Here is a 115,343-nt window from a genome sequence, read left to right on the forward strand (position 1 = left end):
CCGTCCGCGGCTTCTACCTCGACTTCGAGACGCGCGCCCCCGGCCCGCTGCTCGCCACCACCCACGAGGTCGTCGAGGCGCTGCGCGACCTGGACGCGATCACGTCACGGCACGCGGACGCGTACGCCGCGTTCCGCGAGGCCTACTGCGACCTGGACGACGGGCGGGCCGCGGCCCGCGTGGCGGAGAGGCTCATGCGGTGAGCGGGGCGCTGCTCACGCGCCGCGCCTTCCACGGCGCGACGGCGCTCGGCGACGGCGGCAGGCGCCGCCGGCCCACCCCGTACCTCGTGATCGGCGGGCTGTTCTGGCTGGTGATGTCGCTCGCGTACTGGCGGGTCCCGATGTGCTGCGACTTCGGCCAGCACGCGGCGGTCGTCGAGCGTCTGAAGGAGAACCTCCTCCACCCCGCGCACCCGATGGCGGACCTGCCGGGCGAGGGCAGCGCGTACTACTCGCCGTACGCCGTCGCGCAGGGCCTGTTCGCGAAGCTCACGGGCCTCGCGGGCTGGCAGGTCGTGAAGCTCGCGGGCCCGCTGAACCTCCTCGTCCTGCTCACCGGCATCGGCCGCTTCGTCCGTGTCCTGACGCCCCGCCCGTGGGCGCCCGTCCTCGCGCTGATCGCGATGGTGCTGCTGTGGGGCACCCGGATGGCGTGGTGGAGCGGCTATCTCGGGCTGATGTCGATGACGGGGAACCTCGGGTACCCGTCGACGTTCGCCATCGGCCTGACGTTCTGGGCGTGGGCGTGGGCGGGCACGCTGGTCCGCGACGCGCCGGCGCGGGCGCGGGCGCGGGCCGGCTGGTGGCCGTACGTGGGGCTCGGCGCCCTGTGCGGACTGATCCTCCTCGTCCACCCCATCTCGTCCGTGGGGGCGGTGATCGGGGTCGTCGCGTTCGCGGCTTCGGGGCCTGCGGCGGGGCGTCGCGTGTGGTGCTGGGCGGCGACCGCCGTGACCGCTGCCCTGCTCGGCGCGGTCTGGCCGTACTACAGCGTCTTCTCCCTCGTCGGTGACGCGTCCGTCGACTGGATCCACCGCCAGCTGTACACCGAGATGCCCCAGCGCTTCTGGCTGGCGCTGCTGGGCCTGCCCGCCCTGTGGCTGCGCTTCCGCAGGGACCGCAGGGACCCCCTGGTCCTGATGTTCGCCCTGGACTGCGCGGTCGTCGCGTACGGCTGGGTCAGCGGCCACTACACGTACGGCCGCATCCTCGGCCTGACCCTGGTCCCGCTGCAGTTCGCGCTGGCCGTCGAGCTCGCGGCGCCGCGCTCCTGGGGGTGGCGGCGCGGCGCGCTCGCCGGGGCGGCGGCGCTCGGGGCGTGCGTCGGGTTCTTCCAGATCCAGGCGGGCGCCGTCGTGCCGCGTGCCCTGGACCCCATCGGCTTCGACCAGCCGCCGCGCTGGCCGGGGTACGGGTGGGCGATCGGGCACATGCACCGGGGCGACGTCGTCCTGACCAACGGCTACTACCCCACCCGTTCCGTGCCCGGCTACGGCGCCAACCTCGTCGCCCCCGCCTGGCCGGACGCCTCACTCGACGAGGACGTGCGCAACAGGCGCCTCGCGGCCGTACGGGACTACCTCGACCCGTCGTCGACGCGCGCCGAACGCGCGGCGATCGTCCGCCGCTACGACGTGCGGTGGCTGCTGCTCTCGCGTGACCAGCGGGTCCCGTCCGAGGCCGTGGTGGTGGGCTGGAGTCCGCGTACGGGCGAGGTGCTCGCACGGGTGGGCGGTCCGAAAGGGGTGGGCCGGGACGGATCCACGCCCACGAATGCCCCTCTAATCGGATAATTGCCAGCAACCCCTAAAATTTCCCCTGTGGACCGCATCCTGCCTCACCCGAGTGCCCAGAACACCCCTGCCACGAACCCGTCCGACTCCCACGTCTCCGTCGTCTCGGTCGTCGTGATCGGTTACAACGACGCGGCCCACCTCGCGGACGCCGTGCGCTCCGCGCTCGCACAGGGACCCGCCGTCCACGAGGTGATCGCCGTCGACGACTGCTCGACGGACGGCAGCGCGGAGATCCTCGCCGGGCTCGCGGCCGACGACCCGCGCCTGCGCGTGATCCGCAGGGAGACCAACAGCGGCGGCTGCGGCACCCCCCGCAACGACGGGATCGACGCCGCCGAGGCGCCGTACCTGATGTTCCTCGACAGCGACGACGTGCTGCCGCCCGGCGCGGTCGACGCGCTGCTCGCCGCCGCGCGCAGGCACGGCGCGGAGGTCGCGTCGGGGCTCTGCGTGCGCCGCGAGCTGCCCTCGGGGCGCGAGGTGCCCTGGCAGCCGGAGATCTACCGCAAGGCACAGCTCGTCGCCCGCCCCGAGCTGCGCCCGCGCCTCGTCCACGACACGCTCTGCGTCAACAAGCTGTACCGCACGGCGTTCCTGCGCGAGCACGGCATCCGTTTCCCCGAAGGCCGCTTCGTCTACGAGGACTTCGTCTTCACCGCGCGCATGCTCGCCGCCGCCCCGCGCATCGCCCTGGTCCCCGACACGGTCTACGTCTGGCACGTGCGCCGCGCCGCCACCAAGCTGTCGATCTCCCTCGACCGCTCCGACATCGCCAACTGGCAGGCCCGCATAGAGGCGCACCGTCAGTCCGTCGACATCCTGCGGGACGCGCACGGCACCGGCGGCAAGCGGCTCGCGCGGGCGGCCCGCGCCAAGTTCCTCGACCACAGCCTGCGCATGTACACGCGCGAGCTCACCGCGCGCGGCACGGAGTACCGGCGCGAGTGGTGGGGTCTCACGCGCGCGTACCTGGCGACGTTCGACGCCGCCGACCTCGACGCGGCGCCCGCGCCCGGCCGGGTCATCGCCCGCGTCGTCCTCGCCTCCGAGGAGCCGCGTGACCTGCGCCGCCTCAACCAGGTCGCGGCCCGCCCGGCCCGGCTCGCACCGCCGTACCCGAGGACGCCGGACGGCACGCCCGTCTGGGCGAAGGACCTCCCCCGGGTCACCCTGGAGCACCTCCTCGTCCGGCCCCTGCGGCTGCTGCCCCTCGCGGTCGACGGCGAGCTGCGCCCGGCCGCCGGCGGGTCGCGGCTGACGCTGCGGCTGCACGAGCTGTACGGGCGGGTGGCGGACGCGGGACCCGCCACGGTCGACGTCGAGCTGGTGCACCGGCAGACGGGGGCGCCCGGGATGCGCAGGACGGCGGCGTTCTCGTCCGAGCGGCCGGGGGAGACATGGACCGCCGAGGTCCTCCTCGACCTCGCCTCCCTGGACAACGCCGTGTGGGACGTCCGCCTCCGGCTCCTCTTCGAGGACGGCACGGCGCGCGACGCGACCGCGCACGCCGTCGCGGGGCCCGGTCTGCTGCGCAGGACGGTGGTGCCGAGCAGGCGGCGCGGGGTACTGCTCGTCCAGCCGTACGCGACGCAGGCGGGGAACCTGTCGGTGCGGCTCGCGCCCGGCGTGCGGGGCGTGACGGAGGTCGCGAAGCGGCGCCTGACCAGGCTTCTGCGCTCCGCGCGGGGCGCCGCGGGCCACTGACGCGCCCCGAATGAGCCCTCTGCGACACTGCACTCCAGACACACACGCACACGTTCGCGACAAGACAGGACAAGCCGACCATGACCTGGCTGATCACCGGCGGCGCCGGATACATCGGGGCGCACGTCGTCCGCGCCATGACGGAGGCGGGCGAGCGGGCCGTGGTCTACGACGACCTGTCCACCGGCATCGCCGAGCGCGTCCCCGCCGGGGTGCCGCTGGTGACGGGCTCGGTGCTCGACGGCGCCCTGCTGACCCGCACCTTCGAGGAGCACGGGATCACCGGCATCGTGCACCTCGCCGGCAAGAAGCAGGTCGGCGAGTCGGTGGAACGCCCGCTGCACTACTACCACGAGAACGTGGAGGGCCTGCGGGTCCTCCTGGAGGCCGTGACCGCGTCGCCGGAGGTAGCCCACTTCGTCTTCTCGTCCTCCGCCTCCGTCTACGGCATGCCCGACGTAGACCTCGTCACCGAACAGACGCCGTGCCTGCCGATGAGCCCCTACGGCGAGACGAAGCTGGCCGGCGAGTGGCTGGTCCGCGCGGTGGGCCGCGCGCACGGCCTGACGACGGCGTCCCTGCGCTACTTCAACGTGGCGGGCGCGGCCTCCGCGGACCTCGCCGACACCGGCGTCTTCAACCTGATCCCCATGGTCTTCGAGAAGCTCACCGCCGGCGAGGCCCCGCGCATCTTCGGCGCGGACTACGCGACGCCGGACGGCACGTGCGTACGCGACTACATCCACGTGGTCGACATCGCAGAGGCCCACGTGGCCACAGCCCGCAGGCTGGTGTCCGCCGCCCCCGGCACGGACCTCACCCTCAACATCGGCCGCGGCGAGGGCGTCTCGGTCCGCGAGATGACCACGCTCATCAACGAGACCACGGGCCGCACCACCCCCGCCGAGGTCACGGCCCGCCGCCCCGGCGACCCGGCCCGCGTGGTGGCGTCCGCGGACCGCATCGCCACGGAACTCGGCTGGTCGGCGAAGCGCGACGTGCGCGACATGATCGCGTCGGCGTGGGCAGGCTGGCTCCGCCGGCACCCGGAGGCGGGGGGCGGGGTGTAGCTCGCTACACCATCGGCCGGGGTGGACACCCCATCGTGCCGACGCCCCGCGGCGGACAGAGTGGAGCGCAGCGCAGGCCGCCGCACGAGGCGCCGGCCGCCCCGCCCGGAAGGCAGCACCCCATGAAGGCCCTGCTCTGGCTCGTCCTCGCCGCCGCGATCGCCATCAACGTCTCGACCAGCTTCGCTCTGGACGGCGTGCAGCAGGTACTGGTCAGCGCGGCCACGGGCGTCACGGCACTCGCCGCGGCCACGTCCCTGCTCCTGACGCACCGCCGCCAGTCGTAGCTCTCCGAGAGGGGGCCGCGACTTCGGTGGGCCGGTGCCTTTGATGCGCACCGGCCCACCGAAGTCACAGCGCCCGCAACCCCGCCGCCGTAGCCCCCGCAAGCCTCCCCAGGTAGCCCTTGGGCAGGTCGGCCCGCACCACGACAGAGCGCCAGTAGAGCGGTCCCGAGACCAGGTCCAGGGCCAGGTCCTCGTCGACGCCGGATCGGATCTCGCCCCGCTCCACCGCCGCCCGCACGATCCCGCTGGCCACCCCGTGCTGCCCCTCCCGCAGCGCCTTCTGCAGGGCCTCCGCGATCTCCGGGTTGCGGGCCGCCTCCGCCTGGAGGTCGGGGATGATCTGCGAGGCGACGGGGTGGCGCAGGGCGCGTGACGTGACCTCGTACAGCAGGCGCAGGTCCCCCTCCAGGGAGCCCGTGTCCGGCGCCGGGAGCCCCTGGACCGCTATCGCCGACACCAGGTCGAGCACGAGGTGCAGCTTCGAGCGCCACCGGCGGTAGACCGCCGTCTTGCCGACGCCCGCGCGGCGCGCGATGCCCTCGATGGACATGCGGGCGTAGCCGACGGAGGCCAGTTCCCCGAAGACCGCGGCGCGAATCGCCTCGGTCACGTCCTCCCGCAGCACGGCCGCCCCCGCGGGGGCACGGCGGCGCGGTTGTTCACCTTGTGGCCTGCTCGTCGTCATACGGACAGCATAAAGCGTGACGACGATACGGTTGCGTTCCGACGTACCGACGTCCTACTCTCGGCGTTGCGACGATACGGGACCGTCCCGACGTACACCTCCAGCCTCCCCGAGCGAAAGCAACGGACGTGAGCCAGGCCCTCGACACACCGTCTCGCGCGGCGCACCCCGCCGACCCGACGCCCGACCCCGCCGACCTCGCCGCCCTCCACGGCCTGACCGTCAGCGGCGCCCGCCCCTCCCTGCCCGCCTACGTACGGCAGCTCTGGCAGCGCCGCCACTTCATCACCGCCTTCGCGACGGCCAAGCTGACGGCCCAGTACAGCCAGGCCAAGCTCGGCCAGGTGTGGCAGGTGATGACCCCGCTCCTGAACGCGGCGGTCTACTACTTCATCTTCGGCGTGCTGATGAACACCAAGCGGGATGTGGAGGACTACGTCCCGTTCCTGGTCACCGGCGTCTTCGTCTTCACGTTCACCCAGCAGTCCGTGATGGCGGGCACCCGCGCGATCTCCGGCAGCCTCGGCCTGGTCCGCGCCCTGCACTTCCCGCGCGCCTCGCTGCCGATCTCGTACTGTCTGCAGCAGCTCCAGCAGCTGCTGTTCTCCATGTGCGCGCTCTTCGTGATCCTGCTCTGCTTCGGCGTCCCGCCCACCGCGTCGTGGCTCCTGGTGCTTCCCGTCCTCGCGCTGCAGTTCACGTTCAACACCGGTCTCGCGCTCGTCATGGCGCGGCTCGGCAGCAAGACGCCGGACATCGCGCAGCTGATGCCGTTCGTGCTGCGGACCTGGATGTACGTGTCCGGGGTGATGTGGAGCATCGACGCCGTCCTCAAGGACCAGAACCTCCCGCACGCCGTGCAGGTCCTCCTGGAATCCAACCCCGCGGCCGTGTACATCGACCTCATGAGGTTCGCGCTGATCGACAGCTTCCGGCACGACCAGCTCCCGCACCACGTGTGGGCCTGGGCCCTCGGCTGGGCCCTGCTCGCCGGCATCGGCGGGTTCATCTACTTCTGGAAGGCAGAGGAGACGTACGGCCGTGGCTGACACCCAAGGGCTCGCCCCCACCGTCATCGTCGACGACGTCGACATCGTCTACCGCGTGCACGGCACCGGCGCGGGCCGCGGCACCGCCACCGCCGCGCTCAACCGGATCATCGGCGGCCGCAGGAAGACCGAGGCACGGGCGGGCGTCCGCAAGGTGCACGCCGTGAAGAAGGTGTCGTTCACCGCGTACAAGGGCGAGGCCATCGGCCTGATCGGCACGAACGGCTCCGGGAAGTCGACGCTGCTCAAGGCCGTCGCGGGACTCCTGCCCGTCGAGCACGGCCGCATCTTCACCCACGGCCAGCCGTCCCTGCTCGGCGTGAACGCGGCGATGATGAACGACCTCACGGGCGAGCGCAACGTACGCCTCGGCGGGCTCGCGATGGGCATGACCCGCGAGCAGGTCCAGGAGCGGTACGACGACATCGTCGACTTCTCCGGCATCAACGAGAAGGGCGACTTCATCACGCTCCCGATGCGCACGTACTCCTCCGGCATGGCCGCCCGCCTGCGGTTCTCCATCGCGGCCGCCAAGGACCACGACGTCCTGCTCATCGACGAGGCGCTCGCCACCGGCGACCGCTCCTTCCAGAAGCGCTCGGAGTCCCGCATCCGCGAGCTGCGCAAACGTGCCGGCACGGTCTTCCTCGTCAGCCACAACAACAAGTCGATCCGCGACACCTGCGACCGCGTGTTGTGGCTGGAGCGCGGGGAACTGCGCATGGACGGGCCCACGGCGGAGGTCCTGAAGGAGTACGAGAGCTTCACGGGCGGCGGGAAGGGGTAGGCGGGCAGGCCCGGCCCACCCCGTGGGCCGTATCCCTTTTGTCGCATCAATACGCAGATCCTTACACTATGGGAGCGTTTAGCAACAGAAGGAGTACGCGTGCAGCCACGGCTGAGTGTTGTCGTCCCCGTCTACAACGTCGAGCTCTACCTCGACGAGTGCCTGGAGTCCCTGGCCGCCCAGACGTTCCAGGACTTCGAAGTGATCATGGTCGACGACGGGTCGACGGACGGCAGCGCTGCCATCGCCGAGGCCTTCGCGGCGGCGGATCCGCGGTTCCGCCTGATATCCCAGGAGAACAAGGGCCTGGGCGCGGCACGCAACACGGGCGTACGGGAGATGTCCCCCGACAGCGAGTACCTCGCGTTCGTGGACAGCGACGACACGCTCCCCGCCACGGCGTACGCGCTGCTGATCGAGACGCTCGACGAGACGGGCTCGGACTTCGCGGCCGGCAACGTGACCCGGTTCCGCTCGGCGGGCCACGTCCAGTCGCCCGTCCACCGCGTGCCCTTCGCCGCGACCCGGCTCCGCACCCACGTGTCGAAGTTCCGGCCGCTGCTCACGGACCGCACCGCGTGGAACAAGGTGTACCGCCGCACGTTCTGGGAGCGGCACTCCTTCGCGTACCCGGAAGCCATGCTCTACGAGGACGCGCCCGTCAGCGTCCCCGCGCACTACCTCGCCGAGTCCGTGGACGTCCTGAGCGAGCCGATCTACAACTGGCGCGAGCGCGAGATCGGCGAACGGTCCATCACGCAGAACCGCACCAACCCGCAGGGCCTCATCGACCGCGTGAAGTCGATCCGCATGGTCCGCGACTTCATGCTCGCCCGCGTCGGGGACGACCCGATGTACGCGGACCACCTGAAGGTGTACGACAACAACGCGCTCGCCGAGGAGATCCCACTCTTCTGGAAGGTGCTGCCCGGCTCGGACGCCGCCTACCAGGAGGCGTTCCTTGAGCACGTCGGCCGGCTGGTCCGCGAGATCGGGCAGGACGCGGTGCGCGCGCTGCACGTGCCGCACAAGCTGAAGCTGTACCTGACCGTGCACCGGCGCATGGACGAGCTGATCGCCCAGCTGGAGTTCGAGAAGGAGCACCCCGGGTCCATCCCCGTCTCCGGGACGCTGCACCCCAAGGCCGACTACCCCTTCCTCGACCCGGCCGCCCCCGTCCCCGACGCCGTCCTCCGCCTGGACCAGGAGCTGCGGCTGCGCAGCCGCCTCGACGAGGCCGCCTGGCACGACGGCAAGCTGTGGCTGTCCGGCTGGGCGTTCGCGCGCCAGCTCGGCGCGGAGTCGCGGAGCAAGGCGCTGAAGTCGCTGATCCTCAAGGAGAAGGGCAGCCGCCGCACGGTCCTCGTGCCCGCGCGCAGCCACCTCGACCCCGAGGCGACGGTGGCCTCGAGCGCCGAGTTCCGGCACGCCGACTGGGCGGGCTTCGGCGCGCTCGTGAACCCCTCCCGGCTGCGGCACCGCGGCAGGTGGGTGGACGGCGTCTGGTACGTACGGGTCGCCGTGGCCGGCACGGGTTCGACGCCGCGGCGCGGCCCGCTGTACGGGGCCGGCACGGGCTCCGGGCAGACGCCGCCCGCGCACTGGGTGACCGAGGACGTGCGGGTGGCCCCGCAGATCCAGGACGGTGAGCTGGCGATCCGCGTGGAGACGGCGCACGCGCGCGCCCTGGAGGTCCGCGCGGAGGGCTCCCACCTCGTCGTCCGCGGCATCCTGCGCACGGCCCCCGAGGGCACGGCCCGCCTGCGCCTGCGCATGCGCGAGTCCGGCACGATCCTGACGGCACCCCTGACCCTCGGCGTCCCGCACGAGGGCCGCGTCCCCTTCACGGCCCACGTCGACACGGCGGCCCTGACGGACATCCGCACCAACCACGAACGCCTCCGCCCCACCCAGGCAGAACGCTCGATAGCCCGCTGGGACATGTCCGTGGAGGTCGTCGACGCCTCAGGTGACGAGCCCACGTCGACCCGTCTTGCCCTCATCCTGGACGACAGGGAGGGTTTTTCGGGCGCCCAGTTCGCGCAGGCGGACCCCAGCAGGACCGTTTACGCCCGGCGCAGTCCGGGAGGCTACCTCCAGCTCTGCGACCAGCCCGTCCAGCCCCTCGTGGACCACGTCTCCGCCACCCCCGACGGCACCGTCACCCTCACCGGCAGCTACCCGGCCCAGGGCACCCACACACTGGAGCTCGTACTCCGCCAGACCTGGTCGGGCCACGAGTACACCTTCCCTGCGAAGGCGGAGGACGGCCGGTTCGAGGCCCGCTTCGTGCCCGCCCCCACCCACCACCACGCAGGAAAGACCCCGCTCCGCGCAGGCTTCTGGTGGCCCTCGATCCAGAAGCCGGACGGCTCCCGCACCGCCGTCCAGCTCGCCCCGCCCGTCCACCCCGCCCTCCCCCTGGAGGTCAACGCGCACGGCAAGCGCGTAGAGCTCCAGGCCCGCCAGTACGACCAGCTCGCCCTGATGGCCCACTCCGAGCTGCGCCCCGAGGAGCGAAGCCGCCACCGCCAGACCCGCCTGCGCACGGAGGCGTACCCCGCCGCCCGCCACGAGCCGCTCCGCGAGGCCGTCCTGTACGACGTCTTCGGCGGCCGCATGTACGGCGACTCGCCGCGCGCCATCCATGAGGAGATGGTCCGCCGCGGCCTGCCCGTCGACCACCTGTGGGTCGTCAAGGACGGCCAGTGCGAGGTCCCGGCGACCGCGAAGGCCGTCCGCGTGCACAGCCCCGAGTACTACGAGGCGATGGCCCGCTCCCGTTACATCGTCGGCAACACGCACTTCCCGCGCTGGCTGGAGCGCCGCGAGGGCCAGCAGATCGTCCAGACCTGGCACGGCACCCCGCTGAAGCGCATCGGCTTCGACTTCGACAACGAGCACTTCGCGAGCACCCAGTACCTCCAGGACCTGGACCGCGAGCGCCACCAGTGGACGATGCTGCTCTCCCCGAACAGGTTCAGCACCCCGATCATGCGCAGCGCGTTCCGCTTCGGCGGCGACGTGGACGGCGAGCTCCTGGAGGCCGGCTACCCCCGCAACGACGTGCTGCTCGCCCCCGACCGCGCCGAGCGCGCCGACAAGGTGCGGCGCGCGCTCGGCCTGCCCGAGGGCAAGAAGGTCGTCCTGTACGCGCCGACGTGGCGCGAGGACAAGCAGCGTCACCGCGGCGGCTTCCTGCTCGACCTCCGCGTCGACCTGGCGAAGGCGCGTGCCGAGCTGGGCGACGACCACGTCCTCCTCGTCCGCCCGCACGCCCACATCGTGGAGCCGGTGCCGGGCGCGGGCGACGGTTTCGTGTGGGACGTGGCGAGCTACCCGGACATCATGGATCTGCTCCTGATCGCCGACGTCCTCGTCACCGACTACTCCTCGGTGATGTTCGACTTCGCGGTGACGGGCCGTCCGATGCTGTTCTTCACGTACGACCTGGAGCACTACCGGGACCGGCTGCGCGGCTTCTACTTCGACTTCGAGAAGCGCGCGCCGGGACCGCTGGTCCCCACCTCCGACGAGCTGATCGCCGCGCTGAGGGACATCGACGCGACGAGCGCGCCGTACGCGGAGGCGTACGACGCGTTCCGCGCCGAGTTCTGCGACCTGGACGACGGCAAGGCCGCGGTCCGCGTCGTCGACCGCATGCTCGCGCACCGGGGGGCGACCACCGCATGAGCACACGGAAGGGGGGCACCGCCGTGCCCGAGCAGGGTGAGAGCACCGGACCCGAGCTGAGCGTCGTCGTCCACGGCCGCAACGTGCAGGGCCACCTCGGCGGCTGCCTCGACGCCCTCGCCGCGCAGGTGTCGCCCGGCGTCGAGGTGATCGTCGCCGCGGTCGGCGCCTCCGCGCAGGCCGCCGCCGCGGACCGGACCGGCGTCACCGTCGTCCCGCTGCCCGAGGGCACGGGCGACGGCGCGGCCCGCACCGCGGGGGCCGAGCGGGCGGGCGGCCGCTGGCTGCACTTCGTGCACAGCAAGGACAGCGTCCCGACGGGCGCCCCGCGCGCCGTCGCCGACCGCACCGCGGACCTGGCGGCCGGCGTGGACGTCCTGTGCGTCGACCACGTCCGCTCCACCTGGCGCCACCAGGGCATGCCGAGCCCCGACGGCAAACACCTCGCCAAGCAGGGCCGCCGCGACCTGCCGCTCGCGGACTGCCCGAACCTCCTGAAGGTCACCCCGCTGCTCGGCAACCGCGTGCTGCGCGCCGACTTCTGGCGGGCGCACCGGGACGAACTGTCGGTGGACGACGAGACGTTCGCAGCGTACGCAGCGCTGCTCCTCGCCGACCGCGTCGCGTCCCTCGACCACGTGTCTTTGAACGTGCGGGAGTTGCGCGCGGAGAGCCTGCCGAAGGGAGCCCCCGAGGAACGCTTCGCCGTCATCGACCGCTACGAGTCGCTCCTCGCCCTCGCGACCGACCGCGGTCTCCCCACCGCTCCGCGCGCCGCGCTCTACGACGTGATGGTCGGCGACTGCCTGCGCGTCGTCGCCCGCGAGCAGCTGCCGGACCCGGTCCGCAGGGAGTTCTTCCACCGCGCTTCGAAGGCCGCCGTCGCCTGGCGCCCCGAGGGCCACCAGCACCCCGGCGGCCTGGAGGGCGTGCGGCGCCGCCTCCTCGAAGAGGACGCGTACACGAAGTACCGCACGTTCCAGACGGCGAACCAGCAGCGGCGCAAGCTGCGCTCGGCGGTCGTCTCGCGCAAGCACAAGGTGGGCAAGAAGGTCCGCGACCTGCGCTACCGCAGGGAACTGGAGCGGCCCGTCGACCCGAACCTCGCCGTGTTCACGGCGTACTGGGACCGCGGCGTCGCCTGCAACCCGGCGGCGGTCGCCGCGAAGCTCGCCGAACTCGCCCCGCACATCCACGCGGTGTGGGTCGTCTCGGCAGCGAACGTACCGCTCCTCCCGCCCGGCACCGACCACGTCGTGCCCGGCACGCGCCGCTACTGGGAGGTGATGGCGCGCGCCAAGTACCTGGTGAACAACGCCAACTTCCCGAACGCCATCGTGAAGCGCCCGGACTCGGTCCACCTCCAGACGCACCACGGCACGCCGCTGAAGCGCATGGGCCTGGACCAGCTCGACTACCCGGCGGCCGCGAAGGGCCTGAACTTCCACGACCTGCTGGCCCGCGTGGACCGCTGGGACTACAGCGTCTCCGCGAACGGCCACTCCACGGAGATGTGGGAGCGCGCCTACCCCTCGCACTACACCTCGCTGGACTACGGCTATCCGCGCAACGACGTGTACTACAGCGCGACCGCCGCCGACATCCGCGCGATCCGCGAGAAGCTCGGCATCGCGCCCGGCAAGCGGGCGATCCTGTACGCGCCCACCCACCGCGACTACGAGGCGGCCTGGACCCCGCGCCTCGACCTCGCGACCCTCGCCGACCGCCTCGGCGAGGACACCGTCCTGCTCGTCCGCGGCCACTACTTCTACGGCGGCGCGGCATCCCCGCTGGCCGGGCTGCGCAAGAGCGGCCGGGTCATCGACGTGTCGTCGTACGACCCCGTGGAGGAGCTCGCGCTCGCGGCGGACGCACTGATCACGGACTACTCGTCGATCATGTTCGACTACGCCAATCTCGACCGCCCGATCGTCATCTACGCCGACGACTGGGAGACGTACGCGACGACGCGCGGCGTGTACTTCGACCTGATGGCACAGGCGCCGGGCAAGGTGGCGCGCACGCAGGAGGAGCTGACGGCGCTGCTCACGTCGGACGCGTGGCGGGACGAGTCGGCGGCGAAGGCGCGGCGCGCGTTCCGGCACCGCTTCTGCGAGTACGACGACGGGCGCGCGGCCGAGCGGGTCGTACGCCGCGTCTTCCTCGGCGAGAGCGAGGAGTCCCTGCCGCCCGTCACGCCGGTCGACGAGCGCACCCCGGCACCGACGCCCGAGGAGGCGACCCAGCGATGATCACGACTCCTGATGTCTCCGTGACGCCTGACGTCACCACGACGCCTGACGTCACCGTGACGGTGATCGTCTACAACGACGCGGAACGCCTGCCGCGCGCGGTCGCGTCGCTGCGCCGCCAGACGCACGCGAACATCGAGATCATCATCAGCGACGACCACTCGACGGACAACACGCCCGAGGTGGCACGGCGGTTGGCGTCCGAGGACGACCGCGTGTCGTACCTCCGCCTCCCCGAGAACAGCGGCGGCTGCAGCGCGCCGCGCAACCGGGCCCTCGACGTCGCGCGCGCCCCGTTCCTGATGTTCCTGGACAGCGACGACGAACTCCCGGAGCGCGCGGTCGAATTGCTTCTGGCCGCCCACCGCGACCGGGAGGTGGACTTCGTGATGGGCGCGGTGGAGCGGGTACGGGTCGACACGGGCCGCACCTCCACGTGGATGTCGCACCTGGTCGCCGAGCGGCGCACGGTGGAGGGCATCGAGGCGGAACCGGCCTTGTTCTTCGAGCACTTGTCGACAAGCAAGATGTACCGTCGCACGTTCCTGGACAGGAACAACCTCCGCTTCCCGGAGGGCATCCACTACGAGGACCAGCTGTTCTCGGCGCAGGCGTACTGCCTGGCGTCGTCCTTCACGGTGATCCCCGACCCGGTCTACCGCTGGTACATCGCCCCCTACGAGGCGGCGGAGTCCGCGTCGATCTCGAACCAGCGCCACAAGCTGACGAACGTACGCGACCGCATCCACGTCCAGCGCCTCATAGACGCGTTCCTCGTGTCGAGCGGCCACGAGGACGTCCGCGAGGCGAAGGACTACAAGTTCCTGAAGCACGACTTCCGGATGTACGCGGGTGACCTGCCGTTCCGGGACGAGGAGTGGCTGACGGGCTTCGCGGAGATCGTGACCCCGTACCTGGTGGAGCTGTCCCCGGGCGCGTACGCACGCCTCCCTCGCGCCGAACGCGTCGTACTCCGCCTGGTCCAGGACGGCCGCCTCGAGGAAGCGCAACTGGCGGCGCGAGGCCTGGGCCACGGAGTGGCCCCGCGCGAAACGACATTGGACGCCACCGGCCACGTCTACTGGGGCGGACACGTCCCCGAAACCCCCGCCTCCCGCAGGGAACTCGACGTCACGGACCTGGGCCTGGACTCCCGCCCCTTCGCGAGCGCGCAGTTCCGCCACGAGATAACGCGCGTGGACCGTGGCCCGGCGGCCACGGTGGTCCTCTCCATCCGCACGTACGACCCGGGCCTGCGCCTCCCGGTGGGCCCGCAGGTGGCCACGCTCCTCCTCGCCCCCGGCCGCCGCCGCTTGAAGACCCCGTTCCGCCTGGACCCGGTCCGCCCCGGCGTCTTCGAGGGCACGGCCCGCCTGGACCTGGCAGCGACCCCGCTCCCCCTGAACGGCTTCGCAGGCACCCGCCACCCGGTCCTCCAACTGACCTCGGGCCAACTCCGCAACACGGCCCTGCTCCTGGCTCCCCTCACCTTCCCCACCCTCACGGCCCGCGTCGACTACCGAGGCGGCGCCCTCCCCCACGAGGTCACGGTCGAACCGGAAGGCCGCGCCTCGGGTCGCCTCCAACTCCGCTGGACCCCGGTGGGCGTGACGTCCCGCGTCATACGTCCACTGGCGCGGAGGGCGGGGGCGAAGGCGGGGTCGCGCCTTCGCAAGGCGGCCCGTCTGGCCGGGGCGCTCACTCGCTGAGTCCGAAGGATGCGGGGTGGCCGTCCAAACTGGACGTCACGTCACGGACGTCAAGTCACCGGAAGGCCACCCTTGTTGCCGCATTCGGACAACGGTGGGGATTCGGAGGGATTCGGCCCCTGAGGGGCGGGAGTGGCGGGAAGATGCCGGTGACGTGACGTCACAGGGCGTCACCGAAGGGGGGAAGTCCCATGTCCCACACACTCACCAGACCTTCCCGGGGGCGGCGCCTCACCGCTCTCATGACCGGCACCACGTTGGCGGTGGCGGGCCTGGTGGCACTCCCCGCCCCCGCGCAGGCCGCCGCCGGCCCCTCCGCCTACGTGGCCAACTTCCACGGCGACACGGTCTCGGTGGTCGACACGGCGACGAAGACCATCACCGACACGATCACGGTCGGCAACAGCCCCGTGGGCGTGGCGATCGCGCCCGCCGCCGAGCGGGCCTACGTGACGAACTTCGACGAGGCCACGGTCTCGGTGATCAACACGGGGACCGACGCGGTGACGGCGACGGTCCCGGTCGGCAGCAACCCCCTGAACGTGGCGGTGACTCCGTCGGGGTCGCGCGCGTACGTGGCGAACAGCGGCGGGACGACGGTGTCGGTGCTGGACACGGCGACGAACACGGTCAGCGCCACGATCCCGGTCGGGCAGGCCCCGAACGGCGTGGCGATCAGCCCCTCGGGAGCCACCGCCTACGTCACGAACAACAACTCCGACTCGGTGTCGGTGCTGGACACGGCCACGAACACGGTCAGCGCCACGGTCCCGGTCGGGTCCGCCCCGGCGGGCGTGGCCATCGACCCCACCGGCACCACCGCCTACGTCACGAACAACAACTCCGACTCGGTGTCGGTGCTGGACACGGCCACGAACACGGTGAGCGCGACGATCCCGGTCGGGGGCACCCCGAACAGCGTGACGTTCGCCCCGTCGGGGAGCCGGGCGTACGTCGCGGACCGGGCCAGTGGCGACGTGAAGGTGATCGACACGGCGACCCGTGCGGTGACGGCGACCGTCGCGGTCGGCGACGGCCCGGTCAGGGTCGAGGCGGACCCGTCCGGCGCAGCGGTCTACGCGGCGAACATCGAGGACGACACGGTCTCGGTCATCGCCCCCGGAACGAACACGGTCACGGACACGATCGCGGGCTTCACGGGCCCGTACGGCATGGCGTTCACCGCGGCGCCGCCCACCACGCAGGCGGACATAGCCGTCAACCTGACCGCCAAGCCCAACCTGGGCCTGCTGGTCCCGTACGTCACGTACACCCTCACGTCTCACAACAAGGGCCCGGCGACCGCCACATCGGCAACGGTGACGGCAACGCTCCCCTCGGGCGCGAGGGCCACGAACCTGTCCCCGGGCTGCTCAGCCTCGGGCACGGCGGTGACGTGCGACTACGCCCCCATCGCACCGAACACATCCGCGCAGAAGTCCTTCCGAGTCCCCCTGCACCTACTGACCCTGGGCCCGGTCAAGGTCACAGCCGCACGCACGGCCTCGACCCCCACTGACCCCACCCCCACCAACGACACGGCATCGGTAACCTGCACAGCAGTCTCGATCATCCTGGTCACCTGCCCGTAACGCCCCACCACCCCCTCCCGAAGAACAGCAGGAGAAAACCGTGAGCGGCAGCGACAGCATGTGGGTGAGCACGTCGATGCCGTACCTCAAGCCCCGGGCGAAAGGGCAACCCGACGCCTGGGGCGAAGAGGCAGCGGCCCGCGGCGGCACGGGCACCCAACGCATCGCCCACGCAGGCGAGGTCCCCGCCCCGGCCGACGTCGCGGACCTCCTCGGCATCGCCCCCGGAGACCCCGTCGTCGTACGCCGCCGCATCATCGAACTCGACGGTGAACCCTGCGAACTGACGGACACCTACTATCCCGTCACGATCGCCCGCGGCACGCCGCTCGCCGGAACAGCCAAGATCCGCGGCGGCGCCGTAACGCTCCTGGCGAGCCTCGGCCACGTAGGCGTACGCGTCTGGGAGGACGTAACGGCCCGCATGCCCACCACCGAGGAACGCACAACGCTCCGCCTGGACCCATCCGCACCGGTCCTGCGCCTGCACCGGGTGACACTCGACCACGAGGGCCACCCCATCCAGGCGGACCTGATGCTGATGCCCGCCCACCGCCAACAGCTTCGCTACGAGATCGACATCAGCTGACCGCGCCTGTCGCAGCGCAATACCGTCACACCCAAGTGAGCCGTTGTCCCGCCGGACCGACATGCAGCCGCATCCGGTCCGCCGCCGGAGACCCGTCCGATCGCCACCGCGTGACCCGCTCAGTGATCCGGTCCCACATGCGCTCCCCGCCGCCCTGCCGGACCATCCACCGCCCGCCGTCGCGGAAGAGGGCCGCCCACACCCCGGCGGCCACGTCGATCACGACATGCTCCGTCCGCCCGGCCCGTTCCAGCGTGAGCCGTTGCGCACCCGGCACCGCGGACTGTGCCACGAACCGCGCCGTCCAGTCGTCGAGTACGTCCGCCCCCAACTCCGCGGGCTCCGCATTGCCCTCGTCCAGGTTCGGCAGGACTCCGAGCGGGGGCGGCAGGTGAGGCCTGGCCAGCATGAACGAATCCTGCCCGCCGAGAACCGGGCCGCTCGCCGTGCCGTCGTCGGCGACCGTGAGCCGTACGAGTTCGGATGCCTGCATCCATCCGCCGACGGTGACCAGAACTTCGCCCCCGGGCCGGGTCTGCGCCAGCCACTCACCGGGCACGGTGTGGACGCCGCACGTGGCGATCACCCGGTCATAGGGGTGGCCCGGGTCGTGCCCCGCCAGCCCGTCCCCGGTCAAGCGCGCAGGCCAGTACCCGGCACCCGCGAGCGCGATACCGGCACGCGCCGACACCTCCGCGTCGACCTCGACCGTGGTGACGTTGTCCTCGCCGACGACGTGGGAGAGCAGGGCGGTCGAATAACCCGTGCCCGTGCCGATCTCAAGGACGCGCGTCCCCTCCGCCGCCCGCAGGTCCTCCAGCATCCGCACGACGAGACTCGGCAGGGTGGAGGACGACGACGGAGCCGCCGCGATCCGCCCCTCCACCTGATCGGGGAAGACACTGCCGGCCACCTGTGTCACGAGGGTGTCGTCCTCGTAGACCCGTGCCAACCCGGCGGCGCTTTCCCCGGCCACCGGGGCCACGGGCCGGTACCAGCCTCCGTCCTCGTACTCGAACCATCCTCGCGCGAGGAACGCCTCGCGGGGCACGGACAGCACGGCGGCTCTCCACTCCGGGCCGCGCAGGGCACCCGCTGCGGACAGCCTCCGCACGAGGTCGACTCGCAGCTGCTCCGACAGCGCGGTGTCAGCCATCATGGCTCGCTCCGTTCTCCAGAAGGTCGGCGACCGCGGTCGTGATCGGCAGACCGGCCGTGTCTTCGAGCCACGCCCATTGACCGTTGGGATTGCACTCCAGGAACCACCATGTGCCGTCCGCGGTCACCGCGAAGTCGAAGGCACCGAAGTTCAGCCCGAAGTGGGCGAGGAACCGGAACAGAGCACCGCGCACCACGTCCGGGCATGACACCGCCTCGTAACGGAGATTTCGGTACGCGGCCCGCCAGTCCACCACCCCCGGCGGAGCGACGATGCGGGCGCCGAGCACCTGCTTTCCGACGACGACCACCCGGGCATCGGCCACTTTGGGCACCCGCGCCTGGAACAGGTGCGCACTGTGGCCCACGTCTTCGTCGACCTCGTCCGCCGCGACCGGAGCGGCCCAGATTCCGGCAGGCTCGTCGTCGAGCCAGTAAGCCCCCGCGTGCAAGGGCTTGTAAATCGTGGCCTGTTGAGCACAGAAGTCCTTGGCCTTCACCAGTTCATTGGTGATCAGGGTGGCAGGAACGGTGAACCCGGCCTTGAGCGCCGCTGCCAGTTGCGCAGGCTTGTACTCCGCCCGCGCGATGGCCTGCGGATGACTCACATACGAGCACCCCGACAGCGCTCCCAGCACGCCGCCCAGGCCGCGCCGGTTCTCCTGCCCCGCGAACCGGCCCGCCTGCTCGCCGACGCCGGTCGGGTACGGGCTCGGCCGCCGGTGATAGAGAGCGCGCACCGCTGCCAGGTCAACCGTGCGCTGTCCGACTGTCAGCCGTCCGTTCCACCCGTCCGCGCCGAGCCGTGCGGCGAGCACCGCCGACGCCGGAAAGTCGCGTCCCGGGTCGAACCGGAGGACGGGCACTCGTCGTCGGTTCAACTCCGCGATGACCAGATCGGCGGTCGCGTCCTCGTACTCCGTGCAGACAAGCACCGCGCGTCCGCCCATGCCACCCCTCCTAATCCTGGGCGGCGTCATGGCCGGAGTCGGCGTCCATCCTGCCGTCCTTGCCGACCTGCGTGGGCGGGTAGGTGTTGACCGACGTCCCGTGTTTGCCGAGTTCGACCGGCCTCGCCTCCCCGTCGCCCCCGACCCATCGACCGGTCTGGGCGACGGGGTCGATGCCCGCGTACTGCCAGGGCGAGGGCGATCCGTTACGCAACGGGACCAGCCGTCGCAGCGCCCACGGGCTCCGCACCTTTGCCCCCGTGACTGTGGTCAGTGTTTGCATTGCTCCTCCTCGATCGTTTTCCTGTCGCGGCCGTGCGACTGGACGCGCACCATGTGATCGAGCTCCGCGAGGCACGGGCCGCACCCGTACACGTCGCCCGTCGCTCCGGGGGTCCGTACGGAGCCGACCCACAGCACTCGCACGTCTTCGCGTCGGCAATACAGCCAACAGGTGCCGACCACCCACGAGTTGCCGTCATCGACCTGCGCGACGAGCGGCCACGCGTCGCGCCACGGCCGTGCCACGGCCGGATGGAAGGTCACCCTCCGCCCTCGGACGCACCGCCGGACGTGCGACGCGTCACCGCCCCGTCCCCTCCGCGCTGCGCGCCGAGTCCCTGACGTGCAGGAAGCCTCCCGCCTTCTCGATCTCACGGGCGACCTCGTCGTACTCCTGCGCGACAGACGAGATCATCGACCGCCACGCCGTGAGCACCGCTCCCGCCTCGGCCGCCTTGATCCGGTCCAAGGCCTGCCCCAGCCCCGCGCGCCCGTGCGGCGGCAGCAACCCCACGTGCTCCTCGATCACTTCGGTGATCTCCCAGCCGAACGCGGCGGCGTACTGCGTGCACTCCCTGCGCGGGGCCGCGATATCCGCGCCTGCGGCGCCGGACAGGTAGATCACACAGCGGAACCGCTCTATGCGCGCGACCACGGCCGGTACGCCGGTCTCGCCCGGCGTGACGCCCGCCGACGCGTCGGCGAGGCCCTGCCGTCGCCTCAGCTGCCCCTCGGTACGACGAGCCGCACACGGCTCCTGCCCCTGATCACGTTCGCTGCTGACCATGCGGATATCGTGTCGGCACGATCACCCAGAGTGAAGAGACGGGGCGTCCGAGCGGCGGGGGTTGCCTCGCCCCGGCTCCTACGCTCCGTACGACTACGCGATGAGCGGCATCCCGATGAGTTCGCCGATGTTACGAACCCGCGCCGTCGACACCTTCGCGAGCCGCTTCCCGATGACGCCGGGCAGCGCCTGGTGCCTGACCCACTCGGGGGCGTCGAGCGCCACCTCGATGAGGGTGTCCGCCGCCTGGTCGTGCAGACCGACCGCGCACTGGGCCAGGGCGACGTCGAGCTTGTAGCGGTTGCGGGCCAGCTTGGGCATGGAGCGGGGGAGTTCGGCGCGCGCCGCCAGGGTCAGTGCTTTGCCGTGGTTCCCGAGCGCCACGGCGATCCCCACCGCCTCCGTACTCGCCGCGGTCGGGCCGAAGTGCGTGCCGTGCAGCGTCACGTCACGCCCGAGCCGCGCGGCGGCCGCGTGAGCCTGAGAGAGGTAGTCGTCCGCCACGGCGGAGTCTCCCTTGCGTGACGCCGCCACCGCCGCGGAGACCATCAACCGGCCATACCCAAGCAGTTGCGGGCTCGACGCCTTGCTGAACGACGGCTCGATCCGAAGGGCCGCACGCTCCGCCACCGTGATCGCCCTGGACACCTTCGCGCTGCGCAAATAGATCCACGACAACGTCGACTCGAGGAGCGCGACTTGAACCAGGTCACCGGACTCGTCCGCCAGACGTCGCGCAGAGATCAGCGCGCTCAGGGCCAGGTCACGCTGGCCGAGCAGGATCGCCGCCGAGGAGGCGAACTGGTACGTGCCGGCGAGGACCGCCCCCAGCCGTTCGCGTTCTTCGCCCGTGGCCTGCCCGTACCGGACGCTGCCTTCCAGCAGGACCTTCGCGATGAGTTCACTCAACTCCCCGTACGCGCCCTGCCAGTACGTGGCACACACTCGCTCGTGGGCCGCCGCCAGTTCGGCGAGCGAGCTCGGCTCCTCGATGCCGTCCCAGTCTCCGAGGGCGCTGTCGTGCACCGCGTCGGAAAGGCGGCGCAGGGCCGCCCGGGTGTCCTGGTTCGTCGCCCGTCTCGGGGCCTGCTGCCCCAGGATCACGGACACGTCCGACTTCAGCGCGTGCGCGAGCTTGAGAAGCGAACCGATGGACAACTCCCCCCGGTCCTGCTCCGCCTTCTGCACCAGCGCCAGTGACAGCCCCGACGCCTCGGCGAGCCCCTGCTGCGTCAGATCGGAGCCCCGCAAATGCTTGATGCGCTTACCGGTCGTCAGGTCGGCCCAGTTGCTCACGATCGCCCCAATGGGTTGCTCAAGCTGAAAGCTGCAAGCTGAAAACTGAAAGCTGCTGAACTCCGATGGTAGGCCTCAACACCCCCGCCCCCAGGGCGAACACCGCAGCCTCAGCCCACCACCTCGTACAGAACCTGCCCCCGCGGCCCCGTAGCCACCCGCCGCAGCGCCGAGTCATCGGCCCGCAGCCCCCCGTCCCCGGGATACTCCACGACCCACCGCACCCCGTACCGCCGCAGGATGTCCAGCCGTTCGCCCCGCGACGTGCCCGGCGCGAAATAGTCCCGCACCGCGGTGACCCGTCGCTCCTGGTCCGGCAGGAAGAAGTCCGGGTAGCCGGGCGCCACCGTGTAGGGCCCGTACGCCGGGATCTGGCGGGACGGGAACGTCTTCGCCATCACCACGTCGCCGTACTCGACCTCCCGGGTCAGCCAGTTGTAGCCCGGCCACGGCGGCCGGTACTTCGCCGCGGCCCACGCGGGCAACGCATCACGCGGCACCACATACCCGAGCGTCCCCGCCTGCGTCCACGCCCCGACGAGCAGCGCCGCGCCAAGGAGCCCCGCGAAGACGCGCCGCCCCCCGACACGCCCCAACTCGAAGACTTCGAGCGCCGCCGCCAGCTGGGCCGGGATCAGGACCGCCGGCAGCACCCTGCCCCACGAGTAGTGGCCGGACAGGCCGCCCGCCGCGAACACCGCGGCGCCGAGGAGGAAGAAGAGGACGAGCGGGTCCCGGTGAAACCGGCGCCAGCGCAGGAGCAACGCCCCCACCCCCACCAGCGCCAGGCCGAAGTGCGGAAGCAGGTCGCGGTAGAGCGAGCGGTGGATCTGTTCCAGGCCGCCGACCCCGAACAGGTCGAAGAAGGAGTAGTACGGCCAGAGCCCCAGCAGCACCACCCCCAGCGCCACGCCACCCGCCAGCCGCATCAGCACCGCCCGCGACGGCCAAGGCCGCGACCCGAGCACCATCGCGAGGCCGCCGACCGACGCCACGACCCCCGTGAACTGGTGGCACAGGAGGATCGCCGCCCAGAGCAGGCCGAGGCCCAAGAAGACCGGCCAGGCATCCACCGCCCCCCTCAACGCCTTCCGCAGCAGCGCCCAGAAGTGGAAGGAGAGGCCCAGCGCGAACGTACTGGGGTAGGAGACCGTCAGGGCCAGGGAGTTGAGGCCCGGGAATCCGCTCCAGTTGAACAGCGCCGGACCCCAGAGCAGGACCAGGCAGAGCAGAGCCAGAGGCGGCGCCGCCCGCCGCGTGCTGAACGTACGTACAAAACGAAACACCCCCGTCACCAGCAAGCTCAGCCCCGCCACCGCCGCCACCCGCAGCACCACGAACGTGCCGAGCCCGGTCACCTTCGCCAGGCAGCCGAGCAGCAGCATCCACGGGGAGTAGTACGGGCTCGGCGTGTCCGCGTCGACCAGCGGGTTGCCCGGGTCGGCCAGGTGGTGGCGCAGGCGTTCGATCGTCGCCGCGTGGATGCCGAGGTCGCCCGCCCAGGGCAGGCGGACGATCACGACGAGGAGCAGGACGAGGACGAGGACGGCCGCCGCCCAGGCGGCCCGTCCTATGGACCCTTTAGTGGCGACGCGCATCGTGCTGGAAGACCCACGTCCGGTAGACCAGGAAGCGGAACGCCGAGGCGAGGACGATCGACAGCGCCTTGGCGACGTTCGAGCCGAGCGGCCCGCTCATGTCCGCGCCGTGGTACGCCGCGTAGAACAGCAGGCTCTCCATCGCCACGCCGATCCCGCTGAAGGCGAAGAAGAGGGCGATCTGACGCTTCGTACGGGACGCGCGGTCGCGGTACGCGAAGAAGCGGAAGCCCAAGTAGTTCGTGCCCATGGCTACGCAGCTGGCCAGCACCGTCGCCGTCATCGGACCGGACGACACACCATGCAGCAGGAGGTTGAACACCACCAGGTTCACTGCCACGCCACTGCCGCCGACGACCCCGAACTTCACGAGCTCCAGGAACAGCCTGCGCAGGCGGGCGACGGTGAGCCGGGGGGCAGGAGCGGAAACGGAGGCAGCCCCGGAAGCGGATTCGGGGGACCTGGGCGCCGGCGGCGCGGTCTGCGGCGCCTCGTGCACTGTCGGCGGGCTCGGGCTGGGCGGACTCGGCAGGGTCGACGGACTCATCCCCGCACCCCCGCCCCGCGCCCACGCGCACTCGCGTCCAGCCGCAGCTTCCACGGCATGACCACCGACTCCAGCTGCACCATCAGGCTCATCTTCGACTCGCCGACCGTGCGGTCCTCGAAGTGGATCGGTACCTCCATGACGTCGAATCCGCGCCGCAGCGCCCGGTACTTCATCTCGACCTGGAAGCTGTACCCCGCGCTGTCCACGGACGCGAGGTCGATCGCGCGCAGCGCGTCGGCGCGCCATAGGTTGAAGCCGCCGGTGATGTCGCGGACGCGGGTGCCGAGGATCGTGCCCGCGTAGGCGTTGGCCCAGCGGGAGAGCAGTTTGCGGTGGGCGCCCCACGCGTCGGAGAGCGTGCCGCCCTGAACGTACCGGCTGCCGATGACGACACCCGCGTCCGTGGCGAGCGCGACACCGAGCAGTTCGGCGGCCTTCGCCACGGGGTGGCTGCCGTCCGCGTCCATCTGCAGGACGTAGTGCGCGCCCTCGGCGACGGCCCGCGCCATGCCGGCGGCGTAGGCGCGGCCGAGGCCGTCCTTCTCGGTGCGGTGCAGGACGCTCATGCGGGCGCTGCCGTACCGCTCGGCGAAGCGTTCGGCGATCTGCCCGGTGCCGTCGGGGCTGGAGTCGTCGACGACGAGGAGGCGCAGGCCGGGCAGGGGCAGCGCCATGAGGGCCTCGGCCATGCCGGGCAGGTTCCCCGCCTCGTTGTACGTGGGCATGACGACGGTCAACGGCGTCGCGGCCCACGCCTCGGGCAGCCGGTCGGCGAGGCTCTCGGAGAGGTCACTCTCGGGATTCTCGAGATTCTCGGGAAGGTTCACAGTCACTGCTCACAGCCCTTCAGCGGTACGGGAACCGGTCGGCACGGCGGCGGTACGGGACCCGGGCGGAACAGCACCGACAAGAGACCCCACCCCCACGTCGGGCGAGAACCGCACCGCCGCATCCGGCAGTACCGCCCCGCACCACACCCGCGCCCCGGTCCGCAGTTCGTTGTCGGCCCCCACCTGCGCCCCGTCCCCCACGACCGCACCGTGCAGAACGGTGCGGCGGCCGACGCGGGCGCCCGCGCCGACCAGGCTCAGCCGGACGTCGGCCCCGGCGCCGACCTCCGCGCCGTCGAGCACGACCGAGCCGTGCACGACCGCCCCCGCCCCGATCCGGGCACCCGCTCCCACGACGGTCCCCTCGGCGAGGACCGCGTCCGCGGCGACCTCCGCGCCGGGCAGGACCAGGGACTCGCCCTGCTCGCCCGGCAGCGCGGACGACTCGATGACCCCGCGTACGAGATCGGCCGACGCCTGGACGAGGGCTTCGGGGCGCCCGAGGTCCAGCCAGTACGCGTTCTCGACCTTTCCGTGCAGATACGCGCCCCGCGCGAGCAGCGCCGGGAACGTCTCCCGCTCCACCGAGACCGCACGCCCCCGCGGAATCTCGTCGATCACGGACCTGCGGAAGACGTACGCCCCCGCGTTGATCTGGTCCGTGACGATCTCCTCGGGCGTCGTCGGCTTCTCCGTGAACGCGAGTACACGACCGTCGTCGTCCGTCGGCACGAGCCCGAACGCGCGGGGGTCGTCGACGCGGGCGAGATGGAGCGTGACGTCGGCGTCACGGCGCACGTGCGTGTCGACGAGGTCGCGGATGTCGAGCCCGCTGAGGATGTCCCCGTTGAACACCAGGACAGGTTCAACGTCCCCGCACCGCAGCCGCGCCGCCGCGTTGCGGATGGCTCCCCCCGTACCCAGCGGCTCGTCCTCGACGACGTACTCCAGCTCCAGGCCGTACGCCGATCCGTCGCCGAAGTGCGGTTCGAAGACCTCGGCGAGATAGCAGGTGGCCATCACGACGTGGTCGACGCCGGCGGCGGCGAGACGGGCGAGCTGGTGCGCGAGGAAGGGGACACCGGCCGCGGGGACCATCGGCTTCGGCGTGTGGACGGTCACCGGCCGCAGCCGGGTGCCTCGCCCGCCGACCAGCAGAATGGCTTCGGTCATCGCCTCGTCGGACCTTCCCTGTACATCGGATCTCGTACCGCCATCAGACAATCTCACCCACCTTAGACCAAATGTCTGAATTGACGGGATATGGCGAGTCATGGGGAATGTCATCACCCGTTCCGCGCCACGGAAGCAACCATTCCGCCCGCCCGGCACTCCGGGGCACACACGGGGGCGCCCCGAGCCGACAAGGCCCGGGGCGCCCCCGTGTCACCTACCAGAGATCAGGAGTGCGTGCGCAGCAACGTCCGCATCGTCCGCATCGCCACCGACAGGTTCGCCAGGTCGAACGCGTCCGAGCTCTGGATCTCCTCCAGCGTCGACCGCGCCCGGCTCAGGATCGGCGCGTTCTTCTCCTCCCACGCCTTGAACCGCTGCTCCGGTGTGGACTGGCCGTTGCCCGCCGCGAGGACGTCCGCGGTCAGCGCCGCGTGCGCCGCGTACAGGTCCTCGCGGATGGAGGCGCGCGCCATGGACTGCCAGCGGTCGGCCCGCGGCAGCTCGATGATGCGGTCCATGAGCTGCGTGATGCGGAGCCGGTCCGCGAGGTCGTAGTAGACCTCGGCGACCGCCATCGGCTCCTTGCCGGTCCGGTCGGCGACCGCGACGATGTCGAGCGCCGGGAAGGCGGAGGAGAACCCGGCGACGCGGCGCGCCAGCTCCTCCGGCACGCCCGCCTCGGTCAGCTCGTCGCGGATGCCCTCGTACCACTCCAGGTCGGAGCCGCGCAGCAGCTGCGGCAGCTCCTCCCAGACCTCCGTGACGCCCTTGCTGAAGAAGCCGATGGTCTCGGCGAGTTGGAGCGGCTGCGGCCGGTTGTTGAGCAGCCAGCGTGAGCCGCGCTCGACGAGGCGGCGCGAGTGCAGCCGGATCCGGGTCTGGACGTCCGCGGCGACGACATTGTCGAGCGCCTCGACCGCGTCCCACACCTCGCCGAGGCCGAAGATCTCACGGGCGGCCAGCTGCGCCCGCACGATCTCCTCCAGCGAGGCGCCCGTCTCCTCCCGCAGGCGGTGCAGGAAGGTCGAACCGCCGCTGTTGACGGTGTCGTTGACGAGGACCGTGGTGACGATCTCGCGGCGCAGCGCGTGACCGTCGACCTGCTCGGGGAACCGCTCGTGCAGCGCCTTCGGGAAGTAGGCGTGCAGCAGGCGCTGCAGGTACGGGTCGTCGGGCAGCGTCGTCTGGATCAGCTCGTCGGCGGCCGTGATCTTCGTGTAGGCGAGGAGCACGGCAAGCTCGGGCTGGGAGAGGCCGCGGCCGGAGTTGAGCAGCTCGCGGATCTGCCGGTCGTTGGGCAGGAACTCCAGGCCCCGGTCGAGGTGGCCCTGCTTGCCGAGCCAGCGCATGAAGCGCTGGTGGGCGTGGAGCAGGGACGGCGACTGGAAGACTGCGTTGGCCAGGGCGGTGTTCTGCGCGTAGTTGTTGCGCAGGACCAGGTGCCCGACCTCGTCGGTCATCTCGGCGAGGAGCTTGTTGCGCTGCTTGACGGTCATGTCGCCGTTGGCGACGACCGCGTTGAGCAGGATCTTGATGTTCACCTCGTGGTCGGAGGTGTCCACGCCCGCGCTGTTGTCGATGGCGTCGGTGTTGATGCGGCCGCCGGAGCGCGCGAACTCGATGCGGCCCAGCTGGGTCAGACCGAGGTTGCCGCCCTCGCCGACGACCTTGACGCGCAGGTCCTGGCCGTCCACGCGGATCGCGTCGTTGGCCTTGTCGCCGACGTCCGCGTTCGACTCCGCGGACGACTTCACGTACGTACCGATGCCGCCGTTCCACAGCAGGTCGACCGGCGCCTGGAGGATGGCCCTCATCAGGTCGGCCGGGGTCATCTTGGCGACCTTGCCCTCGATGCCGAGGGCCTCGCGGATCTGGGCGTTGAGCTGGATCGCCTTGGCGCTGCGCGGGAAGATCCCGCCGCCCGCGGAGAGCAGCTCCTTGTCGTAGTCGGCCCAGGAGGAGCGGGGCAGCTCGAAGAGGCGGCGGCGCTCGGCGTACGAGGTCGCGGCGTCCGGCTTCGGGTCGATGAAGATGTGCCGGTGGTCGAAGGCCGCGACGAGGCGGATGTGCTCGGAGAGCAGCATTCCGTTGCCGAACACGTCGCCGGACATGTCGCCGACGCCGACGACGGTGAAGTCCTCGGACTGGGTGTCGCAGCCGAGCTCGCGGAAGTGCCGCTTCACGGACTCCCAGGCGCCGCGGGCGGTGATGCCCATGCCCTTGTGGTCGTACCCGGCGCTGCCGCCGGAGGCGAAGGCGTCGCCCAGCCAGAAGTTGTACGACTCGGCGACCTGGTTGGCGATGTCGGAGAACGTCGCCGTGCCCTTGTCGGCCGCGACGACGAGGTAGGTGTCGTCCTCGTCGTGCCGGACGACGTCCGCCGGGGGCACGACCTCGCCGGCCACCAGGTTGTCGGTGATGTCGAGCAGCGCGGAGATGAACGTCTTGTAGCAGGCGACGCCCTCCGCCAGCCACGCGTCGCGGTCCACGGACGGGTCGGGCAGCTGCTTGGCGACGAAGCCGCCCTTGGCGCCGACGGGCACGATGACGGTGTTCTTCACCATCTGCGCCTTCACGAGACCCAGGATCTCGGTCCGGAAGTCTTCCTTCCGGTCGGACCAGCGCAGACCGCCGCGCGCGACCTTGCCGAAGCGCAGGTGGACGCCCTCGACGCGGGGCGAGTACACCCAGATCTCGTACGCGGGACGGGGCGCGGGCAGGTCCGGGATGGCCTGCGGGTCGAACTTCATGGAGACGTAACTGTGCGGCTTGCCGCCCGCCGACTCCTGGAAGAAGTTGGTCCGCAGCGTCGCCTTGATGACGGTGAGGAAGGACCGCAGGATCCGGTCCTCGTCCAGGGACGCGACCTGGTCAAGGGCGCCGTCCAGCTCCTCCAGGAGCCCGTCGGTCAGCTCGGTCCCGGCGCGCTGGCGGTCCGGCGACATGCGCGCCTCGAAGAGCGAGACGAGCAGCCGGGTGGTGTGGACGTTGTTGCGGAGGGTGTCCTCCATGTAGTCCTGGCTGAACGTGGAACCGGCCTGGCGCAGGTACTTCGCGTAGGCGCGCAGCACCATCGCCTGACGCCAGCTGAGTCCGGCGCGCAGCACCAGCGAGTTGAACCCGTCGACCTCGGCCTCACCGGTCCAGGCGGCGGCGAAGGCCTCCTGGAAGCGCTCGCGGCCGTCGTCGCCGAGGTAGTCGCCGTTGCCGTTCTGCGACTTGGGCAGCCGGAGCCCGAAGTCGTAGATCCACGCGTTCGTACGGTCCGTGCAGCGCAGTTCGTACGGACGCTCGTCCGTGACCTCGACACCGAGTCGCTGCAGCACCGGCAGAACGGCGGAGAGGGAGACCTGGCCGCCCGCGCGGTAGATCTTGAAACGCCGCTCGCCGGGGGCGGCGCCCACCGGCTCGTACAGGGAGAGCGCGAAGTCCTTGTCGCCCTGGGAGAGCTGCTCCAGGTGCTGGAGGTCGGCGACGGCGGCGCGCGGCGTGTGGTCGGCCTTGTACCCCTCGGGGAAGGCACCCCCGTACTGGCGCAGGAGTTCGGCGGCGCGCTCCTCGCCGCACTCGGCGGTCAGCGCCTCCGCGAAGCCGTCGGCCCAGGAACGGGCGGCGTCGACGAGCCGCCCCTCGATGCGCTCGACATCGGCGTCGGAGAGATCAGGAACCTCCCCGCCCTTCGGCACCCGGACCACGAAGTGGATACGCGACAGGATCGACTCGGTGTTCCAGGCGGTGAAGTCGACGCTGGCGCCGTTCAGCTCCTCCTTGAGGATGTCGATGATCCGCAGGCGGACACCGGTGGTGTAGCGGTCGCGCGGCAGGTAGACCAGCGCCGAGTAGTAGCGCCCGTACTCGTCCTTGCGCAGGTACAGCCGCAGCCGCCGCCGCTCCTGCAGGTACAGGACGCTCGTCACGATGGAGCGCAGCTCGTCGGCGGGCGTCTGGAAGAGCTCGTCGCGCGGGTAGGTCTCCAGGATCTGGAGCAGGTCGCGCCCGTCGTGGCTGTTGGCCGAGAACCCGGCGCCCCTGAGCACCTCGGCGACCTTGCGGCGGATGACGGGGACGCGCCGCACGGACTCGGTGTACGCGGCGGACGAGAAGAGCCCGAGGAAGCGCCGCTCCCCCACGACGTTCCCGTCGGCGTCGAACTTCTTCACGCCGACGTAGTCGAGGTAGGACGGCCGGTGGACGGTGGCCCGGCTGTTGGCCTTGGTCAGCACGAGCAGCCGGTGCTCGCGGGCCTTCGCGCGCGCGTCGGCGGGCAGCCGGTTGAAGGACGGGCTCACCGGGTGGTGGTCGTCGCTGTCGTGCTGCGGGTCGGCGCGCAGGATGCCGAGGCCGGTGCCGGGGACGGCGGCGAGGGAGTCGTCCTCCGTGAGGTTGTACTCACGGAAGCCGAGGAACGTGAAGTGGTTGTCGGCGAGCCAGCGCAGCAGCTCGCGGGCCTCCTCGACCTCCTGGTCGGGCAGGTCGCCCGCGGTGGGCTCGGCGGGCAGGTCGTCGGCGATGCGCAGCGCGGCGTCGCGCATCTTCTCCCAGTCCTCGACGGTCTCCCGTACGTCACTGAGGATCCGCAGCAGATCGGCGGTGATCTGCTTCAGGTCGGCGCGGTCGGTCTCGCGGTCCATCTCGACGTGGATCCACGACTCGACGAGCGCGTCGTGCGGCAGCTCGGCACCGCCCTCGCGGTGCAGCACCTCGAGCAGCTTTCCGGTCACGTCACGCCGCACCACCACCTGCGGGTGAATGACGACATGGATCCCGCGGCCCTGCCGGGACAGCTCATTGGTGACGGAGTCGACGAGGAAGGGCATGTCGTCGGTGACCACCTCGACGACGGAGTGGCTGCAGGTCCAGCCGTTCTCCTCGACCGTCGGGGTGTGGACCCGCACGTTCGCCGTCCCCTGCGGGCGGTTCTCGGCGAGCCGGTAGTGGGAGAAGGCGGCTCCGAAGACGTCGACCGGGTCGCGGTCGGCCAGGTCCTCGGGGGCGGTGTGCAGGTAGTAGCGCTGGAGGAACGCGAGAGCCGTGTCCTGGTCCGGCGTGGCCCCGCTCGTCGTCCCGGTCGGTGCACCGCTCGGTAGGCGCCCCCCGACCGGGCTGTTCTCAGCTACCCGGGCGGCCCGCGCGAGCAGCTCGGCCTTGGCTTCGTCCAGCTTGGTCTGCATTGTCCTCTGACTCCTGTCGCGCGCCGTTGCGTGACGTAGAAGGAAGTGATGTGCCGTAACGCCGCGGCACGGGGTCTCCGGCCGGGTTCGACGTTATGCCGCGGTGAGGCAAGAGCGGACAGCTTTCCGCCATTTTCAGCGGTTCCACTGACAGATGGCCTGTCCGGCCTGCTCGGCCTGTCCGGCCGCACCGCGAAGAAGCGCCAGCGAGCGCCCGGGCACGGTTGTCCACCGTTCTCCCCGGGCGCAGGGCGGGGGCACCTATGCCCCCGCGGGATATCGCGCTGATCACGGGTCAAGGCTATCGCCCCGGACCGGGGAACCGTCATGAGCCGTATGTGTACAAAAGCGGGACCGGAACTTTGACACTCTGCACAGTGCGCCGGCCACCCTCCCGCCCTCTTGGCAAGGAGGGACCGTGCGGGCACGTTGGCCCTGAGGGCCCGCGCAGGCGGCCCCCGCCCTCCGAGGGGAGCGCACCGCAATGACCGCCAAGATCCTGATAGTGACCGGCGACGCCGCCGAGTCCCTGGAAGTCCTCTACCCCTACCAACGGCTCCGCGAAGAGGGCTACGACGTCCACATCGCGGCCCCGACCCGCAAGAGCCTCCGCTTCGTGGTCCACGACTTCGAGCCGGGCTTCGACACGTACACGGAGAAGCCGGGGTACACCTGGCCTGCGGACCTCGCCTTCGCCGAGGTCGATCCCGGCCAGTACGCCGCCTTGGTGATCCCCGGCGGCCGGGCCCCCGAATACCTCCGCAACGACCCGGAGCTCCGCAAGATCCTCAAATCCTTCTTCGACGCGGACAAGCCGGTGGCCCAGATCTGCCACGGCCCGCTCCTCACGGCCGCGATCGGCGCCCTGACCGGCCGCAGGGTCACGGCGTATCCGGCCCTGGAGATCGACATGCAGACCGCCGGTGCAACGTTCCAGGACGCTGAGGCGGTGGTGGACGGCACGCTGGTCTCGGCCCGCGCGTGGCCGGACCACTCGGGCTGGATGAGGGAGTTCCTCACGGTGCTGAGGGCGAAGGCGCCGGTGACATGACGTGACCGGAGGGGACCGCGGCCCCACCGCCGCCCACATCCAGACGACGGCACTCCACTAGGTATACGGAGCGGGGCGCCGACGGCCGCCGCGGCAGACATCGGTATGCGGATCCTCGCGCATACCGATGCGGGGCGACGCCCGTACCGGGCAGGCTCTTGTCCCGCGCCGCCACTCGGGCCACCCGGCCCGACACCCGGCCACGCGGGCCCCTGCCCTTGTCGGCGAGGGCAGGCCCCGCACCCCGGCCCCGGACCCCGGCCGGGCGAGGGCGCGGTCGCTACGCCCCCGCACCCCGGCCGGGCGAGGGCGCGGTCGCTACGCCCCCGCACCCCGGCCGGACACGGCCGCGGTCGCCACGTCCCCACGCCCACCCACCCGCCCCCGCCCCTACCCCCACAGGACGTCGCGGGGCAAACGGGTGGGCGGGCGGGAGAAAATCCGCCGCGAAGCGGCGGCAAGGCCCCCGCCCCACAACCCGAGGGCAAAACAACCCCCCACCCCCGCAAAAACCACACCACTCAAGGCGCCCCGCCAGCAACCGCCCCGCCAGCAACCGCCTGGGCAACCTCAGTCCGAGACCCCACCCCCAACTTCGCCAGGATGTGCTCGACGTGCGCGTCCGCGGTCCGCTTCGAGATGACGAGCCGCTCGGCGATCTCCCGGTTCGACAGCCCCTGCGCGACCAGCGCGGCGACTTCCCGCTCCCGCCGGGTCAGCACGGCGCGCCCCGCGCCCGCCCCCGGAGCAGCCGGCCCCGGCGCCCCCGCCCCAGGCACCTCCGCATCCTCCCGAACCGCCTCCAAGACCTCCCGCCCCGACAACCGCGCCCCCACCGCATGCCACCGCTCGAACTGCTCCGCGCCCAACGCCTCCCGCACGGACTCCCGGGCGGCCTCCTGCTGCTCGAGAAGAGACGGCAGCATCCCGATCGGATCCCCACCCAGCCGCCGCGCGTTCTCCGCGTACCCGAACAACCACGCCGCCCGCACCCCCCGCCCCTCGTACGCCGCCGCCCACGCGAGCCCGTGACAGCACATCGCGGCCACCAGGACCTCGTCGACCTCCCCGGCCGCCTCCATCCCGCGCCGCAGCGAGGCGACCCCCGCCTCCCGCTCCCCCGCGAGCCACCGCACGAGCCCCTGCGCCATCAGCGTGGACCCGTACACCTGCCGCTCGCCCGTACCTTCCAGTAATCGCAACCCCTCCCCACACAGCTCGAGAGCCCCACCCGTATCCCCGAGAACCGCCCGCAGCAACGCGGCCTCATAGCTCATCACCACCAGCCCGAGCCGGTTCCCGCACTCGTCCATCCGCCGCCGCACGTCGGCGAGCCGCTCCAGCCCGCCCCCGTCCCCGCACAGCGCCGCGAGCCCATGGACGTACCCCTCGGCCAGCTGCGCGACCATCTCGTCGCCCGCCCGCTCCGCCGACTCCCGCGCCAGCGCCATCCGCTCCACCGCCGTCGCGAGATCCGCGGTCCAGACCCCGAACGCACCGGTCGCCAGCAGCCCCCACGCCCGCGCCGAACAGTCCTCGGGAACCCGCTCCAGCCCCTTCTCGATCCAGTACCCGCCCTCCGAGAGCGTCCCGGAGGCCCGCCAGTACGGCCAGAGCCGCGCCGCGAGCCTCAGCCCCTCGCGCGCCCGCCCATCCGTCTCGTACGCGTACTCAAGAGCGGTCCGCAGCCCCGGCACCTCCGCACGGACAGCCCGATGCAGCTCGGGCTGCCCGGCCCCCAACAACCCGTCCTCGAAGCGCCGGCCCACATCCCGGTAGTACGCGAAGTGCCGCGCACGAAGCGCGGCACCCCCGTCGGCCTCCACGGCGTCGAGCCGTTCCGCCCCGTACTCGCGGAGCGTGTCGAGAAGCCGGTACCGGCTCCCGGACTCTCCGAGCCGCTGCACCACGGACTTGTCGACGAGCCCGATGAGCACCCCGAGAACCTCACTCACGGGCAAGGCTCCGCCCCCGCAGACCTGCTCGGCGGCCCCCAACTCGAAGGACCCCGCGAAAACGGACAGCCGCGCCCACAGCACCTGCTCCTCCGACGTGCACAGGTCGTGCGACCAGTCGATGGCGGTACGCAGGGTCTGGTGCCGCGACAGAGCGGTGCGCCGCCCCCCGCCCAGCACCTGGAACCGGTCGTCCAGCCGCGCCACCAGCTCCTCCACGGAGACGGCCCGCAACCGCACGGCCGCGAGCTCCAGGGCGAGCGGAATGCGGTCGAGCCGGTGCACCAGCGCGTCCAGCCGCTCCCGGTTCCCCTCGCTCACCCGGAACCCGGGGACCACGGAGGCGGCCCGCTGCGCGAACAGCTCCACCGCGTCGTCCGGCGCGAGCGGCGAGACGGGACAGCAGTGCTCACCGGGCACGTCGAGCGGCTGCCGGCTGGTGGCGAGCACACACACGTCGGCGGCTTCGCGCAGCAGGATGTCGGAGAGCATCGCGCACGCGTCGACGAGGTGCTCGCAGGTGTCGAGCACGATGAGCAGCCGCCGCCCCTGCAAGTGCGCGACCACGGCGTCGAGGGGCGCCATCCCGGACTGCTCGGGCAGTTCGAGAACCGCCGCGAGAGTCGACGGAATGAGCTCCGGATCCCGCAACGCGGACAACTCCGCGAGCCACACCCCATCGGGAAACCGCTGCCCGAGCCCCGCGGCGGCCCGCAAGGCGGTACGGCTCTTGCCGACCCCGCCCGGCCCCACCAACGTCACCAGCCGCGCGTACCCGAACGCCGCCCGCACCTGCGCCAGTTCGTCCATCCGCCCGACGAACGAGGTGAGTTCGGCGGGGAGTTGTCCGCCCCGCCGCTGCCCGAAGCCGAAACCCATCGCGAAACCGCCCCCGTCACGTCGTCCCGCCAGGCCGAGGATCCCACCTCAGCGTACGCAGATCGGCGCGGAGCGTGAGCGAAAAACCCCGCAACCACCCTCAGGCAACAAGCCGTTCGGCCACGTCGACGGCTTCCGCGAGACTGTCGACGACAGGCACCCCGGCGAGCTCCAGACTGGCCCGACTGTGCGACCCCCCGGTGTACAGCACGGCCTTCGCCCCCACATGCCCAGCGGCAACGGCATCATCGACCGCGTCCCCGACCACGACGACCCGCCCGACATCCACAGCCGCGCCCAGAGCACTCATATGCCGCACCATCCGCTCGGCCTTACCGGCGTGCGACTCATCGGTCCGCCCATCGATGCGCACGAAGTACTCATGGATCCCGTGCCGACGCACGATCGGAACCAGCCGCTCGTGCGGGGCGAGCGACAACAACGACTGCGTACGCCCGGCACTCTGCCGCCCGGCCAACAACTCGGCGGCCCCCTCGGCCAACCCGCACACGTCGGCCCGCGCCCAGTAGTGCTTGTGGAAGACGGCGTCCATGACCCGCCACTCGGCATCGGTGGGCAGCCGCCCCATCAGCCGCTCGTAGAACCGGGGAATCGGCACGCAGTACAGATCGCGGTACCGCTCCAACGTGATCGCTTCGAGCCCGAGCTCAGCGAATGAGGCATTGGTCGCCTCGATCACCGCATGAATGTCATGCAGCAAGGTCCCATTCCAGTCCCACACGATGTGCGCCCCGCGCAGCAGCTTCCCCATCCCAAGAACCTACCCACCCCGCCGGGACCCCTCGCAACCGAGATAACCCGCTCCGCCGCCGCCACCGGCCCGCACCCGCGCACGAGACGGAAGGGGCCGCGGGGGTATGTGCGCACGGAGCATCGAGCACACCCTCACGGTCGGAAATGTCGAGGAGCGCCGCAGGGATGGCGAGTACGCACATACCCCCGCGGCCCCGCACCCACAACCGAGCCCAAGGCGCCCCGCCGGGAACCCGCCGGAACCCGTCAGAACCCGCCGGAACCCACCGGGGTCACCCGTCGATCAGCCCAGGAATCTCCTGCGTGGCAAACCAGAGCAGCTCATGATCCTCCACCCCGTCCACCACGAACCGCGCATCATCGTCCCCCTGATCCGCCGCCCCCAACGCGGAAGCCGCCGCAGCCACGTCCCCCTCCGCGTCCCCGGAGTCCACATGCACGGCCGCCGCCTTGGCCAACGGCAGCGCCTCAGCGATCCGCACCTCCCCGAGCGCCCCGCGGTCGAGCCCCCGGTCGGGGTCGGCCACAGCCGCCCCGTCCGGCACGTCCGCCGCGACGACGACCCGCCGCCGCGCCGCCCCCGGATCCCCCGCGATCAGCCGCAACGACGCAGCGGCGGCCCGGTTCAACGCCGCGTACTCGAGCTCCTCGATGTCGTCCGACACGTACCACTCCCGCAACGCGGGGGTCACGGCGTAGGCGACCAGCGGCCCGGGCCCCAGCTCCCCCGCCTCGTGCGCCTCGGCGAGCCGGGGCAGGGTCAGAGGAACGTAGACGCGCATGGCTGGCCGCTTTCGTCGGTGTCTCGGAAGACCTCCAGGATACGTGCGGGAGTCCCCCATCGAGCTCCCCACCCACACCGCTCAGCCGTCAACAAGCACCCCACACCCTCACCCGGCACACCCCCACGCTCCCAAGCCCGACGACCCCCCGCACCCCCCGGATAGGTGAACCCCCACCGCACCCCCAGGCACCACCCGCGCCCCTTGCCTCCACACGCCCGGCCCCCATAAAAGATCCCCACCAGAAAGTTACCGACCGGTACTGCCCGGCCGCCCCACCACGCAGAGCGATGAGGCACCCATGCGCAAGGTGATGACAAGGCCCCGCCCCCGCCCGACGACGACCCGCCCACCCGGAGGCCGCCCACCGACCCGAAAGGACTCCCGCACAACGCCCCGCACGGGCCCCACCCCGACGGCCGTCGCCACCACATCCCGCCCGATCCCGGCCCAGCCGCCCCCACACCCCACGGAGATCTTCGCGGAGCGCCTCGTCCTGGTCCTCAGCGGCCAGCGCCCGATGCACTGGGTGGCCCGCCACATCGCCAACACGGCGTTCGACGAGCTGGCGCGCCTGGCGGAGCTGAGGCCGCTCCGCACGGACGGCCACCGCCCCACGATCCACCGCATCGGCCACTACCAGCCGCACCCCGAGACGTACGAGGTGTTCGCCCGCGTCGCGACGGGCCCGAGACTGCGCGCGCTGGCGTTCCGCCTGACGCTGGGAGCGGACCGAAAATGGCGCTGCACAGCGGTAGAAACAGGGAGGTAGGAACAGGCGCCCCCACACGCGGCCGGACCAGACCGCACCAGGCCGCACCAGGCCGCGCAACGAAAGAGGGGCCGGACAAAAGCCCAGCCCCTCCACTCACATCACAACGCCGGCGTCGGCGTCGGCAACAGCACCGTCACTTCTTACGGCGCCGCCCACCCTTCTGAGCCTTGCGCCGCTCCGCCCGAGTCATCCCGTCCGCCTCGGACCGAACCCCGGAGCCGTCCGTGACGAAGTCACCCTCGTCGACGCCACCCTCGGCGTTCGGCGCCTGGAAGTGCAGCCGGTCGGGCCGCTGCGGAGCCTCGAGCCCCTTGGCGTGGATCTCCGGTCGAGACCCGCCCGACCCAGAACCCGCTCCCGCGGGCACCGCGTCCTGAACCCCGTCCTTCGTCAGCGAAGGAGCCGCATCGTCGACGGGAACTTCCTCGACCTGCTGCTCGACCTGGACCTCCAGGTTGAACAGGTAGCCGACGGACTCCTCCTTGATGCCTTCCATCATGGCGTTGAACATGTCGAAGCCCTCGCGCTGGTACTCGACCAGCGGGTCCTTCTGCGCCATGGCACGGAGGCCGATGCCCTCCTGGAGGTAGTCCATCTCGTACAGGTGCTCACGCCACTTGCGGTCCAGAACGGACAGCACGACGCGCCGCTCCAGCTCACGCATGATGTCGGAGCCGAGCTGCGCCTCACGCGCCTGGTACTGCTCGTGGATGTCTTCCTTGATGGACTCGGAGATGAACTCGGCGGTGAGACCCGCGCGGTCGCCCGCGTCCTCCTCCAGTTCCTCCACGGTGACCTTGACGGGGTAGAGCTGCTTGAACGCGCCCCACAGCCGGTCGAGGTCCCACTCCTCGGCGAAGCCCTCCGCGGTCTCCGCGGAGATGTACGCGTCGATGGTGTCGTCCATGAAGTGCGTGATCTGCTCCTGCAGATCCTCGCCCTCGAGGACGCGCCGCCGCTCGCCGTAGATGACCTCGCGCTGCCGGTTGAGGACCTCGTCGTACTTGAGGACGTTCTTACGCGTCTCGAAGTTCTGCTGCTCGACCTGCGACTGCGCGGAGGCGATCGCGCGCGTCACCATCTTGTTCTCGATCGGCACGTCGTCCGGCACGTTGGCCATGGACATCACGCGCTCGACCATCTGCGCCTTGAACAGACGCATCAGGTCATCACCGAGCGACAGGTAGAACCGCGACTCGCCGGGGTCGCCCTGACGGCCGGAACGACCGCGCAGCTGGTTGTCGATACGACGCGACTCGTGCCGCTCCGTGCCGAGCACGTACAGCCCGCCGAGCTCCTTGACCTCTTCGAACTCGGCCTTGACGGACCGCTCGGCCTTCTCCAGGGCGGCGGGCAGCGCCGCGGCCCACTCCTCGGCGTGCTCGACGGGGTCGAGGCCGCGCTGGCGCAGCTCCGCCTCGGCGAGGTCGTCGGGGTTGCCGCCGAGCTTGATGTCGGTGCCTCGTCCCGCCATGTTCGTGGCGACGGTGACGGCGCCCTTGCGGCCGGCCTGGGCGACGATGGTCGCCTCACGGTCGTGCTGCTTGGCGTTCAGCACTTCGTGCTGGATGCCGCGCTTCGACAGCTGCTGGGAGAGGTACTCCGACTTCTCCACGGAGGTGGTGCCGACCAGGATCGGCTGCCCCTTCTCGTGCTTCTCCGCGATGTCGTCGACAACGGCGGCGAACTTCGCGACCTCGGTGCGGTAGATCAGGTCGGACTGGTCGGCGCGGACCATGGGCCGGTTCGTCGGGATCGGCACGACACCCAGCTTGTAGATCTGGTGGAACTCGGCGGCCTCGGTCATGGCCGTACCGGTCATGCCGGAGAGGCCACTGTCGTAACCGTCACGCTTGTAGAGACGGAAGAAGTTCTGGAGGGTGATGGTCGCAAGGGTCTGGTTCTCGTCCTTGATGTCCACCCCTTCCTTCGCCTCGATCGCCTGGTGCATGCCCTCGTTGTAGCGGCGGCCGGCGAGGATACGGCCGGTGTGCTCGTCGACGATCATGACTTCGCCGTCGATGACGACGTAGTCCTTGTCCTTCTTGAAGAGTTCCTTCGCCTTGATGGCGTTGTTCAGGTAACCCACCAGAGGCGTGTTCACCGACTCGTACAGGTTGTCGATGCCGAGCCAGTCCTCGACCTTGCCGACACCGGACTCGTGGATGGCGACGGTGCGCTTCTTCTCGTCGACCTCGTAGTCGCCGGTCTCCTCGATGCCCTTGAGCTGGTTGCCGGGCTCACCCTTGGTGAGGCGGGTGACCAGCTTGGCGAAGTCGCCGTACCACTTGGTGGCCTGGTCGGCGGGGCCGGAGATGATCAGCGGCGTACGGGCCTCGTCGACGAGGATCGAGTCGACCTCGTCGACGATCGCGAAGTTGTGGCCGCGCTGGACGAGCTCGTCCTGGGACCACGCCATGTTGTCGCGGAGGTAGTCGAAGCCGAACTCGTTGTTCGTGCCGTACGTGATGTCGCAGGCGTACTGCTCGCGGCGCTGGGCCGGGGTCATGTTGGCCAGGATGCAGCCGACCGTGAGGCCCAGGAACTTGTGGACGCGGCCCATCATCTCGGAGTCGCGCTCGGCCAGGTAGTCGTTGACCGTGATCAGGTGGACGCCCTTGCCGGACAGGGCGTTCAGGTACGCCGGCAGGGTGCCGACGAGGGTCTTGCCCTCACCGGTCTTCATCTCCGCGACATAGCCCATGTGCAGCGCGGCGCCGCCCATCATCTGGACGTCGTAGTGCCGCTGGCCCAGGACGCGCTTGGCGGCCTCGCGGACCGTCGCGAAGGCCTCGGGCAGCAGGTCGTCGAGCGTCTCGCCGTCGGCGTAACGCTCCTTGTACTCCTGGGTCAGCGCGCGCAGCTCGGCGTCGGAGAGGCTGACGAAGTCCTCTTCGATGGAGTTGACCTGGTCCGCGATGCGGTGCAGCTTGCGCAGGATCTTGCCTTCGCCTGCACGCATGATCTTCGAGAGGACGGACACGGGGGTTGGTCTCCTTGCCGGTCGGGCCTGGCATGGTCGGTTTTACTCGTCGGGCACCGGCCATCGTATGCGAGGACCGGGCCGCGCCGGGAGGTGTGCCATGAGGTCAACGGACGAGGAGTGCCGAAGGTGCCGGGTCGGGCCCACGAGTGGCTCGTGCGGAGTGATCACGAAAGCCGGTAAAACGCTGGATCCGCGCGCTCCGCCCCAGCAGAATCGATCGATGGAGCCCGTCACTCTCACCACCGAACGTCTGTTCCTGCGCGCCTTCGCGCCCGAGGACACCGACGAGACCTACGCGGCCTGCCAGGACCCGGACATCCAGCGCTGGACGACCATCCCGTCGCCGTACACGCGCGTGGACGCCGACACCTTCATCAACCGCGTGGTCCCGGACGACTGGCGCAACGACACGGAGTACACCTTCGCCGTACGCCCCAGGGAGGGCGGCCCGCTGCTCGCCGCCGCCAGTCTTCACCACCCGCGCTCGGGCACCTGGGAGGTCGGTTACTGGACGGCCAAGCAGCACCGAGGCCGCGGCTACATGACGGAGACCGTGCTCGCCCTCGCCCGCTGGGCGTTCACGGAGCTGCGCTGCACCCGCCTGGAGTGGCGCGCCGAGGTCGGCAACCTCGGCTCGCGGGCCGTCGTGGAGCGGGCCGGGTTCACCGTGGAGGGCGTGCACCGCGCGGGCCTGCTCAACAAGGGCACGCTCCGTGACTGCTGGGTCGGCTCGCTGCTCCCCTCGGACATCGGAGTGCGCTCACCGCACCCGTACCTGCCCGCGAGGGCGGACCGGACCGGCGCGGGAAGTTGAGAGAAGGTCGACTGTCAGTGCCTCCCCCTATCGTTCGGACCATGACGAGCCTGCCGAGTCCCGCCATCGACCTCTCCGCCGACGAGGCCCGCCGGATCGCCCTGCGCGCGCAGGGATTCCTGGGCGCCCCCGACCGCAGGTCGGGCGTGCGGGGCGTCCTGCGCCACCTCGGCGCGGTCCAGCTCGACACGATCTCGGTCCTGGCCCGTTCCCACGAACTCATTCCGTACGCACGCCTGGGCGCCGTCGGCCGCGACACGGTGGAGGCGGCGTACTGGACGGAGACCCACGCCTTCGAGTACTGGTCGCACGCCGCGTGCATCCTCCCCATCGAGGAGTGGCCGCACTTCGCCTTCCGCCGCCGCGCCTACCGCACCCGCCCGCAGTGGCACCACGACCTGCCCCCGGGGGCGTACGACCAGGTCATCAAGCAGCTGCGCACCGAAGGCCCGCTCACCGCGACGGAGTTGGGCGGCGCGAAGAACAAGGGCGAGTGGTGGGACTGGTCCGAGTCGAAGATCGCCGTCGAGCGGGCGCTGATGTACGGCGAGGTGGTGTGCACGGAGCGCCGCTCCTGGAAGCGGGTGTACGACCTGGCGGAGCGTGCCGTCCCGGACGCGCTGCTCCACGACGACCTGGACGACGCGGAGTGCCTGCGCCGCCTGGTCCGCCTCGCGGGCGAGGCGCTGGGGGTGGGCACGCGCGCGGACATCGCGGACTACCACCGCTTGAAGGGCGAGCAGTTCGACGCGGTGGTCGCGGATTCGGGGCTTGTGCCGGTGACGGTGCAGGGCTGGGACAAGCCGGCCTGGGCGGACCCGAAGGCCCTGGAGGCGACGCCGCGCGGCCGCCACCGCACGACGCTGCTCTCGCCCTTCGACTCGCTGATCTGGGAGCGTGCGCGCACGGAGCGGATCTTCGGCTTCACCCACCGTCTTGAGGCGTACGTGCCCAAGCCCAAGCGGATCCACGGCTATTTCGCGATGCCGCTGCTCGCCGGCGGCAGGCTCCTCGGCCGGGTCGACCCGGCGCGCGAGGGCAGCACGCTGGTGGCCAGGCAGGTGTCGCTGGACTCACCGAAGGCGGTGGCGCCGATGGCTCAGGCGCTGCTGGAGGCGGCGTCCTGGGTGGGCTGCGACGCCGTACGGGTGGAGCGCGTCGACCGCCCCGAGCTGGCGGCCGACCTGGTGCGGGCTCTCACCTGATCTCGAGGATCTTCTCCCGCATCGCGTAGACGACGGCCTCCATCCTGGAGTGCAGTTGCAGCTTCTCCAGGATGTTGCGCACGTGGTTCTTCACGGTGTTCTCGGAGATGAACAACTCCTTGGCGATGTCCCGGTTGTTCATTCCGGTGGCGACGAGCTTGAGCACTTCGAGCTCCCGGTCGGTCAGCCGGGGCGCGGGCACGAGCCGCCGCTCGTCCGTGCGCTGGATCATCGACTTGAACTCGGTGAGCAGCTTGGACGCCATCGAGGGGCTGATCTGCGACTGCCCGTCGGCCACCGCGCGGATCGCCGTGGCCACCTCGTCCGTGGAGATCTCCTTGAGGAGATAGCCGGTCGCGCCCGCCTTGATCGCGTCGTACAGGTCGGCTTCCTCGTCGCTGATCGTCAGCATGATGATCTTCGCGCTGGGTGCCACTTCCTTGATGGAGGTGCACGCCTCGATGCCGCCGCGCTTCGGCATGCGTACGTCCATGAGCACGATGTCGGGCAGCAGATCCGCGGCCTTGTCCACCGCCTCCGCGCCGTCGCCGGCCTCTCCGACGACCTGGATGTCCTCCTCGGCGGCGAGAACGATCTCCAGGCCCCGGCGGAAGAGGGCGTGGTCGTCCACCACAAGGACCCTGATGGGCTCCTTGCGTGGGGCGCCCGCATCCGTGCCGATGCCGGTGCCGTCCCCGGCACCCTCGTGACGCATCGGTCCGAAGCTGTCCGCCATCGTTCCTCCCCCATGAAGGCCCGCGGCCTGTTGTGCCTCTGCTGCGCCAACGCCAGGCGGCAGCACACCGGTTGACCGGCTCGCCCATGATTTCATGCCCGGCGCCGGTGCGGTGCGCGCAGTGGGCGCACGGTGGTGCCCCTGGGGGCGCACGGGCGCTCCAGGGGCACCACCACGGTGGTCACAGGGGGTCGGCGGTCAGCCGCCGAGTGCCCCGCCTCCGCCACCCGACTCGGCCTTGGCGACCATGGGGTCGGTGTTCAGGCGGATGACGCCGTAGTCGTACGCGTGCCGTCGGTAGACGACGCTGGGTTCCTTGGACTCGGAGTCGACGAACAAGTAGAAGTCGTGTCCGACCAGTTCCATCTCGTAGAGCGCCTGGTCGAGCGACATGGGGGCCGCGACGTGTGTCTTCTCGCGGACCACGAGGGGGCCTTCGCCCTGGATCTCCAGGGAGCCGATCCTCTTGACGGGCACGCCGTCCGGCTCTTCCTCACGTACGACGGTGCCGTCTCCGTTGAGAGTCGCCGCGTCCGGCACCCGCTCGGCCACTTCGGCGGCCGAAAGCCTGCCGTTGCCGCGCCGGTTGTGGCGCTTCTCGTGCTGCTTGCGCAGTCGTGCGTCGAGCTTGGCGGTGGCCAGGTCGAGCGCCGCGTAGGGATCTGTTGCCGAGGCCTCCGCGCGGATCACGGGTCCGCGCCCGCGGAGCGTGATCTCCACTCGGTCGGAACGGTCGGCCTGTCGCGGATTGGTTTCCTTGGACACCTCGACGTCGAGGCTGATCACCTTGCCGTCGAGCTTCTGGATCTTGTCCAGCTTCAGCTTCTCGGCCACGTGCTTGCGGAACCGCTCGGGCACCTCGGTCTTGCGGCCCTTGACGACGATGTCCACGCAGAACTCCGTTCCCGGATCGCCCCGCTTCGGCTGCGGAGCATCTCCCTTTTGCACCAGACTCCGGTGACTCCCGGAGCCTCGGACTCGGTGACGTCCACCTCCTCCTCCCCCATGGGGAAGATCTCCACCCCACCGGTCCGGGTGATTGCGGAAATCCCGCGGACCGGCATTCCGATATACGAGGTCCGGCGTTCGCCTTTCCTCATACAACCGAACATATCTCGCCCGGGCGGATGTCGTCACCCTCTACTGACGCATACCTCCATTCAGGTGTATCCACCCTCTCACCACCTGCAACGATGCAAGTTTCCAATCAGTTCCGGTTTATTTCGAAAGAATCCGGTGAGGCCGCGACAACGGCCGCACCGATCGCCTTCCCGCAGTTGTGCACGGCACGTAATGCACGGACCGCCTCCGCCAAAGAGGCACCGGTGGTCATCAAGTCGTCCACGACCACAAAGCGGCCACCACCTCCCAGCAACCGTCCGCCGCCGGCGGTCACCTCCAGGGCGCCCGCCAGATTGGCCTGCCGCTGCCGGGAGTCGAGCCCCGACTGGTCGGCCACCGCGCGCCGTTGCCGCAGCACCGCGAGCACCCGCGCCGGAACACCTGCCCGCCGCAGCTCACCCGTCGCGGCGAACGCGATCCGCCGCACCGGGTCGTGCCCGCGGGCCCGCACAGCGGCCCGCGACGAGGGCACAGGCACGAGCGACACCGGCATCACACGCCCCTGTGGGCCATCCTGTGTGCCGCCTACCCCACTTCGCGCCCCCGTATCACCCGGACGCCACGTTTCGCCCCGCAGACCGGCACTCACGGCTCCGGCCAGCGCCACGCCGAGCGGCCCCGCGAGCCCGAGGGAACCGCGCTCCTTGTGCGAGAGCAGCACGGCCCGCCCCGCGTCCTCGTACGGCACGGCCGCGAACACCACCGGCAGCCCCGGCGGCGCCGGATCCGGCCGCACCCGACGCGGCACGGCTCCGCACAGGGCATCACGGCACGCGGCGCACAGTCCCGTGCGAGGCCTCCCGCAGCCCCCGCACCCGGTCGGCAACACCAGGTCGGTGAGGTCCTGCCACCACCCCCGCATGACCCCACTGTGCCAAGGGCGGGACGGGGCGGCCACCCCTGTGGATAACTGGGCCGACTGCCTGTGGACAACCGACGCGGACAACCGACGTGGACAACCGCCGGAGCACGTCGGACGCACCCCAGGGCGAAGTCGCCCCGGCCGGACCGCCTCACCCCGGATAGACCGGCGCCAGCCCTTCCTTCACGACCGTCTGCCACTGGGATCCCGTCGGCAGCCGCACGATCCCGTCGTCGGAGTGCGCCAGCAACGGCTGCCGCTCGTCCTCGGACGCCGCGATCTCCTGGACCCCGGTCAGGCCGGGCAGCGCGGTGCCGGGAAGGACCGACCCGTCGCATTGGACGTACCGGATCTGCTGGACCCCGCCGGTCTCCCGCCCGACCACCACGAGCCGGCTCCCGCCCGCCCACGACATGGCCGTGACCTCTTCCATCTGGGGCGCCGCCGGGGTCGGGTCGAGGACGGATATCTCCGGCCGCTCCCCCTTGCGCGTGTCGCGGTCCGCCCGGCCGATCCACAGGGACGTCTTGCGGTCCTTCTCCACGAGGAAGGCGATCCGCACACCGTCCGCCGACACCCGCACCTCACGGATGTGCCCGTCCAGAGCCGGCACCTCGACCTCGACCGGCTCACCCGAGCCCTGTTCGAGCCAGAGCAGCCGGGGCCGCTTCGGATCCCGGTCGGCCACCCACAGGTTGCCCCTGCCGTCCCAGCTGGGCGTGGAGAGGCGGTCCTTCTCCGACTTCGCCTTGCTCCGCAGCCGCACCTTGCCGAGCGCGTCGTCGGCGAGCAGCGACCCCGTGTACAGCGCCTTGCCGTCGAGGGACACCCCGGCCGCCCGCTGCTCGTCACGCGAGACCGCGGCCGCGCGCAGCGGCTGGTCACCGGTGCCGAGGACACCCGTCACCGGCTCGGGGTCGACCGAGCCCCCGGCGTTGGCCGACATCCGCACCAGCCGGTGCTTCTCGTCGACGAAGTACTGGTAGCCGGGCCGGTCCGTGCTGGGGTGCGCCGCGACGGTCTCGGCCCGCTCCTGACTCAGCACACACAGCATCGAGCCGTTGGAACGCTGCAGCGTCACCTGCTCGACCCCCGAAGGCGTCAAGTCCCGCAGGGTGAACAGCAGCTGAGCCGCCATCTCCTTGCACTTCGTCTGCCCGGTGCCGTCGGACCGGCTGTTCAGCTGCACGGTCAGCCGGTTCTGGTCGTCCAGCGTCAACGATTTGTCGGGGTCCTTCAGCTCCGTACCGCTGCGGAAACTCGAAAGCACCACCGGCCGCAGCCAGTTCGTCGGCCCCTCCAGGAGCGTCTTCACCGTCTGCGTCAACGGATCGATGCGCTGGCGGATGTACACCGGGTCCGCGACGAGCCCCGTCCGGCCGCTCACGCCCGCCCCGGTGGGCCCCGCGAAGTAGTACTTGTTGACGGACCGGTAGATCCGCTGGAAATCCGACTCCCCGAGCACCACGCCCGGCGGCGGCTTGTCGATCCGCCACTCGTTCCCGCCCGGCCCACCGGTCTGGCTGAGGTGGACGGACTGCGTGTACGCCGCGTCCTCCGGCCGGTACGCGTGCTGGGCGTCGACCCGCGCGACCTGCCGCCCGGTCAGGGAGTAGCGACGGCTGCCGTCGCCCTCGTTGCCCGCGTTGCCCGCGTCCGTGTTCGGACCGTCGGCGAGCACCGTCGTGGACTCCTCCGGGTCCCACTCCCGCGACGCCGTCTTCGTCAGATACTTCCGCGCCATCGCGAACTGCGGATCATCACTGGTCAGGGCCTCCAGGAAACCCTGGACGATCTCGATCGGGCGGGCGCCCTCGCGCGGTGGCATCGCGTAGACACGGACCTGCGACTGCGAGTCCGGACGCTGCGAGGCATCCACGGACTTCAGGTTCCCGCTGTCCGGCATCGACGCACAGCCCGCCAGGAGCGCCCCACAGCCGGCAAGGAGGAGCCCGGTGCGCAGCGGACGTCCGCGGCCGCGCCGCTCCTCGTGGTCAGCGCCCACGCGTGTTCCCCTCTTCCCTGTCCCGGTCCGCGGCCGGCCCCGACTCCTCGGCGCTGTCCCTACGCGTCCCGTTCACCCCACCCGGCTCACCGTCCGGCTCGCCGTCCACCGGCCGACGCGGCACGACCCGCGACCCGTTGCCGGGCAGCGCCGTCGGGTCGACCGGTCCCGTGTGCAGGAGCCGCGGGGGTATGGGCCCCTTCGCCGGCACGGGCGGCGACACCCTCTCGGACGCCGTCGCGGCCGCCTGCGCGGGAACCGTGGCCAGCTTCCCGGCACCCGTGTCGGGCAGCCCGGCGTCGTTCAGACCGCGGCGCCTGCGCGAGTCGTCGGGCTCCAGCGGTATCGGCGAACCCCGCAGCGGCTCGTCCGCCGTCCTCGGCAACGTAAGCCTGAACTGCGAACCCCCACCCGGCTCACCCCACGCCTGCAGCCAGCCGCCGTGCAGCCTCGCGTCCTCCAGGGCGATGGACAGCCCGAGCCCCGTACCACCGGTGGTACGCGCGCGTGCCGGATCCGCCCGCCAGAAACGGCTGAACACCCGCGTCGCCTCGCCGGGCTTCAATCCCACTCCGTAGTCCCGCACCGCGACGGCGACCGCGCCGCCCGCGGCGGCGAGCCGCACCACGACGTCCTTGCCCTCGCCGTGCTCCACGGCGTTGACGACGAGGTTGCGCAGCACCCGCTCCACACGCCGCGCGTCGGCCTCGGCGACCACGGGCTGCTGGTCCCCCACGACCCGTATGTGCGTGCCCTTGCGCTCGGCGAGCATCTCCGCACCGCCGACCACCCGGCGCACCACCTCACGGAGGTCTATCGGCTCGGCCTCCAGCGCGGCCGCGCCCGCGTCGAACCTGCTGATCTCCAGCAGGTCCGCGAGCAACGACTCGAACCGGTCCAGCTGATCGGCGAGCAGCTCGGCCGACCGCGCGGTCACCGGATCGAAGTCGACCCGCGCCTCATGGATGACATCGGCGGCCATCCGGACCGTCGTCAACGGCGTCCGCAGCTCGTGCGACACATCGGACACGAACCGCCGCTGCATCCGCGACAGCTCCTCCAGCTGCTGGATCTTCAGCTGCAGGTTCTGCGCCATCTTGTTGAAGGCCTCACCGAGCCGCGCGATGTCGTCCTCTCCGGTGACCTTCATACGTTCCTGAAGGCGCCCGGCGGAGAGCCGCTCGGCGATGCCCGCCGCCATCCGGACCGGCGTGACGACCTGGCGCACCACCAGCCAGGCGATGGCCCCGAGGAGCACCACGACGAACAGCCCGGCGGTCGCGAGGGTCGTCCTGACCAGGTTCAGCGACTCCTCCTCCTGCGTCAGCGGAAAGAGGTAGTACAGCTGGTACGGATCACCGTTGAGGTCATTGAGCCGCTTGCCGATCACAAGCCCCGACTGCGGCTCCCGACCGTCGTCGTAGACGATCCGCGTATTGGCCTGGTAGACGCCCGTGCCGTTGTCGACCTGGCGGCGCAGCTCCTCCGGCACGCTCAGGATCGGCTCCACACCGCCCGAGGCACGCGAACCCCGCACGCTCCCGGAATCACCCGCGGAGGTCGGGCTCAGCGTCACGACGGCGAAGGCGTTCTGCCCACCGCTGGAAAGCTGCTCGACGAGGTCCGACATCCACACGGCGGCATTGCGCCCGTCGGCCGTACTGCCGTCCTGGCCCTGACCCTGCCCCGCACTCTGCCGCGCGGCGTTCACACTGTCCTGCGCCGCCCTGAAGCCACCGTCGGCCTGGCTCTGCGACGCCTTCACCTTGGCCTTGAGCAGGCCGTTGTTCACCGAGCTCATGACGGCGAAACCGAGCATGAGCACCACACCGAGCGACATCAGCAAGGTCGTCGCGACGACCTTCAGCTGGATGTTGCGCCGCCACAGCCGCACAGCGGGCAGCAGGGGACGGCGCACCCAGCGCACGAAGAGCCGGAGCACAGGACTGCCCTGCACCCCGCCCTGCAGCAGCAGCCCGCCGTCGACGAGCCGCCCGAACCCGGACGAGCGCCGCCCCGGTCCAGTCCGCCCCGAGCGAGCCCCCGAACCCCCGGGAGAACTGTCCCGGGACATGTCAGCTCGGTCCGGCCTTGTAACCGACACCACGGACGGTCACCACGATCTCCGGCCGCTCCGGGTCCCGCTCGACCTTCGACCGCAGCCGCTGGACGTGCACGTTCACCAGCCGGGTGTCCGCCGCGTGCCGGTAGCCCCAGACCTGCTCGAGGAGCACCTCACGCGTGAACACCTGCCACGGCTTGCGCGCCAGCGCCACCAGCAGGTCGAACTCCAACGGCGTCAGCGCGATCGACTGCCCGTCTCGCTTCACGGAGTGCCCCGCCACATCGATGACCAGGTCACCGATGGCCAGCTGCTCGGGAGCCGGCTCCTCCGACCTCCGCAGCCGCGCCCGGATCCGGGCCACGAGCTCCTTCGGCTTGAACGGCTTGACGATGTAGTCATCGGCCCCGGACTCCAGGCCGACCACCACATCCACCGTGTCGCTCTTGGCCGTGAGCATGACGATCGGCACCCCGGACTCCGCCCTGATCAGGCGGCACACCTCGATGCCGTCACGCCCCGGCAACATCAAATCGAGCAGAACCAGATCCGGCTTCGCCTCCCTGAAAGCGGCCAGCGCCTTGTCGCCATCAGCTACGAACGACGGCTCAAAACCTTCACCACGCAGCACAATCCCGAGCATCTCGGCCAGTGCGGTGTCGTCGTCGACGACAAGGACTCGTCCCTTCATGCCTGACATCATCCCATTAGCTAATCGTTACCTGGCGTGACCTGGCACACAGCTCGGCAAGGCCCTCTGCTGTCACAGGTGACAGAACGCCCTCTTCCGTGACGATCGCCGTCACCAACTCCGGTGGTGTCACGTCGAACGCGGGGTTGTACGCCTGCGTCCCCAGGGGCGCCACCGGTATCCCGCCCCCCGCCTCCATCCCGATCACCGGCACGTACGGCGCCGTGACCTCCGTCACCTCATGCCCACCCCGCTGCTCCACCTCGATGGCCGCCCCGTCCGGGGTGCCCGGATCCACGGTCGTCACCGGCGCCACCACGATGAACGGCACGTGGTGATATCGAGCCAGCACGGCGAGCGGATAGCTCCCCACCTTGTTCGCCACCGAACCGTCGGCCGCGATGCGGTCGGCACCGATCAGCACGGCATCCACCTCTCCCGCCGCGAACAGCGAACCCGCCGCGTTGTCCGTGAGCAAGGTGTACGCCATTCCGTTCCGCGCCGCCTCATATGCGGTGAGCCTCGCCCCCTGCAGCAGCGGCCGCGTCTCGTCCACCCACAGCCTGCGCAGCCTCCCCTCCCGGTGCGCCTTGAGCGCCACCGCGAACGCCGTGCCCTCCCCTCCGGAGACCAGCGCCCCCGTGTTGCAGTGCGTCAGGATCCGGTGCTGGCCGCCGGGCAGCAGCTCGTCGAGCAGCGCCAGACCGTGCGCCGCCATCCTGGTGCTCGCCTCGGCGTCCTCGGCGTGCAGCGCCCGCGCCGCCTCGAGCGCGGCACCCGCCGCCCGCCGCGGATCGGCACCACCCGCCACCGCGGTGCGGTACGCGGCCTGGGCCCGGCGCGCCCCGTAGGCGAGGTTGACCGCGGTGGGCCGCGCCCCCGCCAGCGAGTCCGCCGCCTCGTCCACGTCGAAGCCCCGGGCCGCGGCCAGCGCGACGCCGTAGGCCCCCGCGATGCCCAGGAGCGGTGCCCCTCGCACCGCGAGCCTCCGGATCGCGTCCACCAGTGCCGGTGCGTCGGTGCACACCAGCTCGATCTCCTCGCCCGGCAGCCTGGTCTGGTCGAGGAGGACCAGAACGGGGCCTTCGGGTGGGTCGTCCCAGCGGATCGCGGGAACCGCGGGTATCTCGGTCGGCCGTTTGTCCTCGCCGGATTGCGCGTACTGATCAGCCATCCGCCCAGTCTGCCCCGTACCCGGCGGACAATTGAAGGTGTCCTGCCCCTACGGCGGCCGGTCACCTCGCGGGCACCCCGTGGCACGATGGCTGGCAACCTGCCGCCGCACCCGCGGACGGGCACCTTGAAGGAGCGACGATGAACGACACTCCGGGCTGGGCCTCGCCCGGATCTGCCCCCTCCGAAGGATCCGAAGGACAGGACTCCGGCAAGCCGGACGCCGCCGGAACCGGGGACGCCGGCCGACAGGACGGCCCGTCCAAGTGGTCCAAGGAGCAGCCGCCGCCCGCCCAGTGGTCCCCGCCCAGCCAGCCGGTCCCGGGACAGACACCGCCTCCGCCGCCCCCGCCGCCCGGGCAGGGCGGCGGCTGGGGCTGGGGCGGCCCGCCCCAGGGCCCCGGAGGCCCCACGGGTCCCGGCGGCCCGGGCACTCCCGGCGGGCCCGGTCCGGGCGGCTACCGCGGCTGGGGCGCCTGGCAGGGTCCCCCGCCCGCCGCGAAGCCCGGCGTCATCCCGCTGCGCCCGCTCGGTGTCGGCGAGATCCTCGACGGCGCCGTGTCGACCATGCGTGCCCACTGGCGCACGGTGCTCGGCATCTCCCTGTCCGTGGCGGTGCTCACGGAGATCGTCGTCGTCCTCCTCCAGGGCCTCGTCCTCAACGAGTCCGTCGACACCGAGGTCCTCGACGACCCGAGTGCCACCGTCGGCGAGCTGACCCGTGCCTTGGGCGACACGATGCTCAGCTCCGGAGTGGTCCTCCTCGTCACCCTGCTCGGCACGATCGTCGCGACAGCCCTGCTCACGATGGTCACCAGCCGCGCGGTGCTCGGTAAGTCGGTGACCATCGCGGAGGCCTGGCAGGACTCCCGCCCGCAACTGGCAAAGCTCTTCGGTCTGACCCTGCTCATCCCGCTCATCGGCGTCGCCATCGTCGCCGTCGGCACCCTGCCCGGCCTGCTGATCGCCCTGGCGGGCGCGTCCGAGGCCGGCGCCGGCCTCGCCGTACTGGGCGGTCTCGGCGCGGGCGTCGCCGCCCTGTGGATCGTGATCCGGCTGTCTCTCGCCTCTCCGGCCCTCATGCTGGAGAAGCAGGGCATCAAGAAGTCCCTCACTCGCTCCGCCAAGCTGGTGCGCGGCTCCTGGTGGCGGGTCTTCGGCATCCAGCTGCTCGCGGCGATCATCGCGAACGTCGTGGCGTCGATCATCGTCATCCCGTTCACGTTCATCGCCGGCGCGGTCAGCGGCGACGGCGTCACCGGTTTCCTCGACAACACCGGCGAGTTCGGCTGGACGTTCCTGATCGTCAGCGGCGTCGGCTCCGTCATCGGCTCCATGCTGACGTTCCCGATCACGGCCGGAGTCACCGTGCTCCTCTACATCGACCAGCGGATCCGCCGCGAGGCCCTCGACCTCGAACTCGCCCGCGCCGCCGGCCTCCCCGGCCACGGCCCCACCCCGCCCGGCGCCTCGGGGAGCTGATGCGGTGACTGCGGCGGGGGCAGTACTCAGAGAGCTCGGCGCGGCACCGCTCCTGCCGCGCACCGGCGACGAACCACCGGTGACGATCCCGCGCGACCCCGCTCGGGAGGCCGCCGAACGCGAACTGTCCAAGCCGATGTACCACGAGAACGACCCCAGCCTCTTCGAGCGCGCCCTGAACCGCTTCTGGGGATGGATCGACGACCTGTTCTCCGCCGCGTCCGGGGCCACCCCAGGCGGCGCGCTCGGCCTCGTGGTCATCGTGCTGGCCGTGCTGCTTCTGATCGCCGCCCTGTGGTGGCGTCTCGGCACCCCCCGCCGGACCACCACCTCGGCCCCGGCCCTCTTCGACGACCGCCCCCGCAGCGCCGCGGAACACCGCGCCGCCTCCGAGGCCCACGCCGCCCAGGCCCACTGGAACCAAGCCGTCCAGGAACGCATGCGCGCCGTCGTCCGCGCCCTGGAGGAGCGCGCGCTCCTGGACCCCCGCCCAGGCCGCACCGCCGACGAAGCCGCGGCGGAAGCGGGCCGCACGCTCCCCTCCCACACCGACCGACTCCGCGCCGCCGCCCGCGCGTTCGACGACGTCACATACGGCGGCCGCACCGCCGACGAACCGGCGTACCTCCGCCTGGCCGAACTCGACCGCGACCTGGACGGCACCAAACCGATCCTGACCAGCACCGCCCACACCACGCCGAACAACAGCCCCCACGGGACCGCCGAATGACCGGCCCCACCCCCTCGACGGGCCCGAGCCGGCCCTCCGCGCCCGACGCCACGAGCGCCCCGCCGACACACACACCCGCGGAACGAGCGGCAGCCGCCCCACCCCCCGCGTCCTCGACCTCGATCTCCCCCACGCCCCGCCAGCTCTGGACCCGCTCCCGAGGCATCGTCCTCGCTCTGGTCATCCTGCTGGCGACAGCCGTCGTCATCGCCGCCGTCCGCTCCGGCACCGAACACGGCCGCCTCGACCCCCGCTCCGCCGACTCCCACGGAAGCCGAGCCGTCGCCGAACTCCTCGCCGACCGGGGCGTGTCCACGCGCGTGGTCACCAGCACCGAAGAAGCCCGCTCCGCGGCAGGCCCCGACACGACCCTTCTCGTCGCCAACCCCGACGTGCTGACCGACCGCCAGCGCTCCCGCCTCCACACGGCCACCGAGGACGCAGACGGCCGCACCGTCCTCGTCACCCCGAGCGCCCGCTCCGTCGGCACCCTCGCCCCCGGGGTCACCGCGAACGCCGCGACCAGCGCCGACTCCACGCTCTCCCCCGGCTGCCCCCTCCCGGCCGCCCGCCGCGCCGGCCCCGCCGACATGGGCGGAATCCGCTACGACACCCTCGCCCCCGACGCCGAGGCCTGCTACCTCAGCGATGGTCTGCCCAGCCTGCTGCATCTCCCCGCCCCCCACGGAAAGGGCGACACCGTCGTCCTCGGCGCCCCCGACATCCTCTACAACGACCGCCTCGACCAGCAGGGCAACGCTTCGCTAGCCCTGCAACTCCTCGGCTCCCGGCCCCACTTGGTCTGGTACCTCCCCTCTCTCTCCGACGACCAGGCGGCGTCCGAATCCGAGCGCCGCGGCTTCTTCGACTTGATCCCCTCCGGCTGGCGCTGGGGCACCCTGCAGCTCGCCATCGCCGCCGCACTCGCCGCCCTGTGGCGCGCCCGCCGCTTCGGCCCCCTCGTCGCCGAACGCCTCCCCGTCGTCATCCGCGCCTCGGAAGCAGTCGAGGGACGCGCCCGCCTCTACCGCAAGGTCAACGCCCGCGACCGCGCGGCCGCCGCCCTACGCACCGCTACCCGCACCCGCCTCGCCTCCCTCGCCGGCGTACCCCCCACCCAGGCACACGCGCCCGAGACCCTGATCCCCGCCCTCTCCTCCCGCCTGCACACCCCCGGCCAAGACCTGCACCCCCTCCTCTTCGGGCCGCCCCCCGGCAACGACGCAGCACTCATCGCCCTCGCCGACCAACTCGACGCCCTCGAAAGAGAGGTACGCCACTCATGATGGACCCGACCACTGACAACGGGCCCACCGGAGATCCCCGCAGCCCACGCGCTTCCCTCGAAGCCCTGCGCGCCGAGATCTCCAAGGCCGTGGTCGGCCAGGACCCCGCCGTCACCGGACTCGTCGTCGCCCTGCTCTGCCGCGGCCATGTCCTACTAGAAGGAGTCCCTGGGGTGGCCAAAACGTTGCTCGTCCGCGCCCTCGCATCGAGCCTCGAACTGGAGACGAAGCGCGTCCAGTTCACCCCCGACCTCATGCCGAGCGACGTCACGGGCTCCCTCGTCTACGACACCCGCACCACCGAGTTCTCCTTCCAGCCCGGCCCGGTCTTCACCAACCTCCTGCTGGCCGACGAAATCAACCGCACCCCGCCGAAGACCCAGTCCTCGCTCCTCGAAGCGATGGAAGAACGCCAGGTCACCGTCGACGGCACCCCGCGCCCGCTCCCCGAGCCCTTCCTCGTCGCGGCCACCCAGAACCCGGTCGAGTACGAAGGCACGTACCCCCTCCCCGAGGCTCAACTGGACCGCTTCCTCCTCAAACTGACGGTCCCTCTCCCCTCCCGCCAGGACGAGATCGACGTCCTGACCCGGCATGCGGAAGGCTTCAACCCGCGCGACCTGCGCGCCGCCGGCGTACGCCCCGTCGCCGGCGCCGCCGACCTGGAAGCCGCCCGCGCCGACGTCGCGAAGACCTCCATCTCCCCCGAGATCACCGCGTACGTCGTGGACATCTGCCGCGCCACCCGGGAATCCCCGTCCCTCACCCTGGGCGTCTCCCCCCGAGGCGCCACGGCCCTCCTCTCCACGGCCCGCGCATGGGCCTGGCTCACCGGCCGCGACTACGTCATCCCCGACGACGTCAAAGCTCTGGCCCTCCCCACCCTCCGCCACCGGATCCAGCTCCGCCCGGAAGCCGAGATGGAGGGCGTCACCGCCGACTCCGTCATCAACGCGATCCTCGCCCACGTCCCGGTCCCCCGCTGATGGCCCTCACCGGACGCGCCGCACTCCTGGCAGCCCTCGGCACGCTCCCGGTCGGCCTCTGGGACCCCAGCTGGACCGGCATCCTCGCCGTGAACGCCCCACTGGCCCTGGCCTGCGCCTGCGACTTCGCCCTCGCCACCCCGGTACGCCGCCTCGGTCTGACCCGCTCCGGCGATACGTCCGTACGTCTGGGCGAAACCGCCGAAGTCGACCTCACCGTCACCAACCCCACGGCCCGCGCCCTGCGCGCCGACCTCCGCGACGCCTGGCCCCCGAGCACCTGGCAGCCCGGCACAGAGGTCGAAGCATCACGTCACCGCCTGTCCATCCCCGCAGGCGAACGCCGCCGCCTCACCACACGCCTGCACCCGACTCGCCGAGGCGACCACGAGGCCGACCGCGTAACGATCCGCTCGTACGGCCCCCTCGGCCTCTTCAACCGCCAGGGCAGCCACAAAGTCCCCTGGTCCCTGCGCGTCCTGCCACCTTTCGCCAGCCGAAAGCATCTGCCTTCCAAACTGGCCCGCCTGCGCGAACTCGACGGGCGCACCAGCGTGCTGACACGCGGCCAGGGCACGGAATTCGACAGCCTCCGCGAGTACGTTCCCGGTGACGACACCCGCTCCATCGACTGGCGGGCCACCGCCCGCCACTCCAGCGTCGCGGTCCGCACCTGGCGCCCGGAGCGCGACCGCCACATCCTCATCGTCCTCGACACCGGCCGTACGTCGGCGGGCCGCGTCGGCGACGCCCCACGCCTCGACGCCTCCATGGACGCAGCCCTGCTCCTCGCAGCCCTGGCCTCCCGCGCCGGCGACCGCGTGGACCTCCTCGCCTACGACCGCCGAGTACGCGCCCTGGTCCAGGGCCGCTCCGCCGGAGACGTGCTCCCCTCCATGGTCAACGCACTGGCGACACTGGAGCCCGAGCTCGTCGAAACAGACTCCCGAACCCTGACCTCAACGGCTCTCCGCACCGCCCCACGGGCTTCCCTGATCGTGCTGCTCACCGGCCTGGACACGGCCCCCATCGAAGATGGTCTGCTTCCCGTCCTTCCCCGCCTCACGAAGCGCCACAAGGTCGTGGTGGCCGCGGTAGCCGACCCCTACGTCGAGGAAATGGCAGCCGCACGAGGAACAACGGAAGCTGTCTACGACGCGGCCTCAGCCGCCCAGGCCCAGTCGGAACGCCACCGCACGGCAGAACAACTCAGAAACCGAGGTGTGACGGTAGTCGACGCCACTCCCCAGGCTCTGGCTCCAGCCCTGGCGGACGCATATCTGGCCCTCAAATCAGCCGGCCGCCTTTAAAGAATTACCAGCAGCACGAGAACCAACACCTATTAAGGGAGAGACGCACCAAATTCCCCCTGGAACGCAGAAAACCCCCGCACCATACGGTGCGGGGGTTTTCTCCAAAAAAAGTTCGGCGGCGTCCTACTCTCCCACAGGGTCCCCCCTGCAGTACCATCGGCGCTGTGAGGCTTAGCTTCCGGGTTCGGAATGTAACCGGGCGTTTCCCTCACGCTATGACCACCGAAACACTATGAAACTGTCAACCGCACCATGCGTGACCTTGCATGGGGTTGTTCGTGGTTTCAGAACCAACACAGTGGACGCGAGCAACTGAGGACAAGCCCTCGGCCTATTAGTACCAGTCACCTCCACCCGTTACCGGGCTTCCAGATCTGGCCTATCAACCCAGTCGTCTACTGGGAGCCTTAACCCCTCAAAGGGGGTGGGAATACTCATCTCGAAGCAGGCTTCCCGCTTAGATGCTTTCAGCGGTTATCCTTTCCGAACGTAGCCAACCAGCCATGCCCTTGGCAGGACAACTGGCACACCAGAGGTTCGTCCGTCCCGGTCCTCTCGTACTAGGGACAGCCCTTCTCAATATTCCTACGCGCACAGAGGATAGGGACCGAACTGTCTCACGACGTTCTAAACCCAGCTCGCGTACCGCTTTAATGGGCGAACAGCCCAACCCTTGGGACCGACTCCAGCCCCAGGATGCGACGAGCCGACATCGAGGTGCCAAACCATCCCGTCGATATGGACTCTTGGGGAAGATCAGCCTGTTATCCCCGGGGTACCTTTTATCCGTTGAGCGACGGCGCTTCCACAAGCCACCGCCGGATCACTAGTCCCGACTTTCGTCCCTGCTCGACCCGTCGGTCTCACAGTCAAGCTCCCTTGTGCACTTACACTCAACACCTGATTACCAACCAGGCTGAGGGAACCTTTGGGCGCCTCCGTTACCCTTTGGGAGGCAACCGCCCCAGTTAAACTACCCATCAGACACTGTCCCTGATCCGGATCACGGACCGAGGTTAGACATCCAGCACGACCAGAGTGGTATTTCAACGTCGACTCCACGAACACTGGCGTGCCCGCTTCACAGTCTCCCACCTATCCTACACAAGCCGAACCGAACACCAATATCAAACTGTAGTAAAGGTCCCGGGGTCTTTCCGTCCTTCTGCGCGAAACGAGCATCTTTACTCGTAGTGCAATTTCACCGGGCCTATGGTTGAGACAGTCGAGAAGTCGTTACGCCATTCGTGCAGGTCGGAACTTACCCGACAAGGAATTTCGCTACCTTAGGATGGTTATAGTTACCACCGCCGTTTACTGGCGCTTAAGTTCTCAGCTTCGCACGCCCGAAAGCGCACTAACCGGTCCCCTTAACGTTCCAGCACCGGGCAGGCGTCAGTCCGTATACATCGCCTTACGGCTTCGCACGGACCTGTGTTTTTAGTAAACAGTCGCTTCTCGCTGGTCTCTGCGGCCACCCCCAGCTCAGAGTGCAAGACTCATCACCAGTGATGGCCCCCCTTCTCCCGAAGTTACGGGGGCATTTTGCCGAGTTCCTTAACCATAGTTCACCCGAACGCCTCGGTATTCTCTACCTGACCACCTGAGTCGGTTTAGGGTACGGGCCGCCATGAAACTCGCTAGAGGCTTTTCTCGACAGCATAGGATCATCCACTTCACCACAATCGGCTCGGCATCAGGTCTCAGCCTCGTGTGCGACGGATTTACCTACCGCACGGCCTACACCCTTACCCCGGGACAACCACCGCCCGGGCTGGACTACCTTCCTGCGTCACCCCATCACTCACCTACTACAAGTCTGGTCCGTCGGCTCCACCACTCCCCTTTGCCCGAAGGCTCCGGGGCGGCTTCACGGACTTAGCATCGCCTGATTCGATGTTTGACGCTTCACAGCGGGTACCGGAATATCAACCGGTTATCCATCGACTACGCCTGTCGGCCTCGCCTTAGGTCCCGACTTACCCTGGGCAGATCAGCTTGACCCAGGAACCCTTAGTCAATCGGCGCACACGTTTCTCACGTATGTATCGCTACTCATGCCTGCATTCTCACTCGTGAACCGTCCACCACTGCCTTCCGGCGCAGCTTCACCCGGCACACGACGCTCCCCTACCCATCCCAGCACCCGTTGGGGCTTCTTGCTGGAATGACACGACTTCGGCGGTACGCTTGAGCCCCGCTACATTGTCGGCGCGGAATCACTAGACCAGTGAGCTATTACGCACTCTTTCAAGGGTGGCTGCTTCTAAGCCAACCTCCTGGTTGTCTCTGCGACTCCACATCCTTTCCCACTTAGCGTACGCTTAGGGGCCTTAGTCGATGCTCTGGGCTGTTTCCCTCTCGACCATGGAGCTTATCCCCCACAGTCTCACTGCCGCGCTCTCACTTACCGGCATTCGGAGTTTGGCTAAGGTCAGTAACCCGGTAGGGCCCATCGCCTATCCAGTGCTCTACCTCCGGCAAGAAACACACGACGCTGCACCTAAATGCATTTCGGGGAGAACCAGCTATCACGGAGTTTGATTGGCCTTTCACCCCTAACCACAGGTCATCCCCCAGGTTTTCAACCCTGGTGGGTTCGGTCCTCCACGACCTCTTACAGCCGCTTCAACCTGCCCATGGCTAGATCACTCCGCTTCGGGTCTTGAGCGCGCTACTGAATCGCCCTGTTCGGACTCGCTTTCGCTACGGCTTCCCCACACGGGTTAACCTCGCAACACACCGCAAACTCGCAGGCTCATTCTTCAAAAGGCACGCAGTCACGAGGATGGAGCAAGCTCCATCCCGACGCTCCCACGGCTTGTAGGCACACGGTTTCAGGTACTATTTCACTCCGCTCCCGCGGTACTTTTCACCATTCCCTCACGGTACTATCCGCTATCGGTCACCAGGGAATATTTAGGCTTAACGGGTGGTCCCGCCAGATTCACACGGGATTTCTCGGGCCCCGTGCTACTTGGGTGTCTCTCAAACGAGCCGCTGACGTTTCGACTACGGGGGTCTTACCCTCTACGCCGGACCTTTCGCATGTCCTTCGTCTACATCAACGGTTTCTGACTCGTCTCACAGCCGGCAGACTGTGAAAGAGAGATCCCACAACCCCGTATGCGCAACCCCTGCCGGGTCTCACACGCATACGGTTTGGCCTCATCCGGTTTCGCTCGCCACTACTCCCGGAATCACGGTTGTTTTCTCTTCCTGCGGGTACTGAGATGTTTCACTTCCCCGCGTTCCCTCCACACTGCCTATGTGTTCAGCAGCGGGTGACAGCCCATGACGACTGCCGGGTTTCCCCATTCGGAAACCCCCGGATCAAAGCCTGGTTGACGACTCCCCGGGGACTATCGTGGCCTCCCACGTCCTTCATCGGTTCCTGGTGCCAAGGCATCCACCGTGCGCCCTTAAAAACTTGGCCACAGATGCTCGCGTCCACTGTGCAGTTCTCAAACAACGACCAACCACCCATCACCCCACTGGAAACCAGTGAGTGCACCGGGGTCGGCACTGAAGGCGACCTCACGGCCGTACCTTCAGATACCCAACAGCGTGCCCGGCCCGTTCCTGTCCGGAGATCGTGCTTTCCACACTCTTGCGAGCAGTACTTGCAGCCTCCGGCCCAGATTCAGGCCGAGTAGTCAACGTTCCACCCATGAGCAACCAGCATCAGACATTCGCTGATGTACTGGCCTCTGAACCAAGCAAGCTTGGCTTAGAAGTGCTCCTTAGAAAGGAGGTGATCCAGCCGCACCTTCCGGTACGGCTACCTTGTTACGACTTCGTCCCAATCGCCAGTCCCACCTTCGACAGCTCCCTCCCACAAGGGGTTGGGCCACCGGCTTCGGGTGTTACCGACTTTCGTGACGTGACGGGCGGTGTGTACAAGGCCCGGGAACGTATTCACCGCAGCAATGCTGATCTGCGATTACTAGCAACTCCAACTTCATGGGGTCGAGTTGCAGACCCCAATCCGAACTGAGACCGACTTTTTGAGATTCGCTCCACCTCACGGTATCGCAGCTCATTGTATCGGCCATTGTAGCACGTGTGCAGCCCAAGACATAAGGGGCATGATGACTTGACGTCGTCCCCACCTTCCTCCGAGTTGACCCCGGCGGTCTCCTGTGAGTCCCCATCACCCCGAAGGGCATGCTGGCAACACAGAACAAGGGTTGCGCTCGTTGCGGGACTTAACCCAACATCTCACGACACGAGCTGACGACAGCCATGCACCACCTGTACACCGACCACAAGGGGGGCACTATCTCTAATGCTTTCCGGTGTATGTCAAGCCTTGGTAAGGTTCTTCGCGTTGCGTCGAATTAAGCCACATGCTCCGCTGCTTGTGCGGGCCCCCGTCAATTCCTTTGAGTTTTAGCCTTGCGGCCGTACTCCCCAGGCGGGGAACTTAATGCGTTAGCTGCGGCACCGACGACGTGGAATGTCGCCAACACCTAGTTCCCACCGTTTACGGCGTGGACTACCAGGGTATCTAATCCTGTTCGCTCCCCACGCTTTCGCTCCTCAGCGTCAGTAATGGCCCAGAGATCCGCCTTCGCCACCGGTGTTCCTCCTGATATCTGCGCATTTCACCGCTACACCAGGAATTCCGATCTCCCCTACCACACTCTAGCTAGCCCGTATCGACTGCAGACTCGGGGTTAAGCCCCGAGCTTTCACAATCGACGTGACAAGCCGCCTACGAGCTCTTTACGCCCAATAATTCCGGACAACGCTTGCGCCCTACGTATTACCGCGGCTGCTGGCACGTAGTTAGCCGGCGCTTCTTCTGCAGGTACCGTCACTTTCGCTTCTTCCCTGCTGAAAGAGGTTTACAACCCGAAGGCCGTCATCCCTCACGCGGCGTCGCTGCATCAGGCTTTCGCCCATTGTGCAATATTCCCCACTGCTGCCTCCCGTAGGAGTCTGGGCCGTGTCTCAGTCCCAGTGTGGCCGGTCGCCCTCTCAGGCCGGCTACCCGTCGTCGCCTTGGTGAGCTTCTACCTCACCAACAAGCTGATAGGCCGCGGGCTCATCCTTCACCGCCGGAGCTTTCAACCCTCTCCCATGCGAGAGAAGGTGTTATCCGGTATTAGACCCCGTTTCCAGGGCTTGTCCCAGAGTGAAGGGCAGATTGCCCACGTGTTACTCACCCGTTCGCCACTAATCCCCACCGAAGTGGTTCATCGTTCGACTTGCATGTGTTAAGCACGCCGCCAGCGTTCGTCCTGAGCCAGGATCAAACTCTCCGTGAATGTGTACCGGTAATCCGGTGCTCACACACGAGAGCGGAACGGTCGGGAGGAATAATCCCGTCCGTTCACAGCGTCCTCGCTGTGTTTTTCAAAGGAACCTCCAACTCACCGAAGTGAGCCGGGGTTATCAACATATCTGGCGTTGACTTTTGGCACGCTGTTGAGTTCTCAAGGAACGGACGCTTCCTTTGTACTCACCCTTGCGGGCTTTCCTCCGGGCGCTTCCCTTCGGTGTTTCTTTTGTTCTTGCGTTTCCGACTCTATCAGACTCTTTCGTGTCCGACTTCCTCGGCGCCTTTCCGGTTCCCACTCCGGCCTTTCGGCTTTCGCGTTTCCCTTTCCGGCGGCTCCGACTTTATCAGAAGTTTTCGGCCGGTCTTACCGGCTTCGGATTCCGAATCATCGGGGTGGCTTCTCGCATTGATGAGATTCGAGAAGCAGGAAGACATTAACTGTTGCTGCCGAACTTGTCCAGTTCTAGGCAACTGTTCGAATCTACCTCCCCGGTCCTTCCGTGTCAACGGGTTTTCCGGGGCGATGAGGAGACTAGCAGGTCAGATGGGCCGTATGCACATCACGCTGCGAGAGGGACGGATGCGCTGCGTTCGGAGCTGTCCAGATCGCCCGTCTCGCCTGCTCGGGCGGCTCTTCCGCCCAGTACGTAGACGTACACGAGGAAGGCCAGTTCGGCGCCGATGCCGATGGCGATGCGGGCCCAGGTCGGGAGGCCCGATGGGGTGACGAAGCCTTCGATGGCGCCCGAGACGAAGAGGACCAGGGCCAGGCCGATGGCCATGCCCAGGGCCGCACGGCCTTCTTCCGCGAGGGCCGTGCGGCGCGTGCGGGGGCCCGGGTCGATGACGGTCCAGCCGAGACGTAGGCCCGTGCCGGCCGCTACGAAGACTGCTGTCAGCTCAAGGAGTCCGTGGGGCAGGACCAGGCCCAGGAAGGTGTCCAGGCGGCCGGCCGAGGACATCAGGCCGATGCCCACCCCGAGGTTGAGCATGTTCTGGAAGAGGATCCATAGGACGGGGAAGCAGAGGAAGGCTCCCAGGACTAGGCACATTGCGGCTGCCTGAGCGTTGTTCGTCCACACCTGGGCCGCGAACGAAGCCGCGGGGTGACTGGAGTAGTACGTCTCGTACTCGCCGCCCGGGCGGGTCATCTGCCGGAGTTCGCTGGGGGCGGCGATCGTGGACTGCACTTCGGGGTGGGTGGCGATCCACCAGCCGATGATCGCCGCCAGGACCGTTGACAGGAGGGCCGTGGGGATCCACCAGCGGCGGGAGCGGTAGACCGCGGCGGGGAAGCCGTGGGTCAGGAAGCGGGTCACGTCACGCCAGGAGGCGCGTCGCGTACCGGTGATGGCGCTACGCGCGCGTGCCACCAGATGTGTCAGCCGTCCGGTGAGCTGAGGGTCCGGGGCGCTGGACTGGATCAGGGAGAGGTGGGTGGCGGTGCGTTGATAGAGGGCTACCAGTTCGTCGGCCTCGGCTCCGGAGAGGCTGCGCCGGCGGCGCAGCAGGGCGTCCAGTCGGTCCCACTCGGCTCGGTGGGCGGACACGAAGACGTCGAGGTCCATCGGAAGACTGCTCCTCGTACTGCGGCGCGTGATTGTTCAGCTTGGCAGACTGGCCAGTCCTACGGCAGGGCAGGGAAGGGTGGCCGAGCGTGAGTGAGCTTGTGACGGGTGAGGCGGTGGCGCTGGAGCTGCGGCCCGCGAAGCTGCCGAGCCGGGCGCTGGCCGTGCTGATCGACCTGGCCGTGGCCTTCGTGGCGTATCTGGTGGTGACCTTCGGGATCATCGCCTCTACTTCTTCGTTGGACGATGCCGCTGCTGCCGCGGTGGCGGTCGCCAGTTTCGTACTCGTTCTGGTCGGTGGCCCCATAGCGGTGGAGACGCTCAGCCATGGGCGGTCGCTCGGGAAGCTGGCGTGCGGGCTGCGGGTGGTGCGGGACGACGGCGGGCCCATCCGGTTCCGGCACGCGTTGGTGCGGGGGGCCGTCGGGGTCATCGAGATTCTGATGACGTTCGGGGTCGTCGCGTGCATCGCGTCGCTGGTGTCGGCGCGGGGGCGCCGGCTCGGGGATGTGTTCGCGGGGACGCTGGTCGTACGTGAGCGGGTGCCTGCGGGGCGGGCCGCGTTCGTTCCTCCGCCGCCGCCCTGGCTGGTCGGGCGGTTCGCCGAGCTGGATCTGTCCGGCGTGCCGGAGGGGTTGTGGCTGGCCATTCGCCAGTACCTGACGCGGATGGGTCAGCTCGACCCGCAGGTGGGCGGGGCGATGGCCGAGCGGCTCGCGGGAGATCTGGTGGAGCGGACGGGGGCGCCGGCGCCGTATGGGGTACCGGCTGCCGCGTATCTCGCCGCGGTGGTCCATGAGCGGCAGGCTCGGGATGCGCGGCGGGCGTTTGGTGAGGTGGAGGGGCCGATCGCGGAGGCGGGGGGTGGGCTCGACTCTCGCTCCGGGTACGGGGGCGGGTACGGGTATGGGGGCGGGGGTGGCTCTGAGACTGCGGCCTATCCGGGGGGTTTTGCGCCTCCGGGTGCTCCGGGTGCGCCCGGGAGTTCTGCGACCCCCCGTGTTCGTGCACCCGGCTCTGGCGCTGGCGCTGGCGCTGGCGGGGCGAGTTCGGAGGAGGCTCCCCCGGCCACGGGGTTCGTGCCGCCTGCGTGAGGCGGCGTGTCAGGCGAAGGTCGACGGTGGGGTCTCGAGGTGTTCGAGCTCGATTCCCGGAGCCGCCAGGACTACGTCGCCGGCGATGTGGACGGCGTGCTGCTCGCCCGTGTCCAGGGCTGTGACCTGGTATTCGTCGACGGTCAGGGGGCCGTTGTCAGTGGGGTGTGCTTCGCTCTTCTTCAGGGCCCAGGACTGGTCGAGGGTGCGGGGGGCGAGGACCGGGTCCGTGAAGGCGACCAGGCGGAGTCTGGTCGTGGGGGAAGCGGGGGTCAGGTTCAGGAGCCGGGCCGTCGCGACGAGGAAAGCGGGGGATGTGCCGGTGAATGCGTGGGCGGGGGCGTTGTCTTCGGTGGCGTGCGCGCCTGTGGGGTCGGTGCGGACCCAGGTGACGCCGTTGAGGGCGCCGGCGCGGACCTGCCAGTCGCCTGCGTGGAGTTCCAGGCGAATGGGGCGACCGCGGGCGTCGAGTGCTAGGTCGACGGAGCCGGTGGGAGTGCCTTCGGGGGTGATGCGTTGGGAGACGTAGCGCCAGCCGGAGGGGCCGGGTGCGCAGTGGAAGTGTTCTTCACCGAGGGGGGTGTGATCGTGCGGATCGTGAAGCGAATAGCGGCCGCGGGGCATGGGCTTGGGTCCTGGTCCTCGGTCGGGTTTCCGCGCTGAGTCGACGGCTGGGCGGGTGAGCTTCGGGTTCGGGCCGGGTCCGGGTCGGGTCCGGGCCGGGTCTGGGCCGGGTCCAGGTCGAGTTCGGACCGGGTCGAGTTCGGACCGGGTCGGCTGGGGCACGTGCCGTCCACGCGTCTCGCAGTAGGCCCGTCGGCGAGCCTAGGGCACGGGGCTGACGGGCACGTGTGGGGTGCTGCGGGTGGGCGCTCGGTGTGGGTGAGGCCTCGGTGCAGGGCTGCCGCCGACGTATGCCGGGGGCGCCGGTGACGGTCGTGAGACAGTCCCCCGCAGTCCACGTAGCCTCGCCGTCCACGTAGCCTCGCCATCCACGTGGCTGCGACACCCGGGGCCTGCCAGACGCAGTCCCCTGCCGAGGCCGGTCGGGCGTGTGCCCGTGCGGGAGCTTGTGCCGCGTCGGCGGGACGCGCATCTGGCGGATGGGTTGCGCGGCTGGGTCGCGAGTGGCCGGCCGGGTGGCGACGGGGCAGGCCCCCGCCGGGAGGGCGAGGGCCTGCTGGGGTGGAGCTGTGCCGCGCTGAGTCGGGGCGGGCTGACGGACCCGTGCGGACCCGTAAGGCCGTCCGTGTCAGTAGCGGTAGTGGTCCGGCTTGAAGGGGCCTTCGACCTCGACGCCGATGTAGGCGGCCTGCTCCGGGCTGAGCGTGGTCAGCTTCACGCCCAGCGCGTCCAGGTGCAGACGGGCGACCTTCTCGTCCAGGTGCTTGGGCAGCACATAGACATCGGTGGGGTACTGCTCCTGCTTGGTGAACAGCTCGATCTGGGCCAGCGTCTGGTCCGCGAACGAGTTGGACATCACGAACGAGGGGTGGCCGGTCGCGTTGCCCAGGTTCAGCAGACGCCCCTCCGACAGCACGATCAGCACCTTGCCCTCGGGGAAGGTCCAGGTGTGCACCTGCGGCTTGACCTCGTCCTTGACGATGCCCTCGATCGCCGCCAGCCCCGCCATGTCGATCTCGTTGTCGAAGTGACCGATGTTGCCCACGATCGCCTGGTGCTTCATCCGGGCCATGTGCGAGGCCATGATGATGTCCTTGTTGCCCGTCGTGGTGACGAAGATGTCGGCCGTCTCCACGACCTCGTCCAGGGTGGTGACCTGGTAGCCGTCCATCGCCGCCTGCAGCGCGCAGATCGGGTCGATCTCCGTGACGATCACCCGCGCGCCCTGGCCGCGCAGCGACTCCGCACACCCCTTGCCCACATCGCCATACCCGCACACCACCGCGGTCTTGCCGCCGATCAGGACGTCGGTGGCGCGGTTGATGCCGTCGATCAGGGAGTGCCGGCAGCCGTACTTGTTGTCGAACTTCGACTTGGTCACCGCGTCGTTCACATTGATCGCGGGGAACAGCAGCTGGCCCTCGCGCTGCATCTCGTACAGGCGGTGCACGCCCGTGGTGGTCTCCTCGGTCACGCCGCGGATCTCCGAGGCCAGCTGGGTCCACTTCTGCGAACCCTCACTGATGGTGCGGTTCAGCAGCTGCAGGATGACGCGGTGCTCGTCGTTCTCCGCGCTCTCCACGGCGGGGACCTTGCCGGCCTTCTCGTACTCGACGCCCTTGTGCACCAGCAAGGTGGCGTCGCCGCCGTCGTCCAGGATCATGTTCGGGCCGCCGGTGGGCGTGTTCGGCCAGGTCAGCGCCTGCTCCGTGCACCACCAGTACTCCTCCAGACTCTCGCCCTTCCAGGCGAAGACCGGCACGCCCCGCGGGTCCTCGGGGGTGCCGTTGGGGCCGACCGCGATGGCCGCGGCCGCGTGGTCCTGGGTGGAGAAGATGTTGCAGGAGACCCAGCGGACCTCGGCGCCGAGCGCGACCAGCGTCTCGATGAGCACCGCGGTCTGCACGGTCATGTGCAGGGAGCCCATGATGCGGGCCCCGGCCAGCGGCTGGGAGGCGGCGAACTCCTTGCGGATCGCCATCAGACCGGGCATCTCGTGCTCGGCCAGGGTGATCTCCTTGCGGCCGAACGCGGCCAGCGAGAGATCGGCGACCTTGAAGTCCTTGCCGTTGATGAGAGTCATGAGTGAGCTGCTCCTCGTGGATGGGTCGAGGGTGGACATGGCTGACCTGCGGCGTTGGGTTGGTGGAGTGGACACAGAGGTGGCCACACCGGTGCACCGACGCGCGCAGCGCAGTCCGTCGGAGGCCCTCTCTCCCTCGGACAGTCCGTGCGCGGACTGCCCGACCGCCATCAGCAGCGACGTCTGGCTCGTCTCCAAGCTACACCGATTGGCCCAGCAAGCCCCAGCCCGCCTTCGGGGACGCGATGAGGGCGCGATGTCCGGCGAGATGGCCACGAGTAGGCCGACAGAAGGCCGTCAGAAGGCCGTCAGACCCGGACGATATGGGACCTTTGCGCTTTTGATCCTGCGCCTATGTGTTGCAGGATGCCTTGAGATCGGGAACATTTGCGCGATCTTGTTCTGAGCAAGGACCTTCGGAGCAAGCGAAGGTCCTCGGAGCAATGGCTTAAGGAGATCCACGTGACCAGTCCGGCCGATCCCCCCATAGGCGGTGGCAGCGGCGAGGGCAAGAAGCTCAAGCTGCTCGCCGTGACCGCCTGTCCGACCGGCATCGCTCACACGTACATGGCGGCCGAGAAGCTCTCGCAGGCCGCGGAGCGCCTCGGCATCGACATGAAGGTGGAGACGCAGGGCTCCATCGGGGCCGAGAACGTCCTGACTGACAACGATGTCAGACAAGCCGACGGCATCATCATCGCTGCCGACAAGGACGTGGACCGCAGCCGGTTCACCGGTAAGCGTGTGCTGTCCGTCGGCGTCTCCGAGGGCATCAGCCGCCCCGAGCAGCTCATCGAGCAGGTGCGGAGCGCGCCCGTGCACGGTGGGGGTGCGGGCGGTGACTCCACTGCGGCGGCCGCGACGGGCGCAGGCGGCGGTCGGGAGCGGAGCGTCGCGTACAAGGCGCTGATGAACGGCGTCTCGTACATGATCCCGTTCGTCGTGGTCGGCGGGCTGCTGATCGCGATCTCGCTGTCGCTCGGCGGGCACACCGACCCCAAGGGCGGGCTCGTCATTCCGGACGACTCGTTCTGGATGCACGTCAACCAGATCGGCACCATCGGGTTCACGCTGATGGTGCCGATCCTGTCGGGATACATCGCGTACGCCATCGGTGACCGGCCCGCGCTGGTGCCGGGCATGATCGGCGGCTGGATCGCGAACACCGGAGAGCTGTACGACTCGAAGGCGGGCGCGGGTTTCATCGGCGCGATCGTCACCGGTTTCCTGGCCGGCTATCTGGTGCTGTGGATCAAGAAGGTCAAGGTCCCGAAGTTCGTTCAGCCGATCATGCCCATCATCGTGATTCCCATCATCGCGACGACCGCGCTCGGGCTGTTCTTCATCTACGTCATCGGCAAGCCCATCTCGTGGGTCTTCGAGCATCTGACCAGCTGGCTCAGCGGGATGACGGGGACGAGTGCGATCCTGCTCGGCGCGATCCTCGGGCTGATGATCGCCTTCGACATGGGCGGTCCCGTCAACAAGACGGCCTTCCTGTTCGGCGCGGGGCTCATCGCGACCGGCAACCAGACCGTCATGGGCATGTGCGCCGCGGCCATCCCGGTCATGCCCCTCGGGCAGGGCCTCGCGACGCTGCTCCGCAAGCGGCTCTACAGCGAGCAGGAACGGGAGACCGGGCTCGCCTCCTTGTTCATGGGCTTCTTCGGGATCTCCGAGGGGGCCATCCCGTTCGCCGCCGCGCGGCCCGCGCAGGTCATCCCCGCCAACATGCTCGGTGGCGCCGTCGCCGGTGCGATCGCCGGTATGGCGAGCGTGAAGGACGCGGTGCCGCACGGCGGGCCGATCGTGGCGGTGCTTGGCGCGGTCGGCGGGGTGCCGATGTTCTTCGTGGCCCTGGCCGTCGGTTCGGTCGTCACGGCGCTCACCACGGTGACGCTGGTCGATCTGAGCGAGCGCAAGCGGCGTGGGGCTCCCGTCGTCGACGCGCCGGGCGGGCACGGCGGCCTCGGCGGGCCCGAGCCGGTGCTCGCGGGGGTCGGTGCCACCGCGAGTGGCGCGGCCGTCGCCGCCGGGGACTCGCAGCGTCGGCCCGTGCAGGAGCAGCCCGCCGCGCCGGAGGGGAAGGAGCAGGCCGGTGACGTCCTCTCCGGGTATCTCACCCGGCGGACCGTCAAGGTCCAGCTGACCGCCGCCGACAAGGAAGCGGCCATCCGGGAGATGGCGGCGCTGCTCACCTCGACCGGCAAGGTCAACGATGTCGAGGAGCTCGTCCAAACCGCGCTGCGGCGCGAGGCGCAGGGCACCACGGGGCTCGGCGAGGAGATCGCCATCCCGCACGCCAAGACGGACGCCGTGGACTCGCCGCTCGTCGGGTTCGCGCGGTCGTCGGAAGGCATCGAGTGGGGCTCGCTCGACGGTACGAAGGCGAAGCTGATCTTCATGATCTCCGTGCCGGAGGCGGCCGCGGGCGATGAGCACCTGCGGATCCTCGCGCTGCTCTCGCGGAAGTTGATGGACACCGGCTTCCGTGAGCGCCTTGAGGCGGCGCCGGACGACGCCGCCATCCTCGACGTGCTGCGTGAGGTCCAGTAGGGGTTCCGAGTACGTGAAGGGGGCCCCGCACCTTTTCGGTGCGGGGCCCCGTCAACGTATGAGCAGCGCTCGGGCTCAGTGGCCGCCCGGCGACTTCGCCGGGTTCTCCCCCGCGGCTGCCGCCGACTCGCTGTAGATGTCCGGCTCGAGGTAGATCACGCGGGCGATCGGGACGGCGGCGCGGATGCGCTCCTCCGCTGCGTTGATCGCCGAGGCGACCTCGGCGGCCGTGTCGTCGTGCTGGACGGCGATCTTGGCGGCGACGAGCAGTTCCTCGGGGCCGAGGTGGAGCGTGCGCATGTGGATGACCTTGGTGACGGTGTCGCCGTCGACCACGGCCTTCTCGATCTCGGCGACCTCCTCCGTGCCCGCGGCCTCGCCGAGCAGCAGGGACTTGGTCTCCGCGGCCAGGATGATCGCGATCAGGATGAGCAGGACACCGATGCAGAGCGTGCCGATGCCGTCCCAGACACCGTCGCCGGTGGCCAGGGCGAGGCCGACGCCGCCGAGGGCGAGGATCAGGCCGACGAGCGCGCCGAGGTCCTCCAGGAGGACGACGGGCAGCTCGGGAGCCTTGGCGCGGCGCACGAACTGCGCCCAGCTGAGGGCGCCGCGCGTCTGGTTGGACTCCTTGATGGCCGTACGGAAGGAGAAGCCCTCCGCGATGATCGCGAAGACCAGGACACCGACGGGCCAGTACCAGTGCTCCAGCTCGTGCGGGTCCTTGATCTTCTCGTAGCCCTCGTAGATCGCGAACATGCCGCCGACCGAGAAGAGGACGATGGAGACGAGGAAGGCGTAGATGTAGCGCTCGCGGCCGTAGCCGAACGGGTGCTGCGGGGTCGCCTCGCGCTGCGCCTTCTTGCCGCCGAGGAGCAGCAGGCCCTGGTTGCCGGAGTCGGCGAGCGAGTGGACGCTCTCGGCGAGCATCGACGACGAGCCGCTGAAGATGAACGCGACGAACTTCGCCACCGCGATCGCGAGGTTCGCGGCGAGTGCCGCGACAATCGCCTTTGTTCCGCCTGACGCGCTCATGAGTGCGGGGTGTCCCTTCGCCTTCGTACGTATCGACCCTGTGGGGGCGGGGCTTTGCCCGCCCTTTGCGGTGGGTCATTGTTGCAGCACGGGAGGGCGGTGGTGCGTCAGGCCACCACAGTGGCCCGGAAAACCGTGCCGTCGCCGGACACTTCGGCCTTTTCGCCCGCGGGGACGAATGCGGACTGACCGGGCGTCAGGGTCAGTTCGCCGGCCCGGACCGTGCCCGCCGTGCAGAGCAGGATCTGCGGGGTGGCGGCGGTGAGGTCGTGCGGGGCGGTGCCTTCGGGCAGGACGAAGCGGGAGAGGCGGAACTCGTCGATGGGGGTCTCGTAGACCTCTTCGCCGTCGGGGGACGCCTCGGGGCGCAGCACGCCGGGGTCGGTCGCCTCGAAGCGGACGATGCGCAGGAGTTCGGGGACGTCGACGTGCTTGGGGGTGAGGCCGCAGCGCAGGACGTTGTCGCTGTTGGCCATGATCTCGACGCCGAGGCCGTCGAGGTAGGCGTGCGGGACGCCGGCGCCGAGGAACAGGGCCTCACCGGGCTGCAGCCGGACGTGGTTGAGGAGCATCGCCGCGATGACGCCGGGGTCGCCGGGGTAGTGGTGGGCGATGCCCGCGTACGGCTCGTAGGCGCCGCCGATGCGTTGGGCGGCGGCCGTGACCTCGGTGACCGTCTCGGCCATCTCTTCGGGGTCGGCGGTCAGCACGGCCGTCAGGACCTCGCGCAGGGCGGCCTCTTCGGGCTGGGCGCGCAGCAGGTCGACGTACGGCTTGAGGGAGTCGACCTCCAGGGCCTCCAGGAGGTCGGCGGTCTCGGCGGGCGGGCGGAAGCCGCAGAGGCCGTCGAACGGCGTGAGGGCGCAGATCAGTTCGGGCTTGTGGTTCGCGTCCTTGTAGTTTCGGTTCGGGGCGTCGACGGGGACACCGCGGTTCTCCTCGTCCGCGTACCCCTCCTTGGCCTGCGCGAGGTCGGGGTGGACCTGGAGGGAGAGCGGGGCGCCGGCGGCGAGGAGCTTGAGGAGGAAGGGCAGGCGCGGGCCGAACTTGGCGGCCGCCGCCGTGCCGAGCTCGCGCTCCGGGTCCGCGTCGATGACCTCGTTCAGCGCGCCGCGCTCGGTGCGCGAGGGCGCGCCGGGGTGGGCGCCCATCCACATCTCGGCCTGCGGTTCACCGCTCGGTTCGGCGCCGATGAGCTCGGCGATGGCGGTGGTGGAGCCCCAGGCGTAGGGGCGGATGGTGTTGGTGAGGCGGTCCACGGAGGGGCTCTCCCTTGCTTACTGCTGCGTACGCGAGTGCTGAAGTGCGGCGGTGACCGGCGCTGGGGTCATGATTCGTGCCCCGGGGCGAGCGCCAGGTAAACGGCGGCGAAATCCGTGACGGCGATCAGCTCCGCGAGGGCTTCCAGTTCGTCGTCGGCCTCCGGTTCGAGCTCGCTGAGGGCGACGTCGTGGCCGTGTGCCAGTTCGCGGGCGGCGGGGGCCGCGGTGAGGCCACCCGCGTCGGTCGGGCGGTCGCGGAGCAGCACCACGCGCGGGCGGAGTGCCGCCGGGTCGTCGACGCGGTCGCGGAAGAAGTCGTCGGTGTCGTCGCCGCCTGTCGGGGTGCCCGCGAGGACGGCGCCGTGCGCGGGGAGCGCCTCGGGCAGTTCGGCGGCGAGCGCGGCGTGCCCGGCGAGTTCGGCGAGGGTGGCGGCGAAGCGGCGGCCCGCCGCTCCCGCGGACTGGCCCTCCGTCCAGATCAGCGGGAGCGCCTCGGTGAGTTCGGCGGCGAGCGTCTTGGCGGGGTTGCTGTACGTCGCGATGGCGGGCCCGCAGCGTTCGGCGACGTGGTCGAGGCGGTCGGCGACCTTCTGCAGGGCGTCGACGGGGGCGGCGACCAGGCCGGTGCGGTCCAGGAGGACGAGGAGCGGGACGAGGAGGGCCCACAGGGTGCCGGGGGCGCCGGGCGCGGCCTCGTCCTCGACACGCCGCGCCTCGTACGACGCGGAGCCCCGGGTCGCCGCGTCGTTGGCGCCTTCGTACGCGCCGTAGGGCGAGGTCGCCAGGGGCACGGTGAGGCCGTGGCTGCCCTCCACGCTCTCGGCGAGCGGGGTGCGGGCGGGGGCGACGGCGACGACGGTGCAGCCGCGGCGGTAGGCCTGCTCGGCGAGGAGCGAGAGGCCGGGTTCGGTGCCGTCGGGGGTGGCGATGAGCAGCAGGTCGACGGGGCCGATCCAGCCGGGCAGCGCCCAGCGCAGGGCGCCGGCGGCGGGTGCGACGCCGGTCGGGGCCAGCCGGATGACGGGGCAGGCCGAGCCGACGAGGCCGTCGAGGAGGTCGGCGACGCAGGCGGCGGCGGTGCCCGGGCCCGCGATGAGGACGGCGCGGGGGCGGCCGTCGGGCTTGAGCTCCGTCAGCCCCGCCTCCGCGGCGTGCCGGACGGCGGTGCGGACGCGGGCGCCTGCCTCCGCCGCGCCGCGGAGCAGTCCGCGGCGGTCGGCGCGGGCGAGCGCCTCGGGGTCGTCGAGCTGCGACTCGTCGAGCATGGGGTCAGGTCTCCGATCGCGGGGCGCGGCTTCCTGCGGGTGCCGGTCGGTGACCGGCGGGTGGCGCGGGCGCCGGCGCTATGCGGGGCGGCGTGCCTCGTCGACGAGGAGTACGGGGATGCCGTCGCGGACCGGGTAGGCGAGGCCGCACTCCTTGGCGTCCGCCGTGCAGACCAGCTCGGTCTCCGTCTCCTTGAGGGGCGCGTGGCAGGCCGGGCAGGCGAGGATCTCCAGGAGGCCGGCTTCGAGCGGCATGGGGTGGGTCCCTTCGAACGGATGTGATGGATGGTGCGCCGCGTGGTGCTCTGCTGCCGCGGGGTGTTCGCGCGCGGTGGTCCGCCGGGAACCGCGCGACCGCGCCGCCGCCGCGCAGGATGCGGCCTGATCAGCCTACCTCCGTGCGGGGCGGGGCGTGGGGGTCCCGCGGGGTCCCGGGGGACCCTCGTGGTGGGCGTCAGCCGCGGATGATCGCCAGCGCCTCGTCCCGCACCTTGGCCATCGTGGTCTCGTCGCGTGCCTCCACGTTCAGGCGCAGCAGGGGCTCGGTGTTCGACGCGCGTACGTTGAACCACCAGTCGGCGGCGGTGACGGTGAGGCCGTCGAGCTCGTCGAGGGTCACGCCGTCCTGGTCCGCGTACGCCGTCTTGATCGCGGCGAGGCGGGCGGTCTGGTCGTCGACGGTGGAGTTGATCTCGCCGGAGCCCGCGTACCGGTCGTACTGGGCGACGAGTCCGGAGAGCGGGCCTTCCTGGCCGCCGAGGGCCGCGAGGACGTGGAGCGCGGCGAGCATGCCGGTGTCCGCGTTCCAGAAGTCCTTGAAGTAGTAGTGCGCGGAGTGCTCGCCGCCGAAGATCGCGCCGGTCCTGGCCATCTCCGCCTTGATGAAGGAGTGGCCCACGCGCGTGCGGACCGGCGTGCCGCCGTTCTCCTTGACGACCTCCGGGACCGACCAGGAGGTGATGAGGTTGTGGATGACCGTGCCCTTGCCGCCGTGCTTGGCGAGCTCGCGGGAGGCGACCAGGGCGGTGATGGCCGACGGGGAGACCGGGTCGCCGTTCTCGTCGACGACGAAGCAGCGGTCCGCGTCGCCGTCGAAGGCGATGCCGAGGTCGGCGCCCTCCTCGCGGACCCGCTGCTGCAGGTCCACGATGTTGGCCGGGTCCAGCGGGTTGGCCTCGTGGTTGGGGAAGGTGCCGTCGAGCTCGAAGTACATCGGCACGAGGTGGAGGGGCAGGCCTTCGAAGACGGTGGGGACCGTGTGGCCGCCCATGCCGTTGCCCGCGTCGACGACGACCTTGAGGGGGCGGATGGCGGTGAGGTCGACGAGGCCGCGCAGGTGGGCGGCGTAGTCGGTGAGGGTGTCGCGCTGGGTGACGGTGCCGGGGGTCGCCGCGGACTCGGGGGCCCCGGAGTCGCGCCAGCGCTCCACGAGGGCGCGGATCTCGGCGAGTCCGGTGTCCTGGCCGACGGGGGCGGCGCCGGCCCGGCACATCTTGATGCCGTTGTACTGGGCGGGGTTGTGCGACGCGGTGAACATCGCGCCCGGCAGGTTCAGCGCGCCCGACGCGTAGTACAGCTGGTCCGTCGAGCAGAGCCCGATCTCCGTGACGTCGACGCCGAGGGCGGCGGCGCCGCGCGCGAAGGCCCGCGAGAGGCCCGGCGACGAGGGGCGCATGTCGTGGCCGACGACGATCGCGTCCGCCACCGTGACCTTCGCGAAGGCCGCCCCGAACAGCTCGGCGAGCGACTCGTCCCACTGGTCCGGGACCACCCCGCGGACGTCGTACGCCTTCACGATCTGGGACAGATCAGCAGTCACGGCCAACCCTCTCTGCAGGTTCTGCGAGTTCAGCGCGTACGGAGAGTCCTCCGCGCATCACAAAACTACCCGCTGACGCCGACAGCGGGCCGGGGCCCGGCCACGGACACCCGCCCGGACACGGACACCTCACGGCAGCATCCAGCCGAGGACGGCCGTGCTCTGCCCCACGACGATCAGGCACATCACCAGGAGCAGGCCGAGGCTCCACGGCAGCACCTTGCGCAGCAGGTCGCCCTCCTTGCCCGCGAGTCCGACGGCGGCGCACGCGATCGTCAGGTTCTGCGGCGAGATCATCTTGCCGAGGACGCCGCCGGAGCTGTTGGCTGCGGCGAGGAGTTCCGGGGAGAGTCCGGACTGCTGGGCGGCCGTCACCTGGAGGGCGCCGAACAGGGCGTTGGCGGAGGTGTCGGAGCCGGTCACCGCGACGCCGAACCAGCCGAGAACAGGGGACAAGAAGGCGAGTCCCGCGCCGGCGGCCGCTACGTAGTGCCCGATCGTGGCGGCCTGTCCGGAGAGGTTCATGACGTACGCGAGAGCAAGCACGGACGTCACGGTGAGGATCGCGAAGCGCAGTTCATGGACGGTGGCCATCCATTCGCGTACCGCCACGCGCGCGTGCACCCCGATGACGGCGGCGGTGCCCACACCCGCGAGCAGCACCAGCGTCCCGCCCGTGGACACCAGCGGCAGCGAGAAGACGTTTCCGGCGACGGGGTCGCCCGAGGGGTCGGCGACGTTCAGGAAGGGCCAGTCGAAGGTGCGGGTCGCCTTCGCGAGGACGTCCTTGACGGCGGGGATCTGGGCGAGGGAGAAGACGGTGACGATGAGGGCGTACGGGGCGTAGGCGCGCAGCACTTCGGGGCGCGGGTCGTCCTGGTCGAGGTCTTCGCTGCGCGCACCGGTGAGGACCGCGGCGCGGACGGGTTCGGCGGCGGGCCTGCGCGCGTGCGGCACGGCCATGAGCGCGCCGGCGCCCGCCAGGGCCGCGCCGATGTCGGCGAGCTGGGCGGAGACGAAGTTGGATGCCGCGAACTGCGCGACGGCGAAGGCGGACCCGCAGGCGAGGGCGGGCACCCAGGTCTCGCGCAGCCCGCGCCGCCCGTCGACGAGGACCACCAGGAGCAGCGGCACGACCAGGGCGAGGAGGGGTGTCTGGCGGCCGACGACCGTGGCGACGGTGTCGAGGGGCAGGCCCGTCACCTGGGCCAGCGTCACCACGGGGGTGCCCATGGCGCCGAAGGCGACGGGCGCGGTGTTGGCGACGAGGGCGACGACGGCGGCGCGCACCGGGTCGAAGCCGAGGGCGACGAGCATGACGGCGCTGATCGCGACGGGTGCCCCGAAACCGGCGAGCGCCTCCAGGAGCGCGCCGAAGCAGAAGGCCACGACGAGTGCCTGGATGCGGGGGTCGTCGGAGAGCCTGCCGAAGGAGCGGCGCAGGATGTCGAAGTGCCGGGTGCGGACCGTCATGCGGTACACCCACAGGGCGTTGACGACGATCCACAGGATGGGGAAGAGCCCGAAGACGGCCCCTTGGGCGGCGCTGGAGGCGGTCTGGCCGAGCGGCATGCCGTACGCGAGCCAGGCGACGAGGACGGCGACGGCGAGGCCGATGAGTCCGGCCCTGTGGGCTTTCATGCGGACGGCGCCGAGGAGGACGAGGACGGTCAGGAGGGGCAGGGTCGCGACGAGGGCGGACAGGCCGAGCGAGTCGGCCACGGGCTCCAGTTGCTGCACGAACACAGGACGCCTCCCGGCTGTGGGGTGGCGAAATCCTCAGGGCCGGGTCGAAGGCGCGTCAACGATGCGGACGGAGAAGATCCGGTGAAGGGCGCGGAGGGAGAGCCCCGGGTGGAGAGCCCCGAGTGGGAGGGGCTCAGTTGTCCGGTGAGCGCAGCACCCTCAGGTGGCCGCGGCGCGCGACCTCCATGGGGTCGGCCCTGCGGGCGCCGCCGCCGGCCTCCGCCGCGCGCTCCTGGGGGCGGGCGGCCTCACGCACGGCGTTGGCGAGCGCTTCGAGGTCGTCGCCGGAGGGGCGGGCCGGGCCCGAGGCGTCGGCGAGCCGGACGACCTCCCAGCCGCGGGGTGCGGTGAGGCGCTCGGAGTGCTCGGCGCACAGGTCGTAGCAGTGGGGTTCGGCGTAGGTGGCGAGGGGGCCGAGGACCGCGGTCGAGTCGGCGTAGACGTACGTCAGCGTCGCGACGGCGGGACGGCCGCAAGCGGTGCGCGAACAGCGACGTACAGGGCTCACAGCGTTGGACGGTACCGCACTCTTGAGCGGGCCGCGACGACTCTCCATGAGCTCACTCCACCGTGTCGTGTGACGGTTCGTCCACCGGCACGTCACCCGAACACCTGCTTGACCTGCGAAGACGCCAGTGGCCACTGGGACGGGTGGTATTGAATCCGGTCACCACATGGCTCGGATCAGGTCATTTGGCGTGAGATCGACGGTCCAGGAGAGATACGGAATTGAGTCCAAGCTCGTCGGGAACGGTCAGGAAGCGACATGTCGCGCACCGCGCGGAAAGGCCGATCTCGGGGACTACGCTTCGTCAGTGATGGACGACCCCGTACAGCCCCGCGCCGCCGACCCGAGGCCCCGCCGCCGCGACCGCCACGGCCGGGGCATGCGCGGCCCCGTGGCTCCGCCCCAGGTACCGCTCTCCACCAGCCGTGGAGAGGCCTTCACCGACCTCGTGCAGGACTCCGTGGAGCGTCTGGAGCGGCGCTGGCCACAGCTCACGGAGATCGAGTTCGTGGTTCTGGAGGTGCCGCCCGTGGGCGGGCCCGACGCGGACTGGCAGGACGAGGTGGTGCCGCTGGGCGGCACGATCTCGGCGGCCGAGGGGCGGCCCGCGCGGGTGGTCATCTACCGCCGCCCGGTGGAGATCCGCACCAAGGGGCGCGATGAGCGCGCGCACCTCGTGCACGAGGTGGTCGTCGAGCAGGTCGCGGAGCTGCTCGGCCTGTCCCCGGAGTCGGTGGACCCGCGCTACGGGGACGAGGAGTGAGCCGACGCCTCCCGCGGCACACACGCGCGGGAGGCGTTTTTCTACTTCTGGAGCAGCGCCTCTACTTCTGAAGCACCGCCTTTACTTCTGAAGCACCGCCAGGTCCCGCTCCGCCTTCGGCACCTCGACCGTCCCCCGGTCGTCCGGCAGCGGCTGGACGGTGAACATGGGCAGGCCCTCCTCCGGTACGGACAGCATCCGCGATCCGTAGACCGGGCCGCCGGAGACCGGCTCCACCGTGAGCGCGTACGCACCCTTGAGGCCCGCGGGCTTCGGCGGGTCCGCGATCTCCAGGGTCGTACCGCCCTTGACCGTGTACGTCTTCGTGGCCGGTGAGCCGCCCCCGGTGCCCGCGGACGCCGTGACCTTCACCGTCGCCGACTTCTCCGGGGCGACCAGGGAGAGCGTGGAGCCTTTGGCGCGGTTGTCGGCGACCGTGGAGCGCGCGCCGACCGCGGGCGTCGCCGGGATGAACGCCGTCTCCTGCTTGCCGCCCTTGCCGCGGGTGACCCGCAGGGCCGCCACCACGGGCACCGACCTGTCGGTCGGCGACAGGACGAGCGAGCCCGCCTCGCCCTTGGTGACGTCGCCGAGGTCGACGGCGGCCGTCATGCCGGACTTGACCTGCAGGCTCTCGTGCCCGGCCGGGGTGATGGTGCCGGTCGGCGAGGCGAGCTGGACCTTCAGGTCGGCGTCGTCGGCACCGGGCGTATAGGCCACCAGGCGGACCGATGTGGCGTCCTTGGGGATGCCGGGCAGGACGAGGCTGTCGGCGGGGTCGGCCGACGCGGGCAGCCAGTCGCCGCCGAGCTTCTCGTCGGAGGACTGCACGGCGGCCGCGACGCGTCCGCTGCGCGCGGTCACGTGCATGGTGACGTTCGTGGCCTTCTTGTCGGCGAGCGTGGAGAGCAGCACCGGGACGCTGGAGTGCGGCTGGACCTGGATCGAGTCACCCACCGCGGACGTGATCTCGCCGTCGGGGCCGAACAGCTCCACGTCGACGACGGCGGCGGAGTCGTCCGGGTTCGTGAGGTGGATGTAGTCGCTCCGGTCCTTGGCGGTGCTCGCGCCGGGGAACCAGAAGTCTGTGTCGGGCGCCGTGCAGTTGGTGCCGTGCATGCCGCGGCCGCTGCCCGCCGCGTACGTCGTGGTCTGCTGCACGGTCCAGCCGGGGGCGAGCGCGCCGTCGGCCGTGCCGATGAGGGCGGGCGACTCGGCGCCGGACTCCTCGCCCGCGACCGGCTCGCCGGGCGCCTTCTGGGTGAGGAAGGGCTTGGCCTTCTTGTCCTTCTCCTTGGCGGCGTCCGTGAGCGCCTTGCTGACGGGCAGCAGTTCCGCCTTGCCCTTGGCCTCCGCGCCGTCCCCCTTGGGGGTGAACGCGGTGTACGAGGTCTCGGCGAGGTCGGAGGAGCTGGGCACGGGGCAGAGCAGGCTGGTGCGCTCGACGGGCAGCCGCGCCGCGGCCTTCGCCCCCGCGTCGTCCGTGGCGTCCGAACCGCCGAACGCGGCGAACCCGGTGACGGCGCCGAGCGCGACGACCACGGCGATCAGGGACTGGGTGGTGCGGTTCACTGCTGGCTCCCGTCGGGGCGCTCGCTGTCGGTGCCGTGGGGCGGGTCCTGGTGCTGCTGGTGGCGGTCGTACGACGCGTCGTACGACGCGTCGAAGGACTGCCCGTACTGCTGCTGCCCTTCTCCGTAGACACCGCCCGCACCTCCGTAGGAGGCGTACGGGTCGTACTGGGCGCCCCCCTGGTAGGCGTCCTGCTGGTACGCCTGCTGCCCGTACGTCCCGGACGGGTACTGCCCGCCCTGGTACTGGTCGCCTTGGTACTGGCCGCCCTGATACTGCTGCCCCGCGTCGTACGCGCCCTGCTCGGCGCCCGCGGGCGCCGGTGCCTCCCACGCGTCGTAGGACGGCGACTGCTGGTGCGGGACCGCGGCGGGTGCCTCCTCCGAAGGAGGAGGCGGTACGTCCTGGCCGGCCTCCTGCGCCGCCTGTTCGTTCTGGGCCCGCAGCCTGCGCGCCCTGCGGCCCTCGCCCTCGACCGCCTGGGCCGGGATGACGGGCTCGTCGGGCAGGTCGTCGTCGACGTCGCGGCGGCGGCCCGGCAGGGCCATCACCACGAGGACGACGGCGAGCGCGCCCTGCGCCCACAGCCAGGCCGTGTGGGTCATCGGGGCGTCGTAGGTGACGTCCAGGTGGCCGCCCGCGGTGGGCAGTTCGAAGCCCTGGGCCCAGCCGTCGACCGTGGTGCGGGGCAGCGGGCGGCCGTCGAGGGTCGCCGTCCAGCCCGGGTCCGCGGAGTCGGCGAGGCGCAGGACGCGGCCCTCGTCACCGGACTCGATCTTCGTGTGGAGCTCGACGGGGCCCGCCGCGACGGGCTCGGGGTCACCCGCCCTCGGGACGACGGCGGCACGGGCCACCTGCCGGTCCACGCGCCACAGGGCGCTGCCGTCCTCCTGGCTGAGCCGGGTCAGGCCCGGGGTCGCGTCCAGGGTGCGGCTCATCTGGCGGGGCGCTCCGTCGCGTACGAGGACGTACCGCACCGCGTAGCCGCCGAGCTGGTCGGCCTGGTCGGCGCCGGAGCCCGCGACGAGACGGGCGACGATCTTGTCGAGCCGCTCGTCGTCGGCGGCCGCAGCGGCGAGTTCCGCGTCGCCGAGCCGGGCGCCGGAGCCCCGTACGAGCGAGTAGGAGACCTTCGCGGCGGAATCGCTGCCGAGGACGAGGGTGCGGGCCTGGTCCTCCGTGCCGCTCTCCTCCGCGACGAAGGCGGGCACCTGCACGGGGTCGCGGCGCTCCAGCGGGCCGTCGGCGCCGCCGATCATCCAGCCGGCGGCGACGAGCAGCGGTCCCGCTGCGGCGGCGAACGCGATGAGCGCGGCGACCGGCTGACGCCAGCCGAAGCTCTGCTCGGCGACACGCGCGCGTGCGCCGTCGGCGCCGAGCGCGGCGGCGGCCAGGAGTGCGATTCCGTAGCCGAGCGTGGCCGGCCCTGCCCAGGTCGAGCCGTTCGACAGGACGGCGAAGACCAGCGAGACGAGGGCGGCGGCCCAGGCGGTGCGGACGGCGCGCTGCCGCTCGCTGCGCAGCAGTGCGCCGAGCGCGGCGAGGACGATGCCGATGAGCAGCAGGCCGCTCACGGTGCCGGGGCCGCCGGGGCTCGCGCCGAGCAGGTCGGTGGCGGTCGCGGAGTCGGCGCCGAACTCCAGGCCCGCTTCCTTGAAGAACCCGAAGGGCAGCAGCGTCAGCGACCAGGGGGCGAGGACGAGGAGCGGGGTGCCGAGTGCGGCGAGGAACCGCAGACCGTACGCCGTGAGGTCGCCGCGGCGCACCACGAGGAGGGCGAGGCCGAGGACCAGGGCGATCGGCCAGACGATCGGCGTGAACGCCGTGGCGAGGGTCAGGAGCAGCGTGTACGCCCACGTGGCGCGCCAGGTGCCGCGGGTGCCGTGCGGGGCGGCGAGGCCGCTCGCGGCGATGCCCGCGCGGGCGACGAGCGGCAGCAGGACGGCGAGGACGGCGGTGCCGATGTGGCCGCCCGCGAGGGCGCCGGTGGCGGCGGGCAGGAAGGCGTACGCGATGGATGCCCAGGCGCGCAGCAGGCGGGAGGTGACGAGCGGGCGCGAGGCGAAGTACGCGGCGAAGCCGGCCAGCGGGACGGAGCCGACGAGCAGCACGGTGACCGCGAGTCCGGTGGAGCCGAAGAAGAGCGAGGACAGGCCCGCGACGAGCGCGATCCAGGGTGGTGCGCCCTGGGTGCCGCCGGTGCCGACGGGGTGCCAGACGTCCGTGTACCGCGCCCACAGGTCCGAGGAGTCGCCGGGTGCGGGCAGCAGGGCGCCGCCCGCGAGGGCGCCGGAGCCGAGCAGGGCGCGGCAGGCGATGAGGGACGCGAAGAGGAGGACTACGAAGAGCATCGGTCCCGGTTTGCGGGCGATGCGCTTGAGGCGGGCGAACTGCTCGATCTCCAGGAAGTCGGCGTCGTCGCCGCCGGGTCCGGACTCGACGGCTCCGTGCCGTCCGGCGCCCGCGGGTGCCTCGGCGTCGTTGCGTCCGACGATGCTGCCCGCGGCCTGTTCGACGGTGGCGCGGACGGTGGCGCCGGGCGGCGGGAAGAGGGCGCGCATCTCGCCCGCGTCGGGCACGGGCTTGCCGCGCTGTTTGCGGGCGGCGAGGACGCGGCCGGGCCGCAGCAGGGTGGCGAGGAGGCCCGCGACCTCGTCGAGGGCCTGCACGGGCGCCTTGCCGACGAGGTAGGCGACGGTGCGCACGAGGGTGCCGACGACGAGTCTGACGAGCACCCAGGGAAGCACGGCCGAGCGGGCGTTGACGAGCAGGGTGTACGTGGCGCCGGCCTTGTCGACGCGGTGCGGCGACGTCGCCGTGCGGCCGACGCAGTCGACGGTGCGGCGCTCGCGCGAGGAGGCCTCGGCGTGCCGGACGACGGCGTCGGGGGCGACCAGGACGCGGTGGCCCGCGGCGTGCGCGCGCCAGCACAGGTCGACGTCGTCGCGCATCAGGGGCAGGCGGCGGTCGAACCCGCCCAGCTGTTCGTAGACGTCGCGGCGGATGAGCATGCCGGCGGTGGAGACGGAGAGCACGGGGCGGACGTGGTCGTGCTGGCCCTGGTCCTGTTCGCGCCGGTCGAGGCCGGTCCAGCGGCGGCCGCTGTTGGCGATGGAGACGCCGACTTCGAGGAGTTGCCTCCGGTCGTACCACCCGCGGAGTTTGGGGCCGACGACGGCGACTTCCTTGCCGAGCTCGTGTTCGTTCTCGACGACGCGGAGCATTTCGGAGAGGGCGTCGGGGTCGGGCGCGCAGTCGTCGTGGAGCAGCCAGAGCCACTGCACGGGTTCGCCGTGCGGCAGGTCCGGCATGTCGTACGCCTCGTCGCGCCAGGTGCGGCTCACCGGGTCCCAGCCGCTGGGGCGCTTCAGGTACGGCAGCTCTTCGGGGGTGAGGACGGCGGCGGTGCGGACGGCCTCGTCGACGGCGGTGCCGAAGCCGGAGCGGCGGGCGAGGTGCAGCACGCGGTCGGCGCCGAGGGCCTCGGTGACCAGGCGGGCGGAGTCGTCCGCGCTGCCGGTGTCCGCCGCCACGGCGTTCTGCACGGGGCGCTCCTGGCCGAGGAGCCCGGCCAGGGCGTCGGGCAGCCAGCGGGCGCCGTCGTGGGAGACGAGGACGGCGGTCACGATGTGCCGCGGGAACGCGGGCGGTTCGCTCGGGTCGAACCCGGCGGCGGCGGCCCCTTGGTGGGCTGCCGAATGGCTGTGCACGGACATCGAGGTACGGGCCCCGGTTCGATGGACTGTGGTGGACGCCTGCGCCCTGCGGGGGCGCCGGGGCGTCTCGGACGGGGCCCCACACTAACGGCTGGCACAGGAACGGCCCGCCGCCTGTGGATAACCCTCGGGCGACGGGCCGTTCGTTGCGCATTGTTTGTGGGATATGTGTGCCGTATCGGTTGCCGTACCGATCGGGCGGCGCGTGCCGACGGGGGTTCAGACCGCGGCCTTCTTCAGTCGGCGGCGTTCGCGCTCGGACAAGCCGCCCCAGATACCGAATCGTTCGTCGTTCGCGAGTGCATACTCAAGGCATTCGGAACGGACTTCGCAGGCGAGGCAGACCTTCTTGGCCTCGCGCGTGGAGCCGCCCTTCTCGGGGAAGAAGGACTCGGGGTCGGTCTGGGCGCACAGTGCGCGCTCCTGCCAGCCGAGTTCCTCGTCCGCGTCCTCGACCAGCAGTTCCTGAACCAGCTCGGTCATGTGCGCCCCTCGTCTGTCTGTGCGTCCCCGTGGTGCTGCTGTGCCGGTTTCGGGTGAACGACACGAGTGAAATTACAAGTGTGCCGATCCGGGCCAGTCAAGCCGAGATCTGCTATTGGGCCCCTTATTCACTCTGCGGAACCAAGGCTGTGCGGAAAGTGTTCAAATCGGCCTAAACCATGACACCGTTCGGCAGCCCGTCCGGCGCTCCGCAACGCGTTCCCCCAAAAAGTGATCTCAGTCGGAGATCACCCGGTCGGGTCTCAACGAGAAAGACGACGATGTTTGAGCGTCGGTTGCTGCGCCATGTGTCCGGAGGGGCATCTGCACAAACCTTTCGCCTGACAGAACAACCGGATGAGGTGAAACATATTCCGCATAGTGGACATTGAGTTGACACCGGAGGTGTGAAGCGCTGTTCTGGTGGGCATGCTCGCGAACCTGGCTCTTTCGATGACCCGCACCAGCGGGTCCATCGGTGCTGCCCACGCGCGCTGCTGCTGTTCCTGCTCCAGCTGTTGAGTCCACTCCAGCTGTAGAGCCGTCGTACCGCACGACCTTTCTTCGCTCTGCTCTCCCTGCGCTTCCCCTCCCTCGCGACACCCCAGCACTCTCACGTTGAGGAACCACCGCACGATGAACAGCGACAGCGACCTCCAGATCGCCGGCGACATCCTCGAAGTCCCCCACCTCCTGCAGCCCGCCCGCGAGCACCCCGCCACCGTGGCCGAGTTCGTCGGCCTCGCCCGCACCATCGCCGCCGACCGCTCCCAGTGGGAGCACCTCGTCGAGTACGACGCCACCAGCCGCTGGTACCACCGCCTGCGCCAAGGACCCGGCTACGAGGTGTGGCTGCTCTCCTGGGTGCCCGGCCAGGGCAGCGGTCTGCACGACCACGGCCGCTCCTCCGGCGTCCTCACCCTCCTCCAGGGCGAGCTGACCGAGCGCACCGAACGCGGCACACGGGCGCTCGGCGAGGGCGCGCAGCGCGTCTTCGCGCCGGGGTACGTCCACGAAGTCGTCAACGACTCCCTGGAACCCGCCGTCAGCCTGCACATCTACTACCCCGGCCTCACGGAGATGCCGATGCACTCCGCCCGGTGCGCCGCCTCCGTCGCGCCGGACGCCGCGGAGGATGTCGTAACCGCCTGACGCGGTGTCGTATGCGCCTGACATGCTGGGGGCCATGCGCATTGTGGTTCTGGCCGGCGGCATCGGCGGCGCCCGTTTCCTCCGTGGCCTCAAGAAGGCCGCGCCCGACGCGGACATCACGGTCATCGGCAACACCGGTGACGACATTCACTTGTTCGGTCTCAAGGTCTGCCCCGACCTCGACACCGTGATGTACACGCTCGGCGGCGGCATCAACGAAGAGCAGGGCTGGGGGCGTACGGACGAGACGTTCAAGGTCAAGGAAGAACTCGCGGCCTACGGAGTCGGGCCCGAGTGGTTCGGGCTCGGCGACCGCGACTTCGCCACGCACATCGTGCGGACGCAGATGCTGGGCGCCGGATACCCGCTCAGCGCCGTCACCGAGGCGCTGTGCGAGCGGTGGCGGCCCGGGGTGCGGCTCATCCCCATGTCCGACGACCGCATCGAGACACACGTCGCGGTCACCGTGGACGGCGAACAGAAAGCCGTGCACTTCCAGGAGTACTGGGTGCGGCTGCGCGCCTCCGTGGACGCGCACGCCGTGGTGCCCGTCGGCGCCGAGCAGGCCAAGCCGGCGCCCGGCGTCCTTGAGGCCATCGCCGAGGCCGACGTCGTGCTCTTCCCGCCGTCCAACCCCGTCGTCAGCGTCGGCACGATCCTCGCCGTGCCCGGCATCCGCGAGGCCATCGCCGACGCGGGCGTGCCCGTCGTCGGCCTCTCCCCCATCGTCGGCGACGCGCCCGTGCGGGGCATGGCCGACAAGATGCTCGCCGCCGTCGGCGTGGAGACCAGCGCCGCGGCCGTCGCCGAGCACTACGGAAGCGGGCTGCTCGACGGCTGGCTCGTCGACAGCGTCGACGCGGGCGTCGTCGAGCGGATCGAGGAGGCCGGGATCCGGTGCCGGGCCGTGCCGCTGATGATGAGCGACCTCGACGCCACGGCGCAGATGGCCTCGGAGGCCCTCGCGCTGGCCTCGGAGGTACGGGCGTGACTCCCGCGACCTCCATGCCCCCCTCGACCCCGCCGTCGTACAACGTGTGGGCCGTGCCCGGGATCCCCGAGGTCCGTCAGGGCGACGACCTCGCCAAGCTGATCGCGGCCGCGGAGCCGGGGCTCGCCGACGGGGACGTCGTGCTGGTCACCTCCAAGATCGTCAGCAAGGCGGAGGGGCGGATCGTCGAGGCGGCCGACCGGGAGGCGGCGATCGACGCGGAGACGGTACGGGTCGTGGCGCGCCGCGGGACGCTGCGCATCGTCGAGAACCGGCAGGGGCTCGTGATGGCGGCGGCGGGCGTCGACGCGTCGAACACCGCGGCGGGGACCGTGCTGCTGCTGCCGGTCGACCCCGACGCGTCGGCCCGCGCGGTGCGCGAGGGATTGCGGGACGCGCTGGGGGTCGACGTCGGCGTCATCGTCACCGACACGTTCGGTCGGCCCTGGCGGGCCGGGCTCACCGATGTCGCCATCGGGGCGGCAGGGGTGCGGGTCCTCGACGACCTGCGGGGCGGCTCGGACGCGTACGGGAATCCGCTCGGCGCCACGGTCGTCGCCACGGCGGACGAGCTCGCCGCGGCGGGCGACCTGGTGAAGGGCAAGGCCGCGGGGCTGCCGGTCGCGGTGGTCCGGGGCCTTTCGCGGGCGGTTGTGGGGGCGGACGAGCGGGGCGGCGTCGAAGACGTGGACACCGGCGCCCGGGCGCTGGTGCGCGGTGCTCGGGACGACATGTTCCGGCTCGGGACGTCCGAGGCGGTACGCGAAGCGGTGACGCGGCGGCGGACCGTGCGGGAGTTCACCGACGAGGAGGTCGACCCGGGCGCCGTGCGGCGGGCCGTCGCGGCGGCGGTGACCGCGCCCGCGCCGCACCACACGACGCCGTGGCGCTTCGTGCTCCTCGAATCCGCGGCGTCGCGGGTCGAGTTGCTCGACGCGATGCGGGACGCGTGGGTCGCGGACCTCCGTCGGGACGGTAAGTCGGAGGAGTCCATCGCGAAGCGGGTGCGGAGGGGGGACGTCCTGCGCAGGGCGCCCTATCTGGTCGTGCCCTGTCTCGTGATGGACGGCTCCCATACCTACGGGGACGCGCGGCGGGATACGGCCGAGCGGGAGATGTTCGTCGTCGCGATGGGGGCGGGCGTGCAGAACTTCCTGGTCGCGTTGGCCGGGGAGCGGCTCGGGTCCGCGTGGGTCTCCTCGACGATGTTCTGCCGGGATGTGGTGCGGGACGTTCTTGGGCTGCCGGGGTCCTGGGATCCCATGGGGGCGGTGGCGATCGGGCATCCGGCGGGTGAGGCGGGTGCGCGGGGCGGGCGGGTTGTGGAGGACTTTGTGGCGGTGCGGTAAGGCGGTGGCCTGGGGTGGGTTTTTGCGCAGTTCCCCGCGCCCCTTTCACCTCGGCTTCCCGGCGTTGTCGGGTGCGGGTCGTGGGTTTTTCTGCGCAGTTCCCCGCGCCCCTGGGCCTCGGCTTCCCGGCGTTGTCGGGTGCGGGTCGTGGGTTTTTCTGCGCAGTTCCCCGCGCCCCTGGACCGCTTTCCCGGCGCCTTGACGTCTCGGCTGCGGGGTGTCGTTCGGGTGCGGGCCGTGGGCTTTTTTGCGCAGTTCCCCGCGCCCCTGGATCGGCCCCCGGCGCCTTGATCTCCTGGGCGGGGTGTGGGGGTGGGGCAGGGGCGCGGGGAACTGCGCGGGCCGCCCCCACCGGGCCGCAGTGGGAGAACAGCCCGCCGGGCCGGGGCCGGAGCCGAGTCCAGGGATTACCAGAGGGCGATGTTCGTTTTGCGCATTTTGGGGTCTCTTCGGGGGGGTGTTCGGCCGCTCAGGAGGATCAGGCGGGCCGCTCTGTGGCGTTGGCCCTCGTAGGGGGCGAGGAGGGCCAGCATCTCGGTGTCGTCCGCGTCGCGGTTGTTCGACAAGGCGTAGCCGACGATGCCCGGGAGGTGGACGTCGCCCACCGTCACCGCGTCGGGCGCCCCGTTGCTGCGCTGGACCGTTTCCGCCGACGTCCAGGGGCCGATGCCGGGGATGAGTTCCAGGCGTGCCTGGGCCTGCGGCGGGTCCATGGACGCCGCCTCCTCCAGGCGCGCCGCCCGCGCCACCGCGCGCAGAATCGTGGACGACCGCTTGTTGTCGACGCCCGCCTTGTGCCACTCCCAGGACGGGATGAGCGCCCAGGTGCGCGGGTCCGGCATCACGTACATGCGGGCCTGCGCCGGGGTGGGGCCGGGCGCCGGCTCGCCGTACTTGCGGACCAGGAGGCGCCACGCCCTGTATGCCTCCTCCGTCGTGATCTTCTGCTCCAGGATGGAGGGGATCAGGGATTCCAGGACCAGACCCGTACGGGTCAGGCGCAGGCCCGGACGGCGGTGGGCCGTCGTCGCGACCAGGCGGTGGCGGGGAGTGAAGAGGGCCGGGTCGTCCGTCGCGCCGAGTAGGGCAGGGAGGCCGTCGAGGAGCCACGGAGCTCCTGGGCCCCACGCCTCCGCCTCCACCGCGCCGCCGCGCGCGGCAACCCGCAGCGTGCCGGGTCCCAGCGGCGTGCGGCTCGCGCGCCACACCGAGCCGTCCGGCGTCGTACGGAACGTGGGGTCCCCCGGACCGCGCCGCAGCGGGCCCAGGGTCAGGCCCAGGTCGAGGGTGTACGGCGGCTGCCAGGTGCGGGTCTTGGCCGCGGTGGCCTGGCGGGGGACGCCGGTGGGTACTGCCGTTTCGCCGCCGCGCACTGTGGTGCGTGTGGGGCGCGGGGCGAAACGGGACGACATGTGTATGAGGGTAGGGGACGTCCGGACGTCCCTGCTCGGGTTTGCGTGCTCGTCACTGGTCCGACGAGAAGCGGACCGCGCCCGCCGGCAGCGTCGCCTCGCACCACACCCGTACGCCGTCGCGCAGCTCGTTGTCCGCGCCGACCGTCGCGCCGTCGCCGATCACCGCCCCCGCGAGCGTCGAGCGCTCGCCGATCCGGGCGCCCGCGCCGATCAGGGAGTCCGAGACGACCGCGCCCGCTTCGACGACCGCGCCGGACAGGACCGTGCTGCCGGAGATCCGGGCTCCCTCGCCGACCCGCGCGTTCTCGCCGATCACCGTGCCGCCGGTGAGCTTCGCGCCGGACGCCACCGCCGCGCCGGCCATGACCAGGTGCTCGCCGCAGCGGCCGGGCACCGCCGGGGAGGGCGCGCGCCCGAGGACGAGGTCCGCGGAGCCGCGTACGAACGCCTGGGGCGTCCCCAGGTCCAGCCAGTACGTGGAGTCGACCATGCCCTGGAGGTGGGCGCCGGAGGCGAGGAGGTCGGGGAAGGTCTCGCGTTCGACGGAGACGGGGCGTCCCGCGGGGATCGTGTCGATGACCGAGCGGCGGAACACGTACGCGCCCGCGTTGATCTGGTCGGTGACGATCTCCTCGGGGGTCTGCGGCTTCTCCAGGAAGGCGGTGACCCTGCCGGTCGCGTCGGTGGGGACCAGGCCGTACGCGCGCGGGTCGTCGACCTTCGTGAGGTGCAGCGAGACGTCGGCGCCGGACTCCTCGTGGGTGGCGACGAGGGCGCGGATGTCCAGGCCGGTGAGGATGTCGCCGTTGAAGATCAGGACCGGTTCGTCGGGTCCCGAGCGCAGCCGCGACGCCACGTTGCGGATGGCGCCGCCCGTGCCGAGGGGCTCGGTCTCCGTGACGTACTCGATGTGCAGGCCGAGGGCCGAGCCGTCCCCGAAGTACGGCTCGAAGACCTCGGCGAGGTAGGAGGTGGCGAGGACGATGTGGTCCACGCCGGCCGCGCGGGCCCGCGCCAGCTGATGGGTGAGGAACGGGACGCCCGCCGCCGGAACCATCGGCTTGGGGGTGTGGACCGTGAGGGGCCGCAGCCGGGTCCCCTTGCCGCCGACCAGGAGGATCGCTTCTGTCACCTGTCGTCTCTGCTTCCTGCTGGGGCCGGCCGAACTTGCGTTTCGGCCGGCCAGTGTATGCAGACGGATGTGCAGGTCGTGCAGGGCGTGCGGGTGGTGCGGGGCTTGCATCGGGCGGTGCGGTCGTACGGTCGTTCGGGGCGTGTCGTCAGCGGCCCTGGTAGCGGGCCGAGGTGGACCGGGCCTTGCCGAGCTTCTGGTACAGGCGGCTGCCCGGGCACTCGGTGGCGAACCCGTCCCGGTGCCCGGAGATCACGCGGAGCCTGACGTTCCTGCCCTTCTTGTACAGGTTGCCACCGCCCGACTTCAGGTAGGTGGTACCGCGCGGATTGGCTCCGTACAGGCCGAGCTTCCACGCGGTCAGCCGGGCGATGGCGTTCACGGCCGCCTTCGGCGGGGTGGACCAGCTGTAGGTGCCGAGGACGGCGATGCCCATGCTGTTGGTGTTGAATCCGAGAGTGTGGGCCCCCAGGACCGGCTTGGCCACACCTCCGGCACGTCCTTCGTAGATGTTTCCGCACTTGTCGACGGCGAAGTTGTAGCCGAAGTCGCGCCAGCCGCTGCTCTTGACGTGGAAGCGGTAGATGCTGCGGATCACCGCGGCGGACTGTGAGCAGCGGTAGTAGTTGCCGGTCGCGCTGTGGTGGATGAAGGCGGCCTTGACCGTCTTCGTGTACGCGAAGTGCTTCTCGCGGAGCTTCTCGTCGGCGCCCCAGCCCTTGCGGGTGATGATGCGCGGGCGCGGGCCGACGTACGGGCGTGCCTTGGGCTCCGCCTTGCCGGCCGCCGCCGGGCCGCCGCGTGCGGCGATCAGGTCGTTCTCCGTCTGCCTCTTCGTCAGGGCGGGGATCACGGAGGCGCCGATGGGTGCGAGGTCCGCGTTGACGGCGGAGGACGCGGCGGACAGCTCGCTCGCCGAGGGGGCGCGCGGTGCCTTGTGTCCGGGGTTCTGTGCGGGTGGGTCGTCGCCCGGGTCGACGAGTTCCAGGCGGAGGCCTTCGGGAAGGGGGGTCGCGGCGGTGCCTGCGACGAGGGCGCGATCCGTGGCGGCGCGATCCGTGGCGGCGGGTTCCGCGGGGTCGGCGGGATCGGCGGGATCGGCGGGTTCCGCTCGTACGCGGATCTCCACGCCGTCCGAGTCGCCGACCCACAGCGGCGCGGTCGAGCCGCGGACCGTGCCGGCGGCGCGTTCGGAGGTGTCCGGGTCGGCGGCGTGCTCGTGGTTGTGCGTCTCCACGTGCTGCCAGTCGGACCAGGTGGTGGTGCCGGTCGCCCGGGTGCGGACCTGGACCGTGCCGTGCAGCTCCGCTTCGGGGTCGTTCCATACGACGCCCACCAGGGAGAAGGGGCGGACATCGCGTCGGGCCAGGCCCTGTTCGCGCGCCTCGGACGAGCCGAGTGCGCGGTCGGAGCCGAGTGGGGTGAGCGGGATGGACTGGGTGCTGCCGGGGACCGCCTCCGTGGCGGGCCCGGCGGCCGACGGTGCGCCGGGCGCCGCGGCTCGAGCGCCGGACGACGGCAGTGTGAGGGGCAGGGCCAGGGCGGCCGCGCACGTGACGCCGATCGAGGAAGCTAGAAATCCACGCATACGTACGATCGTTGGCATAGCGGTGCATTTCTGTCCATAGGGGAACTGACGGGGCGTCGGCCAAGTGTGGGTGATCCGGTCACGCGGTACTCCCCCGCCACGCCGGGGGCGCGCGGTGGTCCGCGTACGCTTGCGCCCGTGAACGCCAACGACCGCACCCCTGCCGACCTGCTGCGATCCGCGCTCGCCTCGGATCCGGGCCGCCCACTGGTCACCTTCTACGACGACGCCACCGGTGAGCGGGTGGAATTGTCCGTCGCCACCTTCGCCAATTGGGTGGCCAAGACGGCGAATCTCCTTCAGGGAGACCTCTCCGCGGAGCCGGGCGACCGGGCCGTGCTGCTGCTGCCCGCGCACTGGCAGACCGCCGTGTGGCTGCTCGCCTGTTCGTCGGTGGGTGTCGTCGCGGACATGGGCGGCGATCCCGCGTCGGCGGACCTCGTCGTCAGTGGGCCCGACTCCGACTCGCTGGAGGCGGCGCGGGCGTGTTCCGGGGAGCGGGTGGCTCTGGCGCTGCGGCCGCTCGGGGGGCGCTTTCCGCAACCGCCGGAGGGCTTCGCCGATTACGCGGTGGAGGTGCCGGGGCAGGGGGACCAGTTCGTGCCGTACGCGCCCGCGGACCCGGACGAGGTCGCGCTCGTCGTCGACGGGGTCGAGCTGACGGGGGCGGAGGTCGTCGCTCGGGCGCGGGAGGACGCGGGGCGGTTGGGGGGCGGTGAGGGCGGGGTCCGTGTGCTGTCCGGGCTGTCCTACGGGACGTGGGAGGGGCTCAGTGCGGGGCTTTTCGCCGCGTTGGGTGGGGGTGGGTCTGTGGTGCTCTGCCGGAACTTGGGGCGGTTGGGTGAGGGTGGGCTTGAGAAGCGGGTGTCGGATGAGCGGGTGGGGGTTGTCCGCCGGTAGGCCCCCCCCTGGGGGGGCTGAGGTCCCCCTCCGGGGTGCGGGTCTGGTGTAGCTGGTCGCGCAGTTCCCCGCGCCCCTGAAAACCTGCCCGCGCCATTTCCCGCGTCCCCCGCGCACGTGCCCGGCACCGCTCCCCCGTCGCGCAGTTCCCCGCGCCCCTGAAGAACCGCCCGCGCCATTTCCCGCGTCCCCCGCGCATGTGCCCAGCACCCTTCCTCCGTCGCGCAGTTCCCCGCGCCCCTGAAGACCCGCCCGCGCCGTTTCCCGCGTTCCACGCGCACGTGCCCGGCACCGCTCCCCCGTTGCGCAGTTCCCCGCGCCCCTGAGAACCCGTCCGTGCCATCCCCCTCCTCCCCCGTTCGGCCCAGCCCCTGCCCCGGTCCAGAGGCCGCCCGGGGCGTTGCGGGTCATGGTCGTAGTGGACGGAGTTTGGAGTTACGTAGCCGTTAGGGGTGGATGCGGGCGTGAGTGAGGATGTCGGCGGCCACTCCGGGGGCGGGGACGCGCCCTATGGGCCCGGTGTGGGGGCCAGTGCCAGTGGGGTCGGGCGGAGGCGGCGGTGGGTTCGGTACTGCGCCGTCGGGGTCGCCGTTGTGGTGCTCGGGGCCGGGGGGCTCGGGTGGGCCGCCTATCAGAAGCTGAACGGGAACATCACCACGGATACGGATGCCGCCGCCGAGCTCGCTCGGTATGACAAGGAGCGGCCCACCCCGCTCGTGCACGACGCGCAGAATATTTTGCTGCTCGGGTCCGACACGCGTGCCGGGCAGGGCAACCGCAAGTACGGCAGGGACCCCGGCACCGAGCGCTCCGACACCACGATCCTGCTGCACCTCGCCGCCGACCGGCGGAGCGCCACCGCCGTGTCGATCCCGCGCGACCTGATGGTGGACATCCCCAGCTGCCGCAAGCCGGACGGCTCCCGGACGCAGGCGCAGTTCGCCCAGTTCAACTGGGCCTTCGAGTTCGGCGGGACGGCCTGCACGATCCGTACCGTCGAGAAGCTCACCGACATCCGCGTCGACCACCACATGGTCGTGGACTTCGCGGGGTTCAAGGACATGGTCGACGCCGTCGATGGTGTGCAGGTCTGTCTGCGGGCGCCGATCGACGACTCCGACGCGCACGTGAAGCTCGAGCCCGGGATGCGGACCCTCAACGGCGAACAGGCGCTGGGTTTCGTACGGGCCCGCAAGAGCCTCGGCAATGGCAGCGACACCGACCGGATGGACCGCCAGCAGGAGTTCCTCGGCGCGCTCGTCAACAAGGTGCAGAGCAATGACGTCCTGCTGAATCCGACGAAGCTGTATCCCGTTCTCGACGCGGCGACTTCCTCGTTGACGACGGACCCGGGACTCGCGAGTCTGCGGGGTTTGTACGAACTGGTGCGCGGCATGCGCAATATCCCCACGGAACGGGTGCAGTTCCTCACGGTGCCGCGTCAGTCGTACACGTACGACGCCAATCGCGACGAGCTCGTCGAGCCCGCGGCGAAAGAGCTCTTCACGCGGCTTCGTACGGACGCCCCCGTGGCCGTCGACCCGCGGCAGCCCGCGGAACAGGCCCGCCAGGAAGAGGGCGCCTCCGAGGGCGAGGGGGTTTCCGAAGAGGAGGACGGGGCTTCCTCCGAGGAGGAGTACGACGAGTTCGGTGAGTACGGGGGCGGTGACGAGAAGCCCGACGACCCCTCGGAGACGCCGTCGCCCGCGCCGACATTCCGGGGCAACACCGCCGCCGGATCCACCTGTGAGTAAAGCGATCCCCAAGGGAAGGGCTCGCCTCACTAAGAAATAGGGCGGATTGCCCAGTTGTAGGGGAGTGGAATTTGTCACCGGCGTCGTTCGACGCTGAACTGGGCGGATAGTGTGAGCGATCCGGTGCGCCAAGGCCCTCTCGGCCATGCACCGCTGAACCTGACCGAGCGCCTTCTTGAGGGGGGAAAGGCGCCGCGTGGCCCCGACGGAGGACGCAAACAACCGTGGACGCGCAAGGCCGTGGGCGGGCGGAGAACATCGATCCCGCAGACCAGTGGGTTCTCAACCCGGACACCGGTGACTACGAACTGCGACTGAGCCCCTCCGCTGGGCAGTCGTCGGTGCCAGGACCCCGTGGATCGTCACCCCGGCAGGGCGGCCGCGGCCGTCCCGCGCCGGGCCGTGAGCGCTCCCGCCCGGACGAGCGCGACGAACGCCGCGAGGTACCGGGACAGCGCAGGCGCCGGGTGAAGGAGCCCGAGCCCGGTTCCGGCGGGCGGCGCAAGCAGAATCCCCGTAAGTCCAAGGGCAAGCCCAAGTCCAAGGGCAAGAAGGTGCTGGTCTGGACGGGCGGCACGCTGGCCTTCCTGCTCGTCGCGGGCTGCACCGGTGGCTATCTGTACTACCAGCACCTCAACGACAACATCACGTCGATAGACGATGACGGCGCGGGCACCGGCGGCTTCAGCAAGGACCGCGCCATCAACATCCTCGTGATGGGCACGGACAAGCGCAGCGGCAGCGGCAACAAGGGGTACGGCGACGAGGGAAGCGCCGGTCACGCCGACACGACGATCCTTCTGCACGTCTCCAAGGACCGTACGAACGCGACCGCGCTCAGCATCCCGCGCGACATGATCGTCGACATTCCGGACTGCCCGACGAAGCAGGAAGACGGCAGCACGAAGAACATTCCCGGCACGCGGAACGTCCGGTTCAACGAGAGCCTCGGCCAGAGCGACCGCACGCCCAGCTGCACCATGCGCACGGTCACGAAGATCACCGGCATCACGCCCGACCACTTCATGGTGGCCGACTTCAACGCGGTGAAGACGCTCTCCAGCGCCGTCGGCGGCGTGGACGTCTGCCTGGCCAAGGACATCGACGACCCGAAGTCGCACCTGAAGCTCTCCAAGGGCGAGCACACGATCGAGGGCGAGGACGCGCTCGCGTTCGTCCGCACGCGGCACTCCGTGGGCACGGGCGGCGACCTGAGCCGCATCGAACTGCAGCAGCAGTTCCTCAGCGCGCTCATGCGCAAGCTCAAGTCGAACGACACCCTCACCAGCCCGAAGAAGATGATCGACCTCGCGGAGGCCGGCACCGAGGCTCTCACCGTCGACTCCAAGATCGCCGACATAATGAAGCTCAAGAGCCTCGGCATGGAGCTCGGCAAGCTCGACATGAAGAACCTGAGCTTCGCCACGGTGCCGGTCATCGACAACCCGGCCGAGACGGTCCACACCACGGTCGTGCCGGACCCGACCAAGGCCGAGCAGCTGTTCGCGATGATGCGCGCCGACCAGTCGCTCACCGTGGTGAAGAAGAAGGAGAAGAAGGAGAAGGCCGCGGTGGCCGCCCGGCTCAAGGGCCCCAAGGCCGACGCCTCCGAGGTGCGCGTCGACATCTACAACGGCAGCGGGAAGACGGGCGCCGCTCAGACAACTCTCACGTGGCTGCAGAACACTGAGGGCGTGCTCAAGTCCAGCCAGCTGGGGAACGCGCCCTCGGACATCAAGAAGACGACGCTCGAGTACGCGCCTGACCAGGCGGACCAGGCCCGTCGGCTCGCCGACATCATGGGCCTGTCCGGTGCCGCCCTCAAGCCGGGCAAGAGCGAGAAGAACGCACAGGGCCTCCCGGCCATGAAGCTGACGCTCGGCGGAGACTTCAAGGGCGCGGGGGTGCCCATTGATGCCTCTTCGAAGGCACCGAAGGACATCAAGAAGGTCGGAGCGGACAAGGTTATGTGCGCCAAGTGACCTGAAGCGGTCGTTCTGCGTCTAACAACGCGCCAAGGCGTCCGGCGTCAAGGCACCGCGGAACGACCGCAGTTCATGAATGGGGCGGGGAGGGGCTGGGGATGAGGCAGAACAGCGTGCGCAAGGAGGGGGCGCGACAACGCGCTCCGCACGCAAGTGATCACGGCTGGGACGAGAGCAAGGGCGAGAGCAGGGACGAGGTCCCGGACGAAGGCTCTCGCAAGGCCGCTCGTGAGGGCCGGGGTCGCTCCGCGAAGGCGTCGAAAGGCGGCGGCGAACCCCCTGAGGGCAGCGCCAGGCACCGGCGCGGCTCGCGCGGCGGGGCACGTCCACCGCGCCGCAAGCGCCGTGTCCTGCGCTGGTCGGCGACGATCCTGTCGGTCCTGATACTCGGCACGGCCGGCGCCGGATACCTCTACTACCAGCACCTCAACAGCAACCTCGAGACGGACGACCTGAACCTCGGCGAGCACCGGGCCCCCGAGCCCACGCCCAACGCCGCGGGCCAGACCCCGATGAACATCCTGCTCATCGGGTCGGACGCACGGGACTCCAAGGCGAACCAGAAGCTCGGCGGCGCCAAGGACACGTTCGGTTCCCCGCCCCTCGCGGACGTGCAGATGCTGCTGCACCTCTCGGCCGACCGCAGCAACATGTCGGTCGTCAGCATGCCGCGCGACACCCTGCTGCAGATCCCCAAGTGCACCGACCCGGACGACGGCAAGGTCTATCCGGAGACCGGCCCGAAGTACATGACGAACGAGTCCCTGGGCCGCGGCGGCCCCGGCTGCACGGTCGCCACCTGGGAGAAGCTCACCAACATCCACATCGACCACTTCATGATGGTCGACTTCGCGGGTGTGGTCTCCATGGCGGACGCCATCGGCGGCGTACCGGTCTGCGTGGACAAGAACATCCACTCGCGCACCAGGGAGGGCAAGGGCTCGGGTCTGAAGCTGAAGAAGGGCACCACGGAGATCCAGGGCGAACAGGCCCTGCAGTGGCTGCGCACCCGCTACGGCTTCGAGGGCGGCACCGACATCAGCCGCGCCAAGGCCCAGCACATGTACATGAACGCGCTGGTCCGCAAGCTCCGCGAGAACACCGGCCTGACCAGCCCCAACCAGCTGCGCAAGCTCGCCGAGGAGGCGACGAACGCGCTGACGGTGGACGACGGCCTGGGCAGCCCCAAGAAGCTGTACGACCTGGGCAACGAGCTCAAGAAGGTCTCGCCGGGCCGTACGACGATGACCACCATGCCGTTCGACTACGCGGGCGCGCGCGTCGTCCCCAAGCCCGACGACGCGGAGCAGCTGTTCCGGCTGGTCCGCGACGACATCGCGCTGGACGGCAAGGGCAAGAAGAAGAAGGCCAAGGAGAAGCCGTCGGACGACCCGGCCGCCGCGGACGGCGAGATCGCGGTGCAGGTCCAGAACGGCACGCGCAGCACCACGGAGCCGCCGGTCAGCGGCCGCGCCTCCACGGTGGCCCAGCTCCTCGCGGGCAAGGGCTTCAAGAAGGCGACGCCGGACTCCACGGCGGCGCTGTCCGAGGAGAAGACGGTCGTCCGCTTCCCCAGCAAGGACCTGGAGGGCGACGCCCAGCGGATCGCCAAGTCCCTCGGGCTGCCGCTGAGCGCGGCGAAGAAGTCGACGGACGTGTCGGGGGTGACGCTGATCGTCGGCGCCGACTGGCGCGAGGGCGACGCTCCGCCCAAGGGGAAGAAGAAGGACGACACGACGCCGGACTCCGCGGACGCGCTCAGCGGGTCCGACAAGAAGGCGTGCATGAAGGTCGATCCGAACTTCACCTGGTAACCGCACGCCGCGGCAGGATGCGCGAAGGGCCCCGGCGGCGTGCCGGGGCCCTCGTCGTGCGTATGCCTCTGTAGGGCCGGTCAAGCTTCCTGCGGCTCCCTCACCACCGCAGGCCGGCGCGAGGCGATGACCCGCCGGGCCAGCGAGCGCGGGCTCGTGAGGAAGCCCCAGCCCCACGACATGTGCATGGTCGCGAGGGCCACCGGGATCTGCAGGCGTGCCTTCAGGGGCAGGCCCTTGCCCGCGGGGACGGACCCGGCGGTGATGGCCGCGAGGTAGCCGCCGGGGATCACGAAGCCCCACGGCGTGAGGGCCGCGCCCACGACGACGCCCGCGGCGATCGCGCAGACCGCGGTCGGCGGCGCGAGGTAGCGGAGGTTGATGGAGCCTTCGTGGTAGCGGGCGACGACGTGGCGCCACCGGCCGTAGTCCCTGTACTGCTTGGCGAGCGCCCGCACGCTCGGCCGCGGGCGGTACGAGACCTTCAGCTCGGGCGAGAACCAGATCATGCCGCCGGCCTCGCGGATGCGGAAGTTCAGCTCCCAGTCCTGGGCGCGGATGAACTCTTCGTTGTACCCGCCCTGCTGCTCCAGGGCCTCGCGGCGGAACACGCCCAGGTAGACCGTCTCGGCCTCCTGTGCGTCGCCGCCCGTGTGGAAGGCGGCGTTGCCCACGCCGATCTTCGAGGTCATGGCGGCGGCGACCGCGTGCTCCCAGTCGTTCTGTCCCTCGGCGTGCATGATGCCGCCGACGTTCATCGCGCCGGTCTCCTCCAGGAGGCGGACGGCCGTCGTGATGTAGCCGGGCGAGAGCGCGGCGTGGCCGTCGACGCGCACCACGATCGGGTGACGCGAGGCCTTGATGGCGGCGTTGAGCGCCGCGGGCGTGCGCCCCGTCGGGTTCGGGACCGTGTGCACCCTTCCCCAGGCATGCGACGCGGTCTCGCGGACCAGCTCGGCGGCGATCTCGTCCGTGCGGTCGGTCGAGGGGCCGAGCGCGACGACGACCTCCATCTCGCCCGCGTACTCCTGCCGCAGGATCGCGTGCACGGCCTCGCGCAGATGCCGTTCCTCGTTGAGGACGGGCATGATCACGGATACGGCCGGCGGCGGCACCTCGGACTTCGCGTTCATCACGCGTCACGTTACCGCGAACGGGGGACACGGGAGCGCGCCGTCCGGGTCGCTACCCCGGGCCGCATTTCGTATGGCCTTACGTTTCTCGGGTTAACCGGCTCGTCCTCACCGGGCCAAGGCCCGTCTCGCGGAGGTGCCCCGCACGTGCCCACACCGCCCCGCCGCTCCCCCGCCCCGCCACCGCGCCGCCCCCGTCCCCCGGCTCCGAGGGCCGAGCGGGCCGTGCGGGCCGAGCGGGTCGCCCGGAAGTCCGCGGGGCGGCGGAGACGGCCGCGCTGGGCCATGCGCCTGGCGACCGGCTTCTCCGTGACGGTCCTCGTCGCGGCCGGTATCGGGCACGCGGTCGTGACGGGCCTGGACACCGGCATCAAGCGGGTCGACGCCTTCCGGGACATGAAGAACAGGCCGGAGCCGGGCAACGGCATGAACGTGCTGCTCGTCGGCACCGACGGCCGCGACAAGCTCTCCCCCGAGGACAAGCAGAAGTACCGCCTGGGCGGTGCGCCCTGTCACTGCACGGACACGATCATGATCGTGCACATCTCGGAGGACAGGGACCGCGCCAGCGTCGTGAGCCTGCCCCGGGACAGCTACGCCGACCTGCCCGCGCACACCGACAGGAACACGCGCGAGAAGCACCACGAGCACCCCAACAAGATCAACGCGGCGTACGCGGAGGGCGGCCCGAACCTCACGGTGCGGACCGTCGAGCACATGACGAAGGTCAAGATCGACCACTATCTGGAGGTCGACTTCACCAGCTTCATGAAGACCGTGGACGTGCTCGGCGGCGTGGAGATCTGCACGGCACGGCCCCTCCAGGACTCGCACACCGGCCTCAACCTGGCCGAGGGCACGCACCTCATGAACGGCGGCGAGGCGCTCCAGTACGTCCGCTCCCGGTACGTCGACGGGGCGTCGGACCTCGGCCGCATGCAGCGCCAGCAGCGCTTCCTCGCGGCGCTCATCGCCAAGGCGACGGGCAGCGGCGTGCTCCTGAACCCGGTCAAGTTCCGTGACGTGACGCTGACGCTGCTCGGCGCGGTCCGCGCGGACAACGGCTTCGGGACGGACGAGATCCTCGACCTCGGGCGGGCGATGCGGGGCTTCTCGCCGTCGTCGTCGGAGTTCACGACCGTGCCGCTGAGCGACAGGGGGACGAACATCCCGGGCATCGGTTCGACGCTCGTCTGGCATCCGCAGAAGTCGGAGAAGCTGTTCGACGCGCTGCGCGAGGACCGCCCGCTGGCGGCGCGCCACGGCAAGGGCAGGGCCACCCTGGTCGGCGTCGCACCGCAGCAGATCCGGGTGCAGGTCGACAACGGCACGGCCGACCCGGGGCTCGGCAAGCGGGTCGACGCGGCGCTGGCCAAGACCGGTTTCCGGACCTCGCAGCTGCCGGGGAACGTGCCGGGAGCGGCGGCCAGGCCGGTCGAGAGGACCGTCGTCGCGTACGACCCGCGATGGGACCGGTCGGCGAAGGCGCTGGCCACGGCTCTGCCGGGGAGCGAGCTGCGGGAGGTGCCGGGGCAGGGCGCGACCCTGAAGGTGATCGCTGGGAAGGACTTCAAGGAGGTCCGGCGGGTGCGCGCGGAGGATGTGCGGCAGGGCGAGTTCGGCGCGGTCACCGGGGACCAGGTGGTCTGCCCCTGAGACAGGTCAGCGGGTCCGGGGCCGGGGGCCGTCTCAGTCGTCGAAGCCCTCGGCCGCGCGGGACTCGCGGAGCTCCTTGATCGCGCGGCGACGGGCCAGGCGGTGGGTGCGGCGGATCTGGGCCTCCTGGTAGCGGCGGCGGTCGCGGTCGGTCTCGGGGACGACCGGGGGGACCGTGCGGGGCTTGCCGTCCGCGTCGACCGCGGCGAAGACGAGGTAGGCGGAGCCGACCTGCTGGGCGGGCGTCGACTCGTTCCAGCGCTCGGCGAGGACGCGGACGCCGACCTCCATGGAGCTGCGTCCTGTCCAGTTCACCTGGGCCTTCACATGGACCAGGTCGCCGACCCTGACCGGCTCGAGGAACACCATCTCGTCCATGGACGCGGTGACGGCGGGGCCGCCGGAGTGGCGTCCGGCGACGGCGCCCGCCGCGTCGTCGACCAGTTTCATGATCACGCCACCGTGCACCGTACCGAGGAGGTTGGTGTCGTTGTGGGTCATGATGTGGCTGAGCGTGGTGCGGGATGCCGAGGTCGGCTTGCCCGGAATCTCCGATTCCGAATGGGGAGCCTGGTCTGTCATGCCCTCCACCCTATGCCGGACGTGTGACCGCCCCCTCCCCGGCCGCTTTGCATCAGCTCTGCAACAGCCGTGACCCGAATTCCCGACCGCCCTGTAAGGCGCGGCCCGAAAGACGGCAGACTGGGCCACATGAGCGATTGGCCTGACGATCAGGGTGGCGGCCGGGGATACGGCCGCGGCAGCGGGAACTCCCAGCCCGAGGGAGCCCGTGCGATGCGGCACATCCAGCGCGGCCGGCCCTCCAGTCCGGCCGGACCACCGCCCGGCGGGGTCCCGCGGCAGACCGGGTACGACGACGGGTACGACGAGCCGCGCGGCAACGGGCAGCCGTACGGCGACGCACGCGACGAGGTCTTCGAGCCGCGCGCCGCGCGCCAGGACCCGTACGCGCAGAACCAGGGCTACGACAGCGGCTACAACACCGGCCAGGTCTACGGCAGGCCCGGCGCGGGCGACGGCGGCGGCCCCGGCGGCGACGGACGCCCGCCGCGTGCCCCGCGCCCCGCACCGAACTGGCGCAAGCGGATCAAGTGGACCGCGATCACGCTGGTCAGCGTGCTCGTCGTGACCTCCGTCAGCACGTACTTCTGGGCCGACTCCAAGCTCAAGCGCGAGGTCGACCTCTCCAAGGTCATCGAGCGGCCCGAGGGCGGCGCGGGCACGAACTACCTGATCGTGGGCTCCGACAGCCGCGAGGGCATGACCGCCGAGGACAAGAAGAAGCTGCACACCGGCTCCGCCGAGGGCAAGCGCACGGACTCGATGATGATCCTGCACGTCGCGGACGACGGCGGGAACACGATGATCTCGCTCCCCCGCGACTCGAACGTCACGATCCCCTCGTTCAAGGGCGCCGAGTCCGGCAAGCTCTACCCGAACCAGGGTCGCCAGACGAAGCTCAACGCGGCGTACGCGGAGGACGGCCCCGAGCTGCTCGTGCGGACCGTCGAGTACAACACCGGCCTCAAGATCGACCACTACGCGGAGATCGGTTTCGGCGGCTTCGCCAAGATCGTGGACGCCGTCGGCGGCGTCGAGATGGACATCCCCAAGGCCTTCAAGGACAAGTGGTCGGGCGCCGACTTCGAGAAGGGCAAGCAGACGCTCGACGGCCAGGAGGCCCTGGCCTTCGTCCGCACCCGGCACGCCTTCTCCAGCGACCTGGACCGTACGAAGAACCAGCAGAAGTTCCTCGCGGCCCTGGCCCACCAGGCGGCGACGCCCGGCACGGTCCTGAACCCGTTCAAGCTCTACCCGACGATGGGCGCGGGCCTGGACACGCTGGTCGTCGACAAGGACATGGGCCTGTTCGACGTGGCCTCCATGTTCTGGGCGATGAAGGGCGTGACCGGCGGCGACGGCAAGTCGATGAACATGCCGATCTCGGGCTCCGTCGGCGGCAACCTCGTCTGGGACAAGGCCAAGGTCAAGCAGCTCGTCAAGGAGCTCAACAACGACGAGAAGGTGACGGTCTCGGACAACCGGTGACGCCGTCGACCGCGCGCGTGTGAGAGGGCCCCGCCGATCCGGGTCGGCGGGGCCCTCTCGCGTACCGCGACGGCCGCTCCGTACCCCGAACGCTCCGTCCGCCGCGAAGCCGTGGCCGTGCCGTGCCACGGTTTATTCGAACTGCCACCCGCCGACGTCCGGAGCACCTGCCATGGCAGACCTGCAGGAGGAATTCAGCCCCACCGCCGAAGCGGGGGCGCTCGACCAGGCCCTCGTCCCGCCCGACCCCGTGCCCGACCCCACCGACCCCGCGACCGCGACCGCGCCGGGACCGGAGACCGTCCGCTGCGCGTCCCCCGCGGACCGGGCCCGCGCCCTGCTCGCCGCCCACCCCGTCGCCGACGGCTACAGCGGCCTGCCGTGGGCCCTGCGCGAGCTGCCCTGGCACGACTTCGAGACCGGCGACAGCGGCCTGGAGGGCGACGTGCCGCGGCTGCGCGCCGGCCGGGTCGGCGCGCAGTTCTGGTCGGTGCACGTGCCCGACGGGCCGAGCGGCGACCGCACCGTCCGCACGACGCTCGAACAGATCGACCTCGTCAAGCACGTCGTCGCCACCCACTCCGACGACCTGCGGCTCGCCCGCAACGCGTCGGAGACCGCCGACGCCCGCAACTGCGGCCGCATCGCCACCCTGATCGGCCCGGCCCGTGGCGCCGCGCTCGGCGACTCGCTGGGCACGCTGCGGGCGCTGCACAGCCTGGGCCTGTGCGTGGTCACGCTCTGCGGGACGTCGTGGGCGGGCGAGGGCGGTCTGACGCCGTTCGGCGAGGAGGTCGTCAGGGAGATGAACCGGCTCGGGGTCCTCGCGGACCTGTCCGGCGCCTCCGAGGTGACGGCGCGGCGGGTCCTCGCCGTCTCCAAGGCCCCGGTGGTCTTCATGCGCTCGGGGGCCCGCGCCCTGTACGACCATCCGGCGAACCTCTCCGACGGTCTCCTCGCGGCGGTGGGCGCCGCCAAGGGCCTGGTCCTCGTCCCGCTCGCCGTGGGGCGGACGGGGCCCACGGTGCGCACGGTGGCGGACCACCTCGACCACGTGCGGCGGGTCGCGGGTCCGGAGTGCGTCGGGATCTCCGGCACGCACGACACGCTGGAGCCGCACCCGGAGGGCCTCGCGGACCCGTCGGGTCACCCGCGGCTGATCGCGGAGCTCGTCGAACGCGGCTGGCCCGAGGCCGACGTGGCGCTGCTCACCTGGGGCAACGTGCAACGCGCCCTGCGCGGGGCGGACTTCACCGCGCGGGCCACGCGGGAGCGGCGCTCCGCGTCGACGGCGACGATAGACCGACTGGACGGGTGAACCACGCCCAGCCGGTCCGGTCCGATCAGGTCCGGTCCGATCCGGCCCTCCGTCGTCAGGGGATCTTGCAGAGGCAGAACGGGTGCCCCGCGGGGTCGGCGTAGACGCGGAAGTCGCGCCTGCCGTTGTCGTCGTCCAGGTCGAGGGGGGTCGCGCCGAGCGCGAGCACCTTCTCCTGGGCGGCGTCGATCTCCTCGACGGTGCGTCCCGCGTCCAGGTCCAGGTGGACCTGCTGCGCGTTGACGTCGGAGCGCGGCCACTCCGGCGGGCGCAGGTCCTCGACCTTCTGGAACGACACCTTGACGCGGCCGGGCGACACGAGGTCGATCCAGTCCCCGTCCTCTTCGATGGTGCCGCCGATGAGGGCGGCGTAGAACTCGGCGAGTGCGCGCGGGTCCGGGCAGTCCAGGACCACGTTGCGCAGGCGGGCGATGGGTTCTGTCATATCCCTCTCCATGCCCCCCATGGTCACTCTCAGGCGGCGGGCCTGCCCATCGCGCGGTACGTCCAGCCCGCGGCGCGCCACGTCTCGGGGTCCAGGGCGTTGCGGCCGTCCAGGATGAGCGGGGAGGCCGCGGCGGCGGCGAGCTCCGCCGGGTCGAGCTCGCGGAACTCGCGCCACTCGGTGAGGTGCAGGACGACGTCGGCGCCGTGGACGGCGTCCAGGGCCGTGTCCGCGTACCCGAGGGTGGGGAACAGCCTGCGGGCGTTCTCCATGCCCTTGGGGTCGTAGACGGTCACCTGGCCGCCCTGGAGGTGGATCTGGCCGGCGACGTTGAGGGCCGGGGAGTCGCGAACGTCGTCCGAGTCCGGCTTGAACGTGGCGCCGAGGACCGCGACCCGCTTGCCGAGGAAGGACCCGCCGCCGAGCGCCTCGCGCGCCATCTCGACCATCTGGCCGCGGCGCCGCATGTTGATGGAGTCGATCTCGCGCAGGAACGTCAGGGCCTGGTCCGCGCCGAGCTCGCCCGCGCGTGCCATGAACGCGCGGATGTCCTTGGGCAGGCAGCCGCCGCCGAAGCCGATGCCGGCGCGCAGGAACTTCTTGCCGATCCGGTCGTCGTGGCCGAGGGCCTCCGCGAGCTTCACGACGTCGCCGCCCGCGGCCTCGCAGACCTCGGCCATGGCGTTGATGAAGGAGATCTTCGTGGCGAGGAACGAGTTCGCGGAGGTCTTGACGAGCTCGGCGGTCGGGAAGTCCGTGACGACGAACGGCGAGCCCTCGCCGACGGGCGCCGCGTACACCTCGCGCAGGAGCTTCTCCGCGCGCTCGCTGCGCACGCCGACGACGATCCGGTCGGGGTGCAGCGTGTCGTCGACGGCGAAGCCCTCGCGCAGGAACTCGGGGTTCCAGGCCAGCTCGACCTCGTCGCCCGCGGGGGCGAGCTCCGCGAGGCGGGACGCGAGACGGTCCGCGCTGCCGACCGGGACGGTGGACTTGCCGACGACCAGGGAGGGCTTGGTGAGGTGCTTGGCGAGGGACTCCAGGGCGTTGTCGACGTACGACATGTCGCACGCGTACTCGCCGTGCTTCTGCGGGGTGTTCACGCAGATGAAGTGGACGTCGCCGAAGTCCGCGACCTCCGCCCAGTCCATCGTGAAGCGCAGCCGCCCGCTGGCGCCCTCGATGCCCGCGACGTGCTTGCGCAGCAGCTCCTCGAGACCGGGCTCGTACATGGGGACCTCGCCCCGCTGGAGCATCTCGATCTTCTCCGGCACCACGTCGAGCCCCAGCACCTCGAAACCGAGCTCGGCCATGGCCGCGGCGTGTGTGGCGCCGAGATAGCCGGTACCGATCACGGTGATCTTGAGGGCCATGCGGTGCTCCAGGGGGCTGTGGCGTCAGTGCGCAGACGAGCATAGTCCCGCGTGTCCGGGCCTCTCACCGGGCAGGATTCCCGCTGTCGCGAAGCTCACGTATCCCTTGCGTGGGGGGCGCCACTAAAATTTGGGTTACTTAACGGTAATTAGCGTCCTTGGAGCGTGAGAGACCTTGGCCGGATCGGCTGATTTCGACCTGTACCGCCCGTCCGAGGAGCACGACATGCTCCGCGACGCGATCCGTTCGCTGGCCGAGGCGAAGATCGCGCCGTTCGCCGCCGCGGTGGACGAGGAGGCGCGCTTCCCGCAGGAGGCCCTCGACGCCCTCGTCGCGAACGACCTGCACGCCGTGCACGTCCCGGAGAGCTACGGCGGCGCGGGCGCCGACGCGCTCGCCACGGTCATCGTCATCGAGGAAGTCGCGCGCGTGTGCGCCAGCTCCTCGCTGATCCCGGCCGTCAACAAGCTCGGCTCGCTGCCGGTCATCCTCTCCGGCTCCGAGGAGCTGAAGAAGAAGTACATGGCGCCGCTCGCCTCCGGCGAGGGCATGTTCTCGTACTGCCTCTCCGAGCCGGACGCCGGTTCGGACGCGGCGGGCATGAAGACCAAGGCCGTGCGCGACGGCGACTTCTGGGTGCTCAACGGCGTGAAGCGCTGGATCACCAACGCGGGCGTCTCCGAGTACTACACGGTGATGGCCGTCACCGACCCGGAGAAGCGCTCCAAGGGCATCAGCGCGTTCGTCGTCGAGAAGGGCGACGAGGGCGTCTCCTTCGGTGCGCCGGAGAAGAAGCTCGGCATCAAGGGCTCCCCCACGCGCGAGGTCTACCTCGACAACGTCCGCATCCCCGCCGACCGCATGATCGGCGCGGAGGGCACGGGCTTCGCGACCGCCATGAAGACCCTGGACCACACCCGCATCACCATCGCGGCCCAGGCTCTCGGCATCGCCCAGGGCGCGCTCGACTACGCCAAGGGGTACGTGAAGGAGCGCAAGCAGTTCGGCAAGCCGATCGCCGACTTCCAGGGCATCCAGTTCATGCTCGCCGACATGGCGATGAAGATCGAGGCGGCCCGTCAGCTGACGTACGCGGCGGCGGCCAAGTCGGAGCGCGGCGACAAGGACCTCACCTTCCAGGGTGCGGCCGCGAAGTGCTTCGCCTCGGACGTGGCGATGGAGGTCACCACGGACGCGGTGCAGCTCCTCGGTGGGTACGGGTACACGCGCGACTACCCCGTCGAGCGGATGATGCGTGACGCGAAGATCACGCAGATCTACGAGGGCACGAACCAGGTCCAGCGCATCGTCATGGCCCGCAACCTGCCGTAGCCCCTCCAGGGGCGGGGCACTTGTTCGTGCCCCTTCAGGGGCGCGGGGAACTGCGCGAGCAGCCAAGAGCAAAGCCGCACCCGCCGCCGAGCCGCCGTAGGCAGACGCGGCTGCGGGTGCGTCGTGGCTGGGCGCGCAGTTCCCCGCGCCCCTTACGGGGCGCAGCTCAGCCGTCCAGCTGCTCCAGCGTCGCGATCGACGGGCCCCTGCGGGACTGGACGTCCCGCGCCACGTCCTCCGCGGCCCCGAGCACCCGTACCGCGTTCTGCCAGGTCAGCTTCGCGAGGTCGGCCTTGGACCAGCCGCGGCTGATCAGCTCCGCGATCAGGTTCGGGTAGCCCGCCACGTCGTCGAGGCCCGACGGGGTGAACGCCGTGCCGTCGTAGTCGCCGCCGATGCCGATGTGGTCGACGCCCGCCACCTCGCGCATGTGGTCGAGGTGGTCGGCGACCGTCGCGGCGGTGGCGATCGGGCGGGGGTTCGTCGCCTCGAAGGCCTCGTGGACCTTCATCGCCTCGGGCCGCGTGTCCAGGTGGTGGAAGCCGTTGGCCCGCATGTTCTCGTCGGCGGCCCGCGTCCAGTCGGCCGCCGCCTGGAGGACGAACTTCGGGACGAAGGTCGCCATCGCCACGCCGCCGTTGGCGGGCAGCCGCTCCAGGACGTCGTCCGGGATGTTGCGCGGGTGGTCGCACACCGCCCGCGACGAGGAGTGCGAGAAGATCACCGGCGCCACCGACGTGTCGAGCGCCGCCCGCATCGTCGTCGCCGCGACGTGCGAGAGGTCCACCAGCATGCCGACGCGGTTCATCTCGCGTACGACCTCGTGGCCGAAGGGCGAGAGACCGCCGACGCCCGGCTCGTCCGTCGCCGAGTCCGCCCACGCGATGTTGTCGTTGTGCGTGAGCGTCATGTAGCGGACGCCGAGCGTGTGCAGCGCCCGCAGCGTGGCGAGGGAGTTGTTGATGGAGTGCCCGCCCTCGGCGCCCATCAGGGAGGCGATGCGGCCCTCGGCGCGGACCTTCTCCATGTCCGCCGCCGTCAGCGCGCGGCCCAGGTCCGCCGGGTAGCGGGTGAGCAACTGGTCGACGCAGTCGATCTGTTCGAGCGTGGCGCTGACCGCCGCGTCGCCGGTGAGGTCCGTACGGACGTACACCGACCAGAACTGCGCGCCGACGCCGCCCGCGCGCAGCCGGGCTATGTCCGTGTGCAGGCTGCCCCGCTGGTCCGTCGCGATGTCGAGCTCGCCGATGTCGTAACCGGCCTTCTCGCGCAGGGCCCACGGCAGGTCGTTGTGGCCGTCGACGACGGGGAAGTCGGCGAGGAGCGCGCGTGCCTCGTCGAGGGAGCCGAGGGAGTCGGGTGATGTCATGCGATCACTTTCCCGAGCCGAAGCCGAATCCGGAACCCGCTCCCTCGACCTTGGCCCGGAGCCGCTTGCCCTTCTCCGTGGCCTGGTCGTTCAGCTCCTGCTGGAACTCCCGCATACGGCCGAGGAGTTCGGGGTCGTGCGCGGCGAGCATGCGGGCCGCGAGCAGGCCCGCGTTGCGCGCGCCGCCGACGGAGACCGTCGCGACCGGGACGCCCGCGGGCATCTGCACGATGGACAGGAGGCTGTCCATGCCGTCCAGGTACTTGAGCGGGACGGGCACGCCGATCACGGGGAGCGGGGTCACCGACGCCAGCATGCCGGGCAGGTGGGCGGCGCCGCCCGCGCCGGCGATGATCGCCTTGAGGCCGCGGTCCGCCGCCTGCTCGCCGTACGCGATCATCTCGTGCGGCATGCGGTGCGCGGAGACGACGTCGACCTCGAAGGGGACCTCGAACTCGTCGAGTGCCTTGGCGGCGCCCTCCATCACCGGCCAGTCGGAGTCCGAGCCCATGACGATGCCAACAACAGGTGAGGTCATTCGGTGATCGTTCCTCTGAGATAGCCGGCCGCGTGCCGGGCGCGGTCGAGGACCTCGTCCAGATCGTCGCCGTAGGTGTTCACGTGACCGACCTTGCGGCCGGGCTTCACGTCCTTGCCGTACATGTGGATCTTGAGCTGCGGGTCGCGGGCCATGCAGTGCAGGTACGCGGTGTACATGTCGGGGTAGTCCCCGCCCAGCACGTTGGCCATCACGGTCCACTTGGCGCGCGGGCGCGGGTCGCCGAGCGGCAGGTCGAGGACGGCGCGGACGTGGTTGGCGAACTGCGAGGTGATCGCGCCGTCCTGCGTCCAGTGGCCGGAGTTGTGCGGGCGCATCGCGAGTTCGTTGACGAGGATGCGGCCGTCGCGGGTCTCGAAGAGCTCGACGGCGAGGTGTCCGACGACGCCGAGTTCCTTGGCGATGCGCAGAGCCAGTTCCTGCGCCTGGCCCGCGAGGTTCTCGGAGAGGCCGGGCGCGGGGGCGATCACCGTGTCGCAGACGCCGTCGACCTGCTGGGACTCGACGACGGGGTAGGCGACGGCCTGGCCGTGCGGCGAGCGGACGACGTTCGCCGCCAGTTCCCGCTCGAAGTCCACCTTCTCCTCGGCGAGCACGGGGACACCGGCCCGGAAGGGGTCTTCGGCGTCCTCGACGGAACGTACGAACCACACCCCCTTTCCGTCATAGCCGCCGCGCACCGTCTTCAGGATCACGGGGAAGCCGTCGCCGCCGTCCTCGGCGCCCTCGGCCGCGAAGGCGGCCACGTCGGCCGGGTCCTTCACGATCCGGTGGCGCGGGCAGGGCACGCCGATCTCCGTGAGCTTCGCGCGCATGACGCCCTTGTCCTGGGCGTGCACCAACGCGTCGGGCCCCGGACGGACGGGGATGCCGTCCGCCTCCAGGGCCCGTAGATGCTCGGTGGGTACGTGTTCGTGATCGAAGGTGATCACGTCGCAGCCCCGCGCGAACGCGCGCAGCGTGTCCAGGTCGCGGTAGTCGCCGATGACGACGTCGCCGACGACCTGCGCCGCGGAATCCTGCGGGGTGTCACTGAGGAGCTTGAATTTAAGGCCGAGGGGGATGCCCGCCTCGTGGGTCATGCGGGCGAGCTGACCGCCGCCGACCATGCCGACTACCGGGAACGTCACGCCCCCAGGGTATCGGCCGGTATCGGCCACCGCGGAACGGCCGGATCCCGCGTCCCACGGCCCCGCCTGTCACAGCGGCGCCACAGTGTCCAAGCGTGCGCGAGCGCCCGTGGGGGCCGCTGGTTAGCATGGCTGGGTCGACACGACCGAATCACCAATCCGTCGGCACGTACACGACCGGTACGGAACGACCGGTACGGAATCGACGGGGGCTGGGGCGACACCATGACGGAACGGGGCTCACTGCGCGTGCGGCTGGACAGGCTCGGGCGCGAAGTTGCCAAGTTCGGAGCCGTGGGGGCGGTCGGAACCCTGGTCAACTTCGGTGTCTTCAACCTCGTGCGGCACGTCACCGACCTCCACGTGGTGCGCGCGAGCGTGATCGCCACGGTCGTCGCCATCGCCTTCAACTACGTGGGCTTCCGCTACTTCACGTACCGGGACCGTGACAAGAGCGGCCGCACCAAGGAACTCACGCTGTTCCTGCTGTTCAGCGCGGTCGGCCTGGTCATCGAGAACGGCGTGCTCTACGCGGCGACGTACTGGTTCGGCTGGGACAGCCGCCTCCAGTCCAACTTCTTCAAGTTCCTCGGCATGGGCATCGCGACGCTCTTCCGCTTCTGGTCGTACCGCAGTTGGGTGTTCAAGGCCCTGCCCGTGCGCGAGACGACGGTCGGGCATGCGGAATCGTTCCTGGAGGAGACCGAGCCGAAACCTGTGGTGCGCAGGCCCTAGCGGATCGTCTTCTCGTCCCCTTCGTGGTCCGTGCTCCGCGTCAGCGGCGTACGGGACAGGAAGAGCCCGAAGACCGGCGGCTGCGTCTGCAGCATCTCCAGGCGGCCGCCGTCCGCCTCGGCCAGATCCCGCGCCACCGCGAGGCCGATTCCCGTCGAGTTGCGGCCGCTGATCGTCCGCTCGAAAATGCGCGCCCCCAGGTCGGCGGGGACGCCGGGACCCTCGTCCGTGACCTCGATGACCGCCTGATTGCCGGTGACGCGGGTACGCAGCGCGACCGTGCCGCCACCGTGCATCAGCGAGTTCTCGATCAGCGCGGCGAGGACCTGCGCCACGGCGCCCGGCGTGCCGACCGCCTCCAGGTGCCGCTTGCCCGAGCTGACGATGGCGCGGCCCGCGCTGCGGTAGGCGGGGCGCCACTCCTCCAGCTGCTGCTTGACGACCTCGTCCAGGTCGAAGGCGACGGCGGAGCCCGTACGCGGGTCGCGGGAGTTGGTCAGGAGGCGCTCCACGACGTCGGTGAGCCGCTCGACCTGCGCCAGCGCGATCGTCGCCTCCTCCTTGACCGTGTCCAGCTCCTCGGTGACGGTGATCTCCTCAAGCCGCATGGACAGGGCGGTCAGCGGGGTGCGCAGCTGGTGCGACGCGTCGGCGGCCAGGCGCCGCTCGGCGGTCAGCATCCGTCCGATGCGCTCGGCGGAGGAGTCCAGGACGTCCGCGACACGGTCCAGCTCCGGCACGCCGTACCGCTTGTGGCGGGGGCGGGGGTCGCCCGAGCCGAGGCGCTCCGCGGTCTCGGCGAGGTCGGTGAGCGGGGACGCGAGGCGGTTGGCCTGCCGGACGGCGAGGAGGACGGCGGCGACGATCGCGAGCAGGGCCACGGCGGCGATGATCAGCAGGGTCCTGCCGACCTCGCGGGTCACCGCGGCCTTGGGCTCCTGCACGGTGACCTTCTCACCCTGTTCGCCGGGGCGGGTGGCGCTGATGACCTGGCCACCGGGGCGCTCGCCGATCTGGATGGGCTTGCGGCCGGGGATCTCGATGCGGGCGTACCGGTCGGAGGCGACCTGGTCACGCAGGATGTCGCCGCTGATCTTCTCCTCGCTGATCAGCCGGCTGTCCACGATGCTCGCGAGGCGCAGCGCCTCGGAGTCGACGCGCTCCTGGGCGCTGCTGCTGATGGTCCTCGTCTCGACGATGACGAGGCTCACCCCGAACACGGCGATCACCACGAGGACGACGGCGAGGGTGGAGTTGATCAGTCGACGGCGCATCTACACAGTGTCGCGGATCCGGGTGCCCCGTCAGGGGCGCGGGGAACTGCGCGAGCAACCACGACGAGCCCGCAGACGCGTCTGCCTGCGGCGCCAGTACGGCGGGTGCGGGTTGTACCTGGCTGGTCGCGCAGTTCCCCGCGCCCCTGGGGGACTTCGGGTACCGCCCCCCCCGACGGGTGACGTCAGCTCTTCTCGAAGCGGAAACCGACTCCCCGTACCGTCGCGATGTACCGCGGATTCGCCGCGTCGTCCCCGAGCTTCTTGCGCAGCCAGGAGATGTGCATGTCGAGGGTCTTCGTGGAGGACCACCACGTCGTGTCCCAGACCTCCCGCATCAGCTGGTCCCGCGTGACGACCCGCCCCGCGTCCCGCACCAGGACCCGCAGCAGGTCGAACTCCTTGGCGGTGAGCTGGAGCTCCTCGTCGCCCATCCACGCGCGGTGCGACTCGACGTCGATCCGCACGCCGTGCGTGGCCGGCGCCTCCTTGGGCTCGCTCGCGCCGCGTCGAAGGAGCGCCCGGACCCGGGCGAGGAGCTCGGCGAGCCGGAAGGGCTTGGTCACGTAGTCGTCGGCGCCCGCGTCCAGACCGACGACCGTGTCCACCTCGTCGGCGCGCGCGGTCAGGATCAGGATCGGCACCGTGAGCCCGTCGGCCCGCAGCCGGCGGGCGACCTCCAGGCCGTCCATGCCGGGCAGCCCCAGGTCGAGTACGACAAGGTCGACGCCGCCCTGCAGTCCTGCGTCGAGGGCGGTCGGGCCGTCCTCACGGACTTCGACCTCGTACCCCTCCCTCCGCAGGGCGCGGGCCAGCGGCTCCGAGATGGACGCGTCGTCCTCGGCGAGCAGTACACGGGTCATGGGGTGATGGTAGTCCGCAGTGGACAACGTCAGGGAGGTGATCGCACAGTGTGGGGGCGACCCTGCGGCTGTGGGAAGCAATTCTGTGAAACACCTTTGAATGTGTGCCGCTGGTTGCAGCGACACCTGTGATCCATCTCTCAAGTCCTTCCATATGCATCCCTGACGTGTCGTATGGTGACCCAACGCCTGATGCACTACTCAAGGACCTTTGGCCCGCTGTGCGCGCCTTAGGTCTCTTTTATGTGCGGGCCGGCTTCGGCCAGCCTTGAAAGGAATGACCTGTGGTCGGGCCCTGCGCGCGAGGAAGCGCCAGGGTGTGGATCCCGGAGTCACCGCCCCTCGCCTCTTTCGCGGGGTGAACTCCCCCTGGGCGTGGGGGTGGGCGGCATGACGACGGTGCCGACCGCCCCCCACCGGGCGCGCTCACGCTCCTGCCGCGCGCGTCCCGAACCCACGAGGATCGACCCATGGCGTCCAGCCTGACGAAGGACTCCGCCAGCACCCCTGGCTCCGAGAAGACCTTCTTCGGCCACCCCCGCGGACTGGCCACTCTCTTCATGACCGAGATGTGGGAGCGCTACAGCTTCTACGGCATGAAGGCACTTCTCCCGCTGTACCTGATCGCCCCCGGCGGCATGAACATGAGTGCCACGACGGCGACGGCGATCTACTCCGTCTACATGTCGATGGTCTATCTCCTCGCCATGCCCGGCGGCTGGATGGCGGACCGCTTCTGGGGTCCGCGCAAGACGGTCGTCATCGGTGCGGCCGTCGTGATCCTCGGCCACATCACGCTCGCGCTGCCGAGCTCGGCCACCTTCTTCGCCGGTCTCGCGCTCGTCGCGCTCGGCTCCGGTCTCCTGAAGGCGAACATCTCCGTGATGGTCGGCCACCTCTACGACGGTCCGAAGGACCCGCGCCGTGACGGTGGCTTCACGCTCTTCTACATCGGCATCAACCTCGGTGCCTTCCTCGCCCCGCTGTCCATCGGCACGGTCGGCGAGAACGTCAACTGGCACCTCGGCTTCGCGCTCGCCGCGGTCGGCATGGCGCTGGGTCTCGCCCAGTTCATGATCGGCTCGCGTCACCTGAGCGCGCAGAGCAGCGTGGTCTCGCAGCCCGCGACGCCGCAGCAGCGCGCCTCGGCCCTGCGCAACGGCCTGATCTGGCTGATCGTCGCCGCCGCGCTCTACACGCTCATGGGCGTGACCGGCAACTTCGCCGACTGGGCCCTGATGCCGCTGATCATCGCGGGTCTGGTCATCCCGGTGACCGTCCTGGCCCGCATGAAGCGCGACAAGGAGCTCTCGCAGCTGGAGCAGTCCAAGCTGTCGGGTTACATCTGGTTCTTCGTGGTCGCCGCCGTCTTCTGGATGATCTACGACCAGAACGGCTCGACGCTGTCGATCTTCGGCAAGGGCTCGACGACGAACAACCTGCTCGGGTTCGACTTCCCGACCTCCTGGTACCAGTCGCTGAACCCGATCTTCATCATGGCGCTGGCCCCCGTGGTCGCCTCGGCGTGGCTGTGGCTGAACAAGCGGGGCAAGGAGCCGAGCACGGCCGTCAAGTTCGCCTCCAGCCTCACGCTGATCGGCATCTCCTTCGCCGTCTTCCTCATCCCGCTGATCGACACCGCGAACAACGGCGGCCGCGTCAGCCCGATGTGGCTGGTCTCGATCTACTTCATCCAGACCGTCGGCGAGCTCTGCCTCTCCCCGGTCGGCCTGTCGCTCACGACCAAGATGGCCCCGGAGAAGTACAGCGCCCAGATGATGGGTGTCTGGTTCCTCGCGGTCACCGCGGGCGACTCGGTGACGGGTCTGCTGACCTCGCCGCAGCTGGGCGTGGACCTGAACAATTCGGGGGCGGTCGCCGTCGAAGCGATCATCGCCGTCCTGGCCGGCTTCGGGATCTGGACGTCCCGCAAGAAGGTCAA

Annotated in this window: 84 protein-coding genes, 3 rRNA genes and 1 pseudogene (2 of these 88 only partly in view); 37 read left to right on the forward strand and 51 right to left on the reverse strand. The window is 70.5% G+C overall.

Features of this window, described 5'->3' with window-relative positions; all coding sequences use genetic code 11:
• The 5 genes from DEJ49_RS13680 to DEJ49_RS35940 all read left to right on the forward strand — a co-directional run.
• Positions 1-203, forward strand: the 3' portion of a protein-coding gene (locus tag DEJ49_RS13680; RefSeq protein WP_150184382.1) for a bifunctional glycosyltransferase/CDP-glycerol:glycerophosphate glycerophosphotransferase. The gene continues 3,304 nt to the left of window position 1, outside the view; only the last 203 of its 3,507 coding nucleotides appear in the window; the start codon falls outside the window, past its left edge; its stop codon occupies positions 201-203.
• Positions 200-1,795 (forward strand): hypothetical protein, encoded by a 1,596-nt coding sequence (locus DEJ49_RS13685; protein WP_150184383.1) that lies wholly within the window; start codon positions 200-202, stop codon positions 1,793-1,795. Before DEJ49_RS13680 ends, DEJ49_RS13685 begins: the two co-directional genes overlap by 4 nt.
• A 114-nt stretch (positions 1,796-1,909) precedes the next feature.
• The gene (locus DEJ49_RS13690; protein WP_223833179.1) at positions 1,910-3,502 is read left to right on the forward strand and encodes a glycosyltransferase family A protein; all 1,593 of its coding nucleotides are present in this window, start codon (positions 1,910-1,912) and stop codon (positions 3,500-3,502) included.
• Between the two features lie 80 nt (positions 3,503-3,582).
• Positions 3,583-4,572: a UDP-glucose 4-epimerase GalE gene (gene galE, locus DEJ49_RS13695; RefSeq protein WP_150184385.1), complete on the forward strand. Its 990-nt coding sequence runs from the start codon at positions 3,583-3,585 to the stop codon at positions 4,570-4,572.
• Between the two features lie 122 nt (positions 4,573-4,694).
• Entirely contained in the window at positions 4,695-4,859 is a 165-nt protein-coding gene (locus DEJ49_RS35940; RefSeq protein ID WP_190329346.1) for a hypothetical protein, read from the forward strand.
• 64 nt (positions 4,860-4,923) lie between these two features.
• Here the strand turns inward: DEJ49_RS35940 and DEJ49_RS13700 are convergent, their stop codons facing one another.
• Positions 4,924-5,544 carry a TetR/AcrR family transcriptional regulator gene (locus DEJ49_RS13700; protein WP_150184386.1) on the reverse strand — a complete coding sequence of 207 codons (621 nt, stop codon included), beginning with the start codon at positions 5,542-5,544 and terminating at the stop codon, positions 4,924-4,926.
• Positions 5,545-5,672: 128 nt separating this feature from the next.
• Between DEJ49_RS13700 and DEJ49_RS13705 the strand changes: the two genes are divergently transcribed.
• From DEJ49_RS13705 to DEJ49_RS13735, 7 genes are all read left to right on the forward strand, one after another.
• Positions 5,673-6,593: an ABC transporter permease gene (locus DEJ49_RS13705; protein ID WP_150184387.1), complete on the forward strand. Its 921-nt coding sequence runs from the start codon at positions 5,673-5,675 to the stop codon at positions 6,591-6,593.
• Complete coding sequence (locus DEJ49_RS13710) at positions 6,586-7,380, forward strand: ABC transporter ATP-binding protein (protein ID WP_150184388.1); 795 nt, start codon at positions 6,586-6,588, stop codon at positions 7,378-7,380. The genes DEJ49_RS13705 and DEJ49_RS13710 overlap by 8 nt, the downstream gene beginning before the upstream one ends.
• 99 nt (positions 7,381-7,479) lie before the next feature.
• Positions 7,480-11,073 (forward strand): bifunctional glycosyltransferase family 2 protein/CDP-glycerol:glycerophosphate glycerophosphotransferase, encoded by a 3,594-nt coding sequence (locus DEJ49_RS13715; protein WP_150184389.1) that lies wholly within the window; start codon positions 7,480-7,482, stop codon positions 11,071-11,073.
• The gene (locus DEJ49_RS13720; RefSeq protein ID WP_150184390.1) at positions 11,070-13,325 is read left to right on the forward strand and encodes a CDP-glycerol:glycerophosphate glycerophosphotransferase; all 2,256 of its coding nucleotides are present in this window, start codon (positions 11,070-11,072) and stop codon (positions 13,323-13,325) included. The genes DEJ49_RS13715 and DEJ49_RS13720 overlap by 4 nt, the downstream gene beginning before the upstream one ends.
• On the forward strand, positions 13,322-15,034 hold the full coding sequence (locus tag DEJ49_RS13725; RefSeq protein WP_150184391.1) for a glycosyltransferase family 2 protein: 1,713 nt from the start codon (positions 13,322-13,324) through the stop codon (positions 15,032-15,034). Before DEJ49_RS13720 ends, DEJ49_RS13725 begins: the two co-directional genes overlap by 4 nt.
• Positions 15,035-15,225: 191 nt before the next feature.
• Positions 15,226-16,626: a beta-propeller fold lactonase family protein gene (locus DEJ49_RS13730; protein ID WP_223832822.1), complete on the forward strand. Its 1,401-nt coding sequence runs from the start codon at positions 15,226-15,228 to the stop codon at positions 16,624-16,626.
• Between the two features lie 58 nt (positions 16,627-16,684).
• Positions 16,685-17,215 (forward strand): GntR family transcriptional regulator, encoded by a 531-nt coding sequence (locus DEJ49_RS13735; RefSeq protein ID WP_150188215.1) that lies wholly within the window; start codon positions 16,685-16,687, stop codon positions 17,213-17,215.
• A gap of 25 nt (positions 17,216-17,240) precedes the next feature.
• Here DEJ49_RS13735 and tgmC read toward each other — a convergent pair whose 3' ends face one another.
• The 11 genes and pseudogenes from tgmC to DEJ49_RS13790 all read right to left on the reverse strand — a co-directional run bounded on the left by tgmC (position 17,241) and on the right by DEJ49_RS13790 (position 31,013).
• Positions 17,241-18,374, reverse strand: a complete 1,134-nt coding sequence (gene tgmC / locus DEJ49_RS13740) for an ATP-grasp peptide maturase system methyltransferase (RefSeq protein WP_317850450.1) — start codon at positions 18,372-18,374, stop codon at positions 17,241-17,243.
• Positions 18,364-19,323 carry an ATP-grasp ribosomal peptide maturase gene (gene tgmB, locus DEJ49_RS13745; protein ID WP_150184392.1) on the reverse strand — a complete coding sequence of 320 codons (960 nt, stop codon included), beginning with the start codon at positions 19,321-19,323 and terminating at the stop codon, positions 18,364-18,366. The genes tgmC and tgmB overlap by 11 nt, the downstream gene beginning before the upstream one ends.
• Before the next feature lie 10 nt (positions 19,324-19,333).
• Positions 19,334-19,606 (reverse strand): putative ATP-grasp-modified RiPP, encoded by a 273-nt coding sequence (tgmA, locus tag DEJ49_RS13750; protein WP_150184393.1) that lies wholly within the window; start codon positions 19,604-19,606, stop codon positions 19,334-19,336.
• Entirely contained in the window at positions 19,594-19,869 is a 276-nt protein-coding gene (locus tag DEJ49_RS13755; protein ID WP_223832823.1) for a hypothetical protein, read from the reverse strand. Before DEJ49_RS13755 ends, tgmA begins: the two co-directional genes overlap by 13 nt.
• 37 nt (positions 19,870-19,906) lie before the next feature.
• The gene (locus DEJ49_RS13760; protein WP_150184394.1) at positions 19,907-20,392 is read right to left on the reverse strand and encodes a hypothetical protein; all 486 of its coding nucleotides are present in this window, start codon (positions 20,390-20,392) and stop codon (positions 19,907-19,909) included.
• Between the two features lie 93 nt (positions 20,393-20,485).
• Complete coding sequence (locus DEJ49_RS13765; RefSeq protein ID WP_150184395.1) at positions 20,486-21,688, reverse strand: helix-turn-helix domain-containing protein; 1,203 nt, start codon at positions 21,686-21,688, stop codon at positions 20,486-20,488.
• A 110-nt stretch (positions 21,689-21,798) separates the two neighbouring features.
• Positions 21,799-23,286 (reverse strand): hypothetical protein, encoded by a 1,488-nt coding sequence (locus DEJ49_RS13770; RefSeq protein WP_150184396.1) that lies wholly within the window; start codon positions 23,284-23,286, stop codon positions 21,799-21,801.
• Entirely contained in the window at positions 23,270-23,833 is a 564-nt protein-coding gene (locus DEJ49_RS13775; RefSeq protein ID WP_223832824.1) for a GtrA family protein, read from the reverse strand. The genes DEJ49_RS13770 and DEJ49_RS13775 overlap by 17 nt, the downstream gene beginning before the upstream one ends.
• Positions 23,830-24,561, reverse strand: a complete 732-nt coding sequence (locus DEJ49_RS13780; RefSeq protein WP_150188218.1) for a polyprenol monophosphomannose synthase — start codon at positions 24,559-24,561, stop codon at positions 23,830-23,832. Before DEJ49_RS13780 ends, DEJ49_RS13775 begins: the two co-directional genes overlap by 4 nt.
• Before the next feature lie 201 nt (positions 24,562-24,762).
• A pseudogene (locus DEJ49_RS13785) lies at positions 24,763-25,839 on the reverse strand (sugar phosphate nucleotidyltransferase); the annotation flags it as partial.
• Between the two features lie 227 nt (positions 25,840-26,066).
• Positions 26,067-31,013 carry an NAD-glutamate dehydrogenase gene (locus tag DEJ49_RS13790; protein WP_150184398.1) on the reverse strand — a complete coding sequence of 1,649 codons (4,947 nt, stop codon included), beginning with the start codon at positions 31,011-31,013 and terminating at the stop codon, positions 26,067-26,069.
• Between the two features lie 484 nt (positions 31,014-31,497).
• On the opposite strand from DEJ49_RS13790, the gene DEJ49_RS13795 reads away from it, so the two are divergent.
• Positions 31,498-32,064 (forward strand): DJ-1/PfpI family protein, encoded by a 567-nt coding sequence (locus DEJ49_RS13795; protein WP_150184399.1) that lies wholly within the window; start codon positions 31,498-31,500, stop codon positions 32,062-32,064.
• A 521-nt stretch (positions 32,065-32,585) separates the two neighbouring features.
• Here the strand turns inward: DEJ49_RS13795 and DEJ49_RS13800 are convergent.
• From DEJ49_RS13800 to DEJ49_RS13810, 3 genes are all read right to left on the reverse strand, one after another.
• Entirely contained in the window at positions 32,586-34,898 is a 2,313-nt protein-coding gene (locus DEJ49_RS13800) for an ATP-binding protein (RefSeq protein WP_150184400.1), read from the reverse strand.
• Between the two features lie 100 nt (positions 34,899-34,998).
• Positions 34,999-35,670 carry an HAD family hydrolase gene (locus DEJ49_RS13805; protein WP_150184401.1) on the reverse strand — a complete coding sequence of 224 codons (672 nt, stop codon included), beginning with the start codon at positions 35,668-35,670 and terminating at the stop codon, positions 34,999-35,001.
• A gap of 274 nt (positions 35,671-35,944) precedes the next feature.
• Entirely contained in the window at positions 35,945-36,454 is a 510-nt protein-coding gene (locus DEJ49_RS13810; protein ID WP_150184402.1) for a DUF6912 family protein, read from the reverse strand.
• A 301-nt stretch (positions 36,455-36,755) separates the two neighbouring features.
• On the opposite strand from DEJ49_RS13810, the gene DEJ49_RS13815 reads away from it, so the two are divergent.
• Positions 36,756-37,226, forward strand: coding sequence for an Rv3235 family protein (locus DEJ49_RS13815; protein WP_150184403.1), 471 nt, complete (start codon positions 36,756-36,758; stop codon positions 37,224-37,226).
• Positions 37,227-37,362: 136 nt separating this feature from the next.
• On the opposite strand, the gene secA is transcribed toward DEJ49_RS13815, so the two are convergent.
• Positions 37,363-40,212: a preprotein translocase subunit SecA gene (gene secA, locus DEJ49_RS13820; RefSeq protein WP_150184404.1), complete on the reverse strand. Its 2,850-nt coding sequence runs from the start codon at positions 40,210-40,212 to the stop codon at positions 37,363-37,365.
• Between the two features lie 223 nt (positions 40,213-40,435).
• Between secA and DEJ49_RS13825 the strand changes: the two genes are divergently transcribed.
• Positions 40,436-41,029: a GNAT family N-acetyltransferase gene (locus DEJ49_RS13825; protein WP_150184405.1), complete on the forward strand. Its 594-nt coding sequence runs from the start codon at positions 40,436-40,438 to the stop codon at positions 41,027-41,029.
• A gap of 41 nt (positions 41,030-41,070) precedes the next feature.
• The gene (locus tag DEJ49_RS13830; protein ID WP_150184406.1) at positions 41,071-42,234 is read left to right on the forward strand and encodes a winged helix-turn-helix domain-containing protein; all 1,164 of its coding nucleotides are present in this window, start codon (positions 41,071-41,073) and stop codon (positions 42,232-42,234) included.
• On the opposite strand, the gene DEJ49_RS13835 is transcribed toward DEJ49_RS13830, so the two are convergent.
• From DEJ49_RS13835 to mtnA, 7 genes are all read right to left on the reverse strand, one after another.
• Positions 42,227-42,970, reverse strand: a complete 744-nt coding sequence (locus DEJ49_RS13835; RefSeq protein ID WP_150184407.1) for a response regulator — start codon at positions 42,968-42,970, stop codon at positions 42,227-42,229. The genes DEJ49_RS13830 and DEJ49_RS13835 overlap by 8 nt on opposite strands.
• 198 nt (positions 42,971-43,168) lie before the next feature.
• Positions 43,169-43,861, reverse strand: a complete 693-nt coding sequence (hpf, locus tag DEJ49_RS13840) for a ribosome hibernation-promoting factor, HPF/YfiA family (protein ID WP_409240434.1) — start codon at positions 43,859-43,861, stop codon at positions 43,169-43,171.
• Between the two features lie 316 nt (positions 43,862-44,177).
• Complete coding sequence (locus DEJ49_RS13845; protein ID WP_150184409.1) at positions 44,178-44,954, reverse strand: ComF family protein; 777 nt, start codon at positions 44,952-44,954, stop codon at positions 44,178-44,180.
• 151 nt (positions 44,955-45,105) lie between these two features.
• A complete protein-coding gene (locus DEJ49_RS13850) occupies positions 45,106-46,959 on the reverse strand; it encodes an LpqB family beta-propeller domain-containing protein (protein ID WP_411757158.1) in 1,854 nt (617 codons plus the stop codon).
• Positions 46,949-49,033, reverse strand: a complete 2,085-nt coding sequence (gene mtrB / locus DEJ49_RS13855; RefSeq protein ID WP_150184410.1) for an MtrAB system histidine kinase MtrB — start codon at positions 49,031-49,033, stop codon at positions 46,949-46,951. Before mtrB ends, DEJ49_RS13850 begins: the two co-directional genes overlap by 11 nt.
• Position 49,034: 1 nt before the next feature.
• Entirely contained in the window at positions 49,035-49,724 is a 690-nt protein-coding gene (gene mtrA / locus DEJ49_RS13860) for a two-component system response regulator MtrA (RefSeq protein WP_189176211.1), read from the reverse strand.
• A gap of 4 nt (positions 49,725-49,728) precedes the next feature.
• Positions 49,729-50,886: an S-methyl-5-thioribose-1-phosphate isomerase gene (gene mtnA, locus DEJ49_RS13865; RefSeq protein ID WP_150184411.1), complete on the reverse strand. Its 1,158-nt coding sequence runs from the start codon at positions 50,884-50,886 to the stop codon at positions 49,729-49,731.
• 140 nt (positions 50,887-51,026) lie between these two features.
• On the opposite strand from mtnA, the gene DEJ49_RS13870 reads away from it, so the two are divergent.
• The 5 genes from DEJ49_RS13870 to DEJ49_RS13890 are packed head-to-tail and all read left to right on the forward strand — an operon-like array spanning position 51,027 to position 56,679.
• On the forward strand, positions 51,027-52,367 hold the full coding sequence (locus tag DEJ49_RS13870; protein ID WP_150184412.1) for a glycerophosphoryl diester phosphodiesterase membrane domain-containing protein: 1,341 nt from the start codon (positions 51,027-51,029) through the stop codon (positions 52,365-52,367).
• Positions 52,368-52,371: 4 nt separating this feature from the next.
• Positions 52,372-53,097, forward strand: coding sequence for a DUF4129 domain-containing protein (locus DEJ49_RS13875; RefSeq protein ID WP_223832825.1), 726 nt, complete (start codon positions 52,372-52,374; stop codon positions 53,095-53,097).
• Positions 53,094-54,383 (forward strand): DUF4350 domain-containing protein, encoded by a 1,290-nt coding sequence (locus tag DEJ49_RS13880; RefSeq protein WP_150184413.1) that lies wholly within the window; start codon positions 53,094-53,096, stop codon positions 54,381-54,383. Before DEJ49_RS13875 ends, DEJ49_RS13880 begins: the two co-directional genes overlap by 4 nt.
• Entirely contained in the window at positions 54,383-55,369 is a 987-nt protein-coding gene (locus DEJ49_RS13885; RefSeq protein WP_150184414.1) for an AAA family ATPase, read from the forward strand. Before DEJ49_RS13880 ends, DEJ49_RS13885 begins: the two co-directional genes overlap by 1 nt.
• A complete protein-coding gene (locus DEJ49_RS13890; RefSeq protein WP_150184415.1) occupies positions 55,369-56,679 on the forward strand; it encodes a DUF58 domain-containing protein in 1,311 nt (436 codons plus the stop codon). Before DEJ49_RS13885 ends, DEJ49_RS13890 begins: the two co-directional genes overlap by 1 nt.
• Before the next feature lie 113 nt (positions 56,680-56,792).
• Here the strand turns inward: DEJ49_RS13890 and rrf are convergent.
• The 4 genes from rrf to DEJ49_RS13915 all read right to left on the reverse strand — a co-directional run bounded on the left by rrf (position 56,793) and on the right by DEJ49_RS13915 (position 63,537).
• Positions 56,793-56,909 (reverse strand): 5S ribosomal RNA (gene rrf / locus DEJ49_RS13895).
• 87 nt (positions 56,910-56,996) lie between these two features.
• Positions 56,997-60,118: ribosomal RNA gene (locus DEJ49_RS13900) — 23S ribosomal RNA — on the reverse strand.
• 311 nt (positions 60,119-60,429) lie between these two features.
• Positions 60,430-61,955: ribosomal RNA gene (locus tag DEJ49_RS13905) — 16S ribosomal RNA — on the reverse strand.
• The 16S, 23S and 5S rRNA genes sit together here, the layout of an rRNA operon.
• Before the next feature lie 574 nt (positions 61,956-62,529).
• Positions 62,530-63,537 (reverse strand): stage II sporulation protein M, encoded by a 1,008-nt coding sequence (locus DEJ49_RS13915; protein ID WP_150184416.1) that lies wholly within the window; start codon positions 63,535-63,537, stop codon positions 62,530-62,532.
• 89 nt (positions 63,538-63,626) lie between these two features.
• On the opposite strand from DEJ49_RS13915, the gene DEJ49_RS13920 reads away from it, so the two are divergent.
• Positions 63,627-64,631: an RDD family protein gene (locus tag DEJ49_RS13920; protein ID WP_190329347.1), complete on the forward strand. Its 1,005-nt coding sequence runs from the start codon at positions 63,627-63,629 to the stop codon at positions 64,629-64,631.
• Positions 64,632-64,640: 9 nt separating this feature from the next.
• Here the strand turns inward: DEJ49_RS13920 and DEJ49_RS13925 are convergent, their stop codons facing one another.
• Entirely contained in the window at positions 64,641-65,255 is a 615-nt protein-coding gene (locus tag DEJ49_RS13925) for a hypothetical protein (protein ID WP_150184417.1), read from the reverse strand.
• Positions 65,256-65,883: 628 nt separating this feature from the next.
• A complete protein-coding gene (gene ahcY, locus DEJ49_RS13930; RefSeq protein ID WP_150184418.1) occupies positions 65,884-67,338 on the reverse strand; it encodes an adenosylhomocysteinase in 1,455 nt (484 codons plus the stop codon).
• A gap of 462 nt (positions 67,339-67,800) precedes the next feature.
• Here ahcY and DEJ49_RS13935 point away from each other — a divergent pair, with 462 nt between their 5' ends.
• Complete coding sequence (locus DEJ49_RS13935) at positions 67,801-69,894, forward strand: fructose-specific PTS transporter subunit EIIC (RefSeq protein WP_150184419.1); 2,094 nt, start codon at positions 67,801-67,803, stop codon at positions 69,892-69,894.
• Positions 69,895-69,969: 75 nt separating this feature from the next.
• Here the strand turns inward: DEJ49_RS13935 and DEJ49_RS13940 are convergent, their stop codons facing one another.
• The 7 genes from DEJ49_RS13940 to DEJ49_RS13970 all read right to left on the reverse strand — a co-directional run bounded on the left by DEJ49_RS13940 (position 69,970) and on the right by DEJ49_RS13970 (position 77,577).
• Complete coding sequence (locus DEJ49_RS13940; RefSeq protein ID WP_150184420.1) at positions 69,970-70,929, reverse strand: cation diffusion facilitator family transporter; 960 nt, start codon at positions 70,927-70,929, stop codon at positions 69,970-69,972.
• 107 nt (positions 70,930-71,036) lie between these two features.
• Complete coding sequence (gene manA / locus DEJ49_RS13945; protein WP_150184421.1) at positions 71,037-72,188, reverse strand: mannose-6-phosphate isomerase, class I; 1,152 nt, start codon at positions 72,186-72,188, stop codon at positions 71,037-71,039.
• A 68-nt stretch (positions 72,189-72,256) separates the two neighbouring features.
• On the reverse strand, positions 72,257-73,456 hold the full coding sequence (locus DEJ49_RS13950; RefSeq protein WP_150184422.1) for an SIS domain-containing protein: 1,200 nt from the start codon (positions 73,454-73,456) through the stop codon (positions 72,257-72,259).
• Between the two features lie 78 nt (positions 73,457-73,534).
• A complete protein-coding gene (locus tag DEJ49_RS13955) occupies positions 73,535-73,711 on the reverse strand; it encodes a Trm112 family protein (RefSeq protein WP_079036845.1) in 177 nt (58 codons plus the stop codon).
• A 199-nt stretch (positions 73,712-73,910) separates the two neighbouring features.
• The gene (locus DEJ49_RS13960; protein ID WP_150184423.1) at positions 73,911-75,275 is read right to left on the reverse strand and encodes a phosphomannomutase/phosphoglucomutase; all 1,365 of its coding nucleotides are present in this window, start codon (positions 75,273-75,275) and stop codon (positions 73,911-73,913) included.
• A gap of 129 nt (positions 75,276-75,404) precedes the next feature.
• Positions 75,405-77,021 (reverse strand): L-lactate permease, encoded by a 1,617-nt coding sequence (locus DEJ49_RS13965; RefSeq protein ID WP_150184424.1) that lies wholly within the window; start codon positions 77,019-77,021, stop codon positions 75,405-75,407.
• Between the two features lie 133 nt (positions 77,022-77,154).
• Positions 77,155-77,577 carry a DUF3499 domain-containing protein gene (locus tag DEJ49_RS13970; RefSeq protein WP_150184425.1) on the reverse strand — a complete coding sequence of 141 codons (423 nt, stop codon included), beginning with the start codon at positions 77,575-77,577 and terminating at the stop codon, positions 77,155-77,157.
• A 262-nt stretch (positions 77,578-77,839) separates the two neighbouring features.
• Between DEJ49_RS13970 and DEJ49_RS13975 the strand changes: the two genes are divergently transcribed.
• Positions 77,840-78,292: a metallopeptidase family protein gene (locus tag DEJ49_RS13975; protein ID WP_150184426.1), complete on the forward strand. Its 453-nt coding sequence runs from the start codon at positions 77,840-77,842 to the stop codon at positions 78,290-78,292.
• Between the two features lie 81 nt (positions 78,293-78,373).
• Here DEJ49_RS13975 and DEJ49_RS13980 read toward each other — a convergent pair whose 3' ends face one another.
• The 3 genes from DEJ49_RS13980 to DEJ49_RS13990 form a co-directional block, all read right to left on the reverse strand.
• Entirely contained in the window at positions 78,374-79,864 is a 1,491-nt protein-coding gene (locus DEJ49_RS13980) for a DUF5719 family protein (protein ID WP_150184427.1), read from the reverse strand.
• Positions 79,861-83,580, reverse strand: coding sequence for a glycosyltransferase family 2 protein (locus DEJ49_RS13985; RefSeq protein WP_150184428.1), 3,720 nt, complete (start codon positions 83,578-83,580; stop codon positions 79,861-79,863). The genes DEJ49_RS13980 and DEJ49_RS13985 overlap by 4 nt, the downstream gene beginning before the upstream one ends.
• Positions 83,581-83,799: 219 nt before the next feature.
• Positions 83,800-84,063, reverse strand: a complete 264-nt coding sequence (locus tag DEJ49_RS13990) for a WhiB family transcriptional regulator (protein ID WP_016642094.1) — start codon at positions 84,061-84,063, stop codon at positions 83,800-83,802.
• A gap of 636 nt (positions 84,064-84,699) precedes the next feature.
• Between DEJ49_RS13990 and DEJ49_RS14005 the strand changes: the two genes are divergently transcribed.
• The 3 genes from DEJ49_RS14005 to DEJ49_RS14015 are packed head-to-tail and all read left to right on the forward strand — an operon-like array spanning position 84,700 to position 87,555.
• Positions 84,700-85,215, forward strand: coding sequence for a cysteine dioxygenase (locus tag DEJ49_RS14005; RefSeq protein ID WP_150184429.1), 516 nt, complete (start codon positions 84,700-84,702; stop codon positions 85,213-85,215).
• Between the two features lie 34 nt (positions 85,216-85,249).
• Positions 85,250-86,206: a 2-phospho-L-lactate transferase gene (cofD, locus tag DEJ49_RS14010; RefSeq protein ID WP_150184430.1), complete on the forward strand. Its 957-nt coding sequence runs from the start codon at positions 85,250-85,252 to the stop codon at positions 86,204-86,206.
• A gap of 14 nt (positions 86,207-86,220) precedes the next feature.
• Complete coding sequence (locus DEJ49_RS14015; RefSeq protein WP_150188223.1) at positions 86,221-87,555, forward strand: coenzyme F420-0:L-glutamate ligase; 1,335 nt, start codon at positions 86,221-86,223, stop codon at positions 87,553-87,555.
• A gap of 407 nt (positions 87,556-87,962) precedes the next feature.
• On the opposite strand, the gene DEJ49_RS14020 is transcribed toward DEJ49_RS14015, so the two are convergent.
• The 3 genes from DEJ49_RS14020 to DEJ49_RS14030 form a co-directional block, all read right to left on the reverse strand.
• Entirely contained in the window at positions 87,963-88,967 is a 1,005-nt protein-coding gene (locus DEJ49_RS14020) for a DNA-3-methyladenine glycosylase family protein (protein ID WP_150184431.1), read from the reverse strand.
• Positions 88,968-89,019: 52 nt separating this feature from the next.
• Entirely contained in the window at positions 89,020-90,102 is a 1,083-nt protein-coding gene (locus DEJ49_RS14025; RefSeq protein WP_223832826.1) for a sugar phosphate nucleotidyltransferase, read from the reverse strand.
• A gap of 148 nt (positions 90,103-90,250) precedes the next feature.
• A complete protein-coding gene (locus tag DEJ49_RS14030; RefSeq protein WP_223832827.1) occupies positions 90,251-91,690 on the reverse strand; it encodes a peptidoglycan recognition protein in 1,440 nt (479 codons plus the stop codon).
• 138 nt (positions 91,691-91,828) lie between these two features.
• Between DEJ49_RS14030 and DEJ49_RS14035 the strand changes: the two genes are divergently transcribed.
• The 4 genes from DEJ49_RS14035 to DEJ49_RS14050 all read left to right on the forward strand — a co-directional run bounded on the left by DEJ49_RS14035 (position 91,829) and on the right by DEJ49_RS14050 (position 98,143).
• Positions 91,829-92,590, forward strand: coding sequence for a TIGR03089 family protein (locus tag DEJ49_RS14035; RefSeq protein WP_150184434.1), 762 nt, complete (start codon positions 91,829-91,831; stop codon positions 92,588-92,590).
• A 464-nt stretch (positions 92,591-93,054) separates the two neighbouring features.
• Positions 93,055-94,344: an LCP family protein gene (locus DEJ49_RS14040; protein ID WP_190329348.1), complete on the forward strand. Its 1,290-nt coding sequence runs from the start codon at positions 93,055-93,057 to the stop codon at positions 94,342-94,344.
• A gap of 224 nt (positions 94,345-94,568) precedes the next feature.
• A complete protein-coding gene (locus DEJ49_RS14045; RefSeq protein ID WP_150184435.1) occupies positions 94,569-96,326 on the forward strand; it encodes an LCP family protein in 1,758 nt (585 codons plus the stop codon).
• Between the two features lie 101 nt (positions 96,327-96,427).
• Positions 96,428-98,143, forward strand: coding sequence for an LCP family protein (locus tag DEJ49_RS14050; protein WP_150184436.1), 1,716 nt, complete (start codon positions 96,428-96,430; stop codon positions 98,141-98,143).
• 80 nt (positions 98,144-98,223) lie between these two features.
• Here DEJ49_RS14050 and DEJ49_RS14055 read toward each other — a convergent pair whose 3' ends face one another.
• Complete coding sequence (locus DEJ49_RS14055; RefSeq protein ID WP_150184437.1) at positions 98,224-99,276, reverse strand: glycosyltransferase family 2 protein; 1,053 nt, start codon at positions 99,274-99,276, stop codon at positions 98,224-98,226.
• A 147-nt stretch (positions 99,277-99,423) separates the two neighbouring features.
• On the opposite strand from DEJ49_RS14055, the gene DEJ49_RS14060 reads away from it, so the two are divergent.
• Positions 99,424-100,932, forward strand: coding sequence for an LCP family protein (locus tag DEJ49_RS14060; protein ID WP_223832828.1), 1,509 nt, complete (start codon positions 99,424-99,426; stop codon positions 100,930-100,932).
• A 33-nt stretch (positions 100,933-100,965) separates the two neighbouring features.
• Here DEJ49_RS14060 and DEJ49_RS14065 read toward each other — a convergent pair whose 3' ends face one another.
• Complete coding sequence (locus tag DEJ49_RS14065; RefSeq protein WP_150184439.1) at positions 100,966-101,514, reverse strand: acyl-CoA thioesterase; 549 nt, start codon at positions 101,512-101,514, stop codon at positions 100,966-100,968.
• A gap of 129 nt (positions 101,515-101,643) precedes the next feature.
• Here DEJ49_RS14065 and DEJ49_RS14070 point away from each other — a divergent pair, with 129 nt between their 5' ends.
• Positions 101,644-103,002: an LCP family protein gene (locus DEJ49_RS14070; protein ID WP_150184440.1), complete on the forward strand. Its 1,359-nt coding sequence runs from the start codon at positions 101,644-101,646 to the stop codon at positions 103,000-103,002.
• Between the two features lie 172 nt (positions 103,003-103,174).
• Entirely contained in the window at positions 103,175-104,320 is a 1,146-nt protein-coding gene (locus DEJ49_RS14075) for a dipeptidase (RefSeq protein WP_150184441.1), read from the forward strand.
• A gap of 55 nt (positions 104,321-104,375) precedes the next feature.
• Here DEJ49_RS14075 and DEJ49_RS14080 read toward each other — a convergent pair whose 3' ends face one another.
• Together DEJ49_RS14080 and DEJ49_RS14085 are read right to left on the reverse strand one after the other, a co-directional pair.
• A complete protein-coding gene (locus DEJ49_RS14080) occupies positions 104,376-104,765 on the reverse strand; it encodes a VOC family protein (protein ID WP_150184442.1) in 390 nt (129 codons plus the stop codon).
• Positions 104,766-104,794: 29 nt separating this feature from the next.
• Positions 104,795-106,138, reverse strand: a complete 1,344-nt coding sequence (locus tag DEJ49_RS14085) for a UDP-glucose dehydrogenase family protein (RefSeq protein ID WP_150184443.1) — start codon at positions 106,136-106,138, stop codon at positions 104,795-104,797.
• Between the two features lie 175 nt (positions 106,139-106,313).
• Between DEJ49_RS14085 and DEJ49_RS14090 the strand changes: the two genes are divergently transcribed.
• Positions 106,314-107,471 carry an acyl-CoA dehydrogenase gene (locus DEJ49_RS14090; protein ID WP_150184444.1) on the forward strand — a complete coding sequence of 386 codons (1,158 nt, stop codon included), beginning with the start codon at positions 106,314-106,316 and terminating at the stop codon, positions 107,469-107,471.
• A gap of 166 nt (positions 107,472-107,637) precedes the next feature.
• On the opposite strand, the gene DEJ49_RS14095 is transcribed toward DEJ49_RS14090, so the two are convergent.
• From DEJ49_RS14095 to DEJ49_RS14105, 3 genes are read right to left on the reverse strand one after another with little or no spacing between them, the layout of a single operon-like run.
• Positions 107,638-108,840 (reverse strand): dipeptidase, encoded by a 1,203-nt coding sequence (locus DEJ49_RS14095; RefSeq protein WP_150184445.1) that lies wholly within the window; start codon positions 108,838-108,840, stop codon positions 107,638-107,640.
• A 4-nt stretch (positions 108,841-108,844) separates the two neighbouring features.
• Positions 108,845-109,378, reverse strand: a complete 534-nt coding sequence (purE, locus tag DEJ49_RS14100; RefSeq protein ID WP_150184446.1) for a 5-(carboxyamino)imidazole ribonucleotide mutase — start codon at positions 109,376-109,378, stop codon at positions 108,845-108,847.
• Positions 109,375-110,529: a 5-(carboxyamino)imidazole ribonucleotide synthase gene (locus tag DEJ49_RS14105; RefSeq protein ID WP_150184447.1), complete on the reverse strand. Its 1,155-nt coding sequence runs from the start codon at positions 110,527-110,529 to the stop codon at positions 109,375-109,377. The genes purE and DEJ49_RS14105 overlap by 4 nt, the downstream gene beginning before the upstream one ends.
• A gap of 225 nt (positions 110,530-110,754) precedes the next feature.
• Here DEJ49_RS14105 and DEJ49_RS14110 point away from each other — a divergent pair, with 225 nt between their 5' ends.
• Positions 110,755-111,264, forward strand: coding sequence for a GtrA family protein (locus DEJ49_RS14110; RefSeq protein WP_150184448.1), 510 nt, complete (start codon positions 110,755-110,757; stop codon positions 111,262-111,264).
• On the opposite strand, the gene DEJ49_RS14115 is transcribed toward DEJ49_RS14110, so the two are convergent.
• Together DEJ49_RS14115 and DEJ49_RS14120 are read right to left on the reverse strand one after the other, a co-directional pair.
• Positions 111,261-112,538: an ATP-binding protein gene (locus DEJ49_RS14115; protein WP_150184449.1), complete on the reverse strand. Its 1,278-nt coding sequence runs from the start codon at positions 112,536-112,538 to the stop codon at positions 111,261-111,263. The genes DEJ49_RS14110 and DEJ49_RS14115 overlap by 4 nt on opposite strands.
• Before the next feature lie 185 nt (positions 112,539-112,723).
• Positions 112,724-113,401, reverse strand: coding sequence for a response regulator transcription factor (locus DEJ49_RS14120; RefSeq protein WP_150168682.1), 678 nt, complete (start codon positions 113,399-113,401; stop codon positions 112,724-112,726).
• Between the two features lie 470 nt (positions 113,402-113,871).
• Here DEJ49_RS14120 and DEJ49_RS14125 point away from each other — a divergent pair, with 470 nt between their 5' ends.
• Positions 113,872-115,343 carry the 5' portion of a peptide MFS transporter gene (locus DEJ49_RS14125; RefSeq protein ID WP_150184450.1) on the forward strand. It continues 25 nt past the right edge of the window, so only the first 1,472 of its 1,497 coding nucleotides appear in the window; its start codon is at positions 113,872-113,874; the stop codon falls past the right edge of the window.

It is taken from the genome of Streptomyces venezuelae (genome assembly GCF_008642335.1).
GTDB classification, from domain to species: Bacteria; Actinomycetota; Actinomycetes; order Streptomycetales; family Streptomycetaceae; genus Streptomyces; species Streptomyces venezuelae_F.

Bases quoted from the DNA above. Each gene is read 5' to 3' on its own strand.
- galE (WP_150184385.1), top strand. From the start codon at position 3,583: ATGACCTGGCTGATCACCGGCGGCGCCGGATACATCGGGGCGCACGTC.
- DEJ49_RS35940 (WP_190329346.1), top strand. From the start codon at position 4,695: ATGAAGGCCCTGCTCTGGCTCGTCCTCGCCGCCGCGATCGCCATCAAC.
- DEJ49_RS13700 (WP_150184386.1), bottom strand. From the start codon at position 5,544: ATGACGACGAGCAGGCCACAAGGTGAACAACCGCGCCGCCGTGCCCCC.
- DEJ49_RS13720 (WP_150184390.1), top strand. From the start codon at position 11,070: ATGAGCACACGGAAGGGGGGCACCGCCGTGCCCGAGCAGGGTGAGAGC.
- DEJ49_RS13725 (WP_150184391.1), top strand. From the start codon at position 13,322: ATGATCACGACTCCTGATGTCTCCGTGACGCCTGACGTCACCACGACG.
- DEJ49_RS13730 (WP_223832822.1), top strand. From the start codon at position 15,226: ATGTCCCACACACTCACCAGACCTTCCCGGGGGCGGCGCCTCACCGCT.
- DEJ49_RS13735 (WP_150188215.1), top strand. From the start codon at position 16,685: ATGTGGGTGAGCACGTCGATGCCGTACCTCAAGCCCCGGGCGAAAGGG.
- tgmC (WP_317850450.1), bottom strand. From the start codon at position 18,374: ATGATGGCTGACACCGCGCTGTCGGAGCAGCTGCGAGTCGACCTCGTG.
- tgmB (WP_150184392.1), bottom strand. From the start codon at position 19,323: ATGGGCGGACGCGCGGTGCTTGTCTGCACGGAGTACGAGGACGCGACC.
- tgmA (WP_150184393.1), bottom strand. From the start codon at position 19,606: ATGCAAACACTGACCACAGTCACGGGGGCAAAGGTGCGGAGCCCGTGG.
- DEJ49_RS13760 (WP_150184394.1), bottom strand. From the start codon at position 20,392: ATGGTCAGCAGCGAACGTGATCAGGGGCAGGAGCCGTGTGCGGCTCGT.
- DEJ49_RS13770 (WP_150184396.1), bottom strand. From the start codon at position 23,286: ATGCGCGTCGCCACTAAAGGGTCCATAGGACGGGCCGCCTGGGCGGCG.
- DEJ49_RS13775 (WP_223832824.1), bottom strand. From the start codon at position 23,833: ATGAGTCCGTCGACCCTGCCGAGTCCGCCCAGCCCGAGCCCGCCGACA.
- DEJ49_RS13780 (WP_150188218.1), bottom strand. From the start codon at position 24,561: ATGCCCACGTACAACGAGGCGGGGAACCTGCCCGGCATGGCCGAGGCC.
- DEJ49_RS13790 (WP_150184398.1), bottom strand. From the start codon at position 31,013: ATGCAGACCAAGCTGGACGAAGCCAAGGCCGAGCTGCTCGCGCGGGCC.
- DEJ49_RS13795 (WP_150184399.1), top strand. From the start codon at position 31,498: ATGACCGCCAAGATCCTGATAGTGACCGGCGACGCCGCCGAGTCCCTG.
- DEJ49_RS13800 (WP_150184400.1), bottom strand. From the start codon at position 34,898: ATGGGTTTCGGCTTCGGGCAGCGGCGGGGCGGACAACTCCCCGCCGAA.
- DEJ49_RS13805 (WP_150184401.1), bottom strand. From the start codon at position 35,670: ATGGGGAAGCTGCTGCGCGGGGCGCACATCGTGTGGGACTGGAATGGG.
- DEJ49_RS13810 (WP_150184402.1), bottom strand. From the start codon at position 36,454: ATGCGCGTCTACGTTCCTCTGACCCTGCCCCGGCTCGCCGAGGCGCAC.
- DEJ49_RS13815 (WP_150184403.1), top strand. From the start codon at position 36,756: ATGCGCAAGGTGATGACAAGGCCCCGCCCCCGCCCGACGACGACCCGC.
- DEJ49_RS13825 (WP_150184405.1), top strand. From the start codon at position 40,436: ATGGAGCCCGTCACTCTCACCACCGAACGTCTGTTCCTGCGCGCCTTC.
- DEJ49_RS13830 (WP_150184406.1), top strand. From the start codon at position 41,071: ATGACGAGCCTGCCGAGTCCCGCCATCGACCTCTCCGCCGACGAGGCC.
- DEJ49_RS13835 (WP_150184407.1), bottom strand. From the start codon at position 42,970: ATGGCGGACAGCTTCGGACCGATGCGTCACGAGGGTGCCGGGGACGGC.
- DEJ49_RS13845 (WP_150184409.1), bottom strand. From the start codon at position 44,954: ATGCGGGGGTGGTGGCAGGACCTCACCGACCTGGTGTTGCCGACCGGG.
- mtrB (WP_150184410.1), bottom strand. From the start codon at position 49,033: ATGTCCCGGGACAGTTCTCCCGGGGGTTCGGGGGCTCGCTCGGGGCGG.
- mtrA (WP_189176211.1), bottom strand. From the start codon at position 49,724: ATGATGTCAGGCATGAAGGGACGAGTCCTTGTCGTCGACGACGACACC.
- mtnA (WP_150184411.1), bottom strand. From the start codon at position 50,886: ATGGCTGATCAGTACGCGCAATCCGGCGAGGACAAACGGCCGACCGAG.
- DEJ49_RS13870 (WP_150184412.1), top strand. From the start codon at position 51,027: ATGAACGACACTCCGGGCTGGGCCTCGCCCGGATCTGCCCCCTCCGAA.
- DEJ49_RS13880 (WP_150184413.1), top strand. From the start codon at position 53,094: ATGACCGGCCCCACCCCCTCGACGGGCCCGAGCCGGCCCTCCGCGCCC.
- DEJ49_RS13885 (WP_150184414.1), top strand. From the start codon at position 54,383: ATGGACCCGACCACTGACAACGGGCCCACCGGAGATCCCCGCAGCCCA.
- DEJ49_RS13890 (WP_150184415.1), top strand. From the start codon at position 55,369: ATGGCCCTCACCGGACGCGCCGCACTCCTGGCAGCCCTCGGCACGCTC.
- DEJ49_RS13915 (WP_150184416.1), bottom strand. From the start codon at position 63,537: ATGGACCTCGACGTCTTCGTGTCCGCCCACCGAGCCGAGTGGGACCGA.
- DEJ49_RS13925 (WP_150184417.1), bottom strand. From the start codon at position 65,255: ATGCCCCGCGGCCGCTATTCGCTTCACGATCCGCACGATCACACCCCC.
- ahcY (WP_150184418.1), bottom strand. From the start codon at position 67,338: ATGACTCTCATCAACGGCAAGGACTTCAAGGTCGCCGATCTCTCGCTG.
- DEJ49_RS13940 (WP_150184420.1), bottom strand. From the start codon at position 70,929: ATGAGCGCGTCAGGCGGAACAAAGGCGATTGTCGCGGCACTCGCCGCG.
- DEJ49_RS13950 (WP_150184422.1), bottom strand. From the start codon at position 73,456: ATGCTCGACGAGTCGCAGCTCGACGACCCCGAGGCGCTCGCCCGCGCC.
- DEJ49_RS13955 (WP_079036845.1), bottom strand. From the start codon at position 73,711: ATGCCGCTCGAAGCCGGCCTCCTGGAGATCCTCGCCTGCCCGGCCTGC.
- DEJ49_RS13970 (WP_150184425.1), bottom strand. From the start codon at position 77,577: ATGGAGAGTCGTCGCGGCCCGCTCAAGAGTGCGGTACCGTCCAACGCT.
- DEJ49_RS13975 (WP_150184426.1), top strand. From the start codon at position 77,840: ATGGACGACCCCGTACAGCCCCGCGCCGCCGACCCGAGGCCCCGCCGC.
- DEJ49_RS13985 (WP_150184428.1), bottom strand. From the start codon at position 83,580: ATGTCCGTGCACAGCCATTCGGCAGCCCACCAAGGGGCCGCCGCCGCC.
- DEJ49_RS13990 (WP_016642094.1), bottom strand. From the start codon at position 84,063: ATGACCGAGCTGGTTCAGGAACTGCTGGTCGAGGACGCGGACGAGGAA.
- DEJ49_RS14005 (WP_150184429.1), top strand. From the start codon at position 84,700: ATGAACAGCGACAGCGACCTCCAGATCGCCGGCGACATCCTCGAAGTC.
- cofD (WP_150184430.1), top strand. From the start codon at position 85,250: ATGCGCATTGTGGTTCTGGCCGGCGGCATCGGCGGCGCCCGTTTCCTC.
- DEJ49_RS14015 (WP_150188223.1), top strand. From the start codon at position 86,221: ATGCCCCCCTCGACCCCGCCGTCGTACAACGTGTGGGCCGTGCCCGGG.
- DEJ49_RS14020 (WP_150184431.1), bottom strand. From the start codon at position 88,967: ATGTCGTCCCGTTTCGCCCCGCGCCCCACACGCACCACAGTGCGCGGC.
- DEJ49_RS14030 (WP_223832827.1), bottom strand. From the start codon at position 91,690: ATGCGTGGATTTCTAGCTTCCTCGATCGGCGTCACGTGCGCGGCCGCC.
- DEJ49_RS14050 (WP_150184436.1), top strand. From the start codon at position 96,428: ATGAGGCAGAACAGCGTGCGCAAGGAGGGGGCGCGACAACGCGCTCCG.
- DEJ49_RS14055 (WP_150184437.1), bottom strand. From the start codon at position 99,276: ATGAACGCGAAGTCCGAGGTGCCGCCGCCGGCCGTATCCGTGATCATG.
- DEJ49_RS14065 (WP_150184439.1), bottom strand. From the start codon at position 101,514: ATGACAGACCAGGCTCCCCATTCGGAATCGGAGATTCCGGGCAAGCCG.
- DEJ49_RS14070 (WP_150184440.1), top strand. From the start codon at position 101,644: ATGAGCGATTGGCCTGACGATCAGGGTGGCGGCCGGGGATACGGCCGC.
- DEJ49_RS14075 (WP_150184441.1), top strand. From the start codon at position 103,175: ATGGCAGACCTGCAGGAGGAATTCAGCCCCACCGCCGAAGCGGGGGCG.
- DEJ49_RS14080 (WP_150184442.1), bottom strand. From the start codon at position 104,765: ATGACAGAACCCATCGCCCGCCTGCGCAACGTGGTCCTGGACTGCCCG.
- DEJ49_RS14085 (WP_150184443.1), bottom strand. From the start codon at position 106,138: ATGGCCCTCAAGATCACCGTGATCGGTACCGGCTATCTCGGCGCCACA.
- DEJ49_RS14095 (WP_150184445.1), bottom strand. From the start codon at position 108,840: ATGACATCACCCGACTCCCTCGGCTCCCTCGACGAGGCACGCGCGCTC.
- purE (WP_150184446.1), bottom strand. From the start codon at position 109,378: ATGACCTCACCTGTTGTTGGCATCGTCATGGGCTCGGACTCCGACTGG.
- DEJ49_RS14110 (WP_150184448.1), top strand. From the start codon at position 110,755: ATGACGGAACGGGGCTCACTGCGCGTGCGGCTGGACAGGCTCGGGCGC.
- DEJ49_RS14115 (WP_150184449.1), bottom strand. From the start codon at position 112,538: ATGCGCCGTCGACTGATCAACTCCACCCTCGCCGTCGTCCTCGTGGTG.
- DEJ49_RS14120 (WP_150168682.1), bottom strand. From the start codon at position 113,401: ATGACCCGTGTACTGCTCGCCGAGGACGACGCGTCCATCTCGGAGCCG.